The sequence below is a fragment of the Pseudomonas sp. GL-B-26 genome, from assembly GCF_019947405.1.
Taxonomy (GTDB): Bacteria; Pseudomonadota; Gammaproteobacteria; order Pseudomonadales; family Pseudomonadaceae; genus Aquipseudomonas.
Genome location: NZ_JAGYGJ010000024.1, coordinates 1 through 99,920, shown reverse-complemented (window position 1 = coordinate 99,920; position 99,920 = coordinate 1). Strand labels below are relative to the sequence as shown.

Genomic DNA, 99,920 nt, shown 5'->3' with positions numbered 1-99,920 from the left:
GGGGCGGCGGCGGGCCGTAATAGTGAAACCAGAAAAATGCCAACAAGTGCGCCAGGATGATCGCCACCAGCAGCATGCCAAACAGGCGGCCGAAGAGCGTATCGAAGCGCACGCGCATCAGCCGATGTCTCGGGCGTCGAACAAGTAGCCCTCACCGCGAACGGTTTTGATCAGCTGCGGCGCTTTCGGGTCATCACCGAGTTTCTGGCGCAGGCGCGAGACCAGCAAGTCGATGCTGCGATCAAAGGCTTCGATCGAGCGACCGCGAGCGGCATCCAGCAGTTGTTCGCGGCTGAGTACCCGGCGCGGGCGTTCGATGAACACCCAGAGCAAACGGAACTCGGCGTTGGACAGCGGGACCACCAGGCCATCGGCGGCGATCAATTGGCGCAGCACGCTGTTCAGGCGCCAATTGTCGAAACGGATGTTGGCCCGCTGTTCAGTGCGATCGTCGCGCACCCGGCGCAGAATGGTCTGGATGCGCGCCACCAATTCTCGCGGTTCGAACGGCTTGGCCATGTAGTCGTCGGCGCCCAGTTCCAGGCCGATGATCCGGTCGGTGGGTTCGCAGCGGGCAGTGAGCATCAGAATCGGGATGTCCGATTCGGCGCGTAGCCAGCGGCACAGTGACAAACCGTCTTCGCCGGGCAGCATCAGGTCGAGCACCACCACGTCGAAATGCTCCGCTTGCAGCGCCAGGCGCATCGCGGCGCCATCGGTGACGCCGCTGGCGTGAATGTTGAACCGGGCCAGATAGTCGATCATCAGTTCGCGGATCGGGACGTCATCGTCGACGATCAGGGCGCGAATGCTCCAGCGTTTGTCATCACCGGGCGCTTTTTGATCGTCATTCACAGGTGCGAGGAGGTTGTGCATGCGTGCGTTCATCTGCCAGGTAGGCTGCCAACCACAAAGATGGGCTGCGAGGTTGTGGTTTCAGCATAGGCGTCCGGCCCGGAGGCGGGAAGTGCTGTAGGACGTGTTGCGGCTGCCGAAGGTAACGTTGAAGGGTGTTGCAGGCGTGTCATGTGTGTATCTGACTCGACACAATGGGTGCAAGGTCTAGTCTTGCTTGAGCCGCCTCGACGAATTACCGATCATCGGGTCCCGCAGAGGCGCTGGTTCCGCTACAATGCGCGCCGATTTCGACCTGCCTGAGAGCCCACTCATGTCCGCCTGCCAGACTCCTATCATCGTCGCCCTGGATTTCCCCACCCGTGACGCCGCACTGAAGCTGGCCGATCAGTTGGACCCGAAGCTGTGCCGGGTCAAAGTCGGTAAAGAACTGTTCACCAGCTGCGCTTCGGAAATCGTTGGCACCCTGCGTGACAAGGGTTTCGAAGTGTTCCTGGACCTCAAGTTCCATGACATCCCGAATACCACCGCCATGGCCGTCAAGGCGGCTGCTGAGATGGGCGTGTGGATGGTCAATGTGCACTGCTCCGGTGGTTTGCGCATGATGGCCGCGTGCCGCGAAGTGCTTGACCAGCGCACCGGTCCGAAACCGCTGCTGATCGGCGTGACCGTGCTGACCAGCATGGAGCGTGAAGATCTGGCGGGTATCGGCCTGGATATCGAGCCGCAGGAGCAAGTGTTGCGCCTGGCCGCGTTGGCGGAAAAAGCCGGGATGGACGGTCTGGTGTGCTCGGCCCTCGAAGCCCATGCCCTGAAATCGGCGCACCCGTCGCTGCAACTGGTGACCCCGGGGATTCGTCCGGCGGGCAGCGCCCAGGACGATCAGCGCCGCATTCTGACCCCGCGTCAGGCGCTGGATGCCGGTTCCGATTATCTGGTGATTGGCCGTCCGATCAGCCAGGCAGCGGATCCAGCCAAGGCGTTGGCAGCCGTAGTCGCTGAACTGGCGTAAAAAGATCGTCCGAACGCGGCCCGAGCCTTCGGCAGCTCCTGCATGGGATCGCGTTCCCCCTGTAGGAGCTGGCGCAGCCTGCGATCTTTTGATCTACCGCTTTAAATCTTCAACACCAACTTCCCGAAATTCTCGCCGCTGAACAATTTCATCAGCGTCTCCGGGAACGTCTCCAGTCCTTCAACAATGTCTTCCTTGCTCTTGAGCTGCCCTTTGGCCATCCAGCCAGCCATTTCCTGTCCGGCGGCCGCGAACTGTGCGGCATAGTCCATCACTACAAAACCTTCCATCCGCGCGCGGTTGACCAGCAGCGACAGGTAGTTGGCCGGGCCTTTGACCGCTTCTTTGTTGTTGTACTGGCTGATGGCGCCACAGATCACCACCCGCGCCTTCATGTTCAGACGGCTCAACACCGCGTCGAGAATGTCGCCGCCGACGTTATCGAAATACACATCGACGCCTTTTGGACATTCGCGCTTGAGGCCGGCGTGGACGTCTTCGTTTTTGTAATCGATGGCACCGTCAAAACCCAGTTCGTCGATCAGGAACTGGCACTTGTCCGCGCCCCCGGCAATGCCGATGACGCGGCAGCCTTTGATCTTGGCGATCTGCCCGGCAATGCTGCCCACCGCACCGGCCGCGCCCGACAGCACCACAGTGTCGCCAGCCTTCGGCGCGCCGACATCGAGCAGCGCGAAATAAGCGGTCATCCCGGTCATGCCCAGCGCCGACAGATAGCGCGGCAGAGGCGCCAGTTTCGGATCGACCTTGTAGAAACCTCGTGGCTCGCCGAGGAAGTAATCCTGCACACCCAGGGCACCGTTGACGTAGTCCCCGATCGCGAATCCAGGATTATTCGAGGCAACGACTTTGCCTACGCCCAATGCGCGCATCACTTCGCCGATACCGACCGGCGGGATGTAGGACTTGCCCTCGTTCATCCAGCCACGCATGGCCGGGTCCAGGGACAGGTACTCGTTTTTGACCAGGATCTGACCTGCAGCCGGTTCGCCGACCGGTACTTCTTGATAGGTGAAGGTCTCGCGGGTCGCCGCGCCCACCGGACGTTTGGCGAGCAGGAACTGGCGATTGGTCTGGGTAGTCATGACAGGCACTCAAGATGAATGAAGACTTGTTGATAGACCTTCATGAACGATGCCGCAAGTTTGGCTGATGCGGCGAATGCACATCGATTCAGTGCAGTGATAGTCGAACCGGCGGTTTTATCACTGTCACTCATGGGCACCCAACCGGCCTTCTGATAGTGCTGCCGCGCCGCAGGCCCTTGTGGCTAGATTGCGAACACGCGATTCCCCCGCATCTTCTCTTCGAGGACATAACAATGAGCATGACGTTTTCTGGCCAGGTCGCCGTTGTAACGGGCGCCGCCAATGGCATTGGCCGCGCGACCGCCCAGGCGTTCGCCGCTGAAGGCTTGAAAGTGGTCGTGGCCGACCTGGACGTGGCGGGTGGTGAGGGCACGGTGGCGCTGATTCGTACGGGTGGCGGCGAAGCCACCTTCGTGCGCTGCAACGTCACGCTGGAAAGCGATGTAAAAAATCTGATGGACGAAGTGGTCAACACCTACGGCCGTCTCGACTATGCCTTCAACAACGCGGGCATCGAGATCGAGAAAGGCAAGTTGGCCGAAGGCACGGTCGATGAGTTCGACGCGATCATGGGCGTCAACGTCAAAGGCGTCTGGTTGTGCATGAAGTACCAGTTGCCGTTGCTGCTGGCCCAGGGCGGCGGTGCAATCGTCAACACCGCATCGGTAGCCGGCCTCGGGGCTGCGCCGAAGATGAGTATTTACGCGGCGTCGAAACATGCGGTGATCGGCCTGACCAAATCAGCGGCCATCGAATATGCCAAGAAAAAGATTCGGGTGAACGCGGTGTGTCCGGCGGTGATCGACACCGACATGTTCCGCCGTGCCTATGAGGCCGACCCGAAGAAGGGCGAGTTCGCCAATGCCATGCACCCGGTCGGGCGCATCGGCAAGGTTGAGGAAATCGCCAGTGCGGTGCTGTACCTGTGCAGCGACGGCGCAGCGTTCACCACGGGGCATTCACTGGCAGTGGACGGTGGCGTTACGGCGTTCTGAATCCAGGCAGTGAAACGTAGGAAAAAACTCGCATTTGTGCGGGTTTTTTTTCGGTTCCTTAAAGGTGCCGGACAATGTGTTTCAAATGGTTAGAACCGACGGTTTTAGCGGCGTTGTCGCACAGCTGATCGAGCGCTCCTGTGATTAACTGTTTCCCGCAAAACGGACAGGAGTTTGCTTGCTCATGGAGTTGAGAATCGATCGACAGGCAATGGTGCCGGTCGTACAGCAAGTCGTCGACGCACTAGCCTGCTGGCTTCGCCATGGCGAGGTGCCGCCGGGGACGCGTTTGCCTTCCGTGCGGCAAATCGCCCGGATCAATTTGCTCAGTCAGTCCAGCGTCGTTGAGGCCTGTGAGCGTCTGGTGACTCAAGGGGTGCTGGCGTCGCGTCATGGCGCCGGTTTCATTGTCGCCGTGCCAGCGCTGGCCGCTCAGGGGCAACAGGATTGCCCCGGGTTCGAGGGGGCAGAAGTGAAGCAGGGCCGCACCTCGGGCGAACTCAAATTGGGGTGTGTCGGACTGCCCGAGAGCTGGCGCGAAACTGACGACCTGAGCTACGCGATCCGTCAGGTCAGTCGCACCGACATGGCCGGCCTGTTCAACTACAGCACGCCGCTGGGCCTGCCAGCCTTGCGCCAACAGATCAACAAACGGCTGAAACAGCTGGATATCGTGGTGGAGGAAAGCCGGATCCTGACAACGGCGGGGGCCAGTCAGGGGCTGGACCTGATCGTGCGGACCTTGTTCAAGCCGGGTGATTGCGTGGTGGTGGAGAATCCCGGTTATTCCTTGCTGTTCGACCTGCTCAGGCTGCACGGTGTCAGCATGATCGAGGTGCCGAGAACCCCGCACGGACCGGACATTGAAGCGCTTGAGGCACTGCTGGTTAAGTACAGGCCCTGCGGGATCTTTATCAATAGCTTCTATCACAATCCCACTGGCAGCAGCCTGGCGCCGGCGGTGGCGCAGCGGGTTGTGCAACTGGCCAAAACCTATGGCCTTCTGGTCATCGAGGATGACGTCTATGCGGATTTGCACAGCGGCCCCGGTACGCGCCTCGCTGCGTTGGGTATCGATGACAACGTGATCTACGTCGGCAGCTACTCCAAAACCCTCAGCAGTTCTTTGCGGGTCGGTTTTGTAGTGGCCGGCGCCGGGGTTATTTCGCGGCTGGCCGAGGTCAAGATGATCAGCAGCATGGGCGCTTCACGGTTTTGCGAGTCGGTGCTGGCAAGCCTTTTAGCCAGCGGTGCCTACCGAAAATTGGTCCAGCGCCAGCGCCAGCGTTTGAGCAATGACAGAGAGGCTGCGTTGCAAGTGCTTGAAGACGCCGAATGGGAGGTGTTTGGCAAGCCCGTCGGTGGCTTGTTCATCTGGGCGCGATCGCGGATGTCCGACTACGCTCAGGTGCGCAAACAAGCCCAGCGCTTCGGTGTCCTGTTGTCTTCTGCGACGGCATTCAGTCCCACCGCAGAGGCCAGTGACTGGCAGCGTATCAATGTGGCCTATGCCTGTGATCCACGAGCCCGGGCGTTTTTTCAGGCCACCGCTCTGGATCGACCTAAAGCGTTCTGAAAACGACGCGGGCGTAGCTTTTTGCCATTATTCAGACGCCAGAGACTTGTGTTGATACAGGCCCGTTGCGAATCTGCGTCAACAGACTATGTCAGGGGACTAAGTGCAATGATTTCGGCCGTGCAAGGACGTTTTGCCAACCTCGGTATGGCGAAAAAACTGGGTGTCGGGTTTGTACTGGTGCTGCTGTTGACCGCCTTGGTGGCGGCCATCGGCGTATGGTCCCTGCAAACCATCAGCCAGCGCTTCGAGGGGCTCAAGCAGATGTCGTCGCTCAACAGCAGTTTGCTCAAGGTGAGACTGCTCGAGCAGGAATACGCCTTGCACGGCAACCCGAAAACCGCAGACGCGCTGCGCGAGGGTGTTGACGGCCTGCTCGCTCTGGCAACCCAACTGAAAGCGGCGTCTGCGGCCAACGTGCCGGTGATGAATGACGTCGAGCAGTCCTTGGGGGCTTACCGCAAGGCCTTCGACGAGTTCGTCTCGCTCAGCCAGGCCAAGGACCTGGCACTGGAGATGGCCAGTTGGTCGGTGTCCAGCGTGGCCAATAACCTCGACGTGCTGCAGGCCGGGCTGGCCGATGACGGCGCTTATACCTTGAAGGAATCCGAAGGCAAGGACGGTGGTCAGTTTATCGAACAGGCCAGTCAGGTCAGCCAGGTGTCGCGGTTGATGTTGCAAGCCATGAACGAAGCGCGTGTGCGCCTGGACCTGAGCCGCAAGGGCGACGACAGCGCAGGGCAGGGCAAGATTGAGCAGGCCGACCAGGCACTGACCCAGGCCGAGCAGCTGAAAACCACGGTCAAGGATGAGGGGTACCAGACGGTCCTCAATGAAGTGGTCGGGCACATTGGCGGATTCAGCGAAAAACTCGCCGAATACACCGGCCTGCTGGCGCAGGAAAAAACCGTCTATGAGCAACTCCATCAGCGCGCCTCTCAGGTGGTGGAGCGGGTGGATCAGGCCTATGTCGCCGAAGACCAGTCGATGCAGGTGGAGCTGAAAAAGAACTCGCTGCTGATCATCGGTTCCTCGGCGCTGGCGTTGCTGGTCGGGCTGATTGCGGCCTGGGTGATTACCCGGTTGATCGTGGCACCGCTGCGCAGTGTGATCCGTGTTGCTCAACAGATTGCCTCTGGCGATTTGAGTGCGACGGTTGAAGTGACCCGACGTGACGAGATCGGGCAACTGATGCAGGCCATGCAGCAGATGGGCGCAGGGCTTAGCAGTATTGTCAGTGGTTTGCAGGCGGGTATCGAACAGTTGGCCAGTTCAGCGCAGTCGCTGTCGGCGGTGACCGAGCAGACCAATCTTGAAGTCAGCAGCCAGAAGGAAGAGACCGAACAGGTTGCTACCGCGATGAATCAGATGACCGCCACCGTGCACGACGTTGCGCGTAACGCGGAGGAGGCCGCTCAGGCGGCGCAGACGGCGGATGGCAAGGTTGAAAGTGGTCAGCAGGTGGTGCGCCAGAGCATGGCGCGGATCGAACAGTTGGCGGATTCAGCCACCTCGGCCAGTTCGAGCATCGAAAGTTTGAGTGCGGAAATCCAGAACATCGGCACGGTGCTGAGCGTCATCAAGAGTGTGGCTGAGCAGACCAATCTGTTGGCCCTCAACGCCGCGATCGAGGCGGCTCGAGCCGGCGAGCAGGGCAGGGGCTTTGCGGTGGTGGCCGATGAAGTGCGGGCCCTGGCCAAGCGCACTCAGCAATCGACCGAGGAGATTGAACGACTGGTGAGCGCCTTGCGTTCGGCGGCTCAGTCTTCTGTTCAGCAGATTCAGAACAGTGGCGAGCTGGTGAAGCTGGCGGTGAGTGATGCGTTGCAGACTGAGAGTGCGCTGGGGAGTATTGCGGCGGCAGTGTCATTGATTCAGCAGATGAACCAGCAGATTGCAGCGGCAGCCGAGGAGCAGAGTTCGGTGGCTGAGGAGATTAATCGCAGTGTTACGAGTATTCGGGCCAGTGCGGATCAGTCTTCGTTGGCGATGCAGGGGAATGCGGCTTCCAGTATTGAGTTGGCGCAGTTGGGGGTTGAGTTGAAGGGGATGGTGGGGCACTTTCGGCTTTGATTCTTTTCTGTGTACATATCCGTTGCTGCGGTAACGGCTGCTAATGGTTTCGCCCTTACGGCGACTCCCTTTGGCAAACGCCCCAAAGGAAGCAAAGGTCTCGCCCCGAGCGTCCGGCCCCTCGCTTAGGCTCGGCGTTCCTTCGCTCCGGCATTCATCTGGGGGCATCGCCTCCGGTCGGCTTCGCTTCGACCTCCTCTCGATGTGTTCGACTTCGTCGAACGGTGCTGCGCGCCTTCCCCCCAGATGAACACCTCCACTCAGCCTCCCGAAGGGGCGGGTGGATCAAGATCACAAGCTGCAGGCGAGCTAACGCTCGGCCTGTTGAGTGGTGAGGGGCGAAAGGCGTATGCCGATCCCCTGTGAGAGCTGGGCTTGCTCGCGATGGCGACTTGACGGCCGACCTATCTTTCCAAGGTGTACACACCAAACTCAACGCAAAAAAAAAGCCACCTGTTCAGGTGGCTTCTCTGTTTTTTGTGATCAGTCGTAGATCACTTTTTTCTTCCAGTCCGCATCGGCCTCGACGTCTTTGAGGCCTTCGGTCAGTTGGTTCACTTCGCCTTCTACCGGGGCTATGTTGTCCATGACTTGTGCGTTGGCGCGAGCCAGGAGTTTTTCCAGGTATTCCAGTTGTTCGGCGTAGACCTGGGGTTCCTGTTGTTTGCGCAGGTATTGCACGCCGCGTTCGAACGCCAGGCGGGCCTGGCCGGGCTGGTTCTGTTGCAGGGCGTGCTGGCCGAGGTTGTTGAAGAATTCGATGTGCAGCAGGACCAGGATGTGGCGAACTTCGCGGATCCAGCGTTTGGCTTCGTTGGTTGGCAGGAAGCCGTCCTGTGCGGCGCGGGTGATTTGGCCGTGCAGGGCTTCGAGCAGGAAGCGTACGTCTTTGGCTTTGGCTTCGGTCTGGATCGGTGCTGGCGGGTTGTTGACCGGGATCGATTCGCCTTGGCCGACCAAGGCGCTCAGTTCGCCAATCCGTGCCTTGAGGTTGGAGCTGGTTTTTTCCAGATTGAGCAGGCGTTGGCAGACGTTCAATTCCAGACGGGTCAACAGCAGCTTGAGGCCCGGTGTCATCAATTGGCCGGGAAAGGTCTCGGTAATTTCGCCGCAACGACGCAGACGATCGTTGAGCTCAACCTTGGTGCGGGCCTTTTCCAGCTTATTGTTTTCCACCACATGGTTCATGTAGCCAATGGCGATCAATAGTGCGATCCCGGCTACGACTAGCAGGGTGATCATGAGTGGTGTCACCGGTAAGACCTCTTTATGGGGTTCGCGTGCGAGTGTAGTGGCTTGGCTTTGGGACGCATAGCGCCACTCAGCGAGTTGAATCGGCTACCGCACTGCCTGTATCGGCCGCGTTCCTGCTTATATAAGTAATAGCGTGCGAGGTGCACATTGCCATCATCTTTGGCGTGGGTGGACTATAACGTCTTGGCGGGTGTCAGAATATAGGCGTCAAACCCCGGGCGACGGAAAGGCCGGATTAGTGTCTCAAAGCAGGGCGAAGTCATTGATTTAAATAAATTTATATCTGGGGGTTGACGACCCCTCAATCCATCCATAGAATGCGCGCCACTTACAGCGTAAAGCACACAGCGAAACGCGGTAGGGAGTGAATGTTGTACGTGTGTCCCCTTCGTCTAGTGGCCTAGGACACCGCCCTTTCACGGCGGTAACAGGGGTTCGAGTCCCCTAGGGGACGCCAATGCGGGAATAGCTCAGTTGGTAGAGCACGACCTTGCCAAGGTCGGGGTCGCGAGTTCGAGTCTCGTTTCCCGCTCCAATTTTAAACAGCGTTGCTTTCGGGCAGCGCTGAGTGAAACCAGAACCGGTATCTTCGGATACGGATTTGGGCACTGAAATACACACCATGTGTTTCAGTTAGCGTGTCCCCTTCGTCTAGTGGCCTAGGACACCGCCCTTTCACGGCGGTAACAGGGGTTCGAGTCCCCTAGGGGACGCCATTTGCGGGAATAGCTCAGTTGGTAGAGCACGACCTTGCCAAGGTCGGGGTCGCGAGTTCGAGTCTCGTTTCCCGCTCCATATTTAACAAAAACGCCGCTCAATGAGCGGCGTTTTTGTGTGCGCGTATAAAGCCGCATCAACCGCTGAGGCTTTGTACCAGGCTTTCGAGCGCTTCAGTGGTTTTTTCATCTTGCACCATTTGCGCAGCTGCAGTCGCTCTGAGTTGGCGTGCCAAGCGGTATTCGCTGGGCGTGCAGTTTGCGAACTGCTTGAAGGCACGAGCGAAGTAGGAAGGATCCTTGAAGCCGGCCTCATAGCCGATGCTGGTAATAGGCATCTGGCTGTTGTCGAGCAGTTCTTTGGCGAAGTTCATGCGCTTGTCCAAGATGTAATCCGTGAAGCCAAGTCCATTGGCTTCCTTGAACAGGCGGCTGAAGCGAAATGTCGTCATGCCGCAGCGCTGTGCCAAATCCCTCTGATCAATGCTGTCCCGAAAGTGCTGCTCGATGTACAGCATGATGTTGCTCAGCGCCTGATGTTTTTGGTGCCCGGAGGTCAGCCGGATGCTGTCCGGCAGGGTCGGGGAGTGGTCGATCAGCAGTGTCTTGCGGTGGTCGATAACATTCCGGCGCAGCTCGCAGAGCTGAACTACAGCAGTCAGGTAGCGACTCCTCTCGGTGACCGAGAGGGGGAGCACTATGTATTCCCAGACGCTGGAACGCATGGCCCAAACGGCCAGTTCCTCTGAGTGCTGCACGGTGAACATGGTGATTGGGATGGCCGGTGCGCTGCGTTTGATCTCCAGCAACAGCCTCAAGCCTGGTGTGTCGGGGCGATCGAAATGGATGCAGATCATGTCTGCGTGTTCCCCGATGGGCAGCACGGAGTTTTTCGCCAGTTTGCAGTCGCAGGTACCCTCGAACTGCGCGATGAGTTCTTTCGTGGATCGATCATGAGTCAGATCGAACCATAGGAGCGTTGGCCTTCTGGTCAAGTTGGACGTCATGTCTCTACTCTTGGATTCTTAGTGACTCTTGTCGCTAAGGAGTATCGTCAATGTGCCATCACCTTGCAGATTTAATCTCGATAGGAAAGACGATTTTTAGTTCTTTTCGCTCTATGGGTTGCCTGGAAAGCAGCCGCGGGCGACTGTTTGCTCGTGTGTTTTAGATGAGCCGGGTTGAACCGCTTATCGCTTGTGAATTAATGACAATCGCATTTGCCCTGCCATGCCTTGTTTACCCCTCCCGTTACTTCTGCAAAGGCCAATGACCCCTATTTGGCCGCTCCGCAAAAAAGTCCTAGCGATGTGCAAAATCCTCCTAACGCCTATGCCTTCACACTGACTAGGGTTGCATCAGGCAGCGCAAAACGTACTGCCTCAGAAAAAACAACATTCGAGTGAGGTGGGCAAAATGAACATGCAAACAATCAAGGCTTCGGTAGTGAAATTCGCCAAAGACGAAAATGGTCTGACCATTGTGGAATACGCGGTGGCGGGTGGGCTGATTACGGTGGCTGTCGCCGCAACGTTTGTATTGCTTGGAACCGCGGTGAATACCCAAATCAAGGGACTGTGCAACGCGGTCAAAGCTGGCAGCTGCCCATAACGATAATTCCCGTTAGGTGGCAGGTCGATGCCCATGGAGCCGGCGGTTGCTTCTGTTTAGCGGATGAGGCTGCCGGACAACCTTCTTTATGGGCTTCGCGTTGTGTCTATCACAGTACGTTTTGAGCGAATTGGTCGCTGCAATGGGAGAGCAAAATGAATATGCAAACAATCAAGGCTTCGGTGCTGAAGTTCATCAAAGACGAGGATGGCCTGACCATTGTGGAGTACGCGGTGGCGGGTGGTTTGATTACGGTGGCTGTCGCCGCAACGTTTGTGCTGCTTGGAGGCGCGGTGAATACCCAAATCACAGCGTTGTGCAAAGCCGTCAATGGCAACGTTGCCTGCTGATAACGATAATCCCCAGTCGGGAGACACGCCATGTCCACGGAACTGATGGTATCGACTGTTTTACTGATAGGACTTTTGGGCGTGGCGGTGGTGAGCGATCTGCTTCGCCACCGTATTTCCAACATGCTGGTCCTGTTGGGCCTTGCCCTGGGAATGGCTGGTCAAGTCTATTCAGGCGGTGTCAGCGGATTGGGTGACAGCCTGTTGGGTATGCTGATCTGTTTTGGGCTGTTTCTACCGATGTACGCCGTGGGTGGCATGGCCGCCGGTGACGTCAAGTTAATGGCCATGGTCGGCAGTTTTTTACCGGTTCATTACGCATTGTGGGCTGCCATGTTTAGCCTGATTGCCGGTGGCGTGTGCGGTTTCCTGATCGTGCTGTTCCGCGGTCAATTACTTCAAACCCTGGGGCGTTATTGGCTGATTGTGAGGGCGCAGGCTTATCTGGCGCCGAATTCCGATGAAGTAGCCGGCAAGCCTTTCCCTTATTCGATTGCAATATTGGTCGGCACTTTGAACAGCGTCTACTGGCAACTGGTTGCCGGCGGATTGGGAGCTTAGTCATGCACGTCATCGTCGAAAGTGATGCCTACCCCTGCGATCGGGGCGCGGTGCAACGACTGGCTCCTCAGCCATGCACAATCCGCGAGACTGGTCTGACCGACAGTTTTCTCGGTGAGTTGGTGTGCAAGCATTTGTTTGATGCCGGTGTGCTGGACATGTCGCGGCTGGTGGAACGCCTGGCGCTGACTGGCGCGGTACTTGAAGAGGTCCTGGCGTTTCTGCGCAAGGATGGTCGTGTCGAAGTGCTTGGCCAGGTGAGTCAAACGGGCGGGCAGATGCTGCGTTATGGCCTGACCGAACGTGGACGCAGTGCCGCCCGTGATGCCCTGTCGCGCAGCGGTTATATAGGAGCGGCACCCTTCCCGGTGAGTGCCTACCGGTCCCTGATCAAACTGCAGACCATTCACCATGGTCGCATCAACGCCAACGATATGCGCAATGCCCTTGCTGGCGTAGTGCTCACGGAGGGGATGCTTGATCAGTTGGGTGTAGCGATGAACTCCGGGCGGGCGATCATGATTTATGGCCCCGCGGGTACCGGCAAGACCTATGTCAGCAGTCGGCTGATCCGTCTGTTCGCCGAGGCCATCTGGGTTCCTCATGCCATTGTCATCAACGAGGCGGTGATCGAGATCTATGACCCGCAGGTGCATCAGCGGCTCGATGACAACGCTCAGCAGAACAATCTGATGCTCAACGAAGGGATCGACCGTCGACTGCTGTGCTGCAAGCGCCCGATTGTCATTACGGGCGGTGAATTGAGCATGGAGCAGCTGGACGTTCGCTATGACCCTTTCACCCGTCAGTACCAGGCCGCCTTGCAACTCAAGGCCAGCAATGGCCTGTTCATCATCGACGACATGGGGCGCCAGCGCATGGCCCCCGCCGAGCTGTTGAATCGCTGGATCGTCCCGATGGAAGAGAAACGCGATTTCCTCAACCTGGGCGGCGGTCGGCATTGCGAACTGCCGTTCGATCTGATTCTGGTGTTTTCCACCAACCTCAATCCTCTGGAACTGGCCGATGAGGCCTTCCTTCGCCGGATTGGCTACAAGCTGCAGTTCGGTTACCTGAAGCCCGAGGAGTACGAAAAGATCTGGCGCCAGGAAAGCGAGCGTCTGGGCATGCCTTATGACCAGTTGCTGGTGCGTTATGTGCTGCAAAGGCTCTATGCAAGTGAAGGCATGCCCCTGGTGCCTTGCCATCCCCGCGATCTCCTGAACATGGCGCTCGATCGTCAGCGTTATATGGGCGGTTCCGGACCACTGTCACCGCAAGATTTGGAATGGGCCTGGCACAACTACTTCGTCCAGCTCAACTTTCTTTGATACGGAGATACTGACATGAGCTCTCGTACTCTTTCCCTGATAGGCGTCTCCCTGGTCATGGGCCTTGGAGCTGCATGGATGGCCGACACCTGGTTGAGCGCACGTCTCAACGCCAGTCCGGATGACCACCTTCGAAGCGTGGTGGTCGCCACGGTAGAGATTCCATTCGGGCAGATGGTCGAGGCCCAGCAGGTCACGACCGTACGCATGCCCATGGACACGATCCCGGACGATGCCTTCGATTCCAGCGAAAAAGCAGTGGGCAAGATCGCTACGTTCGACATTTTGCGGGGCGACATTGTGCGCGGGGCGCGTCTGAGTGAGCACTTGGGTGGCAGCACCCTGGCCTCTTTGATTGCCCCCGACAAACGCGCCATATCGGTACGTGTGGACGATGTGGTCGGTGTCGGCGGATTCCTGTTGCCGGGTAATCGGGTCGATGTACTGGCGACCAAAACCACCGGTGCCGGCAGTAACAGTGCCGTGTCCAGGACCATCCTCGAGAACTTGCGGGTGTTGGCGGTGGATCAGACGGCGGGTACCGACAAGACCCAACCAGTGGTGGTGCGCGCAGTGACGCTGGAGATGTCGGCCTCTGAAGCGGAAGCACTGGTCACGGCGCAGACGGAAGGCAAGTTGCAGCTGGCGCTGCGTAACCCACTGAACCTCGAGAAGAAAACCGCAGCCGTTGCGCCTGTTGTGCCGGCCCTGGCTGTGGCCGCTGTCGCGGCGCCAAAACGCGTGGTACAGCGCAGCAGTGGCGAGGGTGGCGGGGCTATTACCGTTATCCGCGGGACCGAAGCCAGTGTAGTCAAGCGTTGACAGGGCGGTAGGGGTGCCCGGGCACCAAAGTATTGGCGGAGCCGATCCGGATCAGTATTGGCAAACGAGGGCTTGATGATGAGTATTCGTAATCAGCGGCCGTTCACTGCGACGCCAAGGCGCCAGGAAGGATCGGTGAGTGTTTTGATGGTGATTGCGTTGGCGGTGATTGGCATGGTGGCGGCGCTGGCTTTGGACGGCGGGCATATGATGCTGAACAAAACGCGCCTGCAGAATGCGGTGGACGCCGCCGCCCTGAGTGGCGCCAAAACCCTGAGTCAGGTGGAAGGTGGTACCAACATTTACGCCGTGACGCAGGCTGCCGCGCTCAATACGCTGATGCAAAATGCCAATGCCACGGGCAACAACGAATTGGCCACGGCTATTGGCGGCAACGCAGGCACATTTGCGGTGGTAGAACTGGCGAAAACCGTCTATGGACCTTTCTCCTTTCCTGGGCCTTCGGATGCCAAGTACGTTCGGGTGTCGGTACCGAACTATAGCCTGACGGGGTTTTTCTGGAACTTCGCTCAGGTATTCGGCTCTGGCGGCCTGGGGGCCAAAGCAGTGGCGGCGATCGCCACCGCTGGACCCAGCCCTACCAGTCCTTGTGATCTCGCACCTTTGATGGTCTGTGGCGACTCGACTCAATACAACCCGGGCGCTGGCATGTTCTGGGGCTTCCAGTTTGGTGATTTGCAAGTATTGAAGACGGCGGCCGGCAATTCGTCGCCCATTGGTCCAGGCAACTTTCAGTTGCTCGATTTTGGCTCGGGCGGCAGTAGCGTCAGGGATGAATTGGCCGGAGGCGGCAAGGTTTGCCGCTCTGTGGGGGACAATGTCCAGACCTCACCCGGCAACATGGTCGGCCCTGCGTCTCAAGGCCTGAATACGCGCTTCGGCATCTATAACGGCCCGGTCAGCGCCTCGGACTATCCGCCGGACCTTGTGACCACGTCCAGCACCCCCGCAATCACTTACGACGACTCAGTCTCCCCGCCACAAGCGAAGTACAAAGGGCAAGCCGTCATCTCGAGCAACGGCAATCTCACCGCGGGCAGCAACGAGATATTTGACTACAACGACTGGCATGCGAGCACTGCCGCGTGTGTGGCAGGGGGCAGTGGCTGTCAGAGCAATGGGGTGTTCGAGCGCCGGATGATGAAAATCGTGGTGGGCAACTGCACCGGGAAGCAGGGCGGTTCAACCTCGATCCCCGTCCTGGGTTTCGGCTGCTATTACGTGGTGCAGCCAATGGATGGCGGTGGTGGGGACGCGCAGATCTTCGGACAGTTCGTGAAGGAGTGCGAAGGCGACAATGTGGCAGGCCCCTCGCCGTCAACCGATTCCGGGCCGCAGATCATTCAGCTCTACAAAACCTATATCGGCAGCGGCACTGGCATTCCGAGCACTGACTCGTAGGAGGCGTCATGAGACTTCACGGGTTTAAACATCCGCAGCGCCAGCAAGGCCTGGCCATGGTGGAATTCACCCTCGTCCTGCCGGTGTTGCTGTTGCTGTTGCTGGCCTTCGGTGAGTTCGGCCGCATGCTCTATCAGTACAACGTGCTGCTGCAGGCCAGCCGCGATGCCGACCGTTTCGTCGCTAGCCAGGCCTGGGACTCGACGCTTGGTCAGGTCGCTCTGAGCAGTACGCTACTGACCCAGACGAAAAACGTTGCGGTCTATGGTGTGCCTGCCAACACCGGGACCGCTGTGGTGTCAGGGCTGACGACTGGCAACGTGGTCGTCGCCGCAGTGGGTAGCGACCATGTGCGGGTCACCATCACTTACACGTTCTGCCCGGTGATTGGTGCTGGCAATTGTGGCGGCTCGATTCCGGGTTTCTTTGGTAATCAGATTGCGCTGAGCATTCCGCTGGTTGCCACTACCGTGATGAGGGCACTGTGATGAATAGAAAACACATGCGCGGCGTCTATACGGTGGAGTTCGCCTTCATTGGTCTACTGGTGTTCACGCTGTTGTTCGGCGTGTTGGAAATGGGCCGCCTGTACTTCACGGTCAATGCACTGGATGAAGCCGTACGGCGTGGTACGCGCCTGGCTTCGGTGTGCAATATCAGCGATCCGGTGGTTCTGCGGCGGGCGATATTCAATGCCGCGACCGACGCAGGTACGAGCCAGCTGATCGGCAATCTGGCTACCACTAACCTGACGTTGACCTATCTGGACGTCAATGGTGCTCTGGTGGCCAACCCCGCTGACACTGTCAGTGCCAACGGTTTTCGTGCCATCCGCTATGTCCAGTTGAGTCTGCAAAACTTCGTATTCAATCTGTTTATTCCCGGGCTCCGCGTGCCCATTACCTTGCCTGCATTCAGGGCAACGTTGCCACGCGAAAGCCTCGGGCGTCATTCCGATTCCGGGGAGATCACGCCATGCTGAATACCAAGGAAACACCAGTCTCCAGTTCGACCGGCAAAGCCGGGCTCAGGTTGCTGATCAGCAGCCGTGACGCCAGCTCTTTGCGCGACCTGCAGAGCGTCTGCCAACGCATGCCCAGCCTGGAGGTGAGTACTCGCCTGGTGAGCAATGGGCATGTCGACCCGCTCTACGGTCTGGATCGGATGCCCGATCTGTTGCTGTTGCGCGTTAGCCACCTGTGGCGTGAAGAACTGTCGGCACTGTTGCAGCGCCCGGCCCATGAGCGTCCGCCGATGTTGGTGTGCGGACTGCTGAGCGAACAGGAAGCCATGCGCCTGGCGATGCAGGCCGGTGCCCGGGACGTGCTGCCGGAGCCCATCGCCGAGACCGAACTGGTCGCCGCCTTGAATCGTCTGGTCACAGAAGTTCGGACCGGCAGTGGGGCAGAAGGAAAATTGATCGCCGTGATGAGCGCCAAGGGCGGCTCTGGCGGAACCCTGCTGGCCTGCAACCTGGCTCAGCAACTCAGCATCAAGGGTGGCAGCACCCTGTTGCTGGATATGGACCTGCAATTTGGCAGCGTGACGCATTATCTGGATGTGGCGCAGACGCACAGCCATCTGGAGGTGTTGCACCAGATCGACGGCATGGACAGCGTCGCGTTACGCGGTTTTTGCAGTCACTTCAGCCCGACCCTGCATGTGCTGGGCGGTCGGGCCGGTGAGCTGTGTTTGCCGCAGGATACCCAACCCGAGCAACTTGACACCCTGTTGCAGTTGGCCCGCGCCAGCTATGGCTGGGTGGTGATCGACCTGCCGCGGCAAATCGATCACCTCACCGGCTCTGTGCTGGAGCAGGTGGATCGGGTGTACGTGGTGGTGCAACAGAGCGTCAGCCATCTGCGCGATGCCAGCTCCCTGGTGCGGATTCTTCGCGAAGACCTGGGCGTGCGTGGGGATCAATTGCAGATAGTGGTCAACCGCTATGACAAGTCGGCAGCGGTCAGCCTCAAAGATATCGGCGAGGCGCTGCGCTGCACCAATCTGTCGAAGTTACCCAACGACTTCAATCTGGTCAGCCAGAGTCAGAACACTGGCGTGCCGTTGGGGCTGCATGCGCCGAGGGCAGCGATCACCGCTGCACTGCGCAACATGACCGAGGACCTGGTCGGTCAACAGCTGGCCGGCAACAAAGGCTTGCTCAAACGTGCCTTCAACCGTTTTTTCGGGGGATGACCCATGATCAGCGACTTTCGTAACCGCTTGCGCAAACAGTCCGGTAAACCCGCCGCTGCCCAACCGGGCGACGACCTGTTGGATCCGGCAGAGGAATTAATGGCGTGGGAGCGTACAGCGCCGGACGTTCTTTACGAAACCAGAAGCCAGGTCACCCCGGTGGAGGCCGAGTGGCGGGAAAAGATCTACCAGCAGTTGCTCAAGGTCATGGACCTGTCCTTGCTGGACTCCCTTGAGCAGGCCGAGGCTGCTCGGCAGATTCGCGATATTTGCCAGCGCCTGCTCGATGAGCATACGGCACCGGTGAGTACCGTCAGCCGCCAGTTAATCATCAAGCAGATCACCGACGAGGTGCTCGGCCTGGGTCCTCTGGAACCGTTGCTGGCCGATCACACTGTGTCCGACATTTTGGTCAACCGGCATGACTCAGTGTATGTCGAGCGCTTCGGCAAGCTGCAACGCACCGATGTGCGTTTTCGCGATGATCAGCATTTGCTGAACATCATTGACCGCATCGTCTCCAGCCTGGGTCGGCGTATCGACGAGTCTTCGCCGTTGGTGGATGCGCGCCTCAAGGACGGTTCGCGGGTCAACGCGATTATTCCGCCGCTGGCCATCGACGGTCCGAGCATGTCGATCCGGCGTTTTTCCGTGGACCTGCTCAATACCGACAGCCTGATCCAGGTGGGGGCGTTGACCCCGGCCATTGCCCTGCTGCTCAAGGCGATTGTCCGTGGGCGCTTGAACGTGCTGATTTCCGGCGGTACCGGCAGCGGCAAGACCACCATGCTCAATGTGCTGTCCAGTTTCATCCCGCACAACGAGCGGATCGTTACCATCGAAGACTCAGCCGAACTGCAGTTGCAACAGCCCCACGTGGTACGCCTGGAAACCCGGCCTTCGAATATCGAGGGGCGTGGCGAGGTGAGCCAGCGGGAGTTGGTGCGCAACAGCTTGCGGATGCGTCCGGACCGCATTGTGATCGGCGAAGTGCGCGGCGCCGAGGCGCTGGACATGCTGACAGCGATGAACACCGGTCACGACGGCTCGTTGACCACGATCCACGCCAACACCGCACGCGATGCCCTGGGGCGGATCGAGAACATGGTGTCGATGACCGGGGCGACCTTCCCGATCAAGGCCATGCGCCAACAGATCGCTTCGGCCATCGGAGTGGTCATCCAGCTGGAACGCCAGGAGGACGGCAAGCGTCGCCTGGTCAGTGTGCAGGAGATCAACGGCATGGAGGGCGAGATCATCACCATGACCGAAATCTTCTCCTTCGTGCGCCAAGGCGTGGGCGAAAACGGCGAAGTACTGGGTGATTTTCGGCCCAGCGGCATGATCCCCGCCTTCCGCGATGTGCTGGCCAAGCGCGGTATCGAGTTGCCGCTTACGATGTTCAGGCCTGAGTGGATGGAGGCACGGCAGTCATGAGCCATATTTCTGGTGAATTCATTCTGATTTTCCTCGGCATGGTGTTTATCGCTGTGTTCCTCCTGTCCCAGGGGGTGGTGGTGCCGGTGTTCGGCGAGGCCGGCAAGATGCGCAAGCGCATCCGCGGCCGTTTGCATGTTCTGGAGAAAGCCAACAATCAGCCCAACATGCAGACGGTGTTGCGACAGAAATACCTGACGCGCTTATCGCCACTGGAGGCCATGCTCGAGCAGTTGCCCTTAATGGCGAGCCTGACCCAGGTGATCGAGCAGTCCGGTCATGAATATCGTGCTTATCGGGTGCTGTTGCTCGGGCTGTTCCTGGGCGCCTGTGCAGGCATCTCGATCTGGATGATCTCGTCAGTCTGGTGGATGGCACTGTTGGCGGGCTTCGGAGTGTTCTGGGTACCACTGCTGAAAATTTCTCGTGACCGTGGCAAACGCTTCGCTACGTTTGAGGAAGGCCTGCCGGATGCACTGGATGCCATGTGCCGTGCCCTGCGCGCTGGACACCCGTTCAACGAAACCCTGCGCCTGGTCGCCGAGGAGCATAAGGGGCCGGTCGCTCAGGAGTTCGGTCTGACCTTCGCCGATATCAACTATGGCAACGATGTACGTCGGGCCATGCTCGGCCTGCTTGAGAGGATGCCGAGCATGACGGTGATGATGCTGGTGACCTCGATCCTCATCCATCGCGAGACCGGCGGCAATCTGACGGAAGTGCTGGAGCGTCTGAGTCGTCTGATTCGCGGGCGCTTCCGCTTTCAGCGCAAGATCAAAACCCTGTCGGCGGAAGGGCGGATGTCGGCCTGGGTGCTGGTGGCGATTCCCTTCTTGCTGGCGATCGCGATCGTACTCACCAGCCCCAGTTACCTGCCTGTGCTGATCAATGATCCCATAGGCCATAAGCTGATCATCGGGGCGTTCTGCGCCATGTTGCTCGGGATTTTCTGGATACGCAAAATCATCCGGATTCAGGTTTAAGCGGTATTCGCTACCGGGAGGTACAGGTCATGGACTTTTTACTCGGGTTGTTCAGTCGGGTCACGGGGAACGAGGAGCTGGCGCGTCTGTTGTTCATCGCCTCGATCGGTTTGAGTACGGTGCTTGCGGTCGTCGCCGTGATCTTGCTGATGATGGGGCTTCAGGATCCGGTACAGCGTCGTCTGGCGCTGATCAAGCGTGGTCATTTAGGCAACACCGCAGGGCAGGAGGCTCCGGGTAATCTGCAACTATTGCTGGAGCGGGTCGGACAGCGCTTTGGCTCGGCCGAATCGGCTCAGACGTCCGTCACCCAGACCCTGTTGATACATGCGGGGTACCGTTCCTCGTCGGCGGTGCAGATGTACTGGGCAGTGCGCTTGATGTTGCCGCTGTTATTGATCGGTATTGCGGTGCTGCTGTTGCCGATGATTCCCAAGGTTTCCCTGATTATGGGGCTGCTGTTGGTGGTCATGGTGGCCGGTATCGGATGGTTGGTGCCAGGGCTATATGTCGCCAAGCGTAAGCAGTTGCGACAAGGTCGGTTGCGTGCCGCGTTTCCGGATGCGCTGGATCTGATGGTGGTGTGCGTGGAGTCGGGCCTGGCCCTGCCCGCGACCATCGAACGGGTGGCTGAGGAGATGTCGGTCAGTCAGGTCGAACTGGCTGAAGAACTGGCCCTGGTCAATGCGCAAATCCGCGCGGGCATTTCCAGTACCGAGGCGCTCAAACAACTGGCCCTGCGCACTGGTCTGGATGATGTACAAGGGCTGGTCAGCCTTTTGGCGCAAAGTATCCGCTTTGGTACAAGCGTGGCCGAAACCCTGCGCATCTATTCCGACGAATTCCGTGACCGGCGTACGCAGGCCGCCGAAGAGATGGGGGCGAAAATCGGCACCAAGCTGATATTTCCACTGATTTTCTGTCTGTGGCCGAGCTTCTTTCTGGTCGCTATCGGCCCTGCCATGATCGGGGTGTTGAGAGCATTCGGGTGAGGTAAACGGCCGGAGGCTGTCGAGCGCGATGGCCTTGCCACCCGAACCTGATCTGCACGTTCCTTCCATAGCTTTACAAATCCTTTGTAGGCGCTGCCGCAGGCTGCGATCTTTTGATTTTTCTGGCTGGCAATTTGTTGCCCAGGCCTGAATCAAAAGATCGCAGCCTGCGGCAGCTCCAGGGTAATCCGGCCTGGCTTGGATGATGTGTAGAGACCACTGCTTTCCTGCACACGACATTAAGCCCGGCTTTGCAGCCAGGCCACTCTAGACGAAGCCAGAGGCTGATCACCCATCGACATGCCTCAGTTGCCGCTAGTGATCTCTCCCGCTGTATCCTGGTCAAAAAATTCCGGAATCGGGTGGTTGAAGCTATTCAGCCAGCGCTGCATGGCCAGGTCACGTTCAGTGGCCGAAGCGGTTTGCAGGTGAGGGGAGGCAACCACACCGCGAATCTGCAGTTGCAACCACTGCTCGGTGCCTTGTTGATACGGCGAAGAGGGGCCCGGCTCAATGGCCCAGGCAGTGGTGGACAGGCACGCCATGCACACGATCAAAAGTCTTTTGGTCTTCATCTCGACTCCTCGTACGTTCTACTTGATTGCACTGGAAGAGGCATCGGCTACCTCAGTCCGGCGATTCCCCTCGGAAGCCACCACCTTGTTGGCGGAGGCCTTGAGTTTTTCCGCACGGGCCTGAGCCTCCGCAACTTGCTTGGGGCTCAAGTCGGCGCGGGTCACGAGTTCGGAAGCCGCCTTCCAGTTATCCTGGTAGATCAGCAACGTCACCATATTGAGTGCCGCCAGTGTGTTTGCCTGCTTGAGTTCCATGGCGGTCATGAACTCAAAACGCGCTTCCGGGATCCGTCGCTGATTGAGGTAGACGACCCCCAGGTCATTGCGCATCTTGTCGTCGGTGGGGGCCATCTTCACCGCACGCTCAAGGTGAAGGGTCGCGGCGGCGTTATCATTTTTGGCTGCGGCCAACTGGCCCAGACCATGTTCCCCATCAGCCGCCAGGCAGGTGCGAAGCAAGCTTTCGTACAACGGCGCCGCCTCGCTACGCCCCATCAAGCGCAACACCCGGGCCTTGCGTAGGCGAACCTGGACCAGACTGTCAGGCAAACCTTCAAGATTCGCCAGGCTGGCATACAAACGGCCTTCGTTGGCCATGTTGTCGGCCAGGTTCAGGGCCAGCTCTTGCTCCGAAGCGGGCTTGGCGCATTCAGGCGGTCGCGAAGACACGCCGTTGGACGCACAGCCCGCGAGCATCAATGTCGCTGTTATTGCAATGACTGCTTTCATCGAATGTCCTCTGGCTACAACACGTTGAACGCCTGGCCAGTGGCAATAAATCTGGCCCGACAAGCGTTCAAGGTCGCCGTTACGAGTGATGGCGAGACTCATCTGGTTCAGGTCATGGCTCATTGCGAGAGCCCGCTGAGACTGTCGAAGTCACCATTTTCGAGGAAGAACATGCGGTAGAAGTTCGGGTCGTAATTACGCAGTTTCTCGCCAGGCAACGATGGCAGTTGTGCATTGGCAGCCAGCGGCTGGACCAGGTGTGGGGTGACGATCATCAACAGTTCACGCTCTTCACGGTTGATGGAGTTGTCGCGAAAGAACGCCCCCAGAATCGGGATATCACCCAACCCCGGAAACTTGTTTACCTGGGAACTGTTGCGGGAGCTGATCAGGCCGCTGATGACGAAGCTTTCGCCGTCGGCCAGGGAGATGCTGGTGTCGGTACGACGTATGCTCAGCGCCGGAACGATGGTGCCGGCGATGCTCACAGCGTTGCTGAAGTCCAGTTCACTGACTTCCGGCGCCACCTTCAGCACGATACGGTTTTTCCCGACGATGGTCGGTGTCAGGGTCAGGCGGATACCGAACTCCTTGTACTCGATGGACACGTTATCGCTGCCTGAACTGGGCACCGGAATCGGCACTTCACCACCCGCCAGGAAGCTCGCACTCTGCCCACTGAGGGCTACCAGGCTTGGCCGTGCCAGGGTGGAGGCGAAACCGGTGCCTTCCAGTGCTTGGAGAGACACTAGAGTATCGCTGGACGCAAAAGCGAAGTTGAACATGCCGTTGTTCACCGGCAACGCCGACCTGACAACGCCGTCGATGGTGGGCAAGGTTCTCGGCGAGCCGAACAGGAAGTTACCTTGGCGACCAAAAATCGAGGCATTGGCTTCCTTGAGTTTGGTCCGGCTGACTTCAACGAAGCGGATGTCGGTTTGCACCTGGATCGGCAACAGCGGGTCTTCGGAAGGTATTGTCGAGACGCTGGTCAGCGCTGCGGTGGCCTTACCCTTGACGAACACCATGCTTTGGCGCGGCGTTTTCGAACAGGCGGTCCAGACCATCAGGCTGGTGGTCCCCGGTGCAACGCCCGTGAGTATGAAGGCGTTGGTGCCACTGTTGGCACTGGATTGCACGTCGGCAATTTTCGGGTCACCCACCGCCAGTTGTGTTATCGGAACGGGGCTGCGCAGTTCACTTTGCAGCCCCTGGCCGACCTCATACGTTGTCGGCCAACTGTCCAGTTGTGAACAATTGTTCGGCGCGGCCTGAGCCGCATTCACGCTGAGGCCTGTCCAGAACAGGCCATGGATGATTCGCTTGAAAGCGGGCACGGGACGAAGGCTCATATAATACATCCTCACTGGATAGGCCATCTTTTGGCTGACTGATTTGTCACGGATCACTTCACGGGGACCGGACTATCCCCCCCAATGCGTCAGACCACTTGTCCATGGCCTTGGTGTTATTCCTTACGTGCTACACCCGAACGGGCGCAATTCGCTGATCTGGCTGGACAGCGAACGACTTTTGCTAAAAGGGTTTTTAGTGATCCGGTTACCTGGACTGCCCGCCAGAGCGAAACTTGCGGCTATGGACGGTACCGTCCGCCGACCTGGCTCCCCCGGAAAGTAATCGGCAATGAAGGTACAGAGCCGGAAAACGCCTGACAGGATCATAGAGAGGTAACTCCTTTTGCCTATTCACCATCTGATCACTGAAGCTAACGTGAAAACTTGAGCCGTTATGACTTCTTATTGCTAGACGGTAGTTCAATCAAGCCAAAGTGCCATGATTTTTAAAAAAAACCACGGGTGCAAAGGCTGGAGAAAGGCGGGCGGGCGAGCGGTGCGGGCAAGGTCGTAGCGCAGTGCGGTTGCCTGATATTGACGGGTTATGCTGAATGTCTAGTCCGTAGAACCGTACGAGGACGGCGGCTGTGAAGCCGCCTCCTACTCGATTCACGCGTATTTACATCGACAAAATCAACCGACCAGCAAACAGGATCAGAATCACCCCCATGCTCCGCTCGAACCAGTGCCCCATGCGCATAAACAGCAGCCGTACCCGGGCACTGGAAAAGAACAGCGCGACGATCACAAACCACAGCGCATTCACAAAACACATCCAGATTCCGTAAAGCGCCTGGATCTTCAATGGCGTTGTGGCGCTGATGATGGTGGTGAAGATCGCCAGGAAAAACAGTGTGGCTTTCGGGTTGGTCGCGTTGGTCAGGAAACCGGTGGTAAATGCCTTCAGCAACGTTTGCTCTACGACCGGTTCGTCAGGCTTGTCTCCTTCCAGTACGGTCTTGGGCTTGCTGCGCAACAGGCTGACACCGAGGTACAAAATGTAAGCACCACCCACAACCTTGGCCACCGTCAGCAGCCAAGGCGTCGTGTGCATCAGCGCGCCGACCCCGAGCAAGGTGTAAAGCACGTGCACGGAAATGCCCGCGCCGATGCCCAGCGCCGTGCAAATCCCGACCAGTCGACCAAAGCGCACACTTTGACGGATGGTCACAGCGAAGTCCGGTCCGGGGGCGACGACGGCCAGAAAGTGGATAGTTGCCAGCGCCAGAAACTCGCCCAGGTAATTCGAAAGCATCTCAACTCCAGAAAGTAAGGGGTGAAGCATTGCCGCGATAGCCGACAAAGAACGAAAGGCTCAAGCGCGGATCGGCCATACCCGGTGTCACCGAGTGCATGCAGCGCGAATTGAACATGATGAAATCACCCGGCTCGGGAAGAATCTCCAGGGTTGGAGTCCCGAGCAGCGCCGGATCGATGCCGTAACTGTCGCCACGCATTTCGTCGAACTGGTCCGGGGAGATGTCGTGGTTCCACATCTGCAGTGCACCGCCCTCGGCGGGCATGTTCAGGTAAACATTGCAGGCGAACTGCGCTTCCAGGCTTTTGGCCTGGTAACTGTCCGGGGCGTCCTTGGCGAAAATGTCGTGGTGGGCCAGAAAACAGACCCCGGGTTTCACTACCCGGGACAGCCCGACATACATCTTGCGACCGTAGAGATTTTCCAGGTGCGCACCCGCCGGCCAGGACTCGTCGAGCATGCAGCGCAGGGTGTCGACGGGGGACGAGTAGGGCGCACACCGATTGCGCAATTCCGCAATGTTGCGGGTGGCGCGTTCGAAATAATCTTCGATCAGCAGCGGTTGGTTTTCCGCTTCATAAAACGCCATACCGATGCGACCGATGCTCGGCGCATTTATATAGCCTTCAAAACCCGGGGCGAGGATCTTGTCGCCAATCTGAATCGCCAGCGGCTTGGGCAACAAGCCTTTGACGCGGATGGCGAGGACTTCTTCGTTGGCCAGTTTTTTTATGCACGTCTCATCGAGACGCTCGACGTCAAGCATCATGTCTTAGGTCCATCTATCAGATAGTCAACAGAACCCACGACCGCAGGTTCCCCCGGCGTCAGGCGATGACAGGAACGGCATCGCCCAAATGCTCAATCCACGCTGTAGTGGACTGACAGCGTTCCCTTCTTCAGTGAAAGGGAAGCGATCGTGACCGTGCCCAAATCCTTCAGGCTGCGTACATGGGTGCCGCCGCAGCCGTAGGCGGGCAGTTCACCGAAACCGATTTCCCGGGCGCCTTCACGCATCGACGTCAGGCGCGGCAGATCATGGGCGATCCATTGCTCGATGCCGTGCTGAATCATCCCGGCATCAACCTCTTTTGCCGACTCTGCCGGTTTGAATTGCACGCGTCCTTCGCCCGGCCAGTGATGAGCCTTGATCGGCATCCAGCCCATGGCCTGGACGAAGTGGCCGATCAGGTGGCCGGCGGAATGCATGCGTGAATTGAACTGGCGGCGTTGTTCGTCGACCTGAATCTGAGTCATGCCCGGTTTTACCGGATGGTCGACGAAATGAATGATCCGGTCCGGATCCTGAACCACCCGCAGTACTTGGCTTTCGCCGATCCAGCCGGTGTCAAAGGGCTGTCCACCGCCCTGAGGGTGAAACAGCGTGGCGCGCAGCACCACAGCAAATTCGTTCTCGTGGGGCGTGCAATCCAGGACTTCCACATTGGCCTTGAGATCATCACTATGGAAAAAGAGGCGAAGCGTCATATTCCATGCCCTTATTAACAATTCTATTTTTTATTATATGAAGCGTGGAATTGCGTGATAATCCGTTCAAACATCAAAGGACTGTTGCGCTGTGAGCATAAATCTTCCACTGCCGCTGCTCGGTGAAATGGCGATCTTCGTCAAGGTTGTCGAGACGGGCAGCTTCTCCGAGGCTGCTCGCCAGTTAGGTTCTTCACCCTCGGCGGTCAGTCGCAGCATTTCGCGTCTGGAGAAGGCGCTCGCTACCCGTTTGCTGCAGCGAACCACGCGCAAGTTGCGTTTGAGTGATGGTGGCGAAGAGGTGTTCAAGCGTTGCCAGGAGATGGTCAGCGCAGCCAAGTCGGTGATGGAAATCAGCGGTCAGTTCACCCATGAAGCGGAAGGACTGGTGCGCGTCAGTGTGCCGAAAGCGGTGGGGCGTTTCGTGATTCATCCGCATATGCCGGAATTTCTGCGGCGTTATCCCAAAGTGGATGTGGAGCTGTTGCTTGAGGACCGCCAGGTGGATTTGATCGACGACAACGTTGATCTGGCGATTCGTATTACAGATCGGCCACCTGCTGGGCTGGTCGGGCGGCAATTGCTCACCATCGATCATTTGCTCTGTGCAACGCCGCAATACCTGGCCGAACACGGCACACCGACCCACCCTCACGACTTGCTCAACCACAGTTGCATCTACCTGGGCGAAACGCCGAGCGATGCACGCTGGAAATTCAAGAAAGGCACCAAGGCCGTAACCGTTGGCGTGCGCGGACGGTATGCGGCCAATCACACCGGCGTGCGGTTGGGCGCGGTGTTGCAGCACATCGGGATTGGCAGCCTGCCGTACTTCACCGCACGTTATGCGCTGGAGCAGGGGCTGATCGTGCAGGTGCTGCCGGACTGGACCTTCCTGGCGTCATACCACGGCGGTGCCTGGTTGCTGCATTCGCCAACCCGTTATCTGCCACCGAAGTTACGGGTGCTGATCGACTATCTGGTGGAGTGCCTGGAAAAGGAGCCAACGCTGAGCAAACCGGGCAAGTTGAGTGGCTCGGTTCGGGTCGCGGCGGAGTATGAGTTGCCGGAGAGTGATGGATTGCTCTGAAGCGAAGATCAAAAAAAGGCCCGCATGTTCACCATGCGGGCCTTTTGTATTTCTGGCCGGGGATCAGTGCTTGCTGTCGTCTTTCGACATCGCCAGCAGCTGTTTTTCCTGGTTCCAGTCGAACGGTTCGTCGTTTTGTTCGGCTTCGAAACGACGTTCTTCCAGCGCCTGATACAAGTCGATTTCATCGTCGGGCATGTAATGCAGACAGTCACCGGCGAAGTACCACAGCAGGTCGCGCGGGACCAGGTGGGCGATTTGCGGATAGCGGGTGATCACCTGGCACAGAATGTCCTGGCCCAGGTATTGGCTTTCGATCGGGTCGACCGGCAGCAACGCCCGCAGTTCGTCGAAGCGCTCCAGGAACAAGGCATGGCTTTCTTCGGGAACCTGTTCGGCCTCACCTACGGCGACCAGGATGCTGCGCAGGTGGTCGAGCAAGACAAGATGATCGGCAACGACATTGGACACGAGATAAGTCCTCAAGAGCAAAACGGGCGCGGGAGTATAAAGCGCCCGCGCCCTTTTTTACATGGTGGAGGACGCAGGATGGATCAGCGGACCTTTCCTTTGCCCAGCGCCAGCTCCTTTTTGTCGAAATCATCGACATCAATCACCTTGCGCCGCGCCGCTTCGGCGTCACGCAGGGTCTGCGCTTCCCTGGGCTGCAACACGCCAGCTTCAAGCGCTGCATCGATGACGTGTTCCCCGGCGACCGGTTTGACCTGGCCGCTTTTGAGCGCGACATGAAGCTTTTTGCGCAGCGGTTGCGCGGCACTCAGCAGGTTGCACGCATGTTGCAGGGCGCCGACCGGGTCATCAGTGGATTGCGGCCGGTAGCAACCGCCGAGCAACTCTTCCAGGGTCGGATCGCCCTTGGCGCGGCCGATCACCGCCGCCACTTCGGCGCCGAGTTTGTCCGATGGTCCTTTGTGACGACGACCGAACGGGAACACGATCACCCGCAACAGGCAACCCAACACCTTGTTCGGGAAGTTGGTCAGCAGTTCATCCAGCGCTCGTTCCGACTGACCCAGGCTTTCTTCCATGGCCCAGGTAAACAGCGGTGCCATGTACTCCGGTGAATCGAGGTCGTGGTAACGCTTGAGTGCGGCGGAGGCGAGGTACATGTTGCTGAGCACATCCCCAAGACGCGCCGACAGACGTTCGCGTCGTTTCAATTCGCCGCCCAGCAGCATCATGCTCAGGTCGGCAAGCATGGCGAACGCAGCCGCCTGGCGATTGAGAGCGCGGAAGTAACCCTGGCTGAGCTTGTCACCTGGCGCGTGTTCGAAGTGACCGAAACCAAGGTTCAGTACCAGCGTGCTGGCGGCGTTACCCACGGCGAAACCGATGTGTTTGAGCAGCAGGCCGTCAAACTCGGTGAGGGCCTGGTCCTTGTCTTCACGACTGGCGAGGGCCATTTCCTTAAGCACGAAGGGATGGCAGCGAATCGCGCCCTGACCGAAGATCATCAGGTTGCGCGAGAGAATGTTCGCGCCTTCCACGGTGATGAAGATCGGCGCGCCATTCCATTTGCGACCGAGGTAGTTGTTCGGCCCCATGATGATTGCCTTGCCGCCATGAACATCCATGGCGTGGCTGATGCATTCGCGGCCGCGTTCGGTGAGGTGGTATTTGAGAATCGCCGACAGCACCGACGGTTTCTCGCCGAGATCCACAGCGTTGGCGGTCAGCATCCGCGCGGCATCCATCATCCAGGCGTTGCCGCCGATGCGCGCCATGGCTTCCTGAATGCCTTCGAAAGCCGCAATCGGCACATTGAACTGCTCGCGAATCTGGGCGTACTGGCCTGTCACCAGGCTGGTGAACTTGGCCATGCCGGTGCCCACCGCTGGCAGGGAAATGGAACGCCCGACCGACAGGCAATTCATCAGCATCATCCAGCCCTTGCCGAGCATTTCCTGGCCGCCGATGAGGAACTCCAACGGCACGAACACATCCTTGCCGGAGTTCGGACCATTCATGAACGCCGCACCCAGGGGCAGGTGGCGACGACCGATTTCCACACCGGGGATATCGGTCGGGATCAACGCCAGACTGATGCCCAGGTCTTCCTCCTCTCCCAGTAAGTGATCCGGGTCGTAGGCCTTGAACGCGAGGCCGAGCAGGGTGGCGACAGGGCCAAGTGTGATGTAACGCTTTTCCCAGTTCAGACGCAGGCCCAAGGTTTCCTTGCCTTCCCATTCACCTTTGCAGATGACCCCGGTGTCGGGCATGCCTCCAGCGTCGGAACCGGCCAGTGGCCCGGTTAATGCGAAGCACGGGATGTCGTCACCGCGCGCCAGTCGTGGCAGGTAATGGTTGCGTTGTTCGTCAGTGCCGTAATGCAGCAACAGTTCGGCCGGGCCTAGGGAGTTGGGGACCATCACGGTGGACGCGAGGTCGCCGCTGTGGCTCGCCAGTTTCATCGCCACTTGAGAGTGGGCATAGGCCGAGAAACCCTTACCGCCAAACTCTTTGGGAATGATCAGGGCGAAGAAGCCTTGTTCCTTGATGTAGGTCCAGGCTTCGGCCGGCAAGTCCATGGTTTGACCGAGCTGCCAGTCGCTGACCATGGTGCAGAGTACGTCGGTCGGGCCGTCGATGAAGGCCTGTTCTTCTTCGCTCAACTGCGCTTTTGGATAGGACAGCAGTTTGTTCCAGTCCGGGCGACCGCTGAACAGTTCGCCGTCCCACCACACGGTGCCGGCTTCAATGGCATCGCGTTCGGTTTGCGACATCGGCGGCAGGGTTTTCTGGAACCAGCTGAATAGTGGCGCGCTGAAAAATTTGCGGCGCAGGTCGGGCAACAACAATGGCGCAGCCACAGCCGCGATCAACACCCAGAAAATCAGCAACAGCCAGCCTGGCGCGCGGCTGAAAACACTCATCGCCACCAGGTAGACTGCAACGATACCCAAGGCCGGCAGTGGAGCGATGCGTCGGTGGGCTAAAAAAGCAATCCCGACAACCAGAACCAGTATCCACAACAGCAGCATATTTAATCCTCCGTGAAACCAGGGCAAAACCAACTTTCAGAGCTTAGACGGCATCCGCAAAACAGGTTGGTCAGAGCGATGTGATTGAATTCGTGGGAAACCACGGATGAGTTTTGTAGGCCCGGTGGGCAACAGGCCGCGGAAATCGTTCGTTGGGCGGGCGGCAAAGCGCCCATGTTTGGCCGAAACGTCGTTATCTCTGTGCTTAACGTGTCGCTAGACTCGTGGCTTCCCCAGGAGATTGTTCTCATGCACGAGTATCTGAGTCCCGGCCGCTTCATCGATAGTGACCACCCGTCGGTGGTGGAGTTCGCCGAAAAACATCGCGGCAGTCGTCGCGATCCGCTCGAACAGGCGATCAATCTCTATTACGCCGTGCGCGAAGCCGTGCGTTACAACCCTTACACCTTCAGTCGCGACCCGAATACCTTGCGCGGCAGTTATGCGTTGGCGGCGGGGGAGAGTTATTGCGTACCCAAAGCCACGCTGCTGGCAGGTGCAGCCCGGCATTGCGGGCTTCCCGCGCGGATCGGTCTGGCGGACGTGCGTAATCATTTGTCGACGCCACGGTTGCTTGAATTGCTCAAGAGCGATGTGTTCGCCATGCACGGCTATACGGAGCTGTACCTGAACGGCCGCTGGGTCAAAGCCACGCCAGCGTTCAACCAAGGCTTGTGCGAACTGTTCAATGTCGCACCACTGGAATTCGACGGCATCAACGACAGCGTTTTCCATCCGTTCAATCGCGACGGCGAGCCATTGATGGAATACCTGATCGACCACGGCCAGTTCACCGACGTGCCTGAAGCGTTCTTTTTCGAGCACCTTGAGAAGTGCTATCCGCATCTGTTCAGCGACACACTGCCCGCGCTGCTGGGTGACATGCAGAGCGATTTGAGTCGCGCCTGATCCGGCGTATGCTGCCTGCGCATTCATCCATAAAGAGGCGGTCATGCTGAAGATCTGGGGTCGGAAAAACTCGTCGAATGTCAGAAAACCGTTGTGGGCCGCCGAGGAGCTGGGCCTGGCTTATGAAGCCATCGACGCCGGCGGCGCCTTTGGTGTAGTCGATACGCCGCAGTACCGCGCGATGAACCCCAATGGCCGCGTGCCGGTGATTGAAGACGATGGTTTCGTGCTGTGGGAATCCAACACCATCGTGCGTTACCTGATGTCTCGCCACGCCAACGGCACCGCCTGGTATCCAGAGGATCTGCAGGCCCGGGCCTCTGCCGAAAAGTGGATGGACTGGACCACTTCAAGTTTTGCCGGGCCGTTCCGCACAGTGTTCTGGGGCGTATTGCGTACGCCGGAAGGTCAACAGGACTGGCCGGCCATCAACGCCGCGATCAAGGAGTGCGATGGCCTGCTGTCCATGGCCGATCAGGCGCTGGCGACCCAACCGTACCTGTCCGGCGATGAGATCGGCATGGGCGACATTCCTCTGGGCAGTTTCATTTATGCCTGGTTCGAGATGCCGATCGAGCGCGCGCCGCAGCCTCATTTGCAAGCCTGGTATGCACGCCTGAAACAGCGTCCGGCGTATCAGAAAGCGGTTATGACCGCGTTGACTTAATACTCACTATCGACACACTTGACTGTACTTGTGTGGCGGCGACAAGCACCATTGCGCTCGTGCGCCGCGGTTGTATCAGTCGCCGCCCGCCCTTATTTGTCCCTTTCTTCCCTTCTTGGTGCGTAAATCCGATATGAGTTCCGCTCTGTCCATCCGGCAGCTAACCAAAACCTACGGCAACGGTTTCCAGGCCCTGAGTGGTATCGATCTGGACGTCGCCGAAGGTGACTTTTTCGCCTTGCTCGGCCCTAACGGCGCCGGCAAATCTACCACCATCGGCATTCTCTCGACCCTGGTGAACAAGACCAGCGGGACGGTGAATATCTTCGGTCACGACCTGGACAAGAATCCTGCGCAGCTCAAGCGCTCCATCGGCGTGGTGCCTCAGGAATTCAACTTCAACCAGTTCGAGAAAACCTTCGATATCGTCGTGACCCAGGCCGGTTATTACGGCATCCCGCCGAAAATCGCCAAGGAACGCGCCGAGCAGTATCTGACCCAACTGGGCCTGTGGGACAAGCGCGATACGCCGTCGCGTTCACTGTCTGGCGGCATGAAGCGTCGACTGATGATCGCCCGTGCGCTGGTTCACGAACCGCGCCTGTTGATCCTCGACGAACCGACAGCGGGGGTGGACATCGAACTTCGTCGCTCGATGTGGACGTTCCTCACCGAGCTGAACAAGAAAGGCATTACCATCATCCTCACCACCCACTACCTGGAAGAGGCTGAGCAGTTGTGCCGCAACATCGGCATCATCGACCACGGCACCATCGTCGAGAACACCAGCATGAAACAGTTGCTCGGCCAACTGCATGTGGAAACGTTCCTGCTCGACCTCAAAAATACTGTGCAAACGGCACCGCAGTTGCTCGGTTACCCGACCAGGCTGCTCGACAGCCACACCCTTGAAGTTCAGGTCGACAAGGCCATGGGCATCACCGCGCTATTCACCCAATTGGCGCAGCAGAACATCGAAGTGTTGAGCCTGCGTAACAAAACCAATCGCCTCGAGGAGTTGTTCGTGTCCCTGGTGGAGAAAAATCTGTCGAAGGTGGCGGTATGAGTTCTGAGCTGCAACCCAATCTCGTTGCCCTCAACACCATCGTTTACCGAGAGGTCAAACGCTTTACCCGGATCTGGCCGCAGACGCTGCTGCCGCCGGCCATCACCATGGTTCTGTACTTCGTGATCTTCGGCAACCTGATCGGCCGGCAGATCGGTGACATGGGTGGCTTCACCTACATGGAGTACATCGTGCCGGGGCTGATCATGATGTCGGTGATCACCAACTCCTACGGCAACGTGGTCTCGAGTTTCTTCGGCAGCAAGTTCCAGCGTTCCATCGAAGAATTGATGGTGTCGCCCGTGTCGCCGCATACGATTCTGATCGGCTACACCCTGGGCGGCGTGCTGCGCGGCTTGATGGTCGGGATCATCGTGACCCTGCTGTCGCTGTTCTTCACCCAATTGCAGGTGCATCACCTGGGCGTGACCATTCTGGTGGTGGTACTGACGGCGACGATCTTCTCGCTGCTGGGCTTCATCAACGCCGTGTTTGCGCGCAACTTCGATGACATCTCGATCATCCCGACGTTTGTGCTGACACCGCTGACCTACTTGGGCGGGGTGTTCTACTCGATTTCCTTGCTGCCGCCGTTCTGGCAGACCGTGTCCCTGGCCAACCCGGTGCTGCACATGGTCAACGCCTTCCGTTACGGCATTCTTGGCGTTTCGGACATCAGGATCAGCGTGGCGATCACCTTCATGCTGGTGGCGACCGTGGTGTTGTACATCGGTTGCGCACGGCTGCTGGTCAGTGGTCGCGGGATGCGTACCTAAAAGGTTGACCGCGTCGCCTGCTTCGCGAGCAAGCCCGCTCCCACATTAGATCTTCAGTAAACACAGATTTTGCGTTCGACAACGATCAAATGTGGGAGCGGGCTTGCTCGCGAAGGCGCCAGCCCCGACACCACAAAATGAACGGCCTCCCACTGTGGAGGCCGTTTTGCGTTTACTGCATCCGTCTTTTCTGGCGCCGCCGCCACTGCCGCCCGACCCACCAACGCCAGTACATCATGGTCAGGCAATAGGCGAGCACACCGAGCACCAGTCCCGTCACCACCGAGCCGAGTAAAAACGGCTGCCAAAGCGTCGAGAGTTCGCCGCTGATCCATTCCCAGGTCAGCTCGTCCGGCAAATGGCGGGTGGGAACGTCCATCAGCCAGGCACCGGTCTGGTAAGTGCAGAAGAACACCGCCGGCATGGTGATCGGGTTGGTCAGCCAGACCAGGCTGACCGCAATCGGCATGTTGCCGCGCACCATGATGGCGAGAATGGCGGCGAGCAGCATCTGCAACGGAATCGGCAGGAACGCCGCGAACAGACCCACCGCCATGGCCCGTGCGACGGAATGGCGGTTGAGGTGCCAGAGGTTCGGGTCATGCAGCAGGGTGCCGAGAAAGCGTAAGGACTTGTGTTCCCTGATGCTGATCGGGTCTGGCATGTAACGTTTGAATAAGCGCCGGGGCATAAGGCTTCTCGGTCGGTTAAGGCGGCAAGTATGTCTGGATTCTATGAACCGCCCATTCAGACTTTGTGACAATTAATAACGATGCCTGTGCGATTAGCCGGCTATGCCTAGGAGGGGACTCTCAAGGACGGGCGTATGCGCACAGGGATGATGGCGCTGGCGTTGGGTCTGTTGATCCTGCGTTTTTTACCGGTATTACCGCCGGTCTGGTTATGGATGTTGCTGCCGGTAATCGGTTTGATGTTGCTGCCGTTTCGCAGCTATCCACTGGCATTTTTCCTGTTCGGCTTCAGTTGGGCAGGCGCGAATGCGCAGTGGGCGCTGGATGATCGGCTGCCGATCAGCCTCGATGGCGAAACCCGTTGGGTCGAAGGTCGGGTGACGGGATTGCCCCAGAACAATGAGGGCGTCGTGCGTTTCGAGTTGGCGGACGCCCGGTCGCGACATGGCAAGGTGCCGCAACTGCTGCGCCTGGCCTGGTATGACGGGCCGCCGGTCAACAGTGGCGAACATTGGCGACTGGCGGTCAAGTTGAAGCGTCCTGCGGGGCTGCTCAATCCCCATGCCTTCGATTACGACGCCTGGCTGCTGGCGCAACGCATCGGCGCGACCGGGACGGTCAAGGCTGGCGAGCGGCTCAAGGAAGCCCAATGGGCCTGGCGCGACGGCATCCGTCAGCGCTTGCAGGCCGTCGATGCCCAGGGGCGAACGGGAGCGCTGACGGCGTTGGTGTTGGGGGATGGCGCCGGACTGAGTCGCGAAGACTGGCAGGTGCTGCAAGACACCGGCACCGTTCATCTATTGGTGATTTCCGGACAACACATCGGGTTGTTGGCAGGGCTGGTGTATCTGCTGATCGCCGGTCTGGCCCGTTATGGCCTGTGGCCGAAACGCTTGCCTTGGTTGCCGTGGGCCTGTGGACTGGCGTTCGCGGCCGCTCTCGGTTATGGACTGCTGGCCGGTTTCGAGGTGCCGGTGCGGCGGGCCTGCGTGATGATCGGTCTGGTGCTGTTGTGGCGCCTGCGATTTCGTCACCTCGGCGCCTGGTGGCCGCTGTTACTGGCGCTCGACGGTGTTTTGCTGCTGGATCCGCTGGCGAGTCTGCAGCCGGGTTTCTGGCTGTCGTTCGCGGCGGTGGCGGTATTGATCTTCACCTTCGGTGGTCGGCTGGGCCCATGGCGTTGGTGGCAAACCTGGACCCGCGCCCAATGGCTGATCGCGATTGGTCTGTGCCCGTTGCTGCTGGTGCTTGGGTTGCCGATCAGTCTCAGCGGGCCGGTGGCCAATTTGCTGGCGGTACCGTGGATCAGTCTTGTCGTACTGCCTCCGGCATTGCTGGGTACGTTGTTTTTACCCCTTCCTTACGTGGGCGAAGGGTTGCTGTGGTTGGCAGGAGGTTTGATCGACCTTTTGTTCAAGGGCCTGGCTCTGATGGCCGGGTATTTACCCGCGTGGGTGCCAGTGGCGATCCCGTTGTGGATATGGGCACTGGGCACACTCGGTGCCTTTCTACTATTAATGCCTCGGGGTGTGCCGTTTCGCTCGTTGGGTTGGCCGATGCTGCTGTTGCTGGTCTTTCCACCCCGGCAGGTCTTGCCTGAAGGCATGGCCGAAATCTGGCAGCTGGATGTCGGCCAGGGTTTGGCCATCCTGGTGCGCACCCGTCATCACACACTGTTGTATGACGCCGGGCCACGTTTCGGCGATTTCGACCTGGGCGAGCGGGTGGTGCTGCCGACATTACGCAAACTGGGCGCGGAGGGGCTCGATTTGATGCTGATCAGCCATGCTGACGCCGATCATGCGGGCGGCGCCCGGGCCGTTGCCAATGGCCTGCCGGTGAAACGGGTGGTCAGTGGCGATCCCCTGGCGCTGCCGGCCGAGTTGCAGGCGGAAAGCTGCGAGAGCGGCAAGCAATGGGTCTGGGATGATGTGAGGTTCCAGCTCTGGCAGTGGTCTTCGGCCAGCGACAGCAATCAAAAATCCTGCGTCCTGCAGATCGAAGCCAACGGTGAGCGTCTGTTATTGACCGGTGATATAGATGCCGCAGCCGAGCGGGCGCTACTCGACAGTCCTCTGGCCGTCACCACTGATTGGTTGCAGGCGCCGCACCACGGCAGTCGCAGTTCATCTTCCATGGCGCTGCTTTCCGGGCTGCAACCCAAAGCGGTGTTGATCTCCCGCGGTCAGGGCAATTCATTCGGTCATCCCCATCCCACGATCATGGCGCGCTATCGAAAGCGCGGCATATCGATCCATGACAGCGCCGAGCAGGGTGCCATCCGTCTGCAACTGGGACGCTTCAAGCCGCCATGGACGATGCGTCAAGAACGGCGTTTCTGGCGCTCTGCGCAGTAATCCGGAGGGATTAAACACCGACTGGATGCGACATCACGGTCTTCGGTGCGCTCACCCCCTATGTTAGAGTGGCGCACTTTTTCGAGGGGACTGTCACTGTGTGGGAATTGGTCAAATCCGGCGGATGGATGATGATACCGATCATTCTGAGTTCCATCGCAGCCATGGCGATCGTCGCCGAACGTCTCTGGACCCTGCGAGCCAGCCGTGTGACCCCGGAGCATTTGCTCGGGCAGGTCTGGGTCTGGATCAAGGACAAACAACTCAATAAAGACAAGCTCAAGGAACTGCGCGCCAACTCGCCGTTGGGCGAGATCCTGGCTGCTGGCCTGGCCAACTCCAGGCATGGTCGCGAGATCATGAAAGAGTGCATCGAAGAGGCCGCCGCGCGCGTCATCCACGAGCTCGAACGCTACATCAACGCGTTGGGCACCATCGCTGCCATGGCCCCGTTGCTGGGTCTGTTGGGTACGGTGCTCGGCATGATCGACATTTTCAGCGCGTTCATGGGCACGGGCATGGGCACTAACGCTGCGGTGCTGGCCGGTGGTATTTCCAAGGCCCTGATCACCACGGCCGCGGGCCTGATGGTCGGTATTCCGGCGGTATTCTTCCACCGGTTCCTGCAACGCCGCATCGATGAACTGGTGGTGGGCATGGAGCAGGAAGCGATCAAGCTGGTCGAGGTGGTACAGGGTGACCGTGATGTTGACCTGAATGGGGGCAAAGCGTGAAATTCCGCCGCAAACCGCGGGAAACGGTAGACATCAACCTCGCGTCGCTGATCGACGTGGTGTTTATCCTGCTGCTGTTTTTCGTCGTGACCACCACCTTTACCCGTGAAACCCAATTGCGTGTCGATCTGCCGGAAGCGGTCAGCGGTTCACCTGCCGAAGACCAGCAGGTCAAACACGTGGATGTTGCAATCAGTGCCGAAGGCTCCTTCTCGGTGAATAATCAGGTATTGCCAAAGAACGACCTGGCGACCCTGATGGACGCGCTGCAGAAAGAATCCAGTGGCGACACCAACCTGCCGCTGTCCATCAGCGCCGACGGCAAGACTCAGCATCAGTCCGTCATCACCGCCATGGACGCCGCCGGTAAACTCGGTTTCAGCCACCTGCGCATGACCACTGTCGAGGCGGCGCCGCCCGCGCCCTGATGGCCATGTCCGAACGCTTGCTCGCCGCGTGGTACCAAGGTCATCCGGCCTTGAAGCTGTTACAGCCGCTGGAGTGGCTGTATCGGCGCGTGGTCATGAACAAGCGCAAGCGTTTTCTGGCGGGTGAGGGCGAGATCTATCAACCGCCGGTGCCGCTGATCGTGGTCGGTAACATCACCGTCGGCGGCACCGGCAAGACGCCGCTGATTCTGTGGATGATCCAGCACTGCCAACGCAGCGGGTTGCGGGTCGGCGTGGTTAGCCGGGGTTACGGCGCCAAACCGCCGCAACTGCCGTGGCGGGTTGAGGCGGATCAAAGCGCCGATATCGCAGGCGACGAACCGCTGTTGATCGTCCAGCGTACCGGCGTTCCGTTGATGATCGACCCTGACCGCAGTCGTGCCGTCAAAGCACTGCTGGCCAGTGAACCACTGGACCTGATCCTGTCCGACGACGGCATGCAGCATTACCGTCTGGCCCGGGACCTGGAGCTGGTACTGATCGACGCCGCCCGAGGTTTGGGCAACCAGCGCTGCCTGCCCGCCGGGCCATTGCGTGAGCCGGCCGAGCGCCTGCAAAGCGTCGACGCGGTGCTGTACAACGGTGCCGATTCCGATCACGACGGCGGTTTTGCCTTCCAGCTTCAACCCACCGAACTGATCAATCTGCACAGTGGCGAGCGGCGTCCCCTCGACCACTTTCCCGCTGGCCAGGCGTTGCACGCCGTGGCCGGGATCGGCAATCCGCAGCGTTTCTTCACAACCCTCGAAACGCTACACTGGCAGCCAGTTCCGCATGCGTTTGCCGACCACGCCGAATACAGCGTGCAGGCCTTGAATTTCACACCGTCATTGCCGTTGGTGATGACCGAAAAGGACGCGGTGAAGTGCCGTGCCTTCGCCGCTGCCGATTGGTGGTACCTGGCGGTCGATGCTGCGCCATCGCCGGCCTTCGTGGCCTGGTTCGATACGCAGTTGATGCGCCTGTTGCCGGCTCGTCTTTTGCCTTAAATCCATTTATCCAGGGAATGCTCATGGACACCAAATTGCTCGATATCCTCGCTTGCCCGGTCTGCAAAGGCCCGCTCAAGCTCAGCGCCGACAAAACCGAGCTGATCAGCAAGGGCGCAGGCCTGGCTTACCCGATTCGCGACGGCATCCCGGTGATGCTCGAAACCGAAGCCCGCACCCTGACCACCGACGAGCGTCTGGATAAATGACCACAGCCTTTACCGTTGTCATTCCATCGCGTTACGCCTCCACCCGCTTGCCGGGCAAGCCGCTGCTGCTGATCGCCGGCAAGCCGATGATCCAGCACGTATGGGAACAGGCGAGCAAAAGCAGTGCTCAGCGCGTGGTGGTTGCCACTGACGATGCACGCATCGTCGAGGCCTGTAACGGGTTTGGCGCTGAAGTGGTGCTGACCCGCGAAGATCACAATTCCGGCACCGACCGTTTGGCCGAAGTCGCCGCGAAACTGGGCCTGGCGCCCGACGCCATTGTGGTCAACGTTCAGGGTGACGAACCGTTGATCCCGCCAAGCGTGATCGATCAGGTTGCCGCCAACCTGGCCGCCCACACCGAAGCGCGCATGGCCACGCTGGCCGAGCCGATCGAAGACGTGGAAACCCTGTTCAATCCCAACGTGGTCAAGGTCGTCAGCGACCTTAATGGCTTGGCACTGACTTTCAGTCGTGCCACGTTGCCGTGGGCACGCGACGCGTTCGCCAAAAGCCGCGAGCAATTGCCGGAAGGCGTGCCCTATCGTCGGCACATTGGCATCTATGCCTACCGCGCCGGTTTCCTGGATGACTTCGTTAGCTGGGGCCCGTGCTGGCTGGAAAATACCGAATCGCTGGAACAGCTGCGTGCCTTGTGGCACGGCGTGCGGATTCACGTCGCCGACGCGCTGATTGCACCGCCGACGGGCGTCGATACCGTCGAAGACCTTGAGCGCGTTCGTCGCCTGCTGGAGGCCTGATGCGGGTTTTGTTTGTCTGCCTGGGCAACATCTGCCGTTCGCCCACGGCTGAAGGCGTGTTGCGACACAAACTGCGCGAAGCGGGGCTGGTCGATCAAATCGAAGTGGCCTCCGCCGGCACCGGTGACTGGCACGTCGGCAAGGCGCCGGATAAGCGCAGTCAGGCGGCGGCCAAGCTGCGCGGTTATGACCTGTCCGCTCAGCGCGCCCAGCAAGTGTCCCGCGCCGATTTCGCCACCTACGACCTGATTCTGGCGATGGACCACAGCAACTTGCGCAACCTCAAGGCCTTGCAACCGGCCAAGGGCAAGGCCGAGCTGGACCTGTTCCTGCGTCGCTACCAGTCGGAAATCGATGAAGTGCCGGATCCGTACTACGACGGCGACCAAGGCTTCGAGCAGGTGCTGGACCTGATCGAGCGCGCCAGTGATTTGCTGGTGATCGAATTGAAGGGACGGTTATGAGTTTGCAGGTTCAACCCCGGGTTTCGCTCAAACCGTTCAACACCTTTGGCGTCGATGTTCAGGCCCGGCTGTTTGCCGAAGCCCACAGCGATGCCGACGTGCGTGAAGCCCTGGCTTATGCGGTAGAGCATGACGTGCCGCTGCTGGTGATTGGTGGTGGCAGCAATTTGCTGCTGACGGCCGATATCCAATCGCTGGTGCTGCGCATGGCCACGCGCGGGATTCGCATCCTCAGTGATGACGGCAGCAAAGTCGTGATCGAAGCCGAAGCCGGCGAGCCTTGGCATCCGTTCGTGCAGCACACTCTGGCGCAGGGTTTGTCGGGCCTGGAAAACCTCAGTCTGATTCCCGGCACCGTCGGTGCGGCACCGATGCAGAACATCGGCGCCTATGGTGTGGAGATCAAAGACGTATTTGCCGGCCTGACCGCTCTGGATCGCCAGACCGGCGACCTGCGGGACTTCACCCTGGAAGAATGCAACTTCGCCTACCGCGACAGCCTGTTCAAGCAGGAACCGGGGCGTTGGTTGATCCTGCGGGTACGTTTCATCCTGGACCGCGCCGCGCACCTGCATCTGGAATACGGCCCGGTGCGCCAGCGCCTGACCGAGCAAGGTATCGATCACCCGACCGCCACCGATGTCAGCCAGGCGATTTGCAGCATCCGCAATGAAAAGCTTCCAGACCCGGCAGTGCTCGGCAATGCCGGCAGCTTCTTCAAGAATCCGTTGGTGCCAGCGGCGCTCGTCGCGCAACTCAAAGGTGAATACCCGGATCTGGTGGCCTACGCGCAACCCGACGGGCAGATGAAACTGGCGGCGGGGTGGCTGATCGAGCGGGCCGGCTGGAAAGGTTTCCGTGACGCCGACGCCGGTGTGCATAAATTGCAGGCGTTGGTGCTGGTCAACTACGGCAACGCGACTGGTCTGCAATTGCTGAGCCTGGCGCAACGCATCCAGAAAGACATTTCAGAACGTTTCCATGTTGACCTGGAAATGGAGCCCAATCGGTATTGAGGCTACGCTTTCAAGACTGATCTCAAAGCCCTGCACACGTTTAACGGTGCAGGGCTTTTTTGTTAATGCTGGGTTAACTTAGCCACCTAACGATGCAAACGCTTGCTCCATCAAAGGCCCGATGCAGACGCTACCGTCCGCATAAGAGAGCCTCATTAGCCTGAGCCGATCTGCGTGATACCAACCGCCAACCCCAGGCGGCAGATTGCTCGACCCCATAACCAATAACTATGCGGGCGTGCCCATGATTACCCTGAAGCTCAATGGTCAAGACCATCAACTCGATGTTACCGAGGACATGCCGCTGCTCTGGGCGATCCGCGACGTGGCCGGTTACAACGGCACCAAATTCGGCTGCGGCATGGGCCTGTGCGGCGCCTGCACCATTCATATCGAAGGCGCTCCGGCGCGCAGTTGCATCACTCCGATCGGTTCGGTGGTCGGCCAGAACGTCACCACCGTCGATAACCTTCACGCCGACCCGGTCGGGCAAGTCGTCCAGCAAGCCTGGCTCGACACCGCCGTGGCCCAGTGCGGTTTCTGTCAGGGCGGGCAGATCATGTCGGCGACAGCGCTGCTCAAGACCAACCCGAACCCCAGCGACGAACAGATCGAAGAGGCGATGGTCGGCAACATTTGCCGCTGCGGCACTTACAACCGCATCAAGACCGCCATCCGCCAGGCGTCCACTCACCTGAAGGAGGCCAAGGCATGAGCCAGTTACCGAATGATTTCGCGCTGAGCAACCTCAGTCGCCGCGGTTTCCTCAAAGGCGTTGGCGCCACCAGTGCGTTGGTTTTGGTGGCGAGTTGGGGCTGGCAAGACGCTTTCGCTGCGGAGAAAGAGAAGAAATTCGGCGCCGATGGCATGCCCAACGGCTGGATCGACGATCCGAAGGTTTACGTCAGCATGGCCGCTGACGGCACGGTGACCGTGGTCTGCAACCGTTCGGAAATGGGCCAGGGTGTGCGCACCAGCCTGACGATGGTGGTGGCCGATGAGCTGGAAGCCGACTGGGCGATGATGAAGGTGCAACAGGCGCCGGGCGACGAAGTGCGCTTCGGTAACCAGGACACCGATGGCTCGCGCAGCATGCGCCACTGGTACGAGCCGATGCGTCGCTGCGGTGCTGCCGCGCGGACCATGCTTGAACAAGCCGCTGCAAATCAGTGGAAAGTGCCGGTCAGCGAATGCCATGCACAGCTGCATAAAGTCTTCCATAAACCGTCCGGCCGTGAATTGGGTTACGGCGCTTTGGCCGCTGCAGCCGGTGCGCTGGCGGTACCGGCGCGTGACAGCCTGCGGCTCAAGCAACCGTCGGAATTCCGCTATATCGGCAAGGAAGGCACCAAGGCTATCGACGGTGCCGATATCGTCAATGGCCGCGCCATTTACGGTGCAGACGTGCATTTCGACGGCATGCTCTACGCCACCATTGCGCGCCCTGCGGTGTACGGCGGCAAGGTTAAGTCCGTCGACTCCAGCGCTGCGATGAAAGTCCCGGGCGTGATCAAGGTTGTGCAGATCGAAGGTCATCCGCTGCCGTCGGAGTTTCAGCCGTTGGGCGGCGTGGCCGTGGTGGCCAGTAATACCTGGGCGGCGATCAAGGGCCGCGAAGCGCTGAAAATCGAGTGGGACGATGGCCCCAACGCCAGCTACGACTCGATCGCTTACCGCAAGGAAATTGAGGCTGCATCCCTCAAACCCGGCAAAGTGGTGCGCAATACCGGCAACATCGACGAAGCCATGGGCAGTGCCAACAGCACGCTCGAAGCGTCCTATTACCTGCCGCACCTCACGCAGGCGCCCATGGAACCGATGGTCGCCATCGCCCGCTTCAAGGACGGTGTGTGCGAAGCCTGGGCCCCAAGCCAGGCGCCACAAGTCTCCCGTGAACGAATTGGCGAACGTCTCGGCATTCCGTTCGATAACGTCACCTTTAACGTCACTTTGCTGGGCGGCGGTTTCGGTCGTAAATCCAAACCGGACTTCATCATTGAAGCTGCGATCCTTGCCAAGGAGTTCCCTGGCAAGGCCGTGCGGGTGCAATGGACCCGTGAAGACGACATCCACTGCTCCTATTTTCACACGGTGTCGGCCGAGTACCTGAAGGCCAGCCTGAACAAGGACGGCCTGCCGTCCGGCTGGTTGCACCGCACCGTGGCGCCGAGCATCACCGCGTTGTTTGCGCCGGGCATGAACCACGAGGCGGCCTTCGAGCTGGGCATGGGCTTTACCAACATGGCTTACGCGATCCCCAACGTGCGCCTGGAAAACCCGGAAGCGGCGATTCACACACGCGTCGGCTGGTATCGCTCGGTGTCGAACATTCCTCACGGTTTTGCGATTCAGAGCTTTGTCGATGAACTGGCGCACAAGGCCGGTCAGGATCCTCTCAAGTACCAGATCAAATTGCTCGGCCCGGACCGGCAGATCGATCCGCGCACCTTGAGTGAAGAGTGGAACTACGGCGAATCGCCCGAGCGTTATCCGATCGACACCGCACGTCTGCGTACGGTGCTGGAAACCGCCGCCAAAGCCGCCGGTTGGGGCCGCGAGTTGCCCAAGGGCCGAGGCCTGGGGCTGGCGGTGCATTACAGTTTCGTGACCTATGTGGCGGCGGTGATCGAGGTCGAAGTCAAAGACGACGGCACGCTGATCGTGCACAAGGCCGACATTGCGGTGGATTGCGGTCCGCAGATCAACCCCGAGCGTATTCGTGCGCAGTTCGAAGGCGCCTGTGTCATGGGTCTGGGCAACGCGGTGCTGGGGGAAATCAGCTTCAAGGACGGCAAGGTCCAGCAGGACAACTTCCATATGTACGAAGTGGCGCGCATGTCCCTGGCACCGAAGGAGGTCGCGGTTCATCTGGTCACGCCGCCAGGCAACGTGCCATTGGGCGGGGTTGGTGAACCGGGCGTGCCACCGATTGCGCCTGCGCTGTGCAACGCAATCTTTGCCGCCACCGGCAAGCGCATCCGTGACCTGCCGGTTCGCTATCAGCTGCAAGGTTGGCAGAAGGCGCAAGCCTGATGGACAGCGTCGATCTGAATGTCCTGCGCAGCGTGCTGGAATGGCGCCGCGCCGGTCAACGGGTGGTGTTGTACAGCGTGGTCCAGACCTGGGGCACCGCGCCTCGGGCCCCTGGCGCCATGCTGGCCTTGCGTGAAGATGGTGTGGTGATTGGCTCGGTGTCCGGTGGTTGTGTCGAAGACGATTTGATTGCCCGGCTGCACGACGGTCGTATTCCCGCCGATGGGCCGCCGGTGCAATTGATCACTTACGGCGTCACCCGTGAGGAGGCGGCACGCTTCGGTTTGCCGTGCGGCGGCACCTTGCGCCTGACCGAGGAGCGGGTCGGCGATCCGGCTTGGGTCGCCGAGTTGCTGGCGCGCTGCGAGGCGCATGAGATTGTTGCTCGCTCGCTCAGTGTCGAGACGGGTGAAGTCATTCTGCAGCCGGCTGACAAGACGGATGTCCTGACGTTCGATGGCAAGAAGTTGCGGGCCATTTACGGTCCGCGTTGGCGGCTATTGCTGATCGGCGCCGGGCAGTTGTCCCGTTATGTCGCCGAGATGGCGCGGCTGCTGGATTTCGAAGTGCTGATCTGCGATCCGCGCACCGAGTTCGTTTACGGCTGGGAAGAGCAGCACGGGCGATTTGTTTCGGGCATGCCCGATGACGCAGTGCTGAGCATCCAGACTGACGAGCGTACGGCCATCGTCGCGCTGACCCACGATCCTCGACTCGATGACATGGCGCTGCTCACGGCACTGGATTCCAGGGCGTTTTATGTCGGTGCTCTGGGTTCCCGGGTCAACAGCCTTAAGCGCCGGGATAACCTCGCTCAGCTAGGCTTGTCACATGAGGCAATCGAGCGGCTGCATGGTCCGATCGGTTTGCACATCGGCAGCCACACACCGGCGGAAATCGCCTTGTCGCTGCTGGCTGAAATCGTGGCGATCAAGAACGGCGTCGAGCTCAAGCAGAAGAAGCCGTTGCAGGAGGTGGTATGAGTGAACCGATCGGCGTCATCGTTTTGGCTGCGGGGCAGGGCAGTCGGTTTCGACAGGAGGCCGGTGCCGAGAGGGACAAGCTGGTGGCGGATTGTACGGGGCGCGAGGGTGCTGTTCATTCGATGATCGAGCAAGTGCTGGTGAATTTGCCGGCCTCCCTTGAGAAGCGCGTCCTGGTGACCACTGTGGATCGACCACAAGTGATCCGCATGGCCAAGGCTTATGGTTGCGAGATTGTGCTGATCGAATCGACCGGCATGGGCGACAGCATCGCGGTCGGGGTGGCGGCGTGTCCGCAGCTCAGTGGCTGGCTGATTGTGCTGGGGGATATGCCGTTTGTCCTTCCCGCGAGTATTGAACGTGTGGTGGCGGGGATTGCCGATGACGCCGTCAGTGTTCCGGTGCATCAAGGCGAGTATGGGCATCCAGTGGGATTTGGGCGCAGCTTTGGTCCGGCGTTGATGGCGTTGTCCGGTGATCGAGGGGCCAAGGCGTTGTTTGCGCAGGCGAGGGTGGTCGAGGTGGCCGTGGACGATCCCGGGGTGTTGTGGGATGTGGATGTGCCAGAGAAATTGATCTTCCAGTAGCCTCGACACAGATCCAATGTGGGAGCGGGCTTGCTCGCGAAAGCGGTGAATCAGCTTGCATCAATGTCGAATGTTAAACCGCTTTCGCGAGCAAGCCCGCTCCCACATTGGATCACCGTGATATTTACGGGCATAAAAAAAGCCCCGCCTGGATCACCAGGCGGGGCTTTTTAGTGGCCGATGGAATCAGACGAGAGGTTTAGGCTCGTGTTCTTTTTCCAGGGCTTGCTCGTGTTGCTCTACCGCTTCCTGAACGGAGCGCGGTGCTTCTTCGATCACCGATGCAGCCGGTTCAGCTGGAGCAGGAACTGCTTCGACTTCTTCAGCAACAACCGGTGCAGGCTCTGCAGCCACAACCGCTTCAACCGGAGCAGCAGCGGCAGCCAGTTCGGCTTCCTTCTGCAGACGCTCCTCTTCACGCTTGCGACGACGCACTTCACGTGGATCGTTCGGCGCACGGCCACTCGGCGTCAGGGCGCTGACAGGGGCGGCTTCGACTTCCGGTGCGGCCACTTCGGCAACAACCGGCGCTTCAACCATCGGAGCAGGCTCGGCAGCAGCAACCACTGGCTCGGACACCATGGCCTCGGCTTCTGGCGCTTCGGCGGCGGCTGGCTCGGCAACCCAGTTGAACGCGGTTTGCTCTTCGCGAACTTCACGGACAGCTTCGGTCACTGTTTCGCTGGCTGTTTCGACAACCGGTTCTGCGGCAACCACTGGCTCAGCGGCAGCTTCAACGACAGGCTGTGCTTCACGAACCGGGGCTACTTCGATTTCCGGAGCGGTGGTGGCTTCGACCGGAGTCGTTGCTTCAACCACTGGCGCTTCCACTGGAGCAGTTTCCAGGGTGGCGGCAGTCGCGCGTTCGGCTTGCTCGTTAGCCTGTGCTTCGGCTGGAGCGCTGATCACGGTGCTGGCAACGGCTGCGGTAACAGCCAGGCCGGCGGCCAGATCGGCAGCGCTTGGCGCTTCGTTGGTTTCGGCAGCTTCGTTACCTTCGGCGGACTCGGATTCTTCCGAACCTTCGATCACATTACCGTTGGCATCGCGTTGACGCTCGCGACGGTTGCTGCGACGACGCTGGCCACGGGAGCGGCGGCGTGGACGATCGCCTTCGGCGCCGTCCTGACCATCTTCCTGCAGTTGCTCTTCGTTGGTAACCAGCTCTTCTTCAGCTACTGCGGCAGCAGCTTGCTCGGCACGTGGCTGACGTTCTTCACGCGGTGGGCGTGGAGCACGTTCTTCACGTGGCTGGCGAGCTGGACGTTCTTCAGCAACAGCAGCTGCGGCCGGAGCAGCATCCAGAGGCTCGCGCAGTTCACGAACCGGACGCTCTTCACGATCGCCACGAGGCTTGCGATCTTCGCGAGGAGCGCGCGGTGCACGTTCTTCACGAGGGGCACGTGGTGCGCGCTCTTCACGTGGAGCGCGTTCTTCGCGGGCGACTGCTACTGCCGGAGTTTCCTCGCGGGCTTCGCGTGGCTCACGTGGTGCGCGCTCTTCACGCGGTGCACGTTCCTCGCGAGGCTTGCGCTCTTCATCGCGGCGAACGTTACGGTTGCGGCTCTGCTGACGACCGTTGCGACGCTCTTCGTTGCGGGCCGGACGCTCGGTGGTCGCCGGTTTTTCAACCACAACCGGAGCAGCAGGCTCTTCCTTGGTTGCGAACAGGCTGACCAGCGACTTCACCAGGCCTTTGAACAGGCTTGGCTCTGGCGCGGCGGCCGGTGCGGCAACAGGTGCGGCAGCGACGACTTCGGTCGGAACCGGAGCATTGGCGCGGGCCGGAGCGGTCTTGACCGCGGCTTCCTGGCGAACCAGGGTGCGGGTCGCAGCGGCTGGCTGGACTTCTTCGACTTCGGCAGCGGCAGCAGCGATTTCGTAGCTGGACTGGCCGACTGCAGCTTCCGGGCTGTCATCGCGCAGACGCTGCACTTCGAAGTGCGGCGTTTCGAGGTGATCGTTCGGCAGAATGACGATGCGGGCACGGGTGCGCAGTTCGATCTTGGTGATCGAGTTGCGTTTTTCGTTGAGCAGGAACGCGGCGACCGGGATCGGCACTTGGGCGCGAACTTCGGCAGTGCGGTCTTTCAGGGCTTCTTCTTCGATCAGGCGCAGGATCGCCAGCGACAGCGATTCAACGTCACGGATGATGCCGGTGCCGTTGCAACGCGGGCAAACGATGCCGCTGCTTTCGCCCAGCGATGGACGCAGGCGCTGACGGGACATTTCCAGCAGGCCGAAGCGCGAGATGCGACCGACTTGCACGCGAGCGCGGTCGGCTTCCAGGCATTCGCGGACTTTCTCTTCCACGGCGCGCTGGTTCTTGGCAGGGGTCATGTCGATGAAGTCGATGACGATCAGGCCGCCGATGTCGCGCAAGCGCAACTGACGGGCGATTTCTTCGGCGGCTTCAAGGTTGGTCTGCAGAGCGGTTTCTTCGATGTCGCTGCCTTTGGTGGCGCGCGCCGAGTTGATGTCGATGGACACCAGGGCTTCGGTCGGATCGATAACGATGGAGCCGCCGGAAGGCAGTTCAACGACGCGCTGGAAAGCGGTCTCGATCTGGCTTTCGATCTGGAAACGGTTGAACAGCGGAACGCTGTCTTCGTACAGCTTGATCTTGCTGGCGTACTGCGGCATCACCTGGCGGATGAAGGTCAGGGCTTCGTCCTGGGCTTCAACGCTGTCGATCAGCACTTCGCCGATGTCCTGGCGCAGGTAATCGCGGATGGCGCGGATGATCACGTTGCTTTCCTGGTAGATCAGGAAAGGCGCGGAGCGATCCAGCGAGGCTTCTTTGATGGCGGTCCAGAGTTGCAGCAGGTAGTCGAGGTCCCACTGCATTTCTTCGCTGCTGCGGCCCAGGCCGGCAGTGCGAACGATCAGACCCATGTCGGCTGGTGCAACCAGGCCGTTCAGGGCTTCACGCAGTTCGTTGCGCTCTTCACCTTCGATGCGACGGGAGATACCGCCGGCACGCGGGTTGTTCGGCATCAGAACCAGGTAACGACCGGCCAGGCTGATGAAGGTGGTCAGGGCTGCGCCCTTGTTGCCACGTTCTTCTTTTTCGACCTGAACGATGACTTCCTGGCCTTCGCTCAGGACGTCCTTGATGTTGACGCGGCCTTCGGGGGCTTTCTTGAAGTATTCGCGGGAGATTTCTTTGAGGGGCAGGAAGCCGTGGCGCTCAGAGCCGAAATCGACAAAGGCAGCCTCAAGGCTTGGTTCGATGCGAGTAATCCGGCCTTTATAGATGTTGGCCTTTTTCTGCTCGCGTGCACCGGATTCGATGTCCAGGTCGTAGAGGCGTTGGCCATCTACCAGTGCAACACGCAACTCTTCGGGTTGAGTTGCGTTAATCAGCATTCTTTTCATGTAGTACCGTCGGTTTCCGGGCTGCCGGAAACGGCGTTCGGCACACACGACTTCTCATGGTCGGTGTCAGGTGCGTCAGGAGTGGTTGGACACTCCAGTGTCTAGCGAACCCCGACCAATTGGGCCGGCGTCGCGACGTACGCGTCCTGCTTGCTGTGGCTACTTAAGCACTCAGTCAGGAGGAGGAATCAACCAGCGGCTGTGGACGAGATGAAGCGTCTTGATAAAGCCTATTGCTACACAGTCCAGCGGTTGTGCATCTCCACCCTACACGTATCCCTGATAATTCGGGTGCTGCCGCGCGCAGAATCCGCAGCGGGTTGGCATTTACCGTGAGCTCCGAAAGGGGAGGTCACGCATCATGGCTAATTTAGGCGTTGTTTCCGAAGCGTTCGCTCGGGGTTGTTCGTAGCTGACTGCACTTTGTGAACTGGCCGTGAATATTTGCTCGCAAGGCGAGTGAAAACTCTGCTTTGCGGCATGCTTCAGGCCTCATGTCACCTGCGCTCGTTACAACTGCAAACTCTACCGTTTCGTAGCGAAAGCCCCGTAGGACGGCCTCTCGTCCTCGTGAATTGCGTTGGTCAGGGCCGGTTTTTGACCGTTAGTCCGCTGTCCAGGCCACTTTTGGCGGCGTTCGCGACTATAGCAGCAATGATTAAGTGCTTCAATTCCATAAAAAATTGTTATCATCCGCGCCATGACGACTACTGCCCCTTCGACCCCAGCCGTACAACTGCTGGAGGTCTCGCCGGAATATGCCGGCCAACGTATTGATAACTTCCTTCTCGCTCGGCTCAAAGGCGTGCCCAAGACCTTGATTTACCGCATTTTGCGCAAAGGCGAAGTGCGAGTGAACAAAGGTCGGATCAAGCCCGAATACAAGCTGCAGGCGGGCGATATCGTGCGCGTGCCGCCGGTTCGCGTGCCCGAGCGCGACGAACCCGTGCCGCTGGCCCAAGGCCTGCTGCAGCGCCTCGAAGCCTCGATTGTCTTCGAAGACAAGGCGTTGATCGTGATCAACAAGCCTTGCGGCATCGCGGTTCACGGTGGCAGCGGCCTGACTTACGGGGTGATCGAAGCCTTTCGTCAGTTGCGTCCCGATTGCAAAGAGCTCGAACTGGTTCACCGTCTCGACCGTGATACCTCCGGCCTGTTGATGATCGCCAAGAAGCGCAGCATGCTGCGTCACTTGCACACGGCACTGCGCGGTGATGGCGTCGATAAGCGCTACATGGCGCTGGTTCGCGGCAACTGGGCGGCCTCGATCAAGCAAGTCCGAGCGTCGCTCGGCAAGAGCAACCTGCGCTCCGGCGAGCGTATGGTCGAGGTCGACGAGGAGGAGGGCAAGGAGTCCGTGACCGTGTTCAAGGTCCTGCGTCGTTTTGGTGACTTTGCCACCCTGATCGAAGCCAAGCCGATCACCGGCCGGACTCACCAGATCCGCGTCCACACCTTGCACGCCGGGCATTGCATCGCCGGCGATACCAAGTACGGCGATGAAGGCTTCAGCAAAGAGATTCGTGACCTGGGCGGCAAGCGCCTGTTCCTGCACGCCTACATGCTGACCGTGCCGCTGCCGGATGGTGGTGAGCTGAAGTTGCAGGCGCCGGTCGACGAGATGTGGGCCAAAACCGTGGAGCGATTGAGTGCGCCCATCTGATTACAAGCTGCTGATTTTCGATTGGGACGGCACTCTCGCCGACTCCATTGGTCGGATTGTCGAGTCGATGCATGTTGCGTCCGAGCGATCCGGATTTCAGTTGCGTGATGATTTTGCCGTCAAGGGCATCATCGGTCTGGGCTTGCCGGAAGCGATTCGCACGTTGTATCCGGAAATCGGCGACGACGAATTGGTAGCCTTCCGTCAGCACTATGCTGATCACTACATCGCCTCAGAAGCTGTTCCTTCGCCGTTGTTCGAGGGTGTGGTCGAGTCGATGGAAGCGTTTCGTGCCGAGGGTTATCACTTGGCGGTCGCGACCGGCAAGGCTCGTCGCGGGCTGGATCGGGTGCTGAAATCGCACGGCTGGGAAGATTATTTCGATATCACCCGCGCGGCCGACGAAACCGCCAGCAAACCCCATCCGCTAATGCTCGAGCAGATCCTCGCTCACTGCGAGGTTCGCCCGGAGCAGGCGCTGATGGTGGGCGATTCGTCCTTTGACTTGCAGATGGCGCGCAACGCGGGCATGGATTCGGTGGCCGTCAGCTATGGTGCGCAATCGATCGAAGCGTTGAAATTATTCGAGCCGGCACTGGCCATTGATCGTTTTTCAGAATTGCATGCCTGGCTGAGTCAGCGGGCTTAATGGATTTTTGCTGGGGTAGATGTCATGACCGACGAATGGAAGGCGCCCGCCAAGGCGAGCGCAGAGAGCGGTGACGAGAAAAGCTGGAAGCTGCTGGAAAAAACCCTGCTGGCCAGCGTGCAGGAGCAGCGCCGGTCCCGTCGCTGGGGGATTTTCTTCAAGCTGCTGACCTTTGTGTACCTGCTTGGCGCGTTGATCCTGTTCACGCCGCTGATGGACATGGAAAAAGCTGCCACCCTCAGTGGTAACTACACCGCGCTGATCGACGTGACCGGCATGATCGCCGACAAGGAGCCAGCCAGCGCTGACAATATCGTCGGCAGCCTGCGTGCAGCGTTCGAGGACAAGAAGGTCAAAGGTGTCGTCCTGCGAATCAATAGTCCGGGCGGCAGTCCGGTGCAGTCGGGTTACGTCTATGACGAGATCCGCCGTTTGCGTGGCCTGCATCCGGACACCAAGCTTTACGCGGTGATCTCTGATTTGGGCGCTTCCGGTGCTTATTACATCGCCAGTGCGGCGGATCAGATCTACGCCGACAAGGCGAGCCTGGTGGGTTCCATTGGTGTGACGGCGGCTGGTTATGGCTTTGTCGGGACAATGGAGAAGCTGGGTGTCGAGCGTCGCACTTACACTTCCGGCGAGCACAAATCGTTCCTTGACCCGTTCCAGCCGCAAAAGCCTGAAGAAACTCAGTTCTGGCAGGGCGTGCTCGATACCACTCATCAGCAATTCATCAGCAGCGTCAAGAAAGGTCGTGGCGACCGTCTCAAGGACAAGGAGCATCCGGAGTTGTTCTCCGGGTTGGTCTGGTCGGGCGAGCAGGCACTGCCGTTGGGCCTGATCGATGGCCTGGGGAATGCCAGTTCGGTGGCGCGTGACGTGATCGGCGAGAAAGAGCTGGTGGACTTCACTGTTCAAGAATCGCCATTCGATCGCTTCTCGAAAAAACTCGGTGCCAGCGTGGCTGAGCATCTGGCGATGTGGATGGGCTTCCAGGGGCCTTCGTTGCGCTGATTCTCCTGTCACATAAAAAAACCGGCTTTTGCCGGTTTTTTTTTTGAGTCAAAAGATCGCAGCCTCGTTTCACTCGACAGCTCCTACATTGAAATGCGTATCCCTTGTAGGAGTTGTCGAGTGAAACGAGGCTGCGATCTTTTGACCTTTAAGGTATCTGCACGCCTTCGGCCAGCAACATGTCCACCAGGCGAATCAATGGCAGGCCGATCAGGCTGGTGGCGTCAGGGCCTTCGGTGCTTTGAAACAGGCTCACCCCCAAACCTTCGGCTTTGAAGCTGCCAGCGCAGTCGTAGGGCTGTTCGGTGCGCAGGTAGCGTTCGATGCGCGCCTGATCGAGCGAGCGCATGTGTACAGTGAATGGCACGCAGTCGACCTGGCATTCACCAGTCTGGCTGTTGAGCAGGGCGAGGCCGGTGAGGAAGGTCACGCTGGCACCGCTCGAAGCCAACAATTGTTCGCGGGCCTTTTCGAAGGTGTGGGGTTTGCCGATAATCCGTTCGCCAAGCACCGCAACCTGATCGGAGCCGATGATCAGATGAGCGGAATGACTGCTGGCCAGTGCACGTGCTTTTTCCTCGGCGAGGCGCTTGACCAGCTCGATGGCGGACTCGCCCGGACGATGGCTTTCGTCGATATCCGGCGAGCTGCAGGTAAACGGCAGCTGCAAGCGGGCCAGTAATTCCCGGCGATAAACCGAGCTTGAAGCGAGTAATAAAGGCAGCATGCGCATCTCCAGAAGACAGGCGCGAATTCTAGCGGAGGCTTGCAAGTGACGGACAGGGCTGAATTTCCTTTGACATGGCTGGGGGCATCCCTATAATGCTGCGCCTATGTTGAATGACCCGATTCCACCTCACGTTGACCCGCGCAAATTGGCTGATCGTGGCACCACCCTTCAAGGTGAACTGCTGCTGGCCGATTTGGAGAGACTCTGCGACCCGCTTTCCGACACTGTCGGTACGGTGCAGGCTAAATTCGTTTTTGAACGAGATGAACGTAAGTCTGTGGTAATCCACAGCTTTATCGACACCGAAGTCAAAATGGTTTGCCAGCGTTGTCTTGAGCTGGTCACCCTGCCGATCCATAGCGAATGCAGTTATGCTGTGGTGAAGGAGGGTGCGAATACCCAGTCGTTGCCGAAAGGTTATGACGTGCTGGAACTGGGCGAAGATCCTTTGGATCTGCAGTCACTGATCGAGGAGGAGCTTCTGCTCGCCTTGCCCATTGTGCCTGCTCATCATCCGGAAGAATGCCAGCAGCCGGCGGGTCTCGATGAGCCCGAACCGAGCGAGGACGAGGTAACGCGGTCCAACCCGTTCAGTGTATTGGCGCAGTTAAAGCGTGACCCAAACGTTTAGGAGTTAATCAATTATGGCTGTTCAGCAGAACAAAAAATCCCGCTCTGCCCGTGACATGCGTCGTTCGCACGACGCCCTGACGGCAAGCACTCTGTCTGTAGAAAAAACCACCGGTGAAATTCACCTGCGTCACCACGTATCGCCAGAAGGCGTATACCGTGGCCGTAAAGTGATCGACAAGGGCGCTGACGAGTAATCACTTGTCTGCTCAAGTCATCGCGATTGACGCAATGGGCGGGGACTTCGGTCCCCGCAGCATTGTTCAGGCCAGCCTTGCTTGCCTGTCTGCTACGCCCTCGCTGCACCTGACTCTCGTCGGTCAACCCTCCCTTCTTGAAGAACTGCTCTCTGGCCAATCGGCTGTGGATCGCTCGCGCCTGTCGATTGCTCCGGCGTCCGAAGTCATCACCATGGACGAAAAGCCTGCACAGGCCCTGCGCGGAAAGCCCGACTCGTCGATGCGCGTGGCGCTGGAGTTGCTGCGCGATGGCAAGGTCCAGGCCTGTGTCAGCGCCGGCAATACCGGTGCGCTGATGGCGTTGTCGCGCTTCGTGCTCAAGACCTTGCCGGGCATTGATCGGCCGGCGATGGTGGCGGCGATTCCGACCCAGAAGGGTTATTGCCAGTTGCTCGACCTGGGCGCCAATGTCGATTGCAGCGCCGAGCACTTGTTGCAGTTCGCCGTGATGGGGTCGGTGGCGGCGGAAACGCTGGGCATCGTTCGTCCGCGAGTGGCGCTGCTGAACATTGGTACTGAGGACATCAAGGGCAATCAGCAGGTCAAGCTGGCGGCCACCTTGTTGCAGAGTGCTCGCGGCATCAATTACATCGGTTTTGTCGAAGGTGACGGTGTGTACCGTGGCGAGGCGGATGTGGTGGTGTGTGACGGTTTTGTCGGCAATATCCTGCTCAAATCCAGCGAAGGCCTGGCGACCATGATTGCCGGGCGCATCGAAGCCTTGTTCAAGAAAAACCTCGCATCGAAAGTGGTCGGTGCTTTGGCATTGCCGCTGATGAAGCGCTTGCAAGCCGATCTGGCGCCTGCGCGACATAACGGCGCAAGTTTCCTTGGTTTGCAGGGAATTGTGGTGAAAAGCCATGGTTCGGCGGGGGTTCAGGGCTTCCAGAGTGCGATTCAGCGCGCCTTGATCGAGATCCAGGAAAATCTGCCGGAACGCATTCACGGTCGCCTGGAAGATTTGTTGCTTTAGGCGTTTTCGTCGGACAATGCTTAAATGTGACCGCTCAGTTCAATTTGCCATCCAACTGTCAGTTTCTTGCGTCCCCCAAGCGGGACGTCAATTCTCCGACGACAAGATCATTAGGGGCTTGTTACATGTCTGCTTCCCTCGCATTCGTCTTTCCGGGACAGGGTTCGCAGTCCCTCGGCATGCTGGCCGAGTTGGGCGCGCAACATCCGGTTGTCCTCGAAACATTCAAAGAAGCTTCCGATGCTCTGGGTTACGACCTGTGGGCACTGACCCAGCAAGGGCCGGAAGAACAACTCAATCAAACCGATAAAACCCAGCCGGCCATTCTGACCGCCTCGATTGCCTTGTGGCGTCTGTGGCTGGCTGAAGGCGGTGCGCGTCCGGCGTATGTTGCCGGTCACAGCCTGGGCGAATACAGCGCTCTGGTCGCTGCGGGCAGTCTGAGCCTGGGTGACGCGGTGAGGCTGGTTGAGCGCCGTGGTCAGTTGATGCAGGAGGCCGTTCCGGCCGGGCAAGGTGGCATGGCCGCCATTCTCGGTCTGGACGATGCTGATGTGCTGGCAGCCTGTGCCGAAGCGGCGCAAGGCGAAGTGGTCAGTGCGGTCAACTTCAACTCCCCTGGCCAGGTGGTCATCGCCGGTGCCAAGGCAGCGGTCGAGCGCGCCATCGAAGGCTGCAAGGCCCGTGGTGCCAAGCGCGCCATGCCGTTGCCGGTCAGCGTGCCGTCCCATTGCGAGCTGATGCGTCCGGCGGCCGAGCGTTTCGCCGAGTCGATCGCAGCGATCGACTGGCAGGCGCCGCAGATCCCGGTGGTTCAGAACGTCAGCGCCACTGTGCCGGCCGATCTGGAAACCCTCAAGCGCGATCTGCTTGAGCAGCTCTACAAGCCTGTGCGCTGGGTCGAATCGGTTCAGGCGCTGGCCGCCAAAGGTGCTACCCAGTTGGTCGAATGCGGCCCGGGTAAAGTGCTGGCTGGCCTGAACAAGCGTTGCGCCGAAGGCGTGTCGACATCCAACCTCAATACCCCCGACGCCTTCGCTGCCGCTCGCGCAGCGTTGGCCTGAATCAGGAGAAGCCTGCATGAGTCTGCAAGGTAAAGTTGCACTGGTCACTGGCGCGAGCCGCGGTATCGGCCAGGCTATCGCCCTGGAACTGGGTCGTCAGGGCGCCATCGTTATCGGCACCGCGACATCTGCCTCGGGTGCCGAGCGCATTGCCGCTACCCTGAAGGAAAGCGGGATTCAAGGCACTGGCCTGGAACTCAATGTCACCAGCGACGAATCCGTTGCTGCAGTACTGGCGAGCATTACATCGCAGTTCGGTGCGCCGGCGATCCTGGTCAATAATGCCGGTATCACCCGCGATAATCTGATGATGCGCATGAAAAATGACGAATGGCATGACGTCGTCGATACCAACCTGAACAGTCTGTTCCGCCTGTCCAAGGGCGTTTTGCGCGGTATGACCAAAGCCCGTTGGGGACGAATTATCAGTATTGGCTCGGTTGTGGGTGCCATGGGCAACGCAGGCCAAGTAAACTACGCAGCCGCCAAGGCCGGTCTGGAAGGTTTCAGCCGTTCACTGGCGCGTGAAGTCGGTTCGCGTTCGATTACGGTAAACTCGGTGGCCCCTGGGTTCATCGACACCGATATGACCCGCGAACTGCCCGAGGCACAGCGTGAAGCCTTGCAGACGCAGATTCCGCTGGGCCGTCTGGGACAAGCTCAAGAGATCGCGTCTGTGGTCGCTTTTCTTGCATCCGACGGTGCGGCTTACGTTACTGGGGCTACAATCCCGGTGAACGGCGGGATGTACATGAGTTAAATGTGACGGATCGCTTCAAAAAAATGTCATACGAGCTGTCTAAAATCCGTTATAAAGCTGCAATCTATTTAATAGGCAGAGGGTCGTCGGGTTTGAGGAGTGAAGCTTTCAGTTGAAAAACTGAAAAGTCTTTCTATACACTTACCCACTGGCCAGCTGCCTGAATTTGTCCATTAGGAGTGAAAACAAGGTATGAGCACCATCGAAGAGCGCGTCAAGAAAATCGTTGCTGAGCAACTGGGCGTTAAAGAAGAAGAAGTGGTCAACACTGCTTCCTTCGTTGAAGACCTGGGTGCCGACTCCCTTGACACCGTTGAGCTGGTGATGGCTCTGGAAGAGGAATTCGAGACCGAAATCCCTGACGAAGAAGCTGAGAAGATCACTACTGTACAAGCCGCAATCGATTACGTTACTAACCACCAGGCTTAATAGCTTGTAATCGTTGCTTGCTGTCATGGAAAAACCGCACTGCCATCACGGCGTGCGGTTTTTTCTTTAGGCCTGATGCAAAGTCGTCATTTGAAAAAGGAGAGTGCTGTGTCGCGTAGACGCGTCGTAGTCACCGGTATGGGTATGTTGTCGCCACTGGGCACGGATGTGCCGAGCAGTTGGCAGGGCATTCTGGCTGGCCGCAGTGGCATTGGTCTGATCGAACACACCGACCTTTCTGCCTATTCCACCCGTTTTGGCGGCTCGGTAAAGGGCTTCAATGTCGAGGAATACCTGTCGGTCAAGGAAGCTCGCAAGCTCGACCTGTTTATTCAGTACGGTCTGGCCGCAGGTTTTCAGGCAGTTCGTAACGCCGGTCTGGAAGTCACCGACGCCAACCGTGAGCGCATCGGCGTGGCCATGGGTTCGGGTATTGGCGGACTGACCAATATCGAAGAAACCAGCCGCACGCTGCATGATTCTGGCCCACGACGGATTTCTCCGTTTTTCGTGCCTGGCTCGATCATCAATATGATTTCCGGTTTCCTGTCCATCCATCTGGGCGCACAGGGACCTAACTATGCCATCGCCACCGCGTGTACCACCGGTACGCACTGCATTGGCATGGCGGCACGCAACATCATGTACGACGAAGCCGACGTGATGATTGCCGGCGGCGCTGAAATGGCGGCTTGCGGTCTGGGCATGGGCGGCTTCGGTGCCTCCCGCGCACTGTCGACCCGCAACGACGAACCGACCCGCGCCAGCCGTCCATGGGACAAGGGCCGGGATGGCTTCGTGCTGTCCGACGGCGCCGGCGCTCTGGTTCTGGAAGAACTGGAGCACGCCAAGGCTCGTGGTGCGACGATCTACGCCGAGCTGATCGGCTTTGGCACCAGTGGCGATGCCTACCACATGACGTCGCCACCGGCTGATGGTGCGGGTGCTGCACGTTGCATCACCAATGCGCTGCGCGATGCCAAAATCAATGGCGATCAGGTTCAGTACGTCAATGCCCATGGCACCTCGACGTCGGCCGGCGACCTTGCCGAAGCCTGTGCGATCAAGTCGGTGTTCGGCGATCACGCTTACAAGCTGGCGGTCAGTTCGACCAAGTCCATGACCGGTCACCTGCTGGGTGCGGCGGGCGCGGTCGAGGCGATCTTCAGTGTGCTGGCGATCAACAGCCAGGTAGCGCCGCCGACCATCAACCTTGATGAGCCGGACGAAGGTTGCGACCTCGATTTCGTACCGCATACCGCGCGCAATATGGATATCGATGTGGTGTTGTCCAACTCCTTCGGGTTTGGCGGCACCAACGGCTCGCTGGTGTTCCGCCGGTTCGCTGACTGATGGACAGCTGGGTCGACGGTCAGCCGGCTGACGCTTTGTCGCTGAAGGATCGCGGCCTGGCTTACGGTGATGGTCTGTTCGAGACCATTGCCGTGCGCAACGGCGCTCCGGTGTTGCTGGATCGGCATCTGGTGCGTTTGGTCAAAGGTTGCCAGCGGTTGGCAATTAACCTCGACCATGCGGCTGTGTGCACTGAGTTACTGACCTATGCCCAAGCGTTGGGCGAAGGTGTGCTCAAACTCGTCGTCACGCGTGGCGAAAGCGGGCGCGGTTATGCGCCCGATCCTTCGGCTCAGGCGCGTCGCATCATGCTGGGCAACCCTCCTGCGGTTTATCCTGCTGCCAATGCGGAGCAGGGCGTTCGCCTGTTCCCCTGTGCAACGCGGCTTTCCAAACAGCCACTGCTCGCGGGCCTCAAGCACCTCAACCGTCTTGAACAGGTCATCGCCCGCTCCGAATGGCAAGACACCGATCATGCCGAAGGCTTGATGCTCGATCAGGCCGGGCGCGTCATTGAAGGCGTGTTCAGCAATCTGTTCCTGATTCGCGATGGCGTACTGATCACGGCAGATTTGAAGCGCTGTGGCGTTGCCGGCGTGATGCGTGCCGAATTATTGTTTCAAGCCGAGTCATTGGGGATCCCCACGCAAATCATCGACATCACCCTCGATCAGCTGCAATGGGCTGATGAAGTCTTTGTCTGCAACAGCGTGTATGGCGTTTGGCCGGTGCGCGCCTATGCCGCACTGAGCTGGCCGGTTGGTCCGCTCACCCGTAAACTCCAAAACATTGCCCGCGCGCTACTGGATGCTTGATACGTGAGACGTAAATTCTTGCTGCTGCTGGAAACCGGATTGGTTCTGGCAGGGCTGTGTCTGGGCACTTGCGCCTGGAAAATCCATTCGGCGCTGGAACAGCCGCTGAACATCACTCAGGAAGAGCTGCTGGAAGTGCCCAAAGGCACGACACCGACCCGCACCTTCTATCGACTCGAAGCCGATGGAGTCATCAAGGATGCTTTCTGGCTGCGGGTGTATTGGCGCTTCAATCTCGCCAAACAACCGTTGCACAAGGGCGAGTACCGCATGCAGCCCGGCATGACCGTCGAAGGCCTGATTGACCTGTGGAAACGCGGGGAAATGGTTCAGTACAGCTTGACCCTGGTCGAGGGCTGGAATTTTCATCAGGTCCGCGCTGCTCTGGCCAAGGATGAAAAACTCGAAAAGACCCTCGACGGTTTGAGTGATAGCGAGGTGATGGACAAACTCGGCCACACCGGGATTTTTCCGGAAGGGCGATTCTTCCCCGACACCTATCGCTTCGTGCGCGGCATGACCGATGTCGAGCTGCTGAAAAAAGCCTACGACCGCCTCGACGAAGTCCTGGCCAAGGAGTGGAGCCAGCGCGCCGCTGACGTGCCGTACACCGAACCCTATCAGGCGCTGATCATGGCCTCGCTGGTGGAGAAGGAAACCGGTGTGCCGCAGGAGCGCGGGCAAATTGCTGGCGTGTTTGTACGGCGCATGGAAATGGGCATGTTGTTGCAGACGGATCCGACCGTGATCTACGGCCTTGGTGATCGTTACAACGGCAAATTGACTCGCGCCCATCTCAAGGAAGCGACGCCGTACAACACCTACATGATTTCGGGACTGCCGCCGACCCCGATTGCCATGGTCGGCCGCGAAGCGATTCATGCAGCGCTGAATCCGGTGGCTGGCAATAGCCTCTATTTTGTTGCTCGGGGTGATGGCAGCCACGTGTTCTCCGATGATCTGGACGCGCACAATAACGCTGTGCGTGAGTTCCAGATCAAGCGCCGTGCTGACTACCGCTCCAGCCCTGCGCCGGCTACGGCACCAGAGGCGACGGATCAGCAGGCACCGATTCCGGCTGCTTCGCCCGACACAGCCCCCGAGGCTTTGCCGCAAGTGTCGCCGCAGGATCCGGTGCAGGAATCGTCGCCGGTGCAGCCTCAAGAGACCCCGCCGGCGCCTGCTCCAGAACCCGCTCAAGAACCCGCAGCCGCACCCGCGCCCGAACCGGATGCAACCGCGCCGCAAAGCCCGCAATGACTCTGACTAAGGACTGCCTGTGACTGGCTTGTTTATTACCCTGGAAGGCCCGGAAGGGGCCGGCAAGAGCACCAATCGCGAATACCTGGCCGAGCGCTTGCGCGCCGCGGGTATCGAGGTCGTGCTGACTCGCGAACCAGGCGGCACGCCGTTGGCCGAGCGGATCCGCGAAGTGCTGCTGGCGCCGGTTGACGAAGTCATGAACCCCGACACCGAGTTGCTGTTGGTGTTCGCCGCGCGAGCCCAGCATCTGGCCGAGGTGATTCGCCCGGCACTGGCCCGCGGTGCGGTGGTTCTGTGTGATCGCTTTACCGATTCGACCTACGCCTATCAGGGTGGCGGTCGCGGCCTGTCGCTGGAGCGCATTGCGACCCTGGAAGCCTTCGTCCAGGGCGATCTGCGCCCGGACCTGACGTTGATTTTCGATCTGCCGGTGGAAGTGGGCCTGGCCCGCGCCAGCGCTCGTGGTCGTCTGGATCGCTTCGAACTCGAAGGCCGAACCTTTTTTGATGCGGTGCGCAGTGCTTTCCTCAAGCGTGCTGAAGCGGATCCTGCGCGTTATGTCCTGGTCGATGCCGCCCAGCCGTTGGCGCAGGTTCAGCAGTCACTGGATGCCTTGTTGCCGCGCCTGCTGGAGTTGACCCGTGGCTGAAGCCTATCCGTGGCAGGACAGTCTCTGGCAGCAGTTGGCCGGTCGCAAGCAACATGCTCACGCCTATCTGCTGCATGGCCCGGCCGGGATCGGCAAGCGCGCGCTGGCCGAGCGCTTGATGGCCAGTTTGCTGTGCCAGCGTCCGAGCGCCGCCCACGATGCTTGCGGCGAATGCAAATCCTGCCTGTTGCTCAAGGCCGGCAGTCACCCCGACAATTACATTCTGGAACCGGAAGAAGCCGATAAGGCGATCAAGGTCGATCAGGTTCGTGATCTGGTCAGCTTCGTGGTTCAGACCGCGCAGATGGGCGGCCGCAAAGTGGTGCTGATCGAGCCGGTCGAGTCGATGAACATCAACGCCGCCAACGCTTTGCTCAAAAGCCTTGAAGAACCTTCTGGCGATACCGTTTTGCTGTTGGTCAGCCACCAGACCAGTCGTCTGTTGCCGACCATCAAGAGCCGCTGCGTGCAGCAGGCTTGTCCATTGCCGAGCGAAGCCATGAGTCTTGCGTGGCTAGTGAAAGCCTTGCCGGACTGCTCGGAAGAAGAGCGTATCGAGTTGCTGACCCTGGCCGCCGGTTCGCCACTGGCCGCCGTCAACTTGCAGGCCCAGGGCGTGCGTGAGCAGCGGGCGCTGGTAGTCGATGGCATGAAGAAGTTGCTCAAGCAGCAACAGTCACCGACGCAACTGGCCGAAGGCTGGAATGCGATTCCGCTGTTATTGTTGTTCGACTGGTTCTGCGACTGGTCGAGCCTGATCCTGCGTTATCAGCTGACTCAGGACGAAGAAGGCCTGGGGCTGACGGACATGCGCAAGGTGATTCAGTACCTGGCGCAGAAAGCCGGCCAGGACAAAGTCCTGAATATTCAGGACTGGATCCTCGCCCAGCGCCAGAAAGTGATGAGCAAAGCCAACCTCAATCGGGTGTTGTTGCTGGAGGCGCTGTTGGTGCAATGGGTGGGTTTGCCTACCCAGAAGTGACCGTCTGTGCCTAGACTCTGAGCATCTGCAACGGAGGTCAGCATGAATGAACTCGTCAATCCGGGGCCGCGCAACGGCATTTTGTCCCTGACGATCAAGGACAAGTCCGTGCTGTACGCGGCCTACATGCCGTTCATCAAGAACGGTGGCCTGTTTATCCCGACCAACAAGAGCTACAAGTTGGGCGATGAGGTATTCATGCTACTGAACCTGATGGACGAGCCGGAAAAAATTCCGGTCGCCGGCAAAGTCACCTGGATCACCCCCAAAGGTGCGCAGGGCAACCGGGCCGCCGGGGTCGGCGTACAATTCAACGATGGCGATAATACCGCGCGCATTCGAATCGAAACCCATCTGGCCGGAGCCCTGAAGTCCGACCGTCCCACTCATACGATGTAAGTTGCAGCCCTTTTATGCTCGTAGATTCCCATTGCCACCTTGACCGCCTCGACCTCGCCGCCCACGACGGCTCTCTGGATGCTGCACTTGATGCGGCCCGTCTGCGCGGGGTAGGGCACTTTCTGTGTATCGGTGTCAGCGTCGAGAACGCCGCCGACGTCAAAGCCCTGGCCGAACGTTACGACGACGTCGACTGTTCGGTTGGTGTGCATCCGCTGGACGTGCAACCGGGCGCCGCGCCAGCACTTGATTGGCTGTTGCGCGAGCTCAACCACCCGCGCGTTGTGGCGATCGGTGAAACCGGTCTGGATTACCACTACGAGCCGGAAGCCGCGGAGTTGCAGCAGGCGTCGTTTCGCCTGCATCTGCAAGCGGCGCAGCAGACAGGCAAACCGGTGATCATTCATACCCGTGGTGCCCGCGCCGATACGTTGAACCTCCTGCGTGAAGCTGCGCTGCCCCAGGCTGGCGTGTTGCATTGTTTCACCGAAGACTGGGACATGGCCAAAGCGGCGCTGGACATGGGGTATTACATTTCCTTGTCCGGGATTGTCACTTTCCGCAATGCCGACGCTCTGCGTGACGTGGCCAGTAAAGTGCCGGCTGATCGATTGCTGGTGGAAACCGACTCGCCTTACCTGGCGCCGATCCCTCATCGCGGCAAGCCAAACCTGCCGCAGTACGTGCGCGACGTAGCGGAATTTCTGGCAATGTTGCGAGGTGAGCCCTACGAGCGGTTTGCCGAGCAAACCACCGAGAATTTCAAGCGACTGTTTCCTCTGGCGCATGTGAAAGGTTAAATCGCAGGCAAAAAAAACCCGGGTTCTGGGGGGTGAATCCGGGTTAAGACCATTAGGAGTAAAACAAAGGCACGCGGTCCGTTGGTACCTATATCGGCGCAACACTTGGGGGAGATGTCCCGCCGACATTTGAAGTATTGATCAGTATTGCGCCGAGTCCAGTTTACCGGCCCCGGTTTTTAAACAAATTTGGAATACGGGCGCTTCGGTTGAGTTCTCATTAATCTGCGAAGCTGCCGGAATTCATCAAGAAACACATATATGGTCGGATGATCCGTGCATTTTTGCGCAAGTTAGGCATAATACGCGGCTTCGAATTTTGACCCCCAACAGACCTTTTCTTATGCATAAAGAACCTCGTAAGGTCCGTGAGTTTCGTCGCCGCGAGCAAGAAATTCTCGATACCGCGCTCAAGCTGTTCCTCGACCAAGGTGAAGACAGTGTCACCGTCGAGATGATTGCTGATGCCGTCGGTATCGGCAAAGGCACGATCTACAAGCACTTCAAATCCAAGGCCGAGATCTATCTGCGCCTGATGCTCGATTACGAGCGCGATTTGAATGAGCTGTTGCATTCGGCCGATGTCGACAAGGACAAGGAAGCCCTGTCCCGGGCCTACTTCGAATTCCGCATGCGCGACCCTCAACGCTATCGGTTGTTCGATCGCCTGGAAGAGAAGGTGGTCAAGGGCAATCAGGTGCCGGAGATGGTCGAGGAGCTGCACAAGATTCGCGCCTCGAACTTCGAACGCCTGACCCTGCTCATCAAAGGCCGGATCAGCGAAGGCAAGCTTGAAGACGTACCGCCTTATTTCCATTACTGCGCATCCTGGGCGCTGGTGCATGGCGCCGTGGCGCTGTATCACTCGCCGTTCTGGAGCAATGTGCTGGAAGATCAGGAAGGCTTCTTCCAGTTCCTGATGGACATCGGCGTGCGCATGGGCAACAAGCGCAAGCGCGATACCGACACTCCGAGCAGCTGAACCATTCAGTTGCCTTATTGCGCCATTATTTCGCTACGTGGCGCAGTACCGCAGGAATATACTCAGGCATAGGACTTGCTAAAACTTGATTTGTGAGTCAAGTTTTAGTGGTCCGAATATTCTTCCGCCGGAGTAGTCCATGATCGTTGACCGTCAAGGCAGGCGTTTTCGCAATTTGCGAATCAGTCTGACTTCAGCCTGCAATTACGCTTGTACCTACTGCGTGCCCAACGGCAAACGGTTGGTGGCTGCGCAGGATGAATTGTCGGCCGAGGCCATGGCGCGTGGCGTGGCCTATCTGATTGAAGCCGCCGGCATTGAGCGTTTGCGTATCACCGGCGGCGAGCCGCTGGTCAGCCCCAAACTCGAAACCTTCATGACTGCCGTCGGGCAGATGGGCCTGGCGGACATCAGCCTGACCACCAACGGTCAACTGCTGGCGAAAAAGCTGCCACTGCTGGTGGATGCCGGCATTCGTCGCATCAACGTTTCCCTCGATACCCTGGATGCCAGCGCCTTTCGCAGCATTGCCCGTGGCGGCGATCTGGCGACGGTGCTCGACGGTATGGATCAAGCCAGCGCCGCCGGCCTGAAGATCAAGGTCAATATGGTGCCGTTGCGTGGGCAGAACCTCGATCAAGTGATGCCACTCCTCGATTACTGTCTGGAACGCGGCTATGAGCTTCGCTTCATCGAGTTGATGCGCATGGGTCACCTGGCCAGCGACTCCAATGCTTTCCTGCAACAGTTTGTCAGCCTGCAGCAGTTGCTCAGCCTGATCGGCGAGCGCTACGAATACCTTCAGGCCGATGCGCCGGTAGACGCCACCGCCGTGCGTTACCAGATTCCGGGGCAGGGCTACTTCGGGGTTATCGCCAACGAAAGCGTTCCTTTCTGCCGCACCTGTTCGCGGCTGCGTCTGTCCTCCACGGGCTGGCTGCACGGCTGCCTGTCGTCGAGCAACCGCCACTATGTCGGTGACCTGCTGGACAAGCCCCGCCATCAAGCGTTGCCCGCCTTGCAGAGACTCTTGGTGAAAGCCTTGGGCGATAAACAGGAAGTGGCATTTTCCGGTGGCGCGACCATCATGAAAATCATCGGCGGCTAAACACGATCCCTGTAGCAGCTGCCGAGCCTGCGAGGCTGCGTTCGGCTGCGAAGCAGTCGTGAAATCAGGCGATGCGGTGTTTCAGTAAGACCGCGCGTTCAGGTTTTACGACTGCTGCGCAGCCGAACGCAGCCTTCGGCAGCTGCTACAAAAGCCATGCCTCTCCCGAGCTGGCGCGGAAGCTGCATCCCATGGCCATTCGCCGGTTTTCCGTCACCGGCCTCTGGAGGGTAGGATGCGTAGCCTGGTTTTGCTGCTGGCCGTTTTGGCGCTTGGTGGCTGCATGAATGTCAGCGATCTGGCTGAAGGGACTCGCTACCACATGAGCGACGTGGGGTTGCTCGACCATAGCGACAGCCGCCGTGTGAATAACCTGCGCATTCAACCGGACTCATTCGTCTATATCGCCCAGGGCGCCTTTGTACCGCCAGGCAGTGCTCTCTACCCACGACCTAACGTGATTGCCGAAGTCGCCTTCGATGGTTTTGTCGAATACTTCCCCATGGTCCGCCGCGCCCGTGCCCCGGAAGGTCTTGATCAAGCCATGGGCGAAGCCCGTGCCGCCGGAGCCCATTACCTGCTCTATACCCGGTTCGCCAAGTCTGATGACCGTATCGGCAACTTCGACGAGTGGCTCGATCAGGAAGCCCTGGATCGCCTCGGTATCGATGGCGGCGTGATTCAGATCATGTTGATCGAGACCAGCACCCAGTATTTGATTGATACTGCACGCATCAAGAGTCGTGGCGGTTTACTGACGTTCCACGACAAAAAGCCAGAAGACCTGATGGGCCCGCCGCTGGAACAATACGCGCGCAGCCTGCTGGGGCTCAGCGACCAGTAATTCAAAAGGAGAACGCCATGAGTGGCCCGCAAAAAGCCAACGATCTGTTGGGGCAAATCCCCAAAACCAAAGGCTTGCCGCCGGTTCACTTGTGGAACCCCGACTTCTGCGGCGACATCGACATGCGTATCGCCCGTGACGGTACCTGGTATTACCTGGGCACGCCGATCGGGCGCAAGCCGATGGTCAAGCTGTTCTCCACCATCATTCGTCGCGATGGTGACGATTACTTCCTCATCACCCCGGTCGAGAAGGTTGGCATCAAGGTCGACGATGCACCCTTCGTGGCGATTGCCGTGGAGGTCGAAGGCGAGGGTGAAACCCAGGTCTTGCGCTTTACCACCAATGTTGACGAGACCGCCGAGGCCGGCCCCGAACACCCCATGCGCGTGGTGATCGATCCGGTCACGCAAGAACCTGCGCCCTACGTGCATGTGCGCACCAACCTTGACGCCCTGATCCACCGCAACGTGTTCTACCAACTGGTGGAGCTGGCCGTCACCCGCGAAATCGACGGGCAGCGCTGGTTAGGCGTGTGGAGCGCTGGCGAGTTCTTTCCCATCGGGCTTGAGCCGTAACTCGCCAAGTTGCTATGTTCTGGAAAATGGCCCGCTACTCAAGCGGGCCATTTTTTTGTTCGCCTGAACGCCGTCAGACAGAAATATTCAAATTGACACTCAATCGTATGATGATTAGCGTAGACACCCATCGCGAACGGCTTTGTGCCGTCCCTGAATCGAGGTGTCCATGTCCAGCAGTTTTCATGCGTCGACGGTCGATTGGCTGGGTTGCTGGATCGCCACGGGGCAGGTCAAACCGGGTGAGACGCTCAAGGTCGAAGCCGACCTGGGTGAGCAACTCGGTGTCAGTCGCACCGTTATCCGCGAAGCCATCAAAACCCTGGTCGCCAAGGGCATGCTCGAAGTCGGGCCCAAAGTCGGCACGCGGGTTTTGCCGGTGCGCCGCTGGAACCTCTTCGATCCGCAAGTCGTAGGCTGGCTGTCGCGCAGCGGCTTGCCGGAAAACTTCGTCGACGACTTGCTCGACCTGCGCCGCACCATCGAACCAATGGCCGTACGCTGGGCTTGCGAGCGCGCTACCGTCGAACAGGTTCACGCCATCCTCCAGGCTTACAACGCATTGGAGCGGGCAGTGGACAGCGGCGTCGATTACAACCGCGCCGACCAGTTCTTCCACGAGTGCATCCTCGCTGCCAGCCACAATCAATTCATCGAACAAATGGTGCCGGCCCTCGGCGCGCTGCTGGCGGTGTCGTTCGAAGTGTCCGCCGCCGACCCGGACGAACTGCGCCGCACGCTACCGATTCACAAAGACATGGCCGAGGCCATCGCCGCCCGGGATGCCGCGCGGGGTGTTTGGGCCTGCATGACCCTGATCGATAACGCTGACCTGGCCATCAAGCGCTTCTACCCGCAAGTCATGGCCGACAAGAAGGCCAGCTGACAACAATAAGAAAGCAGGAGGTTTCATGACGTGGACTGCGGTTACCGAGCACCGGGCACGACTGGGTGAAGGCCCGTTCTGGGACGCGCCGACCCAGGCGCTGTACTGGGTTGATATCGCCGGTCAACAGGCGCTGCGGCTGATTGGCGCCAATGTGCAGATCTGGCAGATGCCCGAGCACGTGTCTGCCTTCATTCCTTGCGAAAGCGGCGATGCACTGGTGACGTTGAACAGCGGCGTGTATCGACTCGATCTGGATTCCCCCGGCCTGGAGCCGCGACTGACTTTGCTCTGCGTCGCCGATCCGCAACCCGGCAATCGCGCCAATGAAGCCCGCTGCGATGCTCAGGGCCGGCTCTGGCTCGGCACCATGCAGAACAACATCGGCGAGCAGGGCGAGGACGTGCCCATCGTGCGGCGTTCCGGTGGCTTGTTTCGCATCGATCACGATGCTCGGGTCATGCCGTTGCTTCGCGGGTTGGGCATTCCTAACACGTTGCTGTGGAGCGACGACGCAACCACTGTGTACTTCGCCGACAGCCTCGACAGCACGCTCTACCAGTACTTCATCCGCGCCGACGGCAACCTCGACCCGGCCCGGGTCTGGTTCGGACCGCATGAACGCGGCGGGCCGGATGGCTCGGCGATGGATGCCGAAGGTTACCTCTGGAACGCCCGTTGGGATGGCAGCTGTCTGCTCAGGCTGACCCCGGACGGACAGGTTGATCGCGTGATCGAGCTGCCCATCAGCCGCCCCACCAGTTGCGTATTCGGCGGTGAAGACCTGAAAACCCTTTACATCACCAGCGCCGCGAGCCCGCTCAACCATCCGTTGGACGGCGCGCTGCTGTCGATTCGAGTCGATGTGCCCGGAAAAACCTGTACTCGGTTTGCTGGATAAATCCCAAAATATGGGATGTAAAATTATATATTGAGATTATCTGGTGGTCGGGTTTATAGTCGGCTCCATCAGTTACACGCACTCACACTTAAAAAAACAAAACAGGTGAAGTGATGCAGCGATTTTCCAAAAAGCCTTTTGACCGGACATCGACAGATGCCCGGTTTTTGTCGTGCCTTCGAAAAGGAGTCTTGATCCATGGCTGAACCTCTTTCCTTGCCACCGGTGCCCGAACCGCCGAAGGGTGAGCGCCTGAAAAACAAGGTCGTGCTGCTGACCGGTGCTGCTCAAGGTATCGGCGAGGCGATTGTCGCGACCTTTGCTTCCCAGCAGGCCAAGCTGATCATCAGCGATATCCAGGGTGAGAAAGTCGAAAAAGTCGCAGCCCACTGGCGGGACAAAGGCTTCGACGTTCAGGCAATCAAGGCTGACGTTTCCAACCAGCAAGACCTGCACGCCATGGCCAGACTGGCGATCGAGCTGCACGGTCGTATCGATGTGCTGGTCAACTGCGCCGGGGTCAATGTGTTCCGCGATCCGCTGGAAATGACCGAAGAAGACTGGCGTCGCTGCTTCGCCATCGACCTGGACGGCGCCTGGTATGGCTGCAAAGCGGTGCTGCCGCAGATGATCGAGCAGGGCATCGGCAGCATCATCAACATCGCCTCGACCCACTCCACTCACATCATTCCCGGCTGCTTCCCGTACCCGGTGGCCAAACATGGCCTGCTCGGACTGACCCGCGCTTTGGGCATCGAATATGCGCCGAAGGGCATTCGCGTCAACGCCATCGCGCCGGGCTACATCGAAACCCAGCTGAACGTCGATTACTGGAACGGTTTTGCCGACCCGCATGCCGAACGTCAGCGCGCTTTCGATCTGCACCCGCCACGTCGCATCGGCCAGCCGATCGAAGTGGCCATGACCGCTGTTTTCCTGGCCAGTGATGAAGCGCCGTTCATCAATGCCTCGTGCATCACCATCGATGGCGGTCGCTCGGTCATGTACCACGACTGAGTCAATCGGGTTTCAGGCGCGGAACTACGCCTGAAATCAAATCATCATACGATATGACTATTAGCTGCACAGTTTGATTGGCTTTCAAATAACGCTCAAAAAAAATAACAAGGAGTCAGCTTATGAATCGTCGTCGTGGGATCCGTTCCCTGTGCTGTGCCGCTTTGGCGGTCACCGCGGTCAGCCTGAGCAGTTCGTTGCTGGCGGCCGAGGAAGTGAAGATCGGTTTTCTGGTCAAGCAGGCGGAAGAGCCCTGGTTCCAGACCGAATGGGCATTTGCCGAAAAGGCCGGGAAAGAGAAGGGCTTCACCGTCATCAAGATCGCCGTGCCGGACGGCGAGAAAACCCTCTCGGCCATCGACAGCCTCGCCGCCAACGGCGCCAAGGGCTTCGTGATCTGCCCGCCAGACGTGGCCCTGGGACCTGCGATCATGGCCAAAGCCAAGCTCAACGGTTTGAAAGTCATCGCAGTCGATGACCGCTTCGTCGATGCCAGCGGCCAGTTCATGGAACACGTTCCATACCTCGGCATGGCCGCGTTCGAAGTCGGCCAGAAACAAGGCAGCGCCATGGCCTCCGAAGCGAAGAAACGTGGCTGGGACTGGAAAGACACCTACGCGGTGATCAACACCTTCAACGAACTCGACACCGGCAAGAAACGCACCGACGGTTCCGTCAAAGCGCTGGAAGACGCCGGCATGCCGAAAGACCACATTCTGTTCTCGGCGCTGAAAACCCTCGACGTACCCGGCAGCATGGACGCCACCAACTCGGCGCTGGTGAAACTGCCGAGCGCGGCGAAAAACCTGATCATCGGCGGCATGAACGACAACACCGTGCTGGGCGGCGTGCGCGCCACCGAAAGCGCCGGTTTTGCCGCGGCCAATGTGATCGGCATCGGCATCAACGGCACCGACGCCATCGGCGAGTTGAAGAAGGCCAACAGCGGCTTCTTCGGCTCGATGCTGCCAAGCCCGCACATCGAGGGCTACAACACTGCCAGCATGATGTACGAGTGGGTCACCACCGGCAAAGAACCGCCGAAGTACACCGCGATGGACGACGTAACGCTGATCACTCGCGAGAACTTCAAGCAGGAACTGGAAAAGATCGGCCTCTGGAACTGAGGCACGGTTGATTTCATCGGTGGCCCTGGCGACGGGGCTGCCTGATCTGTGTGAAGAGGTGGGTTATGCACGCGCAAACAACAACACAACAACACACTGCCGGCGGCAGCTTGCGCTTCAACGGGATCGGCAAGACCTTTCCCGGGGTGAAGGCGCTGGATGGCATCAGCTTCGTCGCTCATCCGGGGCAGGTTCACGCCTTGATGGGCGAGAACGGCGCCGGCAAATCGACCCTGCTGAAAATCCTCGGCGGGGCTTACACCCCGAGCAGCGGCGACCTGCAGATCGGCGAGCAGACGAGGGTCTTCAAGTCCACCGCCGACAGCATCGGCAGTGGCGTCGCCGTGATTCATCAAGAGCTGCACCTGGTTCCGGAAATGACCGTGGCAGAGAACCTGTTCCTCGGCCATCTGCCGGCCAGTTTTGGTCTGATCAATCGTGGCGCGTTGCGGCAACAGGCATTGGCCTGCCTCAAAGGCCTGGCCGATGAAATCGATCCGCAAGAGAAAGTCGGGCGCCTGTCCCTCGGTCAGCGGCAATTGGTGGAAATCGCCAAGGCCTTGTCCCGTGGTGCGCATGTGATCGCGTTTGACGAACCGACCAGCAGCCTGTCGGCGCGGGAGATTGATCGTTTGATGGCGATCATCGGTCGCCTGCGCGACGAAGGCAAAGTGGTGCTTTACGTCTCCCACCGCATGGAAGAAGTGTTCCGCATCTGCAACGCGGTGACGGTGTTCAAGGACGGTCGCTTTGTGCGCACGTTCGAGGACATGAGCGAGCTGACTCATGATCAGTTGGTGACCTGCATGGTCGGTCGCGACATTCAGGACATCTACGATTACCGCCACCGTCAGCGTGGCGCGGTGGCGCTCAAGGTCGACGGTTTGCTGGGACCGGGATTGCGTGAGTCGGTGAGTTTCGAGGTGCACAAAGGCGAGATTCTCGGGCTGTTCGGTTTGGTCGGCGCCGGTCGCACCGAGCTGTTCCGCATGCTCAGTGGGCTTGAACGCAATACCGCCGGGCGCCTGGAGTTGCGCGGTCATGAACTGAAGTTGCGTTCACCCCGCGATGCGATTGCCGCCGGGATTCTGCTGTGCCCCGAGGACCGCAAGAAAGAGGGCATCCTGCCGCTCGCCAGCGTCGCCGAGAACATCAACATCAGCGCCCGCGGCGCCCATTCCACCTTCGGTTGCCTGTTGCGTGGCCTGTGGGAGAAGGACAACGCCGACAAGCAGATCAAGGCGCTGAAGGTGAAGACGCCCAACGCGGCGCAGAAAATCATGTACCTGTCCGGCGGTAATCAGCAGAAGGCCATTCTCGGTCGCTGGCTGTCGATGCCGATGAAAGTCCTGTTGCTCGACGAACCGACTCGCGGCATCGACATCGGCGCCAAAGCCGAGATCTACCAGATCATCCACAACCTGGCCGCCAGCGGCATCGCGGTGATCGTGGTCTCCAGCGACCTGATGGAAGTGATGGGTATTTCCGACCGCATCCTGGTGCTCTGCGAAGGCGCGATGCGCGGCGAGTTGTCTCGCGCAGAGGCCAATGAATCCAACCTGCTGCAACTGGCTTTGCCGCGCCAACGCGCTGACGGCGTGGCGAACTGAGAGGTGACTATGACAATCCAAAACAACGCTTTACCCACCCTGCGCAAACCTCTGGACCTGCGGCGCTTTCTCGATGACTGGGTGATGCTGCTGGCGGCCGTCGGGATCTTCGTGCTCTGCACCTTGCTGATCGACAACTTCCTTTCGCCGCTGAACATGCGCGGTCTGGGCCTGGCGATTTCGACGACGGGGATTGCCGCTTGCACCATGTTGTATTGCCTGGCGTCCGGGCACTTCGACTTGTCGGTGGGGTCGGTGATTGCCTGCGCCGGCGTGGTCGCGGCGGTGGTGATGCGCGACACCGACAGCGTGTTTCTCGGTGTGGTGGCGGCGCTGTTCATGGGGCTGATCGTCGGGTTGATCAACGGCATTGTGATCGCGAAGTTGCGGGTCAATGCGTTGATTACCACACTGGCGACCATGCAGATTGTTCGTGGCCTGGCTTACATCTTCGCCAACGGCAAAGCGGTCGGCGTGTCGCAAGAGCAGTTCTTCGTCTTCGGTAATGGCCAGTTGTTGGGTGTGCCGGTGCCGATCCTGATCACCATCGTCTGCTTCCTGTTTTTCGGCTGGTTGCTGAACTACACCACCTACGGGCGCAACACCATGGCCATCGGCGGTAACCAGGAAGCAGCGCTGCTGGCCGGGGTGAACGTTGACCGGACCAAGATCATTATCTTCGCCGTGCACGGGTTGATCGGGGCGTTGGCCGGGGTGATCCTGGCTTCGCGCATGACGTCCGGTCAGCCGATGATTGGCCAGGGTTTTGAGCTGACGGTGATCTCGGCGTGTGTGTTGGGCGGGGTGTCGTTGAGCGGCGGGATCGGCATGATCCGGCATGTGATTGCCGGGGTACTGATTCTGGCGATCATTGAGAATGCGATGAACCTGAAGAATATCGATACGTTTTATCAGTATGTGATTCGGGGTTCGATCTTGTTGCTGGCGGTGGTGATCGACCGACTAAAACAGCGTTGAGATTTAGGGGTGGATTCACCTGACACCACACGCCTCCGAACATCCCGCCTCCCGTCACCTACCCAAAATATCCCTTGCCCGCCCAACCCCGTTTCGGTTATCTCTTTGTACATGATTAGACAGGTACGATTTGACAAGAAACAACGGGTGGTCGACGAACTCATCCGGCGCATCGAAAGCGGCCTCATGGAGGACGGCTTTCTGCTGCCGGGCGAGCATCAATTGGCTCAAGAATTCAAAGTCAGCCGCGGCACGCTGCGCGAAGCCCTGGCTGAATTGAAACGGCGCAACTACATCGCGACGCAAAGCGGGGTGGGTTCCATCGTCACCTTCGACGGCGTGGTGCTCGATCAACGCAGCGGCTGGGCCCAGGCCCTGGCCGACAGCGGGGCGCTGATCAATACCGAAGTGCTGCGGCTGGAGGCGGTCACCCGTCCTGACCTGCTGCCACGTTTCGGCACCGACCAATTCATCACCCTCGACCGTCGCCGCCGTTCCAACGAAGGCAAACTGGTCTCCCTTGAACGCTCATTGATGCCCGCCACCGGAGGCCTGGAAAGCCTGCCGCGGGTCGGCCTTATCGACAACTCCCTGACCATCACCCTGGCCGCCTACGGCTATATCGGCGAGCGCGGCGATCAATGGATCGGCGCCGAACCTTTGAACGCCGAAGACGCCGAGCTGCTCGGCCGTCCGGAAGGCACGGTGTTCCTCAAGGCCTTGCGCACCACCTACGACCGGCAAAACCGCTTCATGGAGCAGGTCGAAAGCTTGCTCGATCCGGTGCATTTTCGTCTGCACCTGCAGTTTGGAGAGTCAAAATGACCGCGCTCAACCGTGCTCTTGGCGCGTTCTACGGACTGGCCCTGGGCGATGCTCTGGGCATGCCGACCCAATCCCTGAGCCGTGCCGAGATCAAGGTGCGCTTCGGCGAGATCACTGACCTGGAAGACGCAGGCCCCGATCAACCGATCGCCGCCAACATGCTCAAAGGCTCGATCACCGATGACACCGAACAGGCGATTCTGGTCGGCCAATTGCTGGTTGAAGGCGAGGGCCGGATCGAGCCGTCGGCGCTCGCCCAACGGTTGATCGAATGGGAAGCCGCGATGCAGGCCAAGGGCTCGCAAGACTTGCTCGGCCCTTCGACCAAACGTGCCATCGAGATGATCCTCGCCGGCCACTCGCCGGAAGAAGCGGGGCGCTACGGCACCACCAATGGCGCGGCGATGCGTATCACGCCGATCGGGATCGCGGCGGATGTCGCCAACCCTGAGCGTTTCATCGACGCTGTCGTGCAGGCTTGCCAGGTCACCCACAACACCACGCTGGGCATTTCCAGCGCGGCGGCGGTGGCGGCGGTGGTCTCGGCCGGTATCAACGGCATGGACCTGGGCGACGCGTTGAACCTCGGCCAGCAAATCGCTCAACAAGCTGAAAGCCACGGTTACTGGGTGGCTGGCGGACGCATTGCTTCGCGCATCAGCTGGGCGCGGACCATCAGTGTCGACAGCGACAAGGCGTTGCTGGCGGATTTGATGTACGACGTGATCGGCACTTCGGTGGCTTCACAGGAATCGGTGGTGGTCTCGTTTGCCTTGGCCCAGCAAGTGGCCATTGGTGAAATGAACGCGTTCGAAGCGCTGTGCATGGCCGCGAGCCTTGGCGGCGACACCGACACCATCGCGGCGATTCTTGGCGCCATGCTCGGCGCTTGCCTCGGCCTTGAGAGTTGGCCGGCGGTGATGATCGACAAGGTCAAAACCGTTAACGATCTGGAGCTTGAACCGTTGGTAAAAGGGCTCCTCACCCTGCGCTGACAGCACTGACGCCTTCGCGAGCAAGCCCGCTCCCACAGGTACAGCGTGTACCGTGAGGTTTGCACTATCCCTGTGGGAGCGGGCTTGCTCGCGAAGGGCGCGCCGCGCACTCAAATTCTTTCACTGCAACGGAAAGCACAAACACGGCCAGGATCGCCGGGATGTTATGTCGACTTCCGCAATTGCCCACAACCACAACAAAGGCAACAGGAGCATTTCACATGAGTTCAACAAACGCCGGGCAAAGCGCCGGGCAACTGGAAACCCGTGGCATCGAACCGGTACCGGAAGCGGAGTGCAACGGTCATCCGCTGCAACTGTTCTGGGTCTGGTTTGCTGCCAACATCTCCATCCTCGGCCTGCCGCTGGGCGCGACCCTTGTAGCCTTTCGCGGCTTGGCGATCTGGCAGGCAATCATCGTCGCGATCCTGGGGGCTGCCGGTTCCTTCGCGGTGGTCGGGATCATCTCCATTGCCGGTCGCCGTGGTCGCGCCCCGAGCCTGACGTTGTCGCGAGCGATCTTCGGTGTACGCGGCAACATCGGTCCGACCCTGGTCTCGCTGATGTCGCGTCTGGGCTGGGAAACCGTCAACACCACCACCGCCGCGTTCGTGTTGCTGTCGCTGTGCTCGATCCTGTTCGGCTCGCCGGTGGAAGCCAAAAGCGCACCCGTGCTGACGTTGATCTTCATTGCGATTTTCGTACTGCTGACCCTGTCGGTGTCGGGCCTCGGTCACGCCACCTTGCTGGTGATCCAGAAGTGGGCAACTTACGTATTCGGTGCGCTGAACATCCTGGTCGGCGGCTTCCTCTGCGCCACCATCGACTGGAGCGCGGTGTTCAATGCCACACCGGCACCGCTTAGCGCAATGATCATCGGCGTCGGCACCATGGCCGCTGGCACCGGGATCGGTTGGGCCAACGCTGGTGCCGACATGTCGCGCTACCAGCACCGCAGCGTCAAAGCCGCGCGCCTGGTGGCGTCGGCAGCGTTTGGTGCGGGGATTCCGCTGGTGCTGCTGATCACCCTCGGCGGCCTGCTGTCGGTGGGCAACAATGACCTGGCCTCCGCCACCGACCCGATCATCGCGATCCGCGACATGCTGCCGACCTGGATGGCCGTGCCGTACCTGATCACCGCGTTTGGCGGGTTGCTGCTGTCGAACAACCTGTCGGTGTACTCCGCCGGTTTGACCACGCTGACCCTCGGTTTGAAGGTCAAACGCGTCTACGCGGTGGTGGTGGACATCGTCGCGATCTTCGCCGGTTCGATTTATTTCATGCTGATCGCCGACAGTTTCTACGGCCCGTTCATTACCTTCATTTCGCTGCTGGCCGTGCCGATCACCGCGTGGGTCGGGATCTTTGTCGTCGACTTGATTCACCGTCATTACTACAGCCCCAAAGACCTGCTGGACGTCAGCCCGAGCAGTGCTTACTGGTACAGCGGCGGTGTCGAGTGGCGCGCCTTTGGTGCATGGGCGATGGCGATCGTGCTGGGCTTCAGCTTCACCACCATCGGTACGACCGAACAAACCGTGTGGTTCCGTGGTTTTCTGTCCGACTCCTGGTTGGGCCATAACGGCCTCGGCTGGATCGTGACGTTCCTGGTGGCCGGTGGTATTTATTTTGTACTCGGTGGCGCCAAGGATCGCCGCGCCGCGTTGACCGAGAACGCTCATGCCTAGATTGCTGCACACCGGCCAGGTCATGATCGACCTGGTCATGGCCGTGGATAAACTGCCGCATTCGGGCGGCGACGTGCTGGCGCAATCCGCCAGTTTCGAGGCTGGCGGCGGCTTTAATGTGATGGCTGCCGCCCAGCGTAATGGCTTGCCGGTTGTCTATCTCGGGCGTCACGGAACCGGGCGTTTCGGTGATCTTGCCCGTGAGGCGATGAAGGCTGAAGGCATTCGGATCGGCATCACTCACCGCGCCGAACGGGATACGGGATTGTGCGTCGCGTTGACCGAAGCGTCAGCCGAACGCAGTTTCATTTCCTATATCGGTGCCGAAGGTGAGCTGACTGCCGAGGATCTGGCCAGCGTGCCGGCCGAGGCGGGGGACTATGTCTACGTCAGCGGCTACAGCCTGCTGCATGGCGGCAAGGCCCAGGCGTTGGTGGATTGGGTGCTGGATTTGCCGCGAGGGATCAACGTGGTGTTCGATCCGGGCCCGCTGGTGGATTCGCCGGATGAGCCGTTGATGCAAGCCTTGCTGGCGCGCATCGATCTGTGGACCAGCAACAGTGTCGAGGCGTTGAAGTTTACCGGTGCATCGGACATTGGCGAGGCGTTGAACCGGTTGGCCGATCATCTGCCGGCTGACGTGTTGATGGTGGTTCGTGACGGCCCGCAAGGGTGCTGGATCAGCCAGCGTGGAGACCGCCAGCATGTGCCGGGTTTCAAGGTTGAGGCGGTGGACAGCAATGGCGCGGGGGATGCGCATGCCGGGGTATTTGTGGCCGGGTTGGCGCAAGGATTGTCGGCGAGTGAGGCGGCGCGGCGGGCTAATGCGGCGGCTGCGTTGGCGGTCACTCGATGGGGGCCGGCGACTTCGCCGGGGACTAGCGAGGTGGATGAGTTAATCCGCAAGACCTTTACCGCTTGATCTATCGCCTTCGCGAGCAAGCCCGCTCCCACACTGGATCTGAGTCGTATACAAAACCAATGTGGGAGCGGGCTTGCTCGCGAAGGCGGCATCCAATTCAACACAAATCCTGACCTTACCCAGCCTTGCGCAACGCCTCGATCAACTCTTGCTTACGCATGCTCGACCGTCCCGGAATCTTCTTCGCCCGGGCTTCTTTCATCAAACTGTCGACGGTCTGGGTCTCGCGCGAAGCCTTGCTGTTTCGCGAATGACCTTCGCGGCTGGCCACCGCACGACGAGCTGATTCCTGGCGATCTTGCGACTTGGCACTCGCCGGTTTCTTGCGTCCCGAACCACCCTTGCGTTCACCGCCACCCGACTGCTTGTTCACAGTCGCCCAGGCCCGGGCTTCGGCTTCTTCTTTCGAGACACCCTTGTGCTCGTAGCTCTCTTCGATGTGTTCGGCCTTGCGTTTCTGCTCGGCGGTGTATTTGTCTTTGCTTCCACGAGGCATGGAATTTCTCCTTGCTTGAGGTGGGTATCCGTAGGAGCTGCCGCAGGCTGTGATCTTTTGATCGTTGAGAAGCCAAAGGCAAAAGATCGCAACCTGCGGCAAGCGCCTACACGGTTAAACGTCCAGCTTGCGCGCCGCCTCCACCCCAGCGGCACTGAGTCTGATCGGCAAACTCAATGAATGCTCACCCGCTTCGTTGCAGATCACATGACCATGCTGGATCAATCCACGATCCTGCAGCGTGGCGAGGGTGCTGGCCACGACTCTCTCCCCCCGGTAATTGTCCAGGACCTCTTTGCCCAAACCGCTTGGATGGGCATGCAGCAGACGGGTCAGGACTTCTTTCTCAAGGTTTTTATCGGCGTTCATGGTTACCTCTTCATGGATGTGGATAGGTCCATTTAATTAGAGTCCTTATCTGATATTGGTCCGCCCCCGATTTGGATTGGTGCCTGATGAACGACGAACGGTCTAGGCCTGCTGCAAGGCTTTGACGGTAACGGCCCGACGCCAGATCAGACGACCGACACTGATCAGCCAATTCAGCACAGCAACCGCCAATACCGTGAGCAACAGCGTTGCCATCCCCTGTTCCACGATGATTTTCCCGGCCAGCAACGGAAAGCCAAACACGCCGATGAAATAGGACAGGCTGAACAGCAGCAAGGATTGCGCGGTGGTGCCGTGCGGTGCCTCGTTGGCCGCCAGGCCGTTGATCACCGAATAGGTCAGACCGTAACCGACCCCGAGCATCACCGCCGCCAGCACGTAGCTGAACCCGTCGTCGACCACAAAAGCGAACATCAGGATCGAGCCCATCATCAAGCCCGACAACAGGCAGGACGCCCGGAACGGGTCGCGCTTGACCACGAAACCGGCGATCAGCATGCGGCTGCTGATCGCTGCGCTCATGAAGCCGAGGAAGAACAGTGAATAGTCGAGTGAACGCGCGGTGGCGTAGCTGGTTTGAAAACTCGACAGACCGCCGAAAACGCAACCGCCAAGCCCGACCATGATGATCGGGAATACCGCTTTGGACGACAGCACTTGCGCCGCTGCACGCCAGGAAATTCGCGACACCGCTGCCGAGTGGGCCGGCGCTTTTTTCAGCTGCGAATCCAGCCGCCAGAACAGCAACACGCCGATCAGGCTGGCCAGCGCCGCAAGGTAAAACGCCGCGGTGATCGGATAGCCGAGGGCACTGGCAGCGCGGCCCAACAATGGACCGCTGCCGATCCCGGTCATCATGCTGCCCGACAACAGCGCAAAGTATTTCGCGCGTTGGGCGGGCGTTACCAGACTGGCCACAATGATCGGACCGAGGGTGTAGAACACGCCCCAACCCAGCCCCAGCAAGAGTCCGAAAAACAACAGCAGATTGCCGAAGCCTGGCGCCAAGGCGAAGCCCAGGCTGGCGGCCACCAACAGAATGCCGAACAGCGCAATCGAGCGCGCCGCGCCGAGCAAGTCGGACAAGTGCCCAGAGACGATCACCGCTGCAAACGTACTGAGCATCGCCGCCGAAATCACACTGCCGGCATCGTGCTCGTTGCCGCCGCGGGAACCGATCAACAACGACAGCAAAAAGGTCGAGCCATAGGACAGCGACAGCAGATAGCTGGCCAGGCAAAACAGGCCGAACAACCTGCTTGAGACTTGGGGTGTTGCGCTAGGCATGACGCGGTTCCTTGACCCGATAGAAGAGAGCTTTATCTATCTATCACGCAAGGCGTCGATGTCAGGTATGTGGTTATCGATTTCAGGGTTAGCGCTGGCCGGAGTAAAGCATTTATCAGATGCCTATTTCTTCCTTGAACAGCTCCATGAAGCTCTTCAACCGTTCGTGGCGAGTCTGTGCCAGACGCTGGCCGGTGGTTGTCTGGAATCCGTCCGCCAGGTGCAGCAGCTTGGTCTGGAAATGGTCGAGGCAAAAACGTTTGTCATCGTACTCCCGGTCCTTCGCCTCAGGATCCTCTGGATCGTACAACGCGCTACCCATACGTCCGGCGATGTAAAAGGTGCGCGCCACGCCGAGCATGCCCAGGGAGTCGAGACGGTCGGCGTCCTGCATGATTTTCGCTTCGAGCGTGGTCGGCGCGATGTTGGCGGAAAAACTGTGTGCTTCGATGGCATGGGCAACTGCACTGACTTTTGCGTCTGGCCAGGCCATGTCCGCCAACAATTTCGATGCCTTCTCGGCGGCCAACCGCGACGCCTGAGAACGCAGCGGCGAGTTCTTCTCTACCGCCACGCAATCGTGCAACAGCACTGACGCCAGCAGCACCTCAAGATCGCCACCTTCTTCAGCGTGAAGCGTACGCACGTTGTGCCAGACCCGCTGCAAGTGCGACAGATCGTGGGCGCCGTCCTCTGAAGGTTCCAGCGCGTGGGGCAGCAGTTGCGCAGCGAGGAGTTGCAGTGGTGCGAAACCATTGGTGTTCATAAACATCCTGTTAAGTGAAAACGCCTTTTGCAGCGACATGCTCCATGGATCAGCTTTGAATTTCCAGTGTGACGAGCGCCGCTCGCCGACTTAGTATGGCGTTTTCAACTTTTGACGAAGGCACGTCCATGACGATCGAGATCCGCCCGGCGACCCCGAGCGATGCACCGCAAATCCTCGGGTTCATCACCGAACTGGCCGACTACGAACGTGCCCGCCACGAAGTCATCGCCAGCGTCGCCGACATCGAGCGCAGCCTGTTCAGCGAAGGCGCCACCGCCCACGGCCTGATCTGTTTGCGCGATGGCTCGCCAATCGGATTTGCGGTGTTCTTCTTCAGCTATTCCACGTGGCTGGGCAGCAACTGCCTTTACCTCGAAGACCTCTACATCACCCCTGATCAGCGTGGCGGCGGGGCGGGTAAAACCTTGCTGCGTCACCTGGCGAAAATCGCCTGCGCCAATGATTGCGGTCGCTTTGAGTGGAGCGTGCTGGACTGGAACAAACCGGCGATCGAATTCTACAAGTCATTGGGTGCGCAGCCGCAGGAAGAGTGGGTGCGGTATCGGATGGATGGGGCGGTGTTGCGGGAGTTTGCCGAGGGCTAGATCGCACCGACGTCTATTAAAGATCGCAGCCTTCGGCAGCTCCTACTCCTATCCGTAGGAGCTGCCGAAAGCTGCGATCTTTTTTTGACTTTGTCCCAATATGTGGGAGTGATATTTATATGTTGAGATTTTGATACTTTCGGGTTTATAGTCCAGCTCACTCACTGCCAATAAACAAAACAGGTGAAGCGATGCTGGCGCAATTGATCGCGCTCGATTGGGGGACAACCTCATTACGTGCTTACAAACTCGCCGCGGGTGGCCAGGTGCTCGAACAGCGTTCGCTGTCGTCGGGAATCATGCAACTGCCCAGGACGCCGCGAATGATCGCGGGTCAGGAATGTGCCGACGGTTTTGAACTGGCCTTTGACGAGGCCTGCGGTGACTGGCTCGACGCGCAGCCCGATTTGCCGGTGATTGCTTGCGGCATGGTCGGCAGCGCACAAGGTTGGCGTGAAGCGGCTTACCGCGATACGCCGGCGAACGTCGCCAATCTCGGAATCTCCCTACAAACGGTTCGCAGTCTTCGCGGTGTCGATGTGCACATCGTGCCGGGCGTGATTCAGCGGTCTCGTTTGCCAAACGTGATGCGCGGCGAAGAAACCCAAGTGCTCGGCGTGCTGCACAATCTGCCGGGCGAGGCGGGCAACGATCTGTTGATCGGCCTGCCGGGCAGTCATTCGAAGTGGGTGGAAGTGGCCGACGGCTGCATCGTGCATTTCGATACCTTCATGACCGGCGAAGTCTTTGCCGTGCTCAGCGAGCACAGCATTCTGGGGCGCACCCAGCAAAAGGGTGCGTCCTTCGATGGCCACGCCTTTGATCGTGGTGTGCAAGTGGCCTTGTCGGCGGATGGCGAGATCGGGCCGTTGTCGACATTGTTCAGTGCCCGCAGCCTCGGGTTGACTGGCGAACTCAGCGCCACCGCCCAACCGGATTACTTGTCCGGTCTGTTGATCGGCCATGAGCTGTCAGCGTTGGCGAGTGTTCAGCGACGCCGACGCAACAGCGTTCATCTGCCGGCGATCATCCTCATCGGAAACTCCCAACTCTGTGCCCGCTACAGCCGGGCGCTCGACGCCTGTGGTTTTGCCCGGGTGACCCTGGCCGAACAAGCCACCGAACGCGGCTTGTGGCAGTTGGCGGTTGCCGCCGGACTGATCAAACCACACTCATCCCGTTAAACCTGACTGGAGGTCTGACATGCTCAAGCAAGCATTGGCGCAAAACGGTCTGATCGCGATTTTGCGTGGCCTGCGCCCGCAAGAAGCGGCAGCCATCGGCGAAGTCCTTTACGCCGCCGGATTTCGCGTCATCGAAGTGCCGCTCAATTCCCCTGAGCCGTACGAAAGTATCCGCATCCTGCGCAGTACTTTGCCCGCCGATTGCCTGATCGGTGCCGGCACGGTGCTGACGCCGGAGCAGGTCGAGCAAGTGAAAGCGGCGGGCGGTCAGGTGATTGTCATGCCGCACAGCGATGCCAAGGTGTTGCGCGCAGCGAAAGCGGCGGGGTTGTTCCTGTCGCCGGGTGTGGCCACGCCGACTGAGGCCTTCGCTGCACTGGCCGAAGGGGCTGACGTGCTGAAGATGTTCCCGGCCGAGCAGATGGGCCCGGCAGTCGTCAAAGCCTGGCTCGCGGTGCTGCCTGAGGGAACGATTCTGGCGCCGGTCGGCGGAATCACGCCGGACAACATGCAGGTGTTTATCGACGCTGGCGTCAAAGGTTTCGGCCTCGGTTCCGGGTTGTTCAAACCGGGCATGACCCCAGATGAAGTGGCGCTTAACGCCAAGGCCTACGTGGCTGCCTGGAAAGCCCTTCGCTAAGACTTTTTGGCGCTGCGAGCGCTACATCTATAAGAGCTGCACTTATAAAAAGAGAGTAAAAGATGAAAATCACCAAACTGACCACCTTCATAGTTCCGCCGCGCTGGTGCTTCCTCAAGGTCGAAACCGACGAGGGCGTGACCGGCTGGGGCGAACCCGTGGTCGAGGGCCGCGCTCACACTGTCGCCGCCGCTGTTGAAGAATTGTCCGACTACCTGATCGGCAAAGACCCACGCAACATCGAAGACATCTGGACCGTGCTTTACCGCGGCGGCTTCTACCGGGGCGGCGCGATCCACATGAGTGCGCTGGCCGGTATCGATCAGGCGTTGTGGGACATCAAGGGCAAGGCCCTGGGGGTGTCGGTCAGCGATCTGCTCGGCGGGCAGGTGCGGGACAAGATTCGCGTCTATTCGTGGATCGGCGGCGACCGGCCGGCGGACACCGCTCGCGCTGCGAAGGAAGCCGTCGAGCGTGGTTTCACTGCAGTCAAAATGAACGGCACCGAAGAGCTGCAATTCCTCGATTCCTTCGAAAAAGTCGACCTGGCCCTGGCCAACGTCGCCGCCGTGCGCGATGCGGTGGGGCCGAACGTCGGCATCGGCGTCGACTTCCATGGCCGGGTGCACAAGCCCATGGCCAAGGTGCTGATGAAGGAACTCGACCCGTACAAACTGATGTTCATCGAAGAGCCGGTGCTCAGCGAAAACTACGAAGCGCTGAAAGAACTGGCGCCGCTGACCAGCACCCCGATTGCCCTCGGTGAGCGGCTGTTCTCGCGCTGGGATTTCAAGCGTGTGCTCAGCGAAGGTTACGTCGACATCATTCAGCCGGACGCGTCTCATGCTGGCGGTATCACCGAAACCCGCAAGATCGCCAACATGGCCGAAGCCTACGACGTGGCGCTGGCGCTGCACTGCCCGTTGGGCCCGATTGCATTGGCGGCGTGTCTGCAACTGGACGCGGTTTGCTACAACGCGTTCATCCAGGAACAGAGCCTGGGCATTCATTACAACGAGAGCAATGACCTGCTGGATTACGTCAAGGATCCGCGGGTGTTCGACTACGACAAAGGCTTCGTGAAAATCCCGAATGGCCCGGGCCTGGGGATCGAGATCAACGAGGAATACGTGATCGAACGCGCGGCCGTCGGCCACCGCTGGCGCAACCCGATCTGGCGCCATGCCGATGGCAGTTTTGCCGAGTGGTGATCGATCTTTAATCCACCGCAAATCCCCTGTGGGAGCGGCGGTGCGACGATTCGACTTGCTCGCGAAAGCGGTCTGTCTGTCAGCGAAGATGTTGCCTGTGCCGCCGACTTCGCGAGCAAGCCCGCTCCCACACTAGATCTCCATGGACAGGAAGATTTACGGCAACCCCCCGATTTCACATCGACCTCAATAAACATAAGAAGAGGCATTCCCCATGCAACCGCAAACCCTCACCGGGCAGGCGTCGTTGGTGACGCCCAGTCGCAAGCGTTTTTTCATCATGGTGCTGCTGTTTATCACCGTGGTGATCAACTACCTGGACCGCAGCAACCTGTCCATCGCCGCCCCGGCACTCACCAGCGAACTGGGCATCGATCCAATCCACGTCGGGCTGATTTTCTCGGCATTCGGCTGGACCTACGCAGCCATGCAAATCCCCGGCGGCTGGCTGGTGGATCGGGTTCCGCCGCGCATCCTTTACAGCGTCGCGCTGCTGCTCTGGTCGATTGCCACCGTCATGCTTGGCTTCGCTGCCAGCTTCATCGCACTGTTCGTATTGCGCATGGCGGTCGGTGCACTGGAAGCACCGGCGTACCCGATCAACAGCCGTGTGGTCACCACCTGGTTCCCCGAGCGCGAGCGCGCCACAGCCATCGGTTTCTACACGTCCGGGCAATTCGTCGGTCTGGCGTTCCTGACGCCGGTATTGGCCTGGCTGCAGCATCAATATGGCTGGCACATGGTGTTTGTCAGCACCGGTGCGGTGGGCATTCTCTGGGCGGTCATCTGGTACGCGGTGTATCGCGAGCCACGGGATTTCAAAGGCGCCAATGACGCTGAAATCGACTTGATCCGCGAAGGTGGCGGGCTGGTGGATATCCAGGCTGAACAAGCCAAGGTCAAAGCCAAGTTCAGCTGGACCGATCTCGGCATCGTGCTGACCAAACGCAAGTTGTGGGGCATCTACCTCGGTCAGTTCTGCCTCAACTCGACGTTGTGGTTTTTTCTGACGTGGTTCCCGACCTACCTGGTGAAATATCGCGGCATGGATTTCATCAAGTCCGGCCTGTTGGCGTCGCTGCCGTTTCTCGCCGCCTTCGTCGGTGTGCTCTGTTCGGGGTTCTTCTCCGACTGGCTGATCCGTCGCGGCTACACCGTGGGTTTCGCCCGCAAGTTGCCGATCATTGGCGGCCTGCTGATTTCCACTTCGATCATTGGTGCCAACTTCGTCGAGTCGACACCGCTGGTGATTGCCTTCCTCGCGTTGGCGTTCTTCGGTAACGGGCTCGCGTCGATCACCTGGTCGCTGGTTTCAACGTTGGCCCCGGCGCGATTGCTCGGGTTGACCGGCGGGGTGTTCAACTTCATCGGCAACCTGTCGGCGATTACCACGCCGATCGTCATCGGTTTCCTCGCCACCGGTGATTCGTTTGCCCCGGCGATCACCTATATCTCGGTTCTGGCGTTGATTGGCGCGCTTTCCTACATCTTGCTGGTCGGCAAAGTCGAGCGTATCAAGTTGTAGTTGCGGCATGCGGGCGACCATAATGCCGCCCGTTCACTCGCTCAACGGTAAAGGCTGGATATGCAGGAAGACGCCCCAAAAATCGCCAAGGACGCCGCACCGACCGGCACCCAGACACTGCTTCGTGGCTTGGGTGTGGTTCAGGCCGTGGCCAGTGGTGCCCGCGATCTCAAGGAAATCGCCCGACTGATCGGCACCACGCGCAGCACCACCCATCGTCTGGCCAGTTGCCTGGTGGACGAGCGTTACCTGCGGGTGGTGCCGCAAGTCGGTTATTTGTTGGGACCAAAGCTGATCGAGTTGGGTTTCCAGGCGCGCGAAGAATTGCCGCTGGTCACATTGGCCGGGCCGTATCTGGATGAGTTGTCGGCGTTGACTGGCGACACCATTCACCTGGCGATTCGCGAAGGCGACGAGGTGCTGTACCTGCACAAGAATCCGGGGCGCAATGGCCCGGAAATGCGTTCGCGGGTGGGCCATCGCATGCCGTTGGCGCGTACCGGGATCGGCAAGGCGCTGATGCTCGATGACCCGCAGGAAGAATGGCAGCGGCTGTACGAAGTCAGCTTGCCGGCGGGTGGGAAAAATCAGTTCTGGCCGCAGCACCCGGAGCAGTCCTGGGAGCAGTTTCAGCAGCGCATGGTCGAGTATGTGGCGGGCGGTTATGCGTTCGATCTGGAAGACAACGAACCGTCGATCCGCTGTGTGGCGGCGCCGATCCGCGATGCCAGCAAGCGCATCGTTGCCGGTATCAGCATCGCCAGCACCGTGCCGTACATGCCGCTGGAGAAAATGGCCGAGCTGATTCCCCTGATCAAAGGGGTCACGGCTCGGCTTTCGGCGGAGCTAGGCTTGAAGGTTTAAATCTTTAGCGTTGCCATATCGATCACGAAGCGGTACTTCACGTCACCCGCGATCATGCGGGCGTAAGCCTCGTTGATCTGGCGAATGTCGAGCATTTCGATGTCGCAGGTGATGTTGTGCTCGGCGCAGAAATCCAGCACCTCCTGGGTTTCGGCGATGCCGCCGATCAGCGAGCCGGCCAATACGCGACGGCCCAATACCAGTTTGGCGGCGTGGACCGGTGGATCGATCGGTTCGATCAAGCCCACCAGAATGTGCACGCCGTCGAAACGTAGCGTATCGAGGTAGGGATTGAGGTCATGCTGCACCGGAATGGTGTCCAGCAGGAAGTCGAATTGGCCCGCAGCCGCCTTCATCTGTTCGGCATCGGTGGACACGATCACGTGGTCCGCACCCTGGCGACGACCTTCTTCAGCCTTGCTCGCCGAGCGGGTGAACAGCGTGACTTCCGCGCCCATCGCCTTGGCGAACTTGATGCCCATGTGGCCGAGGCCGCCCATGCCGAGAATCCCGACCTTGTCGCCTGCCTTCACGCCGTAGTGCTTGAGCGGCGAATAGGTGGTGATGCCGGCACAGAGGATCGGCGCGGCGCTGGCCGGGTCGAGTTTTTCCGGGATGCGCACCACGAAGTGTTCGCTGACCACGATGCTGTCGGAATAACCGCCCATGGTGTTGCTGCCATCGACGCGGTCCGGGGTGGCGTAGGTCATGGTCGGACCTTCGAGGCAGTATTGCTCGAGGTTCGATTGGCAGGCTTCGCAGCTGCGGCAGGAATCAACCATGCAACCGACGCCAACCAGATCGCCGACTTTGTGCTGGGTGACGTTCGCACCGATGGCGGTAACTTTGCCTACGATCTCGTGGCCGGGCATCAGTGGGTAAACGGCAATGCCCCACTCGTTGCGTGCCTGATGGATGTCGGAATGGCAGACGCCGCAGTAGAGAATATCGATCGCGACGTCGTCGGCCCGTGGGCTGCGGCGCTCGAATTTCATGGGGGCGAGGGGAGTGGTGGCCGACTGGGCGGCGTATCCGATGGCGGTGTACATGAGGAACCTCGCAAAAGCTGTGACGGGTGAGGTGGCGCATTCTGGGCGCCGCACCGGCCACCGGCCATGGCGATTCCTCCGGGTGTCATGCCTAATCCTCCGGCATCAGCCTTCAATGGATCGCATTGGCCATCAGACCTGCGATGATGCTTTCATCCCGATTTTCGCGACTTTTTCTGTGAAGAGCCCTCATGTTGTTGACCCGTCATCTCGATGCCAATGCCACGCTGGTTTCGCTGATTCAGCCTTTGACTAATCGCGATGGTTTCGCGCCCACTGCGTTGCCGGGTGTGCAGGTTTTGCGGGCCAGTTGTGATGTGGCTCGCGGCCCGCAGATTTATGAGCCGAGTCTGGTCATCATCGCCCAGGGCAGCAAACTGGCGTATTTGGGGCCGCGTACGCTGGAATACGGCGCCGGGCATTATCTGATTCAGGCACTGCCGGTGCCGTTCGAGTGCGAAACGTTTTCAGCGCCGGATGGGCCGATGCTGGGCGTTTCCATCGCCATTGACCGGGTATTGCTCGGTGAGTTGGTCTTGGCCATGGGGCTGGCGCCGGGGCGCAATATTCCTGCGCAGACACCCGAATCGATGACCTCGGCAGTGCTCGACGATGGGATGCGTGGTTGCGTGGAGCGGCTGTTGCGTTGCCTGCACGATCCGTTGGAATGCCAGGTTATGGGGCAGGCGCGATTGCGCGAGTTGTTGTTCGTCGCCTTGCGCGGGCCGCAAGCCGATGTGTTGCGTGCGCTGGTTGAACAACAGGGACAATTCGCCCGGATCGCGGCGTCGCTCAGCCATCTGCATGCGCATTACACCGAACCCTTGAACGTCGAGATCCTGGCCGGTTGCGCAAACATGAGTGCGTCGACGTTTCACGAGCATTTCAAACGCAGCACTTTGTTGTCACCGGTGCAGTATTTGAAGCGTTTGCGTTTGCTCAGGGCCCAGCAGTTACTGCTGGGCGAGGGGTTGGGCGTGGCGCAAGTGGCGCATCGGGTCGGGTATCAAAGTACGTCGCAGTTCAGTCGCGAGTACAAGCGCTACTTCGAGCGTAATCCCGGTGATGAGCGCGCGGCCTGACAGGAATCGCGGGCAACAAAAAGGCCCCCGTTCGGGAGCCTTGATGTTCAGCCGTTCGACTTACATGTTCGGGTAAGTCGGGCCGCCAGAGCCTTCCGGCGCCACCCAGGTGATGTTCTGTGCAGGGTCCTTGATGTCGCAGGTCTTGCAGTGAACGCAGTTCTGGGCGTTGATCTGGAAGCGCTTCTCACCGTTTTCCATGGTCACCACTTCGTACACGCCGGCCGGGCAGTAACGCTGGGCAGGCTCATCGTAGAGTGGCAGGTTCTTGGCGATCGGGATGCTTGGGTCGGTCAACTTCAGGTGGCACGGCTGCTCTTCTTCATGGTTGGTACCGGAGATGAACACCGAGCTGAGTTTGTCGAAGCTGATCTTGCCGTCTGGTTTCGGGTAGTCGATCTTCTTGCAGTCGGCCGCAAGCTTGAGGCAAGCGTAATCCGGCTTGGTGTCGTGCAAGGTGAACGGCAGTTTGCCGCCGAAGATGTTCTGGTCGAGCCAGTTGAAACCGCCGCCGACGATGGCGCCGAACTTGTGGATCGCCGGGCCGAAGTTGCGGCTGGCGAACAGTTCGTCGTAGAGCCAGCTCTTCTTGAACGCGTCGACGTAAGTGGTCAGCTCTTCGGTGCCGTCCTTTTCAGCGAACAGCGCCTCGGCCACGGATTCAGCGGCGAGCATGCCGGACTTCATCGCGGTGTGGCTGCCTTTGATCTTGGCGAAGTTCAGGGTGCCGAGGTCGCAACCGATCAGCGCGCCGCCCTTGAAGACCATTTTCGGCAGCGAGTTCAGGCCACCTTTGGAGATAGCGCGAGCGCCGTAGCTGATGCGCTTGCCGCCTTCCAGGTACTGCTTGAGTACCGGGTGATGCTTGAGGCGCTGGAACTCGTCGAATGGCGACAGGTAGGTGTTGCTGTAGGAAAGATCGACGATCAGACCGACTACGACCTGGTTGTTTTCCAGGTGATAGAGGAACGAGCCGCCGGTGTTCTCGGTGCCCATGATGTCCAGCGGCCAGCCGGCGGTGTGGACCACCAGGCCTGGTTGATGCTTGGCCGGGTCGATTTCCCAGATTTCTTTCAGGCCGATACCGTAGTGCTGGGCGTCGGCATCGCTGTCGAGGTTGAAGCGCTTGATCAGCTGCTTGCCGATGTGGCCACGGCAGCCTTCGGCGAACAGCGTGTACTTGCCGCGCAGTTCCATGCCTGGGGTGTACAGGCCTTCTTTCGGATTGCCTTCGCGGTCAACGCCCAGATCGCCGGTGATGATCCCGCGAACCACGCCGTTCTCGTCGAACAGCGCTTCCTGAGCGGCGAAGCCTGGGTAGATTTCCACGCCCAGGTTCTCGGCCTGCTGGGCCAGCCAGCGGCACAGGTTGCCCAGGGAGATGATGTAGTTGCCTTCGTTGTGCATGGTCTTGGGCACAAAGAGGTCAGGAATCTTCTGCGCGCTGTCGGCGTTCTTGAGAACGAAGATGTCATCGCGTGTGACTGGTGTATTCAGCGGGGCGCCGAGTTCTTTCCAGTCCGGAAACAATTCGTTCAAGGCGCGTGGTTCGAACACGGCACCGGACAGGATGTGAGCACCCACTTCGGAGCCTTTTTCGACCACGCAGACGCTGATTTCCTTACCGGCTTCGGCGGCCTTCTGCTTCAGTCGGCAGGCGGCGGAAAGACCAGCGGGGCCGGCACCGACGATGACCACGTCGAATTCCATGTATTCGCGTTCCACAGGTTATCTCCTACTCAAGGCTCAACAGTTTTTTTTCTAATTGGAGGTTTGGTGTCGCATCCATGAATTCCTGCGCAATGCAGGAAGAGGACAATCGATGAGCCACCTTTCTCTCTAAGGTGGCGCATTATATCTACACCACTCCTAGCGTCCAATACAAACGTTTGTTTGAATCGGCTCAAAGCCAGAGAAATCAAAGTCACGCGGCTTATGACTGGCCATTTTGCCGTATTGACCGGAATAGGCGTTCCGGTCAAGATACGGTCGGTTTTGCGCTCGCCGTAGGCTGACTGTTGGTTTCAAGAGCACCTCTAAAGACAGGGCGATGGCAGTACAAGGTGATGCGTAGCGCAGGTTCTGGCGCGCAGTTTACACGCCGCGATAATGAATGACTCGTCAGTCACCACTGACGAACGGTCATCTTCATCGTGAGCGCTTGTCACTTGACACCTTTGCCAGCGTTTTTAGAGGTGCCCTTGCGCCGATGAGCATCAAACCGCCAGGTTCGCCTAGGCGACTTTCTTTTCACCGGAGAGTAACGAGGAATCCATGAAGGTTCTTGTAGCTGTCAAACGCGTTGTGGATTACAACGTCAAGGTTCGCGTCAAGGCGGACAATTCCGGCGTCGACCTCGCCAACGTCAAGATGTCGATGAACCCGTTCTGCGAAATCGCAGTGGAAGAAGCCGTACGCCTGAAAGAGAAAGGTGTTGCGACTGAAATCGTCGTCGTCTCTGTCGGCCCGTCCACCGCTCAAGAGCAACTGCGCACCGCGCTGGCTCTGGGTGCCGACCGCGCCATCCTCGTCGAATCCGCTGAAGACCTGACTTCGCTGGCCGTTGCCAAGCTGCTCAAGGCTGTTGTCGACAAGGAACAGCCTCAGCTGGTGATCCTTGGCAAACAAGCCATCGACAGCGATAACAACCAGACGGGCCAGATGCTCGCTGCATTGAGCGGCTACGGTCAGGGCACGTTCGCGTCCAAAGTCGAAATCAGCGGCGACACCGTTGCCGTGACTCGCGAAGTCGACGGCGGCGCGCAGACAGTTTCCCTGAAACTGCCGGCCATCGTCACCACCGACCTGCGTTTGAACGAGCCGCGCTACGCGTCCCTGCCAAACATCATGAAAGCCAAGAAGAAGCCTCTCGAAGTGCTGACTCCGGACGCTTTGGGCGTTTCCACCGCCTCCACCAACAAGACCGTGAAAGTCGAAGCGCCAGCTGCACGCAGCGCGGGTATCAAGGTCAAGTCGGTGGCTGAACTGGTCGAGAAACTGAAAAACGAAGCGAAGGTAATCTAAATGACTATCTTGGTTATTGCTGAACACGACAACAAAGTGCTGGCCCCGGCCACGCTGAACACCGTGGCTGCCGCCGTCAAAATCGGTGGTGACATCCACGTTCTGGTTGCAGGCCAGGGCGCTGGCGCCGTGGCTGAAGCCGCTGCGAAAATCGCTGGCGTGGCTAAAGTGCTGGTGGCCGATAACGCCGCCTACACTCACCAACTGCCGGAAAACGTTGCGCCGCTGGTTGCCGAGTTGGGCAAGGGCTACAGCCACATCCTGGCTGCCGCGACTTCCAACGGCAAAAACATCCTGCCGCGCGTTGCCGCTCAGCTGGACGTTGATCAGATCTCCGAGATCATCTCGGTCGAAAGCGCTGACACTTTCAAGCGCCCGATCTACGCCGGTAACGCCATTGCAACCGTTCAATCGAACGCTGCGGTCAAAGTGATCACCGTGCGTGCTACCGGTTTCGACCCGGTCGCTGCTGAAGGTGGTTCGGCGGCTGTTGAAGCCGTTGCAGCTGCTCACGATGCTGGTATTTCCAGCTTCGTCGGTGAAGAACTGGCCAAGTCCGATCGTCCAGAACTGACCGCTGCCAAGATCGTCGTTTCCGGCGGTCGCGGCATGCAGAACGGCGACAACTTCAAACACCTGTACGCCCTGGCTGACAAGCTGGGCGCTGCCGTCGGTGCTTCCCGCGCCGCGGTCGACGCAGGTTTCGTACCCAACGATATGCAGGTCGGTCAGACCGGCAAGATCGTTGCTCCACAGCTGTACATCGCCGTCGGTATCTCCGGCGCGATCCAGCACCTGGCCGGCATGAAAGACTCCAAAGTGATCGTTGCGATCAACAAGGACGAAGAAGCGCCGATCTTCCAGGTGGCCGATTACGGCCTGGTGGCGGACCTGTTCGAAGCAATCCCTGAGTTCGAGAAGCTGGTCTAATCCAGCGGCCTGACTTATAAAGAGCCCGACCTTTTGGTCGGGCTTTTTTTTGTTCCGGATTTGAGTGGGAGAGTGTCGCCATGGATCTGCGCCGCGTTTACGGCTGGTCATTGCTGCTGGGTCTGACGGTATTGCCGGCGCTGTCCGTCGCCGCGGGCAAGTGCGAGCGCCTGGTGGTGACCGGCAGCCCGGATGCGCCGCCGTACCTGTGGCAAGACCCGCAAAACCCCAAGCACCTGATCGGCGCCAGTGCCGACCTGTTGCAGCAAGTGGCGGGGGAGTTGGGGATCAAGGTCCAACTGCTTTACGCCGGCAAACGCTCTCAGGCTCTGGACGAAGTGCGCAGTGGGCGAATGGACATGCTGGCGGATGCGTCATTGACGGTCAGCGAACTGGACACTCTGGATTACATTCATCCGCCGTTACTGGAAAACGATTACCTGGTCTGGACCCGCAAAGACTCGACGCTGATCTACAACGAAGCGCATGACCTTCACGGTCATCCCGGCGCGTTGTCGGAAAAGTCTCGTATGACCCCGGCATTTGGCGTGTTCGCCGAGCAGCAATTGACCCTCGTACGTACACCTAACCTGACCCAGGCCTTTCAGAAATTGCTGCTGGGCGAGGTGGAGTTTGTCCTTGCCGGACGCTACTCGGGAATGGCGGCTGCGCAGACACTTAACCTGGCCAACGACCTGATCGCCCGTCCACAACCGATCGACAAACCCGGCCTGTTCCTCGCGGTTTCCCACAACTCCGCCTGCAACGATCCGTGGTTGCGCGGACAGCTGGCCAAAAAGATGACAGAATTGCCCGCGTCCGGACTGACGGAAGCCGTGCTGCAACGCAATATCGAGCGCTGGAAGGCGCAGCTCTCACAACCGCAGCAACAACCCGTCAGTACCCCAAAACAGTAGGGATTTTTAGTGAGTATTCGACCTCTTTTCGCTGCCCTGGCCGTTCTGGCTCTGGCGGGTTGTGCAGCCGATCCGGCGCCGAATGAACAAATGCGTCTGACCGAACAGGCACTCGAACAGGCCAAGGCCGTGGGCGCCACCGCCGCCGACGTGCCGGAAATGAAACTGGCCGAAGACAAGTTCAACCGCGCCAAGGGCAGCATGAACGACCAATCCTTCAAGAACGCGCGGATGCGGGCCGAGCAGGCCGAGCTGGACGCGCGTCTGGCCGAAGCCCGGGTTCTGACCCTCAAGAGCGAGGAGCAGTTGAACGTGCTTAATACCCGCATCACTCGCCTGCGCAAGCAACTGGGAGATGCCCAATGAGCCTCAAGACCAAAGTCATGGGCGGTTTGATCCTGGCAGGCTACGCCAGCCTTTATGGTTGTGCCGGTCAGCACAGCGAGGCCGCGTTGCAGCAGGCCAGTACTGACTTCCAGAAGGTCAAGGAAGATTCCAACGTGCTGCGAATCGCGCCCAAGGACGTGATTCGCGCCGGTGAGTCGCTGGCCCGTGCCGATCGTCTGTCCAGTTATTGGGGCAGTGGATCGGACGTGCTGCATTACGCTTACCTGAGTGAGCGCTATAGCGAAATCGCGCGCGAACACACCAACCAGGTGCTCAACGAAGAACGTGCGGCGAAGCTCGAACTGGAGCGTCAGCGCCTGCAACTGGCCCTGCGCGAATCCAAACTGCTCAGCGTGCAGCAGCAGGGCAAGTGGCTCGAAGAACAGATTGTCGCGCTGGCGACCACCCAGACCGACCGTGGCCTGGTGATGACCCTGGGCGACGTGCTGTTTGACACGGGCGAAGCGGAGTTGAAAAACTCGGCGAACCGCGTGGTGTTGAAGATCGTGCAGTTCCTGCAGCTCAACCCCAAGCGCGTGGTGCGAATCGAAGGCTACGCCGACAGTACAGGCGGCAAGCAGGAAAACCTCAAGCTGTCCCGTGACCGTGCGCAATCGGTGGCGGACGTGCTGATGGATCTGGGCATCGACGATAAACGTATTCAGGTCGAAGGCTACGGTGATGAATATCCGGTCGATGTGAACGCCTCCGAACGGGGACGTGCACAGAACCGTCGGGTGGAAATTGTGTTCTCTGACGAAAAAGGCCAGCTCGGCGCTGCCCGTTAAGGGCTGCGTCACTGGAAAACCCGGCCTGCTCGTCAGCGCCGGGTTTTTTTACGCCTGCTAATCAACTCACAAAACAGTACAGTTTTTGCTGACACTGCACTGTACGGTCGACTATTGTGGCAACTGTCCCAGTACACTTCTAAACTGTTCCGGTATTGTTTCACACAAGAATAAAATGCCCGTGAAATCGAGTGCTGCGTCATGACCAATCTCTTGCTCTACCAACGTATTGCTCAACAACTGGCCGAAGACATCCGCCGTGGCGTCTATCAACCGGGGGAGCGCGTGCCTTCGGTGCGCAAGATGAGCTCGCAGCTCAACGTCAGCCATGCGACGGTGTTGCAGGCTTACGCCAACCTCGAAGATCAAGGGCTGATCCGCGCTCGGCCGCAGTCGGGTTACTACGTGCACCAGACCCCGGCCCTGACCGCGCCGACACCGGACATCGCCCGGGTCGAGCGTCCAGGTCTGGTCACTCGCAGCAGCATCATCCAACAAGTTCTGGTCGAATCCCGCCGCGAGGGTGTGTTTCCCTTGGGGGCAGCCGTACCGAGCGTTGATTATCTGCCGGTGCGGGCGCTGCATCAGCAACTGGCCAAAGTCACCCGTTTCCATAGCCCGCGGGCGTTCAGCTACATGTTCAGCCCGGGTTTCGAACCGTTGCGCCGACAAGTGGCGATCCGCATGCGCGATGCCGGCGTGGTGGTCGATCCGTCGGAAGTGGTAATTACCCACGGCTGCGTCGATGCGTTGCAGATGTCCCTGCGTGTGCTGACTCGCCCGGGCGATCTGATCGCCGCCGAGTCGCCGACCTACTACGGTTTGCTGCAACTGGCTGACCTGCTGGGCCTCAAGGTCATCGAGATCCCGAGCGATCCGGCCACCGGTATGAGCCTCGAAGCCCTGCAGCTGGCGGCCAACCAGTGGTCGATCAAGGCGCTGGTGCTGACCACTCGTCTGAGCAATCCATTGGGCGGCACCATGCCCGAAGAGCGGCAGAAGCAACTGCTGCGCCTGGCCTCGGATTTCGATATCCAGATTGTCGAAGACGATATCTACGGCGAACTGATGTTCGAGCAGGGGCGCACCAAATCACTTAAAGCCTACGATCGGCTGGATCGGGTGATCTATTGCTCAAGCTTCTCCAAAACCCTGTCGCCGGGCGTGCGGATCGGCTGGATGATTGCCGGTAAGTACCAGCAGGAAATCCAGCGTTTGCAGACCTTCAGCACCCATTCGGCCTGCAGCGTCACGCAGATGGGCATTGCGGCGTACCTGGAGAACGGCGGCTACGATCGACATTTGCGCTACATCCGCCAGGAATACCGCAAGAACCTCAGCGCCTTCCAGTTGGCAGTCCAGCAATACTTCCCTGAAGGCACGCAGATGACCCGGCCGACCGGCGGCTTCATTCTGTGGGTCAGCCTGCCGGGACGGGTCAACACGCAGGAGCTGCACGTTCGTGCGTTGCAGCAGGGCATCAGCATCGCGCCGGGGCTGATTTTCAGTAACACCGAGCAGTTCAATCACTGCATTCGGCTGAACTGCGGCATACCCTGGAACCGTGAAGCCGAGCGTGCGTTGATGACCCTGGGCATGCTTGCCACCCAGCTCTGTCAGGAGATGGTCGGCGGCTTTTGAGGGGGCGGGCAGGATATTCCTGCCCGAGCTTGTCATGTCGCCTGCAACAGGCGAGCATATGGCTCCTGCCGTTTGTACCGTTGGGTCCATGAAGCCGATTTTTTCCGCCGTCTGGCTATCGATCTGCCTGCTGATAACCTTCCAGGCCGAAGGCGTCTTGGCGGCTTCTGTTACAGAAAAACCGGCAGCCAGCGCCACGTCGAAAAAACCGGCACAGATCAAGAAAGCCGCGCCGGTCAAAAAGACAGTGGCCAAGGTTAAAAAGCGACCGCCGATTGCCTCCAAGTCCAAAGCCGCCAGTGAGATCGTGAAAACCAAGCTTCCTTCGGCCGACCTGGATTTAAGCCTGCCCCAAGAAATGGCCGAGGAGCTGAAACCGATCGGCACGGTAGCGTTGCCCCGGCACGATGCACTATTGCCGCAAATGTTTGGTGAGAAGGCTGGTCCGTTTCAGCTCAACGGAAGGCTGATCAGCAACGAAATGAAGTTGCAACTGCGCAACGAAGAGCGCCGTGAAGTTGAAGGCGCAGCTCTGGAATTCGAGTTCAAACGATAATTTCTTCCCGTCCGTGACCCGCTGGCCAGACGCTTTGTCGGAGACTGGTCAGTCACGCTCGTTTAAGCGAAAAAACCCGGGTCGAGACAATTTTAAACAAGCGTTTTAGCGGTTACTCTGTGCCACGTCCTTTAACACATCGCCCGTCGAGGAGCTCGTCGTCATGAAATGCCGTGAAGGCTGTGGCGCCTGTTGCATTGCCCCTTCCATCAGTTCACCGATTCCCGGCATGCCCAATGGCAAGCCCGCCGGAGAACGTTGCGTACAACTCTCTGTCGATAACCTGTGCGGCATTTTCGGCAAACCGGAACGTCCTGCAGTGTGTTCGGCGTTTGAAGCCGACATCGAAGTCTGCGGAAGCAGCAGTGACGAAGCGATCAAATTGCTGGGTTGGTGGGAGCAAATGACGGCGGCGTGATGTGTTCAACGAACGGATCTTCAACAATAAGGAATAAGACTATGGGTTCGCTGCAACGTATGGCTGTGCTGTGTGGTTTGACGGTTTTGCTGGCTTCCACGGCCGCTCAGGCAGAAGACTGGAAAGTTGCCAAGAACGAAGACGGCATCAAGGTTTCCTTGAGTGAAGTGGCTGGCTCCGATTACAAGGCTTACCAGGGCGTCACCCTGATGAAGACTACTATCGCCAAACTGCGCGCTTTGCAGGAAGACGTGTCAGGCGCTTGCGCCTGGATTCACGACTGCAAAACCCAGAAGTTGCTCAAGCACGAAGGCGATCAAAACTGGACCTACACCCAGTTCAATACTCCTTGGCCGGTAACTGCGCGTGACTCCGTGTTGCATGTCACCACCATCGAGGGTGCTGACGGCAGTCTGACTCGCAAGCTCGAAGGCGTACCGAAGTACCTTCCCGAAGAAAAAGGCTTCGTTCGGGTTACCAAGGTCGATGGTTTCTGGAAGTTCGTACCCAAGGGCGATCAGATCGAAGTGACGTATCAGGTGCACACCGAGCCGGGCGGTAGCATACCGCCGATGGTGGCCAACAAGTTTGTGGTTGATGCGCCGTTCAATACCTTGAAAGCCCTGAAAGAACGCGCCGAGAAGTAATCGCTCCGATTTTTTGATAAAGCGCCCTGACTTTGTTCGGGGCGTTTGCTATTTGGCAGGGCGGGTTATTTGATCGGGGGCATATCCGTTTCTTCGGTCATGGCGACTGGTGGTTTCGCTTTTACAGCGAGTCACTTTGGAAAAGAACCCCAAAGTAACCAAAGGGTTCATGCCCCTGTCGTTCGGTGCCTCGCTTAGGCTCGGCATGCCCTCGCTCCGGTCCTGCTCCGTGGGCCCGCCGCCATCGGCCATCCATGGCCGGGGGCGGCTAACCCGGCATCCATGCCGGGTTGCCCACTGCGCAGAACCTCCACTCGGCCTCTCGATGGGGCGGTGCATCAAGATCAAAAGCACGGCGGCCTACCGGCCGGCCTGATTTCCAGCGCACGCGTTTCCCCTGAGCTGCCGAATGCTGCCATCTTTTGATCTTGCTTTGGCTTGTGATGTTGATCCTGCTTTTGATCTCTCGCCCCTTCGGCAGGCCGAGCGGAGGTGTTCATCAGGGGGTTAGGCGCGTAGCGCCGTGCGGCGAAGCCGCACACATCGAGAGGAGGTCGTCGCGAAGCAGGCCGTAGGCGATGCCCCCTGATGGACACCGTAGCGAGGGAACGCGGAGCATTAGCGAGGCGCCGTACGCCGGGGCGAAGCCTTAATGAGATGGTCAGCCCGGCGAGAACCTCGGCGAGTCTAAACTTGCCGGGGCGCTCTCTTTACCGAAGGAGGATCTCTCATGAATACCGTGACGCTTCTGGGTATCGACATCGGCAAGAACACT

The 99,920-nt window shown here is 59.3% G+C and carries 100 protein-coding genes, 4 tRNA genes and 2 pseudogenes; 84 read left to right on the top strand and 22 right to left on the bottom strand.

Annotation, left to right across the window (positions count from 1 at the left end):
* Nucleotides 1-118 (bottom strand): annotated as a pseudogene (locus KGB23_RS17275) (two-component sensor histidine kinase); the annotation flags it as partial.
* Nucleotides 118-876 (bottom strand): response regulator, encoded by a 759-nt coding sequence (locus tag KGB23_RS17270; RefSeq protein WP_046046464.1) that lies wholly within the window; start codon nucleotides 874-876, stop codon nucleotides 118-120. The pseudogene KGB23_RS17275 and the gene KGB23_RS17270, both read right to left, overlap by 1 nt.
* Before the next feature lie 292 nt (nucleotides 877-1,168).
* On the opposite strand from KGB23_RS17270, the gene pyrF reads away from it, so the two are divergent.
* Entirely contained in the window at nucleotides 1,169-1,867 is a 699-nt protein-coding gene (gene pyrF, locus KGB23_RS17265; protein ID WP_161990885.1) for an orotidine-5'-phosphate decarboxylase, read from the top strand.
* Nucleotides 1,868-1,968: 101 nt separating this feature from the next.
* On the opposite strand, the gene KGB23_RS17260 is transcribed toward pyrF, so the two are convergent.
* Nucleotides 1,969-2,973 (bottom strand): NADP-dependent oxidoreductase, encoded by a 1,005-nt coding sequence (locus KGB23_RS17260; protein WP_223431940.1) that lies wholly within the window; start codon nucleotides 2,971-2,973, stop codon nucleotides 1,969-1,971.
* A 236-nt stretch (nucleotides 2,974-3,209) separates the two neighbouring features.
* Here KGB23_RS17260 and KGB23_RS17255 point away from each other — a divergent pair, with 236 nt between their 5' ends.
* The 4 genes and pseudogenes from KGB23_RS17255 (at nucleotide 3,210) to KGB23_RS30465 (ending at nucleotide 7,620) form a co-directional block, all read left to right on the top strand.
* Nucleotides 3,210-3,971, top strand: a complete 762-nt coding sequence (locus tag KGB23_RS17255) for an SDR family oxidoreductase (protein WP_223431939.1) — start codon at nucleotides 3,210-3,212, stop codon at nucleotides 3,969-3,971.
* Between the two features lie 184 nt (nucleotides 3,972-4,155).
* A complete protein-coding gene (locus KGB23_RS17250; RefSeq protein ID WP_223431938.1) occupies nucleotides 4,156-5,547 on the top strand; it encodes a PLP-dependent aminotransferase family protein in 1,392 nt (463 codons plus the stop codon).
* A 108-nt stretch (nucleotides 5,548-5,655) separates the two neighbouring features.
* Nucleotides 5,656-6,759 (top strand): annotated as a pseudogene (locus KGB23_RS30470) (HAMP domain-containing protein); the annotation flags it as partial.
* On the top strand, nucleotides 6,739-7,620 hold the full coding sequence (locus KGB23_RS30465) for a methyl-accepting chemotaxis protein (protein WP_371317146.1): 882 nt from the start codon (nucleotides 6,739-6,741) through the stop codon (nucleotides 7,618-7,620). The pseudogene KGB23_RS30470 and the gene KGB23_RS30465, both read left to right, overlap by 21 nt.
* 483 nt (nucleotides 7,621-8,103) lie before the next feature.
* Here the strand turns inward: KGB23_RS30465 and KGB23_RS17240 are convergent, their stop codons facing one another.
* The gene (locus tag KGB23_RS17240; protein ID WP_191623573.1) at nucleotides 8,104-8,862 is read right to left on the bottom strand and encodes a hypothetical protein; all 759 of its coding nucleotides are present in this window, start codon (nucleotides 8,860-8,862) and stop codon (nucleotides 8,104-8,106) included.
* A 393-nt stretch (nucleotides 8,863-9,255) separates the two neighbouring features.
* Between KGB23_RS17240 and KGB23_RS17235 the strand changes: the two genes are divergently transcribed.
* From KGB23_RS17235 to KGB23_RS17220, 4 genes are all read left to right on the top strand, one after another.
* A tRNA-Glu gene (locus tag KGB23_RS17235) sits at nucleotides 9,256-9,331 on the top strand.
* Nucleotides 9,332-9,333: 2 nt separating this feature from the next.
* Nucleotides 9,334-9,409 (top strand) — tRNA-Gly (locus tag KGB23_RS17230).
* A 105-nt stretch (nucleotides 9,410-9,514) separates the two neighbouring features.
* Nucleotides 9,515-9,590, top strand: a tRNA-Glu gene (locus tag KGB23_RS17225).
* A gap of 3 nt (nucleotides 9,591-9,593) precedes the next feature.
* Nucleotides 9,594-9,669 (top strand) — tRNA-Gly (locus KGB23_RS17220).
* Between the two features lie 58 nt (nucleotides 9,670-9,727).
* On the opposite strand, the gene KGB23_RS17215 is transcribed toward KGB23_RS17220, so the two are convergent.
* Nucleotides 9,728-10,597, bottom strand: a complete 870-nt coding sequence (locus tag KGB23_RS17215) for a response regulator transcription factor (protein WP_223431936.1) — start codon at nucleotides 10,595-10,597, stop codon at nucleotides 9,728-9,730.
* A gap of 409 nt (nucleotides 10,598-11,006) precedes the next feature.
* On the opposite strand from KGB23_RS17215, the gene KGB23_RS17210 reads away from it, so the two are divergent.
* From KGB23_RS17210 to KGB23_RS17155, 12 genes are all read left to right on the top strand, one after another.
* Nucleotides 11,007-11,201: a Flp family type IVb pilin gene (locus KGB23_RS17210; RefSeq protein WP_223431935.1), complete on the top strand. Its 195-nt coding sequence runs from the start codon at nucleotides 11,007-11,009 to the stop codon at nucleotides 11,199-11,201.
* A gap of 155 nt (nucleotides 11,202-11,356) precedes the next feature.
* Nucleotides 11,357-11,551 carry a Flp family type IVb pilin gene (locus KGB23_RS17205; RefSeq protein ID WP_223431934.1) on the top strand — a complete coding sequence of 65 codons (195 nt, stop codon included), beginning with the start codon at nucleotides 11,357-11,359 and terminating at the stop codon, nucleotides 11,549-11,551.
* Nucleotides 11,552-11,581: 30 nt separating this feature from the next.
* On the top strand, nucleotides 11,582-12,112 hold the full coding sequence (locus KGB23_RS17200; protein ID WP_223431933.1) for a prepilin peptidase: 531 nt from the start codon (nucleotides 11,582-11,584) through the stop codon (nucleotides 12,110-12,112).
* A 2-nt stretch (nucleotides 12,113-12,114) separates the two neighbouring features.
* A complete protein-coding gene (locus KGB23_RS17195) occupies nucleotides 12,115-13,443 on the top strand; it encodes an AAA family ATPase (protein WP_223431932.1) in 1,329 nt (442 codons plus the stop codon).
* 15 nt (nucleotides 13,444-13,458) lie between these two features.
* Entirely contained in the window at nucleotides 13,459-14,265 is an 807-nt protein-coding gene (cpaB, locus tag KGB23_RS17190) for a Flp pilus assembly protein CpaB (protein ID WP_223431931.1), read from the top strand.
* Between the two features lie 75 nt (nucleotides 14,266-14,340).
* On the top strand, nucleotides 14,341-15,687 hold the full coding sequence (locus KGB23_RS17185) for a TadE/TadG family type IV pilus assembly protein (protein ID WP_223431930.1): 1,347 nt from the start codon (nucleotides 14,341-14,343) through the stop codon (nucleotides 15,685-15,687).
* Between the two features lie 8 nt (nucleotides 15,688-15,695).
* Entirely contained in the window at nucleotides 15,696-16,175 is a 480-nt protein-coding gene (locus tag KGB23_RS17180) for a TadE/TadG family type IV pilus assembly protein (protein WP_223431929.1), read from the top strand.
* Nucleotides 16,175-16,669: a TadE/TadG family type IV pilus assembly protein gene (locus KGB23_RS17175; RefSeq protein ID WP_223431928.1), complete on the top strand. Its 495-nt coding sequence runs from the start codon at nucleotides 16,175-16,177 to the stop codon at nucleotides 16,667-16,669. The genes KGB23_RS17180 and KGB23_RS17175 overlap by 1 nt, the downstream gene beginning before the upstream one ends.
* Nucleotides 16,663-17,883, top strand: coding sequence for an AAA family ATPase (locus tag KGB23_RS17170; RefSeq protein ID WP_223431927.1), 1,221 nt, complete (start codon nucleotides 16,663-16,665; stop codon nucleotides 17,881-17,883). Before KGB23_RS17175 ends, KGB23_RS17170 begins: the two co-directional genes overlap by 7 nt.
* Nucleotides 17,884-17,886: 3 nt before the next feature.
* Nucleotides 17,887-19,320: a CpaF family protein gene (locus KGB23_RS17165; RefSeq protein ID WP_223431926.1), complete on the top strand. Its 1,434-nt coding sequence runs from the start codon at nucleotides 17,887-17,889 to the stop codon at nucleotides 19,318-19,320.
* Complete coding sequence (locus KGB23_RS17160; RefSeq protein WP_223431925.1) at nucleotides 19,317-20,303, top strand: type II secretion system F family protein; 987 nt, start codon at nucleotides 19,317-19,319, stop codon at nucleotides 20,301-20,303. The genes KGB23_RS17165 and KGB23_RS17160 overlap by 4 nt, the downstream gene beginning before the upstream one ends.
* A gap of 29 nt (nucleotides 20,304-20,332) precedes the next feature.
* The gene (locus KGB23_RS17155) at nucleotides 20,333-21,295 is read left to right on the top strand and encodes a type II secretion system F family protein (protein WP_223431924.1); all 963 of its coding nucleotides are present in this window, start codon (nucleotides 20,333-20,335) and stop codon (nucleotides 21,293-21,295) included.
* Between the two features lie 305 nt (nucleotides 21,296-21,600).
* Here KGB23_RS17155 and KGB23_RS17150 read toward each other — a convergent pair whose 3' ends face one another.
* The 6 genes from KGB23_RS17150 to KGB23_RS17125 form a co-directional block, all read right to left on the bottom strand.
* On the bottom strand, nucleotides 21,601-21,870 hold the full coding sequence (locus tag KGB23_RS17150; protein WP_150657081.1) for a DUF3613 domain-containing protein: 270 nt from the start codon (nucleotides 21,868-21,870) through the stop codon (nucleotides 21,601-21,603).
* A gap of 18 nt (nucleotides 21,871-21,888) precedes the next feature.
* A complete protein-coding gene (locus tag KGB23_RS17145; RefSeq protein ID WP_008152413.1) occupies nucleotides 21,889-22,599 on the bottom strand; it encodes a hypothetical protein in 711 nt (236 codons plus the stop codon).
* A gap of 119 nt (nucleotides 22,600-22,718) precedes the next feature.
* Entirely contained in the window at nucleotides 22,719-23,951 is a 1,233-nt protein-coding gene (locus tag KGB23_RS17140; RefSeq protein WP_223431923.1) for a type II and III secretion system protein family protein, read from the bottom strand.
* A 622-nt stretch (nucleotides 23,952-24,573) separates the two neighbouring features.
* Complete coding sequence (locus tag KGB23_RS17135) at nucleotides 24,574-25,209, bottom strand: LysE family translocator (RefSeq protein WP_201182708.1); 636 nt, start codon at nucleotides 25,207-25,209, stop codon at nucleotides 24,574-24,576.
* A gap of 1 nt (nucleotide 25,210) precedes the next feature.
* Complete coding sequence (locus tag KGB23_RS17130; RefSeq protein ID WP_223431922.1) at nucleotides 25,211-25,981, bottom strand: 2OG-Fe(II) oxygenase; 771 nt, start codon at nucleotides 25,979-25,981, stop codon at nucleotides 25,211-25,213.
* 92 nt (nucleotides 25,982-26,073) lie between these two features.
* Nucleotides 26,074-26,700, bottom strand: coding sequence for an alanyl-tRNA editing protein (locus KGB23_RS17125; protein WP_223431921.1), 627 nt, complete (start codon nucleotides 26,698-26,700; stop codon nucleotides 26,074-26,076).
* Between the two features lie 91 nt (nucleotides 26,701-26,791).
* Here KGB23_RS17125 and KGB23_RS17120 point away from each other — a divergent pair, with 91 nt between their 5' ends.
* Nucleotides 26,792-27,790: a LysR family transcriptional regulator gene (locus KGB23_RS17120; protein WP_223431920.1), complete on the top strand. Its 999-nt coding sequence runs from the start codon at nucleotides 26,792-26,794 to the stop codon at nucleotides 27,788-27,790.
* 63 nt (nucleotides 27,791-27,853) lie between these two features.
* Here the strand turns inward: KGB23_RS17120 and KGB23_RS17115 are convergent, their stop codons facing one another.
* Nucleotides 27,854-28,261 (bottom strand): PA2817 family protein, encoded by a 408-nt coding sequence (locus KGB23_RS17115; RefSeq protein ID WP_008152400.1) that lies wholly within the window; start codon nucleotides 28,259-28,261, stop codon nucleotides 27,854-27,856.
* 83 nt (nucleotides 28,262-28,344) lie between these two features.
* The gene (locus KGB23_RS17110; RefSeq protein WP_223431919.1) at nucleotides 28,345-30,792 is read right to left on the bottom strand and encodes an acyl-CoA dehydrogenase; all 2,448 of its coding nucleotides are present in this window, start codon (nucleotides 30,790-30,792) and stop codon (nucleotides 28,345-28,347) included.
* 249 nt (nucleotides 30,793-31,041) lie between these two features.
* Between KGB23_RS17110 and KGB23_RS17105 the strand changes: the two genes are divergently transcribed.
* The 4 genes from KGB23_RS17105 to KGB23_RS17090 all read left to right on the top strand — a co-directional run bounded on the left by KGB23_RS17105 (nucleotide 31,042) and on the right by KGB23_RS17090 (nucleotide 34,210).
* On the top strand, nucleotides 31,042-31,701 hold the full coding sequence (locus tag KGB23_RS17105) for a transglutaminase-like domain-containing protein (protein WP_223431918.1): 660 nt from the start codon (nucleotides 31,042-31,044) through the stop codon (nucleotides 31,699-31,701).
* Nucleotides 31,702-31,744: 43 nt separating this feature from the next.
* Nucleotides 31,745-32,368, top strand: a complete 624-nt coding sequence (locus tag KGB23_RS17100; RefSeq protein WP_223431917.1) for a glutathione S-transferase family protein — start codon at nucleotides 31,745-31,747, stop codon at nucleotides 32,366-32,368.
* Between the two features lie 133 nt (nucleotides 32,369-32,501).
* Nucleotides 32,502-33,434: an ABC transporter ATP-binding protein gene (locus KGB23_RS17095; protein ID WP_223431916.1), complete on the top strand. Its 933-nt coding sequence runs from the start codon at nucleotides 32,502-32,504 to the stop codon at nucleotides 33,432-33,434.
* Nucleotides 33,431-34,210 carry an ABC transporter permease gene (locus KGB23_RS17090; RefSeq protein WP_149631138.1) on the top strand — a complete coding sequence of 260 codons (780 nt, stop codon included), beginning with the start codon at nucleotides 33,431-33,433 and terminating at the stop codon, nucleotides 34,208-34,210. Before KGB23_RS17095 ends, KGB23_RS17090 begins: the two co-directional genes overlap by 4 nt.
* A gap of 172 nt (nucleotides 34,211-34,382) precedes the next feature.
* Here the strand turns inward: KGB23_RS17090 and KGB23_RS17085 are convergent, their stop codons facing one another.
* A complete protein-coding gene (locus tag KGB23_RS17085) occupies nucleotides 34,383-34,901 on the bottom strand; it encodes a DUF2062 domain-containing protein (RefSeq protein WP_223431915.1) in 519 nt (172 codons plus the stop codon).
* A 135-nt stretch (nucleotides 34,902-35,036) separates the two neighbouring features.
* Here KGB23_RS17085 and KGB23_RS17080 point away from each other — a divergent pair, with 135 nt between their 5' ends.
* From KGB23_RS17080 to KGB23_RS17025, 12 genes are all read left to right on the top strand, one after another.
* The gene (locus tag KGB23_RS17080; protein ID WP_223431914.1) at nucleotides 35,037-37,259 is read left to right on the top strand and encodes a DNA internalization-related competence protein ComEC/Rec2; all 2,223 of its coding nucleotides are present in this window, start codon (nucleotides 35,037-35,039) and stop codon (nucleotides 37,257-37,259) included.
* A 98-nt stretch (nucleotides 37,260-37,357) separates the two neighbouring features.
* Nucleotides 37,358-37,993: a MotA/TolQ/ExbB proton channel family protein gene (locus KGB23_RS17075; RefSeq protein ID WP_176471607.1), complete on the top strand. Its 636-nt coding sequence runs from the start codon at nucleotides 37,358-37,360 to the stop codon at nucleotides 37,991-37,993.
* A complete protein-coding gene (locus KGB23_RS17070) occupies nucleotides 37,990-38,421 on the top strand; it encodes an ExbD/TolR family protein (protein ID WP_223431913.1) in 432 nt (143 codons plus the stop codon). Before KGB23_RS17075 ends, KGB23_RS17070 begins: the two co-directional genes overlap by 4 nt.
* A complete protein-coding gene (gene lpxK, locus KGB23_RS17065) occupies nucleotides 38,421-39,431 on the top strand; it encodes a tetraacyldisaccharide 4'-kinase (RefSeq protein ID WP_223431912.1) in 1,011 nt (336 codons plus the stop codon). Before KGB23_RS17070 ends, lpxK begins: the two co-directional genes overlap by 1 nt.
* Before the next feature lie 23 nt (nucleotides 39,432-39,454).
* Nucleotides 39,455-39,640 (top strand): Trm112 family protein, encoded by a 186-nt coding sequence (locus KGB23_RS17060; protein ID WP_007945752.1) that lies wholly within the window; start codon nucleotides 39,455-39,457, stop codon nucleotides 39,638-39,640.
* Nucleotides 39,637-40,401, top strand: a complete 765-nt coding sequence (gene kdsB, locus KGB23_RS17055; RefSeq protein WP_223431911.1) for a 3-deoxy-manno-octulosonate cytidylyltransferase — start codon at nucleotides 39,637-39,639, stop codon at nucleotides 40,399-40,401. The genes KGB23_RS17060 and kdsB overlap by 4 nt, the downstream gene beginning before the upstream one ends.
* Nucleotides 40,401-40,865: a low molecular weight protein-tyrosine-phosphatase gene (locus KGB23_RS17050; RefSeq protein ID WP_223431910.1), complete on the top strand. Its 465-nt coding sequence runs from the start codon at nucleotides 40,401-40,403 to the stop codon at nucleotides 40,863-40,865. The genes kdsB and KGB23_RS17050 overlap by 1 nt, the downstream gene beginning before the upstream one ends.
* Nucleotides 40,862-41,881 (top strand): UDP-N-acetylmuramate dehydrogenase, encoded by a 1,020-nt coding sequence (gene murB, locus KGB23_RS17045; RefSeq protein WP_223431909.1) that lies wholly within the window; start codon nucleotides 40,862-40,864, stop codon nucleotides 41,879-41,881. The genes KGB23_RS17050 and murB overlap by 4 nt, the downstream gene beginning before the upstream one ends.
* Nucleotides 41,882-42,125: 244 nt before the next feature.
* The gene (locus KGB23_RS17040; protein ID WP_223431908.1) at nucleotides 42,126-42,596 is read left to right on the top strand and encodes a (2Fe-2S)-binding protein; all 471 of its coding nucleotides are present in this window, start codon (nucleotides 42,126-42,128) and stop codon (nucleotides 42,594-42,596) included.
* Nucleotides 42,593-44,914 (top strand): xanthine dehydrogenase family protein molybdopterin-binding subunit, encoded by a 2,322-nt coding sequence (locus tag KGB23_RS17035; RefSeq protein WP_223431907.1) that lies wholly within the window; start codon nucleotides 42,593-42,595, stop codon nucleotides 44,912-44,914. Before KGB23_RS17040 ends, KGB23_RS17035 begins: the two co-directional genes overlap by 4 nt.
* Nucleotides 44,914-45,897 carry an XdhC family protein gene (locus tag KGB23_RS17030; RefSeq protein ID WP_223431906.1) on the top strand — a complete coding sequence of 328 codons (984 nt, stop codon included), beginning with the start codon at nucleotides 44,914-44,916 and terminating at the stop codon, nucleotides 45,895-45,897. Before KGB23_RS17035 ends, KGB23_RS17030 begins: the two co-directional genes overlap by 1 nt.
* Nucleotides 45,894-46,484: a nucleotidyltransferase family protein gene (locus KGB23_RS17025; RefSeq protein ID WP_223431905.1), complete on the top strand. Its 591-nt coding sequence runs from the start codon at nucleotides 45,894-45,896 to the stop codon at nucleotides 46,482-46,484. Before KGB23_RS17030 ends, KGB23_RS17025 begins: the two co-directional genes overlap by 4 nt.
* A gap of 186 nt (nucleotides 46,485-46,670) precedes the next feature.
* Here the strand turns inward: KGB23_RS17025 and rne are convergent, their stop codons facing one another.
* Nucleotides 46,671-49,862, bottom strand: a complete 3,192-nt coding sequence (gene rne / locus KGB23_RS17020; protein WP_223431904.1) for a ribonuclease E — start codon at nucleotides 49,860-49,862, stop codon at nucleotides 46,671-46,673.
* Nucleotides 49,863-50,562: 700 nt separating this feature from the next.
* On the opposite strand from rne, the gene rluC reads away from it, so the two are divergent.
* The 3 genes from rluC to sppA are packed head-to-tail and all read left to right on the top strand — an operon-like array spanning nucleotide 50,563 to nucleotide 53,188.
* Nucleotides 50,563-51,525, top strand: a complete 963-nt coding sequence (gene rluC, locus KGB23_RS17015; RefSeq protein ID WP_046049069.1) for a 23S rRNA pseudouridine(955/2504/2580) synthase RluC — start codon at nucleotides 50,563-50,565, stop codon at nucleotides 51,523-51,525.
* The gene (locus KGB23_RS17010; protein WP_150657058.1) at nucleotides 51,512-52,174 is read left to right on the top strand and encodes an HAD-IA family hydrolase; all 663 of its coding nucleotides are present in this window, start codon (nucleotides 51,512-51,514) and stop codon (nucleotides 52,172-52,174) included. The genes rluC and KGB23_RS17010 overlap by 14 nt, the downstream gene beginning before the upstream one ends.
* 24 nt (nucleotides 52,175-52,198) lie before the next feature.
* On the top strand, nucleotides 52,199-53,188 hold the full coding sequence (gene sppA, locus KGB23_RS17005; protein ID WP_223431903.1) for a signal peptide peptidase SppA: 990 nt from the start codon (nucleotides 52,199-52,201) through the stop codon (nucleotides 53,186-53,188).
* Nucleotides 53,189-53,336: 148 nt separating this feature from the next.
* Here sppA and KGB23_RS17000 read toward each other — a convergent pair whose 3' ends face one another.
* Nucleotides 53,337-53,915, bottom strand: a complete 579-nt coding sequence (locus KGB23_RS17000; RefSeq protein WP_223431902.1) for a Maf family protein — start codon at nucleotides 53,913-53,915, stop codon at nucleotides 53,337-53,339.
* 106 nt (nucleotides 53,916-54,021) lie between these two features.
* On the opposite strand from KGB23_RS17000, the gene KGB23_RS16995 reads away from it, so the two are divergent.
* The 27 genes from KGB23_RS16995 to KGB23_RS16865 all read left to right on the top strand — a co-directional run bounded on the left by KGB23_RS16995 (nucleotide 54,022) and on the right by KGB23_RS16865 (nucleotide 78,735).
* On the top strand, nucleotides 54,022-54,549 hold the full coding sequence (locus tag KGB23_RS16995; protein ID WP_004371317.1) for a YceD family protein: 528 nt from the start codon (nucleotides 54,022-54,024) through the stop codon (nucleotides 54,547-54,549).
* 13 nt (nucleotides 54,550-54,562) lie between these two features.
* Nucleotides 54,563-54,745: a 50S ribosomal protein L32 gene (gene rpmF / locus KGB23_RS16990; protein ID WP_008152339.1), complete on the top strand. Its 183-nt coding sequence runs from the start codon at nucleotides 54,563-54,565 to the stop codon at nucleotides 54,743-54,745.
* A gap of 4 nt (nucleotides 54,746-54,749) precedes the next feature.
* Entirely contained in the window at nucleotides 54,750-55,760 is a 1,011-nt protein-coding gene (gene plsX / locus KGB23_RS16985) for a phosphate acyltransferase PlsX (protein WP_082459097.1), read from the top strand.
* Nucleotides 55,761-55,885: 125 nt separating this feature from the next.
* Nucleotides 55,886-56,824, top strand: a complete 939-nt coding sequence (fabD, locus tag KGB23_RS16980; RefSeq protein ID WP_223431901.1) for an ACP S-malonyltransferase — start codon at nucleotides 55,886-55,888, stop codon at nucleotides 56,822-56,824.
* 16 nt (nucleotides 56,825-56,840) lie between these two features.
* Complete coding sequence (gene fabG, locus KGB23_RS16975) at nucleotides 56,841-57,584, top strand: 3-oxoacyl-ACP reductase FabG (RefSeq protein WP_129437450.1); 744 nt, start codon at nucleotides 56,841-56,843, stop codon at nucleotides 57,582-57,584.
* 192 nt (nucleotides 57,585-57,776) lie between these two features.
* A complete protein-coding gene (acpP, locus tag KGB23_RS16970) occupies nucleotides 57,777-58,013 on the top strand; it encodes an acyl carrier protein (protein ID WP_003442511.1) in 237 nt (78 codons plus the stop codon).
* Between the two features lie 108 nt (nucleotides 58,014-58,121).
* Entirely contained in the window at nucleotides 58,122-59,366 is a 1,245-nt protein-coding gene (fabF, locus tag KGB23_RS16965; RefSeq protein ID WP_095132060.1) for a beta-ketoacyl-ACP synthase II, read from the top strand.
* A complete protein-coding gene (gene pabC, locus KGB23_RS16960) occupies nucleotides 59,366-60,181 on the top strand; it encodes an aminodeoxychorismate lyase (RefSeq protein WP_223431900.1) in 816 nt (271 codons plus the stop codon). The genes fabF and pabC overlap by 1 nt, the downstream gene beginning before the upstream one ends.
* Before the next feature lie 3 nt (nucleotides 60,182-60,184).
* A complete protein-coding gene (gene mltG / locus KGB23_RS16955) occupies nucleotides 60,185-61,441 on the top strand; it encodes an endolytic transglycosylase MltG (RefSeq protein WP_150657052.1) in 1,257 nt (418 codons plus the stop codon).
* Between the two features lie 19 nt (nucleotides 61,442-61,460).
* Nucleotides 61,461-62,093, top strand: a complete 633-nt coding sequence (tmk, locus tag KGB23_RS16950) for a dTMP kinase (protein ID WP_123364800.1) — start codon at nucleotides 61,461-61,463, stop codon at nucleotides 62,091-62,093.
* On the top strand, nucleotides 62,086-63,075 hold the full coding sequence (locus KGB23_RS16945) for a DNA polymerase III subunit delta' (RefSeq protein WP_223431899.1): 990 nt from the start codon (nucleotides 62,086-62,088) through the stop codon (nucleotides 63,073-63,075). The genes tmk and KGB23_RS16945 overlap by 8 nt, the downstream gene beginning before the upstream one ends.
* Nucleotides 63,076-63,117: 42 nt before the next feature.
* The gene (locus tag KGB23_RS16940) at nucleotides 63,118-63,474 is read left to right on the top strand and encodes a PilZ domain-containing protein (protein ID WP_223431898.1); all 357 of its coding nucleotides are present in this window, start codon (nucleotides 63,118-63,120) and stop codon (nucleotides 63,472-63,474) included.
* Nucleotides 63,475-63,488: 14 nt separating this feature from the next.
* Nucleotides 63,489-64,274, top strand: coding sequence for a TatD family hydrolase (locus KGB23_RS16935; protein ID WP_074878970.1), 786 nt, complete (start codon nucleotides 63,489-63,491; stop codon nucleotides 64,272-64,274).
* A 343-nt stretch (nucleotides 64,275-64,617) separates the two neighbouring features.
* Nucleotides 64,618-65,256, top strand: coding sequence for a TetR/AcrR family transcriptional regulator (locus tag KGB23_RS16930; RefSeq protein WP_008152317.1), 639 nt, complete (start codon nucleotides 64,618-64,620; stop codon nucleotides 65,254-65,256).
* A 139-nt stretch (nucleotides 65,257-65,395) separates the two neighbouring features.
* Nucleotides 65,396-66,364: a GTP 3',8-cyclase MoaA gene (locus KGB23_RS16925; RefSeq protein WP_046049083.1), complete on the top strand. Its 969-nt coding sequence runs from the start codon at nucleotides 65,396-65,398 to the stop codon at nucleotides 66,362-66,364.
* 235 nt (nucleotides 66,365-66,599) lie between these two features.
* Nucleotides 66,600-67,208: a DUF4823 domain-containing protein gene (locus KGB23_RS16920; protein WP_223431897.1), complete on the top strand. Its 609-nt coding sequence runs from the start codon at nucleotides 66,600-66,602 to the stop codon at nucleotides 67,206-67,208.
* 17 nt (nucleotides 67,209-67,225) lie between these two features.
* Nucleotides 67,226-67,786 (top strand): DUF1285 domain-containing protein, encoded by a 561-nt coding sequence (locus KGB23_RS16915; RefSeq protein ID WP_223431896.1) that lies wholly within the window; start codon nucleotides 67,226-67,228, stop codon nucleotides 67,784-67,786.
* A gap of 169 nt (nucleotides 67,787-67,955) precedes the next feature.
* Nucleotides 67,956-68,672 (top strand): FadR/GntR family transcriptional regulator, encoded by a 717-nt coding sequence (locus tag KGB23_RS16910; RefSeq protein ID WP_046049087.1) that lies wholly within the window; start codon nucleotides 67,956-67,958, stop codon nucleotides 68,670-68,672.
* Nucleotides 68,673-68,697: 25 nt separating this feature from the next.
* Complete coding sequence (locus KGB23_RS16905; RefSeq protein ID WP_223431895.1) at nucleotides 68,698-69,573, top strand: SMP-30/gluconolactonase/LRE family protein; 876 nt, start codon at nucleotides 68,698-68,700, stop codon at nucleotides 69,571-69,573.
* A 198-nt stretch (nucleotides 69,574-69,771) separates the two neighbouring features.
* Nucleotides 69,772-70,590, top strand: coding sequence for an SDR family oxidoreductase (locus KGB23_RS16900; RefSeq protein ID WP_008152305.1), 819 nt, complete (start codon nucleotides 69,772-69,774; stop codon nucleotides 70,588-70,590).
* A 122-nt stretch (nucleotides 70,591-70,712) separates the two neighbouring features.
* Nucleotides 70,713-71,717, top strand: a complete 1,005-nt coding sequence (locus KGB23_RS16895) for a substrate-binding domain-containing protein (RefSeq protein ID WP_223431894.1) — start codon at nucleotides 70,713-70,715, stop codon at nucleotides 71,715-71,717.
* Between the two features lie 65 nt (nucleotides 71,718-71,782).
* On the top strand, nucleotides 71,783-73,327 hold the full coding sequence (gene araG, locus KGB23_RS16890; RefSeq protein ID WP_223431893.1) for an L-arabinose ABC transporter ATP-binding protein AraG: 1,545 nt from the start codon (nucleotides 71,783-71,785) through the stop codon (nucleotides 73,325-73,327).
* A 9-nt stretch (nucleotides 73,328-73,336) separates the two neighbouring features.
* On the top strand, nucleotides 73,337-74,305 hold the full coding sequence (gene araH, locus KGB23_RS16885) for an L-arabinose ABC transporter permease AraH (protein ID WP_223431892.1): 969 nt from the start codon (nucleotides 73,337-73,339) through the stop codon (nucleotides 74,303-74,305).
* A 111-nt stretch (nucleotides 74,306-74,416) separates the two neighbouring features.
* Nucleotides 74,417-75,130 (top strand): GntR family transcriptional regulator, encoded by a 714-nt coding sequence (locus tag KGB23_RS16880; protein WP_008152295.1) that lies wholly within the window; start codon nucleotides 74,417-74,419, stop codon nucleotides 75,128-75,130.
* The gene (locus KGB23_RS16875) at nucleotides 75,127-76,125 is read left to right on the top strand and encodes an ADP-ribosylglycohydrolase family protein (RefSeq protein ID WP_223431891.1); all 999 of its coding nucleotides are present in this window, start codon (nucleotides 75,127-75,129) and stop codon (nucleotides 76,123-76,125) included. Before KGB23_RS16880 ends, KGB23_RS16875 begins: the two co-directional genes overlap by 4 nt.
* A 221-nt stretch (nucleotides 76,126-76,346) precedes the next feature.
* Nucleotides 76,347-77,813 carry a purine-cytosine permease family protein gene (locus KGB23_RS16870; protein ID WP_223431890.1) on the top strand — a complete coding sequence of 489 codons (1,467 nt, stop codon included), beginning with the start codon at nucleotides 76,347-76,349 and terminating at the stop codon, nucleotides 77,811-77,813.
* Nucleotides 77,806-78,735: a PfkB family carbohydrate kinase gene (locus KGB23_RS16865; RefSeq protein ID WP_223431889.1), complete on the top strand. Its 930-nt coding sequence runs from the start codon at nucleotides 77,806-77,808 to the stop codon at nucleotides 78,733-78,735. Before KGB23_RS16870 ends, KGB23_RS16865 begins: the two co-directional genes overlap by 8 nt.
* 115 nt (nucleotides 78,736-78,850) lie before the next feature.
* Here the strand turns inward: KGB23_RS16865 and KGB23_RS16860 are convergent, their stop codons facing one another.
* From KGB23_RS16860 to KGB23_RS16845, 4 genes are all read right to left on the bottom strand, one after another.
* Nucleotides 78,851-79,231 (bottom strand): Rho termination factor N-terminal domain-containing protein, encoded by a 381-nt coding sequence (locus tag KGB23_RS16860; protein ID WP_150657039.1) that lies wholly within the window; start codon nucleotides 79,229-79,231, stop codon nucleotides 78,851-78,853.
* Between the two features lie 114 nt (nucleotides 79,232-79,345).
* A complete protein-coding gene (locus tag KGB23_RS16855) occupies nucleotides 79,346-79,600 on the bottom strand; it encodes a hypothetical protein (protein WP_223431888.1) in 255 nt (84 codons plus the stop codon).
* A 102-nt stretch (nucleotides 79,601-79,702) separates the two neighbouring features.
* Nucleotides 79,703-80,908, bottom strand: coding sequence for an MFS transporter (locus KGB23_RS16850; RefSeq protein WP_223431887.1), 1,206 nt, complete (start codon nucleotides 80,906-80,908; stop codon nucleotides 79,703-79,705).
* A gap of 115 nt (nucleotides 80,909-81,023) precedes the next feature.
* A complete protein-coding gene (locus KGB23_RS16845) occupies nucleotides 81,024-81,674 on the bottom strand; it encodes an HD domain-containing protein (protein WP_223431886.1) in 651 nt (216 codons plus the stop codon).
* 128 nt (nucleotides 81,675-81,802) lie between these two features.
* On the opposite strand from KGB23_RS16845, the gene KGB23_RS16840 reads away from it, so the two are divergent.
* The 6 genes from KGB23_RS16840 (at nucleotide 81,803) to KGB23_RS16815 (ending at nucleotide 87,706) form a co-directional block, all read left to right on the top strand.
* Nucleotides 81,803-82,282 carry a GNAT family N-acetyltransferase gene (locus KGB23_RS16840; protein ID WP_150657035.1) on the top strand — a complete coding sequence of 160 codons (480 nt, stop codon included), beginning with the start codon at nucleotides 81,803-81,805 and terminating at the stop codon, nucleotides 82,280-82,282.
* 191 nt (nucleotides 82,283-82,473) lie between these two features.
* Nucleotides 82,474-83,466 carry a 2-dehydro-3-deoxygalactonokinase gene (locus tag KGB23_RS16835; RefSeq protein WP_223431885.1) on the top strand — a complete coding sequence of 331 codons (993 nt, stop codon included), beginning with the start codon at nucleotides 82,474-82,476 and terminating at the stop codon, nucleotides 83,464-83,466.
* A gap of 19 nt (nucleotides 83,467-83,485) precedes the next feature.
* Nucleotides 83,486-84,106 carry a 2-dehydro-3-deoxy-6-phosphogalactonate aldolase gene (locus tag KGB23_RS16830; protein ID WP_223431884.1) on the top strand — a complete coding sequence of 207 codons (621 nt, stop codon included), beginning with the start codon at nucleotides 83,486-83,488 and terminating at the stop codon, nucleotides 84,104-84,106.
* A 62-nt stretch (nucleotides 84,107-84,168) separates the two neighbouring features.
* Nucleotides 84,169-85,317 (top strand): galactonate dehydratase, encoded by a 1,149-nt coding sequence (dgoD, locus tag KGB23_RS16825; protein WP_008152275.1) that lies wholly within the window; start codon nucleotides 84,169-84,171, stop codon nucleotides 85,315-85,317.
* A 214-nt stretch (nucleotides 85,318-85,531) separates the two neighbouring features.
* The gene (locus tag KGB23_RS16820; protein ID WP_149629305.1) at nucleotides 85,532-86,842 is read left to right on the top strand and encodes an MFS transporter; all 1,311 of its coding nucleotides are present in this window, start codon (nucleotides 85,532-85,534) and stop codon (nucleotides 86,840-86,842) included.
* Nucleotides 86,843-86,902: 60 nt separating this feature from the next.
* Complete coding sequence (locus KGB23_RS16815) at nucleotides 86,903-87,706, top strand: IclR family transcriptional regulator (RefSeq protein WP_223431883.1); 804 nt, start codon at nucleotides 86,903-86,905, stop codon at nucleotides 87,704-87,706.
* On the opposite strand, the gene KGB23_RS16810 is transcribed toward KGB23_RS16815, so the two are convergent.
* Nucleotides 87,703-88,755 (bottom strand): NAD(P)-dependent alcohol dehydrogenase, encoded by a 1,053-nt coding sequence (locus KGB23_RS16810; RefSeq protein WP_223431882.1) that lies wholly within the window; start codon nucleotides 88,753-88,755, stop codon nucleotides 87,703-87,705. The genes KGB23_RS16815 and KGB23_RS16810 overlap by 4 nt on opposite strands.
* 191 nt (nucleotides 88,756-88,946) lie before the next feature.
* Between KGB23_RS16810 and KGB23_RS16805 the strand changes: the two genes are divergently transcribed.
* Entirely contained in the window at nucleotides 88,947-89,837 is an 891-nt protein-coding gene (locus tag KGB23_RS16805) for an AraC family transcriptional regulator (RefSeq protein ID WP_223431881.1), read from the top strand.
* A 60-nt stretch (nucleotides 89,838-89,897) separates the two neighbouring features.
* Here the strand turns inward: KGB23_RS16805 and KGB23_RS16800 are convergent, their stop codons facing one another.
* Nucleotides 89,898-91,562, bottom strand: a complete 1,665-nt coding sequence (locus tag KGB23_RS16800; protein ID WP_223431880.1) for an electron transfer flavoprotein-ubiquinone oxidoreductase — start codon at nucleotides 91,560-91,562, stop codon at nucleotides 89,898-89,900.
* Between the two features lie 549 nt (nucleotides 91,563-92,111).
* Between KGB23_RS16800 and KGB23_RS16795 the strand changes: the two genes are divergently transcribed.
* The 9 genes from KGB23_RS16795 (at nucleotide 92,112) to KGB23_RS16755 (ending at nucleotide 99,145) form a co-directional block, all read left to right on the top strand.
* On the top strand, nucleotides 92,112-92,861 hold the full coding sequence (locus tag KGB23_RS16795; protein WP_140676162.1) for an electron transfer flavoprotein subunit beta/FixA family protein: 750 nt from the start codon (nucleotides 92,112-92,114) through the stop codon (nucleotides 92,859-92,861).
* Entirely contained in the window at nucleotides 92,862-93,791 is a 930-nt protein-coding gene (locus KGB23_RS16790; protein WP_123364825.1) for an electron transfer flavoprotein subunit alpha/FixB family protein, read from the top strand.
* Nucleotides 93,792-93,871: 80 nt separating this feature from the next.
* A complete protein-coding gene (locus KGB23_RS16785; RefSeq protein ID WP_223431879.1) occupies nucleotides 93,872-94,708 on the top strand; it encodes a substrate-binding periplasmic protein in 837 nt (278 codons plus the stop codon).
* Nucleotides 94,709-94,717: 9 nt separating this feature from the next.
* The gene (locus KGB23_RS16780; RefSeq protein WP_008147008.1) at nucleotides 94,718-95,074 is read left to right on the top strand and encodes a DUF4398 domain-containing protein; all 357 of its coding nucleotides are present in this window, start codon (nucleotides 94,718-94,720) and stop codon (nucleotides 95,072-95,074) included.
* A complete protein-coding gene (locus tag KGB23_RS16775) occupies nucleotides 95,071-95,883 on the top strand; it encodes an OmpA family protein (RefSeq protein WP_223431878.1) in 813 nt (270 codons plus the stop codon). Before KGB23_RS16780 ends, KGB23_RS16775 begins: the two co-directional genes overlap by 4 nt.
* A 201-nt stretch (nucleotides 95,884-96,084) precedes the next feature.
* On the top strand, nucleotides 96,085-97,524 hold the full coding sequence (locus KGB23_RS16770) for a PLP-dependent aminotransferase family protein (RefSeq protein WP_150657027.1): 1,440 nt from the start codon (nucleotides 96,085-96,087) through the stop codon (nucleotides 97,522-97,524).
* A gap of 88 nt (nucleotides 97,525-97,612) precedes the next feature.
* A complete protein-coding gene (locus tag KGB23_RS16765; protein ID WP_223431941.1) occupies nucleotides 97,613-98,080 on the top strand; it encodes a translation initiation factor 2 in 468 nt (155 codons plus the stop codon).
* A gap of 163 nt (nucleotides 98,081-98,243) precedes the next feature.
* The gene (locus tag KGB23_RS16760; protein ID WP_056745406.1) at nucleotides 98,244-98,498 is read left to right on the top strand and encodes a YkgJ family cysteine cluster protein; all 255 of its coding nucleotides are present in this window, start codon (nucleotides 98,244-98,246) and stop codon (nucleotides 98,496-98,498) included.
* Between the two features lie 41 nt (nucleotides 98,499-98,539).
* On the top strand, nucleotides 98,540-99,145 hold the full coding sequence (locus tag KGB23_RS16755; protein WP_223431877.1) for an START domain-containing protein: 606 nt from the start codon (nucleotides 98,540-98,542) through the stop codon (nucleotides 99,143-99,145).
* The last annotated feature ends 775 nt before the right edge of the window (nucleotides 99,146-99,920 follow it).

Excerpts from the sequence above, each read along its gene's own strand:
- KGB23_RS17100 (WP_223431917.1), top strand. The coding sequence starts at position 31,745 with ATGCTGAAGATCTGGGGTCGGAAAAACTCGTCGAATGTCAGAAAACCG.
- KGB23_RS16865 (WP_223431889.1), top strand. The coding sequence starts at position 77,806 with ATGCCTAGATTGCTGCACACCGGCCAGGTCATGATCGACCTGGTCATG.
- KGB23_RS16840 (WP_150657035.1), top strand. The coding sequence starts at position 81,803 with ATGACGATCGAGATCCGCCCGGCGACCCCGAGCGATGCACCGCAAATC.
- KGB23_RS17195 (WP_223431932.1), top strand. The coding sequence starts at position 12,115 with ATGCACGTCATCGTCGAAAGTGATGCCTACCCCTGCGATCGGGGCGCG.
- rne (WP_223431904.1), bottom strand. The coding sequence starts at position 49,862 with ATGAAAAGAATGCTGATTAACGCAACTCAACCCGAAGAGTTGCGTGTT.
- fabD (WP_223431901.1), top strand. The coding sequence starts at position 55,886 with ATGTCTGCTTCCCTCGCATTCGTCTTTCCGGGACAGGGTTCGCAGTCC.
- KGB23_RS17060 (WP_007945752.1), top strand. The coding sequence starts at position 39,455 with ATGGACACCAAATTGCTCGATATCCTCGCTTGCCCGGTCTGCAAAGGC.
- KGB23_RS16785 (WP_223431879.1), top strand. The coding sequence starts at position 93,872 with ATGGATCTGCGCCGCGTTTACGGCTGGTCATTGCTGCTGGGTCTGACG.
- KGB23_RS16870 (WP_223431890.1), top strand. The coding sequence starts at position 76,347 with ATGAGTTCAACAAACGCCGGGCAAAGCGCCGGGCAACTGGAAACCCGT.
- KGB23_RS16905 (WP_223431895.1), top strand. The coding sequence starts at position 68,698 with ATGACGTGGACTGCGGTTACCGAGCACCGGGCACGACTGGGTGAAGGC.
- KGB23_RS17240 (WP_191623573.1), bottom strand. The coding sequence starts at position 8,862 with ATGATCACCCTGCTAGTCGTAGCCGGGATCGCACTATTGATCGCCATT.
- KGB23_RS16875 (WP_223431891.1), top strand. The coding sequence starts at position 75,127 with ATGACCGCGCTCAACCGTGCTCTTGGCGCGTTCTACGGACTGGCCCTG.
- KGB23_RS16895 (WP_223431894.1), top strand. The coding sequence starts at position 70,713 with ATGAATCGTCGTCGTGGGATCCGTTCCCTGTGCTGTGCCGCTTTGGCG.
- KGB23_RS16925 (WP_046049083.1), top strand. The coding sequence starts at position 65,396 with ATGATCGTTGACCGTCAAGGCAGGCGTTTTCGCAATTTGCGAATCAGT.
- KGB23_RS17135 (WP_201182708.1), bottom strand. The coding sequence starts at position 25,209 with ATGCTTTCGAATTACCTGGGCGAGTTTCTGGCGCTGGCAACTATCCAC.
- KGB23_RS16820 (WP_149629305.1), top strand. The coding sequence starts at position 85,532 with ATGCAACCGCAAACCCTCACCGGGCAGGCGTCGTTGGTGACGCCCAGT.
- KGB23_RS17165 (WP_223431926.1), top strand. The coding sequence starts at position 17,887 with ATGATCAGCGACTTTCGTAACCGCTTGCGCAAACAGTCCGGTAAACCC.
- KGB23_RS17035 (WP_223431907.1), top strand. The coding sequence starts at position 42,593 with ATGAGCCAGTTACCGAATGATTTCGCGCTGAGCAACCTCAGTCGCCGC.
- araH (WP_223431892.1), top strand. The coding sequence starts at position 73,337 with ATGACAATCCAAAACAACGCTTTACCCACCCTGCGCAAACCTCTGGAC.
- KGB23_RS17185 (WP_223431930.1), top strand. The coding sequence starts at position 14,341 with ATGATGAGTATTCGTAATCAGCGGCCGTTCACTGCGACGCCAAGGCGC.
- KGB23_RS16900 (WP_008152305.1), top strand. The coding sequence starts at position 69,772 with ATGGCTGAACCTCTTTCCTTGCCACCGGTGCCCGAACCGCCGAAGGGT.
- KGB23_RS17270 (WP_046046464.1), bottom strand. The coding sequence starts at position 876 with ATGCACAACCTCCTCGCACCTGTGAATGACGATCAAAAAGCGCCCGGT.
- KGB23_RS16845 (WP_223431886.1), bottom strand. The coding sequence starts at position 81,674 with ATGAACACCAATGGTTTCGCACCACTGCAACTCCTCGCTGCGCAACTG.
- KGB23_RS17030 (WP_223431906.1), top strand. The coding sequence starts at position 44,914 with ATGGACAGCGTCGATCTGAATGTCCTGCGCAGCGTGCTGGAATGGCGC.
- KGB23_RS17210 (WP_223431935.1), top strand. The coding sequence starts at position 11,007 with ATGAACATGCAAACAATCAAGGCTTCGGTAGTGAAATTCGCCAAAGAC.
- KGB23_RS16860 (WP_150657039.1), bottom strand. The coding sequence starts at position 79,231 with ATGCCTCGTGGAAGCAAAGACAAATACACCGCCGAGCAGAAACGCAAG.
- KGB23_RS17170 (WP_223431927.1), top strand. The coding sequence starts at position 16,663 with ATGCTGAATACCAAGGAAACACCAGTCTCCAGTTCGACCGGCAAAGCC.
- fabG (WP_129437450.1), top strand. The coding sequence starts at position 56,841 with ATGAGTCTGCAAGGTAAAGTTGCACTGGTCACTGGCGCGAGCCGCGGT.
- KGB23_RS17080 (WP_223431914.1), top strand. The coding sequence starts at position 35,037 with ATGCGCACAGGGATGATGGCGCTGGCGTTGGGTCTGTTGATCCTGCGT.
- dgoD (WP_008152275.1), top strand. The coding sequence starts at position 84,169 with ATGAAAATCACCAAACTGACCACCTTCATAGTTCCGCCGCGCTGGTGC.
- KGB23_RS17050 (WP_223431910.1), top strand. The coding sequence starts at position 40,401 with ATGCGGGTTTTGTTTGTCTGCCTGGGCAACATCTGCCGTTCGCCCACG.
- murB (WP_223431909.1), top strand. The coding sequence starts at position 40,862 with ATGAGTTTGCAGGTTCAACCCCGGGTTTCGCTCAAACCGTTCAACACC.
- KGB23_RS16830 (WP_223431884.1), top strand. The coding sequence starts at position 83,486 with ATGCTCAAGCAAGCATTGGCGCAAAACGGTCTGATCGCGATTTTGCGT.
- KGB23_RS17110 (WP_223431919.1), bottom strand. The coding sequence starts at position 30,792 with ATGCTGCTGTTGTGGATACTGGTTCTGGTTGTCGGGATTGCTTTTTTA.
- KGB23_RS17200 (WP_223431933.1), top strand. The coding sequence starts at position 11,582 with ATGTCCACGGAACTGATGGTATCGACTGTTTTACTGATAGGACTTTTG.
- pyrF (WP_161990885.1), top strand. The coding sequence starts at position 1,169 with ATGTCCGCCTGCCAGACTCCTATCATCGTCGCCCTGGATTTCCCCACC.
- lpxK (WP_223431912.1), top strand. The coding sequence starts at position 38,421 with ATGGCCATGTCCGAACGCTTGCTCGCCGCGTGGTACCAAGGTCATCCG.
- KGB23_RS16775 (WP_223431878.1), top strand. The coding sequence starts at position 95,071 with ATGAGCCTCAAGACCAAAGTCATGGGCGGTTTGATCCTGGCAGGCTAC.
- KGB23_RS17025 (WP_223431905.1), top strand. The coding sequence starts at position 45,894 with ATGAGTGAACCGATCGGCGTCATCGTTTTGGCTGCGGGGCAGGGCAGT.
- KGB23_RS17130 (WP_223431922.1), bottom strand. The coding sequence starts at position 25,981 with ATGATGCTTGACGTCGAGCGTCTCGATGAGACGTGCATAAAAAAACTG.
- KGB23_RS17105 (WP_223431918.1), top strand. The coding sequence starts at position 31,042 with ATGCACGAGTATCTGAGTCCCGGCCGCTTCATCGATAGTGACCACCCG.
- KGB23_RS17145 (WP_008152413.1), bottom strand. The coding sequence starts at position 22,599 with ATGAAAGCAGTCATTGCAATAACAGCGACATTGATGCTCGCGGGCTGT.
- KGB23_RS16805 (WP_223431881.1), top strand. The coding sequence starts at position 88,947 with ATGTTGTTGACCCGTCATCTCGATGCCAATGCCACGCTGGTTTCGCTG.
- KGB23_RS16880 (WP_008152295.1), top strand. The coding sequence starts at position 74,417 with ATGATTAGACAGGTACGATTTGACAAGAAACAACGGGTGGTCGACGAA.
- KGB23_RS17205 (WP_223431934.1), top strand. The coding sequence starts at position 11,357 with ATGAATATGCAAACAATCAAGGCTTCGGTGCTGAAGTTCATCAAAGAC.
- KGB23_RS16790 (WP_123364825.1), top strand. The coding sequence starts at position 92,862 with ATGACTATCTTGGTTATTGCTGAACACGACAACAAAGTGCTGGCCCCG.
- rpmF (WP_008152339.1), top strand. The coding sequence starts at position 54,563 with ATGGCTGTTCAGCAGAACAAAAAATCCCGCTCTGCCCGTGACATGCGT.
- KGB23_RS16995 (WP_004371317.1), top strand. The coding sequence starts at position 54,022 with ATGTTGAATGACCCGATTCCACCTCACGTTGACCCGCGCAAATTGGCT.
- KGB23_RS17175 (WP_223431928.1), top strand. The coding sequence starts at position 16,175 with ATGAATAGAAAACACATGCGCGGCGTCTATACGGTGGAGTTCGCCTTC.
- KGB23_RS17160 (WP_223431925.1), top strand. The coding sequence starts at position 19,317 with ATGAGCCATATTTCTGGTGAATTCATTCTGATTTTCCTCGGCATGGTG.
- KGB23_RS17085 (WP_223431915.1), bottom strand. The coding sequence starts at position 34,901 with ATGCCCCGGCGCTTATTCAAACGTTACATGCCAGACCCGATCAGCATC.
- sppA (WP_223431903.1), top strand. The coding sequence starts at position 52,199 with ATGACCGACGAATGGAAGGCGCCCGCCAAGGCGAGCGCAGAGAGCGGT.
- KGB23_RS17155 (WP_223431924.1), top strand. The coding sequence starts at position 20,333 with ATGGACTTTTTACTCGGGTTGTTCAGTCGGGTCACGGGGAACGAGGAG.
- KGB23_RS16810 (WP_223431882.1), bottom strand. The coding sequence starts at position 88,755 with ATGTACACCGCCATCGGATACGCCGCCCAGTCGGCCACCACTCCCCTC.
- KGB23_RS16910 (WP_046049087.1), top strand. The coding sequence starts at position 67,956 with ATGTCCAGCAGTTTTCATGCGTCGACGGTCGATTGGCTGGGTTGCTGG.
- KGB23_RS16795 (WP_140676162.1), top strand. The coding sequence starts at position 92,112 with ATGAAGGTTCTTGTAGCTGTCAAACGCGTTGTGGATTACAACGTCAAG.
- acpP (WP_003442511.1), top strand. The coding sequence starts at position 57,777 with ATGAGCACCATCGAAGAGCGCGTCAAGAAAATCGTTGCTGAGCAACTG.
- KGB23_RS30465 (WP_371317146.1), top strand. The coding sequence starts at position 6,739 with ATGCAGGCCATGCAGCAGATGGGCGCAGGGCTTAGCAGTATTGTCAGT.
- KGB23_RS17090 (WP_149631138.1), top strand. The coding sequence starts at position 33,431 with ATGAGTTCTGAGCTGCAACCCAATCTCGTTGCCCTCAACACCATCGTT.
- KGB23_RS16935 (WP_074878970.1), top strand. The coding sequence starts at position 63,489 with ATGCTCGTAGATTCCCATTGCCACCTTGACCGCCTCGACCTCGCCGCC.
- KGB23_RS17000 (WP_223431902.1), bottom strand. The coding sequence starts at position 53,915 with ATGCTGCCTTTATTACTCGCTTCAAGCTCGGTTTATCGCCGGGAATTA.
- KGB23_RS17180 (WP_223431929.1), top strand. The coding sequence starts at position 15,696 with ATGAGACTTCACGGGTTTAAACATCCGCAGCGCCAGCAAGGCCTGGCC.
- KGB23_RS17140 (WP_223431923.1), bottom strand. The coding sequence starts at position 23,951 with ATGAGCCTTCGTCCCGTGCCCGCTTTCAAGCGAATCATCCATGGCCTG.
- KGB23_RS17150 (WP_150657081.1), bottom strand. The coding sequence starts at position 21,870 with ATGAAGACCAAAAGACTTTTGATCGTGTGCATGGCGTGCCTGTCCACC.
- pabC (WP_223431900.1), top strand. The coding sequence starts at position 59,366 with ATGGACAGCTGGGTCGACGGTCAGCCGGCTGACGCTTTGTCGCTGAAG.
- KGB23_RS16835 (WP_223431885.1), top strand. The coding sequence starts at position 82,474 with ATGCTGGCGCAATTGATCGCGCTCGATTGGGGGACAACCTCATTACGT.
- KGB23_RS17125 (WP_223431921.1), bottom strand. The coding sequence starts at position 26,700 with ATGACGCTTCGCCTCTTTTTCCATAGTGATGATCTCAAGGCCAATGTG.
- KGB23_RS16770 (WP_150657027.1), top strand. The coding sequence starts at position 96,085 with ATGACCAATCTCTTGCTCTACCAACGTATTGCTCAACAACTGGCCGAA.
- KGB23_RS17040 (WP_223431908.1), top strand. The coding sequence starts at position 42,126 with ATGATTACCCTGAAGCTCAATGGTCAAGACCATCAACTCGATGTTACC.
- KGB23_RS17260 (WP_223431940.1), bottom strand. The coding sequence starts at position 2,973 with ATGACTACCCAGACCAATCGCCAGTTCCTGCTCGCCAAACGTCCGGTG.
- KGB23_RS16755 (WP_223431877.1), top strand. The coding sequence starts at position 98,540 with ATGGGTTCGCTGCAACGTATGGCTGTGCTGTGTGGTTTGACGGTTTTG.
- KGB23_RS16815 (WP_223431883.1), top strand. The coding sequence starts at position 86,903 with ATGCAGGAAGACGCCCCAAAAATCGCCAAGGACGCCGCACCGACCGGC.
- KGB23_RS17215 (WP_223431936.1), bottom strand. The coding sequence starts at position 10,597 with ATGACGTCCAACTTGACCAGAAGGCCAACGCTCCTATGGTTCGATCTG.
- KGB23_RS16915 (WP_223431896.1), top strand. The coding sequence starts at position 67,226 with ATGAGTGGCCCGCAAAAAGCCAACGATCTGTTGGGGCAAATCCCCAAA.
- cpaB (WP_223431931.1), top strand. The coding sequence starts at position 13,459 with ATGAGCTCTCGTACTCTTTCCCTGATAGGCGTCTCCCTGGTCATGGGC.
- KGB23_RS16855 (WP_223431888.1), bottom strand. The coding sequence starts at position 79,600 with ATGAACGCCGATAAAAACCTTGAGAAAGAAGTCCTGACCCGTCTGCTG.
- KGB23_RS16850 (WP_223431887.1), bottom strand. The coding sequence starts at position 80,908 with ATGCCTAGCGCAACACCCCAAGTCTCAAGCAGGTTGTTCGGCCTGTTT.
- KGB23_RS16765 (WP_223431941.1), top strand. The coding sequence starts at position 97,613 with ATGAAGCCGATTTTTTCCGCCGTCTGGCTATCGATCTGCCTGCTGATA.
- araG (WP_223431893.1), top strand. The coding sequence starts at position 71,783 with ATGCACGCGCAAACAACAACACAACAACACACTGCCGGCGGCAGCTTG.
- kdsB (WP_223431911.1), top strand. The coding sequence starts at position 39,637 with ATGACCACAGCCTTTACCGTTGTCATTCCATCGCGTTACGCCTCCACC.
- rluC (WP_046049069.1), top strand. The coding sequence starts at position 50,563 with ATGACGACTACTGCCCCTTCGACCCCAGCCGTACAACTGCTGGAGGTC.
- KGB23_RS17250 (WP_223431938.1), top strand. The coding sequence starts at position 4,156 with ATGGAGTTGAGAATCGATCGACAGGCAATGGTGCCGGTCGTACAGCAA.
- KGB23_RS16930 (WP_008152317.1), top strand. The coding sequence starts at position 64,618 with ATGCATAAAGAACCTCGTAAGGTCCGTGAGTTTCGTCGCCGCGAGCAA.
- KGB23_RS17255 (WP_223431939.1), top strand. The coding sequence starts at position 3,210 with ATGAGCATGACGTTTTCTGGCCAGGTCGCCGTTGTAACGGGCGCCGCC.
- KGB23_RS16940 (WP_223431898.1), top strand. The coding sequence starts at position 63,118 with ATGAATGAACTCGTCAATCCGGGGCCGCGCAACGGCATTTTGTCCCTG.
- KGB23_RS17095 (WP_223431916.1), top strand. The coding sequence starts at position 32,502 with ATGAGTTCCGCTCTGTCCATCCGGCAGCTAACCAAAACCTACGGCAAC.
- KGB23_RS16920 (WP_223431897.1), top strand. The coding sequence starts at position 66,600 with ATGCGTAGCCTGGTTTTGCTGCTGGCCGTTTTGGCGCTTGGTGGCTGC.
- KGB23_RS16760 (WP_056745406.1), top strand. The coding sequence starts at position 98,244 with ATGAAATGCCGTGAAGGCTGTGGCGCCTGTTGCATTGCCCCTTCCATC.